Below are 114,188 nucleotides of genomic sequence, written 5' to 3'. Positions count from 1 at the left end.
GTTCGACCCGCGCGTGTGGCACGAGCTGAACTACCCGGCCCTGATGCGCGGCTATTTCACGCGCAACTGGCGCGTGCCGATGTTCATCGCGGCCGGCGACGACGACCTGACGATCCAGGCCGAATCGAGCGTGCTGTACACGCAACTGCGCCGCGCGCAGAACCCGGCCGAACTGCGCATCGTCGATGGCGGGCACACGTGGGACGTGTGGCGCGGGGTGCTCGGGTCGGCGTTGAAGTACGCGCTGGAATGCGTGAAGTAATGCGTGACGTAATGGAGCCGGCCGACGCGTCAGGCAACCGCACGACGATCACCTGACGCCGCTTCGTTCGCTGCGCGGGCGTCGCCGGCGCAAGGCGCGCGCCGCGCTGTCGCGCTGCCTCGCGCCCGATTCAATTCCACGCGTGACGCGCCGGCCGCACGCCGTTCAGGTAGTAGTTGCCGACGAGGTGATACTTCCACCGCACCGGATCGTGCAGCGTGTGCGTGCGCGCATTGCGCCAGTGCCGGTCGAGATTGTGTTCGGCGAGCGTCGACTGCGTTCCCGCCAGCTCGAACAGCTTCTCGCCCGCGAGCAGCGCGATCTCGGTCGTCAACACCTTCGCCTCGCCGACCGCGACCGATGCACGCGCGACGTCGTCGTCGGTCACCGTGCCGCGCGCGCCGATCTCGTCGAGCGTGCGCGCCGCGCGTTCGAGCAGCGCTTCCGCCGCATGCAACTGGATATGCAGACGGCCGATCTCGCGGACGATCAACGGATCGTCGGCCGCCCGTTCGACGCCGCTGTCGACCCACGGCCGCGTGCGCGTGCGCACGAACGCCTCCGTATCGGCGATCGCGGCCTTCGCGATGCCGGCATCGATCGCCGCCTGGACGATCTGCGACAGCGGGCCGTTGAGCGTCGGCTCGTCCGACACACGCTGCGCGTGCAACACATGCGAAGCCGGCACGCGCACGCCGTCCAGCACCACCGTGCCGCTCGCGGTCGTGCGCTGCCCGAAGCCCGACCAGTCGTCGATCACGGTCAGCCCCGGCGTCGGCTGCGGAATGTAGGCGAGCCATGCCTGCTGCGCATCGTCGAGGCCGAGCACCGGCACGTAATGCGCGAACAGTGCGCCGGTCGAATAGAACTTCGTGCCGTCGACGACATAGTCGTCGCCGTCGCGCCGCACGCGTGTCTTCAGGTCGAGCACGTGCTTCGTGCCCTTCTCCGAGAAGCCGTTGCCGAAGCGCTTGCCGCTCAGGATCTCCGCGAAGAAGTGGCGCTTCTGCGCGTCGGTGCCGGCCAGCGCGATCACGTCGACCAGCCCGAAGTGGTTCTGCGGCAACTGCCCGAGCGACGCATCGGCCGCCGCGACGATCTTGATCACCTCGGTGAGCGTCACGTTCGAGACGCCCGCACCGCCGTAGGCCTTCGGCACCGTGATCGCCCACAGCCCCGACTGCGAGAACCATTCGATCTCGTCGCGCGGCAGCCGGCGCTCGCGGTCCCGCTCGGCCGCCCCTTCGGCCAGCCGCTGCGCGAGTGCCTGCGCAACCGCGATCGCCTGTGCGTCGTCGGCGATCACGCGGGCCACCTGCGGTCTTGCGTCGGCCGGCCGGTCCTGAATCGTCGCGCTCGTATCTGACATCGGGCTCTCCTGTCGAATCACGAAAGCACTCAATCTAGCAGCGCGCCGCAGGCCGGCAAACCGAGCGATTCTCGTAACTATATTCCTTCGGATAACAAACGACATCGCACGGCACCGCATCCGCTTCCGCGCTTCGGCGTCGCAATCGATGCCCTGGCGTCGACGTTTCACGGCGCCGTTCGCGTAATGCGCAGCGACGATAACGATCTGCGAATCCGTTATTGGAACGTGCGCGTCGTGCTTCCTATACTGGGCTCCCGGTGCAAACGGCCCCGCCCTACGAGGAACCCCGCATGACTTCGTCGCACGCAGATACCGAACTGTCCACCGGCACCGACTACGACGCACTCGCGAGCCGGTTCCGGCCGATCTTCGACCGGATTGCCGCCGGCACCGCCGAGCGCGAACGCCGCCGCGAACTGCCGTACGAAGCGATCGGCTGGCTCAAGGCCGCCGGCTTCGGCGCGATACGGCTGCCGGTGCGTGACGGCGGCGCCGGCGCGTCGCTGCCGCAGCTGTTCCGGCTGCTGACCGAACTCGCCGCCGCCGACTCCAATCTGCCGCAAGCGTTGCGCGGCCATTTCGCGTTCGTCGAGGACTGGCTGAACGCGCCGCCCGGGCCGCAGCGCACGACGTGGTTCGATCGTTTCGCGAGCGGCCAGCTCGTCGGCAATGCGTGGTCGGAGGCCGGCGACGTTCCGCTCGGCCAGACGATCACCAAGGTATCGGAGCAGAACGGCCGGCTCGTGTTGAACGGCCGGAAGTTCTACAGCACCGGCAGCCTGTTCGCGGACTGGATCGACGTGTTCGCGCAGCGCGAAGAGGATGGCAGCGACGTGATCGTCGCGATCGCCACCGGGCAGCCCGGCGTGATACTCGAAGACGACTGGGACGGCTTCGGCCAGAAAACGACCGGCAGCGGCACGACGCGCTTCGAGAATGCGGCGGTCGACGCCGACCACGTGATCGATTTCGCACGCCGCTTCAAATACCAGACCGCGTTCTACCAGCTGTTCCACGTCGCCACGCTGGCCGGCATCGGCCATGCGATCGTGCGCGACGCGGGCGAGCTCGTGCGCGGCCGCACGCGCGTGTACAGCCACGGCAACGCCGCGCGCGCCGGCGACGATGCGCAGCTCCAGCAGGTGATCGGCGAAATCGCGTCGTGGGCCTATGCGGCCGATGCGCTCACGCTGCGCGCCGCGCAGCCGCTGCAGCAGGCATACGTCGCACGCTTCGGCGGCGACGACGAAGCCGAACATGCCGCCAACGTCGCCGCCGAAATCGAATCCGCGCAGAGCCAGCTCGTCGTGTCGGAACTCGTGCTGCGCGCGGCGACGCGCCTGTTCGACGCGCTCGGCGCATCCGCGACGCGCAGCACGACCGCGCTCGACCGTCACTGGCGCAACGCGCGCACGGTGTCGTCTCACAATCCGCTCGTCTACAAGGCGCGGATCGTCGGCGACTGGGTCATCAACGGACGCACGCCGCCGTTCGTCTGGCGCGTCGGCAACGGTGCAGGTGCGCAAGCAGGCACGGAAACGGGAGCCGCGCGATGAGCAAGACCATCCGCTTCAACGCGTTCGAAATGAATTGCGTCGGCCATCAGTCGCCCGGGCTGTGGGCGCATCCGCGCGATCGTTCGTGGCAGTACAAGGATCTCGACTACTGGACCGATCTCGCCCGCGTGCTCGAACGCGGGATCTTCGACGCGATCTTCATCGCGGACGTGATCGGCTATTACGACGTCTACCAGGGCAGCAACTACCACGCGCTGCACCAGGCCGCGCAGATCCCCGTCAACGATCCGCTGCAGCTCGCCGCGCCGATCGCGATGGCGACCGAGCATCTCGGTATCGGCATCACCGCGTCGACGACGTTCGAGCATCCGTACACGTTCGCGCGCCGGCTGTCGACTGCCGACCATCACACGAAGGGCCGGCTCGCGTGGAATATCGTCACGTCGTACCTGGAAAGCGGCGCGAAAAACGTCGGCGACAACGGACTGCGCACCCATGACGATCGCTATGCGGTCGCGGCCGAATACGTCGAGGTGCTGTACAAGCTGTTCGAAGGCAGCTGGGAAGACGGCGCGGTCGTGCGCGATCGCGACGGCCGCGTGTTCACGCATCCGGAGAAGGTGCACGAGATCGGCCACAAGGGGCGCTTCTTCGACGTGCCCGGCTATCACCTGTGCGAGCCGTCGCCGCAGCGCACGCCGGTGCTGTTCCAGGCCGGCGCGTCCGGCCCCGGCAAGGCGTTCGCCGCGCAGCACGCCGAATGCGTGTTCGTCGCCGCGCCGTCCCGCCCGCAACTCGCGCGCTATGTCGCCGACGTGCGCGCGCAGGCCGCCGCCGCGGGCCGCGACCCGCACGACGTGCTGATCTACAACCTCGTCACGGTGATCGTCGACGAGACCGACGAGAAGGCGCAGGCCAAGTTCGACGAGTACCGTCGTTATGTGTCGTACGACGGCTCGCTCGTGTTCATGTCCGGCTGGACCGGCATCGATTTCGGCCAGTACGCGCCGACCGATCCCGTCCGGCGCGTCGAGACGAACGCGATCGTGTCGGCCGTCGAGCATCTGGCCGGCGGCGATACCGCGTGGACGATCGAGGAACTGGCCGCGTGGGGCGGCATCGGCGGGATGGGGCCCGTGTTCGTCGGCTCAGCGCAGACCGTCGCGGACATCCTGCAGGAATGGGTCGCCGCGACCGACGTCGACGGCTTCAATCTCGCGTATGCCGTTGCGCACGAAACCTTCGAGGACATCGTGCGCTACCTCGTGCCGGAGTTGCAGCGGCGCGGCGTCTATCCGACCGAATATGCGCCGGGCACGCTGCGCGAGAAGCTGTTCGGTGCATCGGCGCGGCTGCCGGACGCCCATCCGGCCGCGCGGTTTCGCGACATCGAACAGGTCAAGCGCGACGCGCAACAGGTGGCCGACTACGCGTGACGGCCAGCCGGGCTGGCCAGCCTGCACGAGAAAGGCCGGCCTTCCCGACGAACGACCCCACGCAACTGCCGCACCGGTTGCCTGATGCACTGCCACTGATCGCGCCTGTCAGGTCAAAGCCACGTCCCGCCCTGCCGCTCGTTCGGTTCATCGGCGAGCGCGTCGAAATCGTGAATCCAGTCCAGGTGATGCAGCACGCTGTCGCGCTCGCCGAGACGCGCATTGCGCGCCTGCGCGGCCGGCCCGTCGGGCAGATGCAGCACGTCGGCCGCGGAGATCGACGCGTACTGCACCTTGCGTGTGCGGCCGCGCCGCAGCCGCTCGTACGCTTCCTGCGCCTCGTGCCAGTTGCCGCGCCCGGCCTTCGCCAGTTGCGCGGCCAGCACCATCGCGTCCTCGATCGACTGGTTCGCGCCCTGCCCGTGATGCGGCACCAGCGCATGCGCGGCGTCGCCGATCAGCGTCACGCGCCCGCGGCTCCAGCGGCCGAGCGGCGGCCGGTGGAACAGCCCCCAGCGCTGGCTGATCGGCACCGCGGTGATCATCTGCACCACCGCCGGATGCCAGTCCTTGAACAGGCGCAACTGCTCGCCCTCTTGCGCCGGCATGACCCAGTCGCGCGACGGCCACGGCGACGGATGACGCTCGACCAGCAGGAAGTTCTGGTCGTCGTTGTCGCCGATCGGATAGTGCAGCAGGTGGCCGTGCGGCCCGACCCAGAACTGAATGGTCTCGGGATCGGGCAACAGGTCCATCCGCTCGGCCGGCACCACGCCGCGAAAGCCCGAGCACCCCGAATACAGCACGTCGTCGTAGCCGAGCATCCAGCGCCGCGTGATCGAACGCGCGCCGTCCGCGCCGATCACGAGATCGGCGTCGACGCGTACGCCGTTGGCAAAGCTCAGCGTGACGCGATCCGGATGCTGCGCGAGATCGACGAGCCGATGGCCGAGATGAATCTGCCCGACACCGACCGCCTTCGACAGGATCGCCTGCAGGTCCGCGCGATGCACGCCCCAGTACGCGCCGCCGAACTGCCGGCGATAGTCGGGTTCACCGCGATGATGGCCGATCACCGTGCCGCTGCGCCCGTCGCGATAGACGAGGCCGGGAATCTCCGCGCACACCGCGTCGAAAGCCGGCCGTAATCCCATTCGTTCGTAGAAGCGCGTCGCGTTGGCCGACAGCGCGACGGCTGCCCCCACCTCGCGCAGCACGTCGGTCTGCTCGTACAGTTGCGCGTCGATGCCCTGCTCGCGCAACGCAAGCGCCAGCGTCAGGCCGCCGATGCCGGCCCCGACGATCGCGATCCTCAGATTCGTCTGCATGATGAACGTGTCTCCGATATTCAGATGGTGAGTGGTCGAGGCCGCGGTGCGCGTGCCCCGCCCGGCGCGCCTGTCGAATGCGAGCGCCGTATCGGTATTTTCAGCAGCGCTCCCTTATCCCACAATAAAATGCAGGGAATCTGCTTCATCACTGACCGGAATGATCGGAGACAACCCGGAACCATGGAACTGAGCGAGATCGACCTCAATCTGTTGCTGCTGTTTCAGCGACTGATGCAGGAGCGGCGCGTGTCGACCGTCGCCGAGCAGATGAACATGAGCCAGCCGGGCGTCAGCAACGCGCTCGCGAAGCTGCGCCGCCGGCTCGGCGATCCGCTGTTCGTGCGCGGGCCGGGCGGCGTGGTGCCGACACCGTTCGCGCTGCGCCTGGCCGAACCGGTTGCGCACGCGCTGTCGACGCTGCATGCCGCGCTCAACCCCGAGACCGGTTTCGATCCGCTGCGCGTATCGCGCACGATGACGATCGGGATGACCGATATCGGCGAAGTCGTGTTCCTGCCCGCGCTGCTCGAACACCTGTCGCGCACGGCACCGGGCATCGCACTCAATACGGTGCGCAACACGAGCGTCAACCTCGCCGACGAGATGGCCGACGGCCGCGTCGATCTCGCGATCGGCCTGCTGCCGCAGTTGCAGGGTGGGTTCTATCAGCGCCGGCTGTTCGATCAGCGATACGTGTGCCTGTTCCGGCGCGGGCATCCTCTCGAGGACGCGCCGCTGACCGTCGACGCATGGCGAGCGGCCGAGCATCTCGTCGTGGTGTCGGCCGGCACCGGTCACGGCCAGGTGGACGAATGGCTGAAGCGCCGCCGCGTGAAGCGCCGCGTGCGGCTGACGGTGCCGCATTTCATGAGCGTCGGCTATATCCTGCAGCGCACCGACCTGATCGCGACCGTGCCGGAACACCTGGCGCTGCAGCTCGCCGCGCCGTTTTCGCTCGGCTGGCGCGCGTTGCCGGTCACGCTGCCGGGCGCGCCGATCCACATGCTGTGGCATGCGCGCGTGAATCAGGATGAAGGCAACCGGTGGCTCCGCGATGTCGTGGTCAGCCTGTTCGCGCAAGCCGGAACGCGCGAACGCAAGGCCGCGCCGACGCGCAAGGCATAGCCGCTCGCGTCGCGAAATCCGGTGTGCGCGGTAGGATGTCGCTTCGACCGGCGCGGCGGGTCCATCGCGCGCCCGCCGCCGCTTTCCTCACCCAACCCGCAGGAAATCAAGCCATGTCTGTCTCGAAGAAGTTCGCCGCCGTCACGGGCGCCGGATCCGGCATCGGTCGTGCCGCGGCAATCGCGCTCGCGAACGCCGGATTTGCCGTCGCGCTGATCGGACGCAAGGAAGCCTCGCTGCGTGAAACGAAAGAGGCGATCGTCGCCGACGGTGGCGACGCACACGCGTTTCCGGCCGACGTCACCGACGAAGCGTCGGTCGACCACGCATTCGCGCAGATCGCGCAGCGGTTCGGGCGGCTGGACGTCCTCTTCAACAATGCCGGGCGCAATGCGCCGGCCGTGCCGCTCGACGAACACGAGTTCGACGTATGGAACGACGTCGTCGCGACGAACCTCACGGGCGTCTTTCTGTGCGCGCGGGCCGCGTGGCGCGTGATGAAGGCGCAAACGCCGCAGGGTGGCCGGATCATCAACAACGGCTCGATCTCCGCCTATACGCCGCGCCCGAACACGATCGCGTACACGGCCACCAAGCATGCGGTGGCCGGCATCACCAAGTCGCTCGCGCTCGACGGCCGTGCATACAACATCGCGTGCAGCCAGATCGACATCGGCAACGCGGCGACGTCGCTGACGGATCGCATGACGGAAGGCGTGCCGCAGGCCGACGGCCGCATGGCGCCCGAGGCGCGGATGGACGTCACGCATGTCGCGAATGCGGTCGTTCAGATGGCGAATCTTCCGCTGGATACGAACATCCTGAACATGACGATCATGGCGACCACGATGCCGTTCGTGGGACGGGGATAAAGCCCGGCGCCGCGCCGTTTCTGCTGCGCCGGGCCGCGATGCCGGGCACGTCGCCCGGCTGCCCGGCGACGCTCGTCCTTGACAAGTTGCGTGTCGCAACTAATATTACTTGCGACACGCAACTTTCCCGGGCTCGCCATGGACCTCATCGATATTCCGTCGAAGACGCGCGAAGCGACGATCCTCGAGCTTCGGGACTTCTCGCGCAAACTGGTTCGCGAACTGGGTTTCATGCGGGCGACATTGGCCGACAGCGATCTGGCGCCGTCTGCCGTTCACGCCGTTCTCGAGATAGGCATGGCGCCCGGCATCAGCGCGAAGGATCTGGGCAGCATTCTGCGTCTGGATAAATCGAACACGAGCAGGCAGCTTTCGCGGCTCGAAACGGCCGGCTTCGTGACGCGCCGCATCTCGCCCGACGATGCACGTGCGACGCAGCTGTACCTGACTGCCGACGGGCAAAAACTGCGCAAGAAGATCGACCAGTTTGCGACACGTCAGGTGTCGAATGCGTTACGTCGGATGGTTCCGGCGGACCAGCAAACCCTCGTCCGCTCCCTCGCGCTTTATAGCGATGCGCTCGCGCAAGACAATGCCACCGACGCGCGCACGCCTAAAGCGGACACCACGCAGATCGTCGACGGCTACCAGCCCGGCTGTATCGGCGACATAGCAAGCCTTCACGCGCGCTTCTATTCGGAACACTGGGGGTTCGGCGCTTTCTTCGAGAAAAAGGTGGCGACCGAACTCGCGGAATTTGCCGGCACCCTGCCGGCCGAGGGCAAGGCTCTGTGGCTCCATGCCGAACACGGCCGCGCGCTCGCCTCGGTCGCGATAGACGGGAATAAAGCCACGGGAATCGCACACTTGCGGTGGTTCATCGTCGACGATGGATTGCGTGGCTTCGGGATCGGACGGGAACTGATGACGCGCGCCATGCATTTCGTCGATGAGCAGCAGTTCGACGAGACCTACCTGTGGACGTTCAAGGGGCTGGATTCGGCACGCCACCTGTATGAATCGTTCGGTTTTACGCTGACCAGCGAATCGGAGGGCGCGCAATGGGGAACCAACGTCGTCGAGCAGCGCTTCAGCCGGCGGCGGCCAGGTCGATAAGTCGCGGCACGTTTCATCGATCGTGATAGATCGCGAGCCAGACCGACCGTTCTTCAGGATGCGTCCATGCGACGCGATGCCGGCAATGCGGTTCGATCAGCACGTAGTCGCCGGGGCGCATGTCGTGCAGCGTCGCGTCCGCTTCGAACTCGAGCACCGCGGCGCCTGACAGCAGCACGACCCATTCGGCGCGCGAATCGTCGTACCAGAACCCGTCGGGACTCGTGTGCCCCATCGACACGATCCGCTCGACGTTCAGGCGCGATCCCGCGACGAGCACGTCGACGCGCTCGTCGTCGCCGCGCGCACCTTCGAGGCTGAACAGGTTGCCGGTCTGGCGTTGCATGGTTCGACTCCGGGTCGGCCTTCGGCTGAAGGCGAATGACGCCAATGTAGCGCGAAGGCCGGTATTGCGGCGAACTTGTTTGCGGGTTCCGGCAAGCGCTGCATTCATGCGGCCGCCTCGGCGTCGATATCGCGCGCCGTCGGTTCATGACGCACGATCAGCAGGAACACGATCGGCGTGGCCGCGCTGACCGCGACGACCCAGAACATGTCCGTGCCGAGACGGGCCTGCAGGATCGGCAGCACGAACAGCGCGAGCGCCTGGCCGATCCCGCACAGCGAGCGCCCGAAGCCGACACCGGTGCCGCGGATCGCCGCCGGATACGACAGCGTCGGGTAGATCATCATCTGCGCACCCGGCCCGAAACCTTCGGCGAACAGCCAGGTGCCGAGCATCAGCAACACGAGGCCGATAGCGAATGCGCCGTGCGGATGCCCCGCCAGCGCGAGCGCGACGAGTGCGACGAACTGCAGCGCGAACCCCGCGATCGCGACGTGACGCGACGGATATCGATACGCGAGACGCATGCCCAGCAAACCGCCCGTCAACGCGAACAGCACGTTCAGCGCAAGCGACGCCGCGATCGTCTCGAACACGCCCGCGCCGAGAAACTGCGACAGGATCGACGGCAGGAAGAACGCGATCGCCGTGTATTCGAACGGAATGCACAGGTTCATCACGCTGGCGACGATCGTTCGGCCGAGATACGGACGCTGGAAAAGCACGCGAATCCGCACGGGCGGCGGGCTCGGCTCGCGCGGCGCGTCGTCCGCTTCATGGGCGTGAATGCCGTACGACTCGCGCAGGATGCGCGCGGCATTGGCCAGGTCGCCCTGATTCGCGGCCCACAACGGCGATTCGTTCATGAAGCGATTCCGGACCAGGATGATGACGAGCGCCGGCACCGCGCCGAAGATCAGCGACGCGCGCCACAGCCAGCCCGCATGCTCGGCCGGCAGCAGGAAATACATGCCGAAGATCAGCAGGAAGCACACCGACGACGCCACGTACCACATCGGGCACCATGCAGCGAGCCGCGACGCCTTGTTGCCGCGGCCGTTGAACTTCGAGAACTCCGCGAGAAACGCCATCGCGACGGGCAGGTCGATGCCGACCCCGAGCCCCATCACGAAGCGCGCGGCGATCAGCACCCAGACGTTCGGCGCGAGCCCGGCCGCGATCGCCGCGACGACGAAGAACAGCATGTCGGCCATGAACACCTGATAACGGCCGATCCTGTCGGTCAGCCATCCGCCGATCAGGCTTCCGAAGATCGTGCCGATCATGATCGCCGAGCCGACCAGCCCCGTCAGCGCGGGCGTCAGGCCGAATTCACGCGCGACGTCGTCGATGCCGTACGACAGTGTCGTCAGGTCGTACGCGTCGAGAAACACACCGCCGAGCGCAAGCAGCACGATCATCCGCGCGTGGCTGACGGAACTGTCCGTCGTATTGATCAGGCGCGCCACATCGCTCGCAGAGCGGATGGGCGCGGAAACCGGCGTGACTGCGTTCAGATCGATCGAACTCATCGCATTCCCTTGTTCGCCGCATGGCCGGCGATGTCCACATGGAGACAGGAACCCGACACGTGCATGCACGCTCGCCATCACCTGAAAAGTGGCTGCTGGAGCGTCGACACACAGGCATTCGGGTTCCGGAAGCGACGATTCTGTTCCCGCGATCCGGCATTCCCAACCGATATAAACCGATAAATTATTCGGTGCACGTCATAAAGTTTCGCGGCCGCGTACCCCTGGCAGGCACGCGCAGGTGCAATCGCGACCGCGGCGGGCTCGAGGCAATTCGAGCGCGGCCACGCGCCTGCATGTCGCGCCACGCGTCATGCCGGCGGCTGAAACGCGACGACCTTGTTCCGGCCGGTCGCCTTCGCGTAGTACAACGCTTCGTCGGCAGCCTTGATCACGGCCTCGGCCTCGGCATCGTGCTCGGGCGTCCAGCTCGCCAGGCCGATACTGGCCGTGACATGCCCGTGTTCGCTGCCGGCGTGTTCGAGCGGCAGTTCGTCGATCGCCGCGCGGATCCGCTCGGCAATCTGGGCGGCACCCGTCTCGGCGGTATCGGGGAGCAACACGACGAATTCCTCTCCGCCATAACGGGCCGCGGTGTCGGCCGGCCGGCGAATGTTGTCGCCGATGCAGCGCGCAACCGCAGCCAGCGCATCGTCTCCCGCCTGGTGGCCGTAGGTGTCGTTGTAGGCCTTGAAGCGGTCGACATCGACGAACAGCAACGAGAACACCGATCGCGCGCGCCGCGCGCGGCGCCATTCGCGGTCCAGCACTTCCGCGAAGCTGCGGCGATTGTTCAGGCCGGTGAGACCGTCGGTGCGGGCGAGCAGCACGAGTTCCGACTCGGCGCGCATCCGGCGCCGGAGTTGCGTGCCGAGCATGAAGGACACCCCGATGAACGCGGCGCCGAACGTCGCCACCAGCGCGCCGATCGTCACGGCGCGGTGCCGCCAGGCCGCGTAGATATCCTGCTCCGCCTCCGCGACCATGATGATCAGCGGGAGCTTGGGTAGATGTTTGAAGTAATAGAGACGGCGCACCCCGTCGATCGACGACGTTTCAGAGAACGAGCCCTCCGGCGCGGTCTGGAATCGCCGGAAGGTCGCGGCTTTGCTGATGTTGCGCCCGATGGTATGCACGTCGTACGGCTGGCGCATCACCATCACGCCGTCGTTGCCGATCAGCGAGATCGAGCCGTGCTGTCCGAGCGACAGGCCGGCGAACAGTTGGTGGAAATACTCGAGGTTGACCGCGATGAGCACAATGCCGGCAAACGAGCCGTCCGGGTTCGAGATCCGCCGCGAGAGCCCGATGCTGGGCGAGCCTCCTCGCAGGCGCGATATGAACGGATCGCTGACGTAGAGCCCTGCGTCCGGATTGTCGCGGTGGATGGTGAAATACTTGCGATCGGCGAAATTGCCGTGACGCGGCTCGTCGCCGGCGGAATCGAGGACGATGTTGCCGCCGGCGTCGAGCACCAGCATCGAGCCGAGAAACTCTGCCGTCATGGCGTGATCGAACAGCACGGCGCGCCGCAAGCTCGCGGGCGCGGTCATCACGTCGTGACGTTGAAGCCCCGCGATGACAGCCTGCAGCGACAGGTCGTAGAGTTCGAAATTGCGTTCGATGTCGCGCTCGGCGATCAGGCCAAGATTGCGGGAGGTTTCGCTCGCCCGCGCGAGCGCGTCGTTACGGCTCTGGAACAGCTGCAGCACGCACAGACCCATGAGCGCGCACGCAATCACGATACCGATCACGACGATGGTATAGGGCGCCGTCGACCTGAATTGCATGTGTCTCCTCGATGATCACGCTCGTGCGCGGCGCACGACGCGATTACCTCATACTAAATAACGCGCGGGGACATATCAAGCGGGGTTGCCCCGGTCACCGCGCGGCATGGCGCACGATGCCGGGATGCGGCACAACCGGCCCTCACACATCCGGATCCGGAATCCGCGCCGACTGAATCACGACCAGCGTATCCCCCGCCTCGATCCGGCACGGTGGATCCTCGTAGAACGAATGGATCTTCCCGCAGCGATCGAGCCCGACGACGATCGCACCCGGCACGACGTTCGTCATGCAGCCGATCTCGTGCGGCAATGCCTCGCGCTCCAGCAGCGTCGCGCGCCCGCGCGTCGACAGCATGTCGTTCACGAACGGCACGATGTAGCGGCTATGCACCGCATCCGCGAGCAGCAGCGCGCCGATCTTCGTCGACGACACGATCACGTCCGCGCCCGCCTGCCGCAGTTGCCGCTGATACAGGTTCTCCTGGATCCGCACGACGATCTTCGTCTCGGGCGCGATGCTGCGCACCGACAGCGTCAGCAGGATCGCGGTCGGGTCGTCGGTCACCGAGATGATCACGGCCTTCGCCGAGCGCACTTGCGCCTGCTGCAGCAGATCCTCGTGCGCGGGATCGCCGAGCAGCCCCGTCACGCCGAGCGACGTCGCGGCCTCGAGCGCCTGCTGCTGCGCATCGATCACGATGACCGTCGACGGATCGACACCGCTTTCGAGCAGCTCGCGCACGGCGATCGACCCCGACAGGCCGTAGCCGCACACGACGATGTGGTCGGACAGTTGCTTCTGCAGGCGTTTCATGCGGAATTCCTCGATGACGCGCTGGATCACGAACTGATACGCCGTGCCCAGGAAGATGAACCAGATGCCGATGCGGATCGGCACGATGAAGAACGCATCGATCAGACGCGCGCGCGCGGTGACCGGCACGATGTCGCCGTAGCCGACCGTCGCGACCGTGACCATCGTGAAGTACACGAGATCGGCGACATTCATCGGCGTGCTCTTGGTCGAATCGCGCAGGCCGTCGCGATCGAGATACAGCACGAGAAACGCGAGCATGCACAGCACCACGACCGCGCCGAGACGGAACAGCAGCGTGCGCCGCGGCGACGTCGCGGGACGCGTGAACAGCGTGCGCGCACGCGGCGCCTGCCACGGATCGCGGGCACGACGCAGGCGTGAGCGCAACGAGCGGCGCTTGTCGGAGGGCGTTGCCAACGGGGAATCTCCTGAAGATTGCGGGCTCGATTCTACGACGGGAACACGCGGGCCCCCGTCCGCTACAGCATGCTGCGCGGCCGCACCATCGTCCCGTCGGCGAAACGCCCGGCGCGGAACGCCGCCAGGTCGAGCGACGGCGCGCCCGTATCGACCCATTCGGCCAGCAGCCGCCCGACGATCGGCCCCATCGCGAAGCCGTGCCCGCAGAAACCGGTCGCGATCGCGAGCCCGGACGGCGTGCCGGGCGCGTCGATCACCGGAATCCCGTCGGGCAGCACGTCGATCAGGCCGGCCCAGGCCTCGACGATCTGCGCGTCCTTCAGCGCGGGGAAGATCGCCTTCAGCTTCGCGAGCGCGCGCGGCGCATGCGCGCGATTCGGCTGCGGCTGCGGATCGCGCGGCTCGATCGGCCCGCCTCCGCGGCCGACGCGCGCGCAGGCATCGCGCCACGCGGCGCCATTCAGATGCAGCCGGAACTTCTCGCGCTGCGACCAGAATTCCGGCCAGAACAGGCTCAGGCCGCGCAGATGGCCGAGCGTGAGGTCGACGTCGACCTGCATGTCGTCGGCGAGATTGATCGCGCCGTTGCTGCGTTGCCGGATACCGAGGCCGTGCCCCCAGATCGTCGACGCGGACACGTCGGGCAACACGTTGGTGCGCATGCAGGTGCCGCGCACGGCCTGCTGCGGCAGCCGGATGCCGACGCCGTCGAGCAGCCGGAAGCTGGTCGCGCCGGCCGCGCAGATCACGCGCCGCGTGCGGATCGTGCCGCGCTCGGTCACGACGCCGACGACCGCGCCGCCGGCCGTCTCGATCGCCGTCACGCCGCAGCCTTCGAAGAAACGCGCGCCGGCTTGCGTCGCGCGCGCCGCGAACGCGGCGGCCACGCGGCGCGGTTCGGCCTGCCCGTCGGTCGCCGTATACAGCCCGCCGAGCGTGCGCGCCTGCGTCGACAGCCCGGTCACGCGTTCGTCGATTTCCGCGCGCGTCAGCGTGCGCGTGTCGAGCCCGTGTTCGCGCGCAACGGCGAGCCACGCCTGGAACGACGCCCAGTCGTCGTCGTTGTCGGCGATATAGAGGCAACCGCCCTGCCGCCATTCGAGGTCGAAGCCGAGCGCCTGCTCAAGCCCTTCCCAGATCCGCATGCCGGCCATCATCAGCGGCACTTCGGCGGACTCGCGGCCCTGCTGCCGCACGAAGCCCCATGCGCGCGTCGATTGCTGGCCGGCGATGCGCGACTTGTCGAGCACGACGGCCTTCAGGCCGCGCAGGCCGAGGTAGTAGGCGGCCGCGCAGCCCATGATGCCGGCGCCGGCGATCACGATGTCGGCTTCGGCCGGAAACGCCGTGTCGGCGTGCGTCAATGCGTCGTGCAGCGGATAGGTGGTCGTCATTGTTCTCTGTTGGCGTCGATACGCCGGCACACGCATCGGCGTTCGCGATGGCATGCGCCGGACAGGCGCCCGGATTGAGGATCGGGATGGCGAACGTGGGGGAAAGTCGATGAACGATCCGGTGCGTGGCCGCGGCCCCGCCGCCGGTGACGGTTGCCCGTCGACCGTCCCTGTTTTTTCGCCTTGACGGCGCTATGTTACCGCGCGATAAACTGTATATCCATACAGTGCCTCTTCAGCAGTAACATGATCCTCCCCCCATTCGATCCCCCGAAGCTGAACGACCTCACCGAATGGTGGACGAAGTGCACCTACGCCGACGTCCAGCGACTGATCCTCGAGGTGCAGCACCTTCGTCTGACGCTGTGGGAACTGAAAGCGCACGTCGCGGATGCATCGCGCGGGATCCGCGTGCTCGATCCGGCCATGCTCGCGCACGGCTCCGCACTGCGACGGCTGACCTACCTGCTCGAAAAGGAAATCGAGCGCGCGAATCCGATCGGCCGCTCGCGCGACGTATATGCACCGTTTTCCGACGAATGGCGCGCCCGTGAAGCGCTGCGATGCGCATTGCGCGCGCCGCCGGAACCCGCGGAAGCCGGCACGCTCCCCTGCACGATTCCGGAATTCCGGCGCGTCACCTGGGCCGAGCTTCGCGATCGCTGGCGTCATCTGAGCGACAGGCAATCGAGCCGGCAGAACATCGAGCAACGCATGGTGCTCGAGATCGCGCGTCAGCGATCCGTGATCCTCGCGCGCGCGCGAAAACTCGTCGATGCCGCGATCGCCGAAGCGGCGGCGGAAGGCAAGCAGTTGTTCGCGCTCGATCAGCTCAAGCGGCTGCTGTCCGTCGAGCGGGAAGACGGAGAGCCGTTCACGTATATGCCGGCGTAAGGCAATTCGAATTCGGCGGTCGTTTTTCGAGGGTTCTTCGATGTCGTTCGTTTTCCTGATCATGACGACATGACGATACTTTCCCGTGCAATGCGTCGGGCAGGCCATGCTTCATTGATCAATGCCGAAGGCGCGATGACCGCGAGGTCATCGCACCTCATGGACGTTATCGAAGATCGAAAGGCGCGGTTCGCGCCGGGACGATCCCGGTGCAACCGGTATCGGGGTGATCAGTGTGGATAGCTCAACCGACGCGTTTGCGCGCGCGCCGTGCGGTTGTACGGCTGAAGCCGCGCGAGCTGTTCGATCGACATCGTGACGACTTCGAGCACATGCCGTGCGATCTCGTCGTCCGTCATGCCGGCGTCGACGTACTGTTCGATGCTCATCGTTCGAGGCGGATGGCTGCCCGCGTCGGCGTCGACGATGTAAATCCTGGCGGTACGGTGCTCCGACGACAACACGAGCTGGACAGTTTTACCGAGAACGACGATCTGCATGCACAAAGTGGCCATTCGCTGCCTCCAATTGCGTTGCCTTCAATCGAGCATCGAACGATACCTCACAACCCGGGCGATGAATCTACTCGCTTCCCCGGATATTCGAAACCATCAGGAATCAATCGCGGGCCGGCTGTCCATCGCCTTCCGCGAACCCTTCTGCCGGACGCGACGATCCGGGCGCGTCGCCATGCGGCAAAGGCGGGAAGGTGCGCCCGCGCCCGCCATGCATCCGGGCGTCCCTCGTGATTTTCGCTTTGAATGGGGGCGCCCGTTCGGCGCCCTGATGGCTCACAGTGCATGCACCGGCCGGTCGAGCCGGCGCCCGTCTTGAACGGACAAACGACGCGCTACGCGTAGCGGCTCAACCAGGCTTCGGAGAATGCTTTCGCGTAGGCGACGGCGTCTGCTTCGGTATCGAATTCGCCCAGCTTGCGGAAAGCGGCCTCGCGGCTGAAACCCAGCTTCGTGACCTCGACCTGGGCGGCGTACTTGCCGTCCTCCGTCACGCGCGGTTCGCAGTTCATCTCGTACCCGCGCATCACAAATTTCTTCTGCATCGCTTCAACACTATTTTGAGACGGGCGAATCGTAGCATGGGGTTCCGCCGCGTTCATGCGCGCTCGACAATGGCATCCCCATCGGTTTCATTAGAGTAAGCCGTCGAATCATTCGCGTACAAGATGTCGGGCCATCCGGCCCGACGCGCGACGCCATGTAAAAATTTGTCGCCGACGCAGCGGCACGAATGCCGCGGTTCGGCTCGCCGACACGCCCTGCTCTGGTGCATTTCGTCTGCAGTGCGGTGCGATTACGTGCCGCTCGGCGAGGAATCGTGTCCCGGCGCCTCGCGATCCGCGTCCGAAGGTTGCGAACGGGCCAGTGGTGCCTGACGCACGCCTGCGGATCTAGCGTAACGTCATGACACACCTTTCACAGAAAGGCACCGATTGCGACATGGAATGACACTCGTTTTGCGGTAAAGTTATCTTTTCCGCGCGTGGCCGGTCGGCTCGCCCCTGGACGTCATAAAGACTGTCCGCCGAGACTGCCGCAAGGCGTCGTTCTGAACGTCACGATCCGTTCCCGTAGCATGACCACTGAAGCAATCACCACGGATTCCCTCGCGGTTGCCGAGCGCGTGCGCGAGCTGATGACCCGCAACGGCATCGGCAAGCGCCAGCAAACCACCGAGCTGTGCCGCATCCTCGACCTGAGCTTTTCGCAGGGTCACCGCAAGCTGCGCGGCAGCAGCCCCTGGACGCTCGCGCAGATCAAGAAAGTCGCCGAAGCCTACGGCGAGCCCGCCGCTCAACTGTTCGGCGCGCAGACGCTCGACCCCGGCATGGTCGGCGCCTATTCGCAGGAGGCCGTCCTGTACGCCGGCGTCGCCGAAATTCCGTGCACCGCCTGGATCGGCGCGCCGCTCGAAGCCGGCGCGCGCCCCGAGTTCGTCGCGTACGAACAGAACGGCCGCTGGCGCGTGCTGCGCCATACGGGCGTGCTGTATCAGAACGCGTACGACGTGCACAAGATCGAGATCTATCCGCGCCGCGCGGAGAGCGACAAGCTCGTCGTCGCGGTGATCGATCCCGATCGCGTCAGCGCGACCGAGTTGTGCCGCTATCTCGAGCGGCAGGGATTCTCGACGGCCGCGTTCGACGGCCTCGCGCCGTTCGTCGACGCGCTGCAGGGCCAGGCGTTCGACGCGGTCGTCACCGAATGGCTGTTCGACGACAGCACGGCCGCCACCGCGATCAAGGCGGTGCGCACGTCCGACAATCCGGGCGCGCCGATCTTCGTGCTGACGGGCGACCTGCTCACCGGCCGCGCGAGCGAAGCGGACATCAGCGAAGTGATCCGCGCATTCGACGTCGTCTGCTACGAAAAACCCGCGCGCATGGCGATCCTCAGCGCCGACCTCGCGAAGCGGCTCGCACGCGGGTAATTCCCGCACGCCGTCTACCTCTTTCGCATGGCCGGCGCCCCTGCGGCGCGGCGGTCGTGAACGGGTTCCTCAGTACAATAGCCGGACCCCGTTCACGACCGGCATCCGCCGCCCGACTTCATGGCCCGCCTCATTCCCGACGACTGGAAAAGCCTCGCCGCCACCGGCGCGGCCGAACGCGAGCGCGAGACGCTTGCCGCCCTCGAACACGCGCTGCCGGACAGCTACACCGTCTATCACGGCGTGCACTGGACGCGTGCCGACCAGGGTTTCTCGGTGTTCGGCGAAGCGGCGTTCGTCGTCGTGAGCCCGGCCGGCCGCGTGCTGCTGATCGAGCAGAAGGCCGGCTTCCTGCGCGAAACGCCGAAGGGGCTCGTGAAGGTCTACCTGCAGAAGGAGCGCAACGTCCCGATCCAGCTCGCGCGCACGCAGGAGACGCTGCACCGGCGGCTGACCGCCGCGCTCGGCGCGGGCGTCTATGGCGTCGAGGCGCTGCTGTACTGCCCCGACTACGCGATCCGCGAGACGGCGATCGCCGGCGTCGCGGCCGACCGCATCGTCGACGCGTCGCGCAAGGCGCAGCTCGCGCAGGTGATCCTGCAGATCCTGCCCGAGCACGACGAGCCGTTGCCGAACGCAGCGAAGCTGCATCACTTCCTCGCGGACGAACTGGCGCTCACGCCCGACACGAGCGCGCTCGTCGGGCAGGCCGGCACGCTCGTCACGCGGCTGTCGGGCGGGCTTGCCGAGTGGGCGCGCCAGCTCGAATTCACGCCGTTCCGCTTGCGCGTGACGGGCACCGCGGGTTCGGGCAAGACGCAGCTCGCGGTGCAGGCGATGCGCGACGCGGTCGCGGCCGGCAAGCGCGTGCTCTACGTGTGTTTCAACCGGCCGCTCGCCGACTACATCGCGCGCATCGCGCCGCCCGGCGCGAAGATCGCGAACTACCATCAGCTGTGCGACTGGGTCGCCCGCGACGGCGGCTATACGCCCGACTTCGACACGCCCGGCGCGTTCGAGCGGCTCGAGGCGCGCTTCGCGCAAGCGCCGATTCCGGAACGCTGGCGCTTCGATGTGCTGATCGTCGACGAAGGACAGGACTTCCACGCGCCGTGGGCGGCGGCGCTCGAGCGCCTGCTGGCGCCGGACGCCGCGTGGTGGTGGCTGGAAGACCCGCTGCAGAACCTCTATCTGCGCGAGCCCGTCGCGCTGCCCGGCTGGGTCACGTTGAAGGCGCTGACGAATTACCGCAGCCCGCGCGACCTGCTCGAATTCGTGCGCGACGTCGTCGGCCGCGTCGAGCCGCTCGCGGCCGAACTGCGCTCGGGCAGCCCGTTCGACGGTTCCGATCCGTCGGTGTCGTCATACGGGGAAGACGGCGCGTCGGGCGACGCACTCGCCGAAGCATGCATCGACGCGACCAAGCGCGCGATCACGCACGCGCTGTCGCTCGGCTTCCGCAAGCAGGACATCGCGGTCCTGTCGTATCGCGGCCGCGAAAGCTCGGTGCTCGCGCGGCTCGACCAGCTCGGCCCGCACCGGGTCAAGCGCTTCACCGGCAAGTACGACCTGTTCGGCAACCCTGAATATCGCGAAGGCGACGTGCTGCTCGATTCGATCTACCGCTTCAAGGGACAGTCCGCGCCGTGCGTGATCCTCACCGAGGTCGACTTCGACACGCTCGACGCGCGTGCGGCCCGCAAGCTGTTCGTCGGCGCGACGCGCGCGACGATGAAGCTGCTGCTCGTCGCGTCGGCGCGCTCGGCGGCGCAGCTTGCGGGTGGATGACGCGGCGGAACGCGGGTGGCGGGCGCGCGCCGGATGACTACCCCGCCCACTGCTCCCGCTGCGCGCGCCGCACCGTGCGTCACGCCACCCGAAACGCCCCCACCGCCCGCCGCAGCCCATCGGCCTGCTCCTCGAGCGACGCCGCAGCCGCCGCCGCCTGCTCGACCAGCGCCGCGTTCTGCTGTGACACCTGATCCATCTGCGACACCGCGCGGTTCACCTGCTCGATACCGTCGCGCTGCTCGTTCGACGCGGCCGCGATCTCGGTCATGATGCCCGTCACGCGGCCGATCGCCTGCTGGATGTCCTGCATCGTCGCGCCGGCCACGCCGACCAGCCGCGACCCCGTCGCGACGCGCTCGACCGACTCGCCGATCAGCGTGCGGATCTCCTTCGCGGCCGACGCCGAGCGCTGCGCGAGCGTGCGCACCTCGCCCGCGACCACCGCGAAGCCGCGGCCCTGCTCGCCCGCGCGCGCGGCTTCGACCGCCGCATTCAGCGCGAGGATGTTGGTCTGGAACGCGATGCCCTCGATCGTGCCGATGATGTCGGCCACCTTCTGCGAACTCTGGTCGATCTCGTTCATCGTGCCGATCACCTCGCCGACGACCGTCGCGCCGCGCGTCGCGATCTCGCTCGCGTTGTCCGCGCACGCCTGCGCCTCGACCGCGTGATCGGCGTTCTGCTTCACGGTCGCCGTCAGCTGTTCCATGCTCGCGGCCGTCTCCTGCAGCGCGGACGCCTGCTCCTCGGTACGCTGCGACAGGTCGGTGTTGCCGGCCGCGATCTGGTGCGTCGCGGTCGAGATCGCTTCGGAACCCTGGCTGACCTGGCGCACCGTATCGGCAAGGCTGCGCTGCATGCCCGTCACGCCCTTGACCAGCTCGGCCATCTCGTCGCGCGACGACCAGCGCACTTCCGACGTCAAGTCGCCGTCCGACAGGCGGCGGAAATGCGACAGCAGCCGGTTCACCGGTTGCGTGATCGCGAAATGCAGGCCGACCGCGCAGCCGAGACACGCGGCGAGACCGAACGCGATGCCGGCGATCGCGCCCGCGCGCATCCAGCCGTAATAGGTCTGCGCGGTGTCGTAGACGTCCTTGCCGCGCGCGGCCTGGTACGCGTCGAGCGCGTCGGTCGCCTGCGTGAGCGCGACCGACAGCGGCGGCGCGACCGTCATCAGCAGGCGGTCGGCGTCGTCGCGGCGTCCCGCGCGGATCGCGTCGATCATCGGCTTCAACGCCTGTCCGATCAGCGCCTGACGCGCGGCGTCGAGCCGGGTCGCGAGCGGGCCTTCGTCGCCGTCGTGCGGCATCGTCGCGTAGGTGCGCCACGCGGCGTCGGCCTTCGCGAGATAGCCCTCGGCCTTGTTGACGAGCTCGGGCACTTCCGGCGCCTCCGGATGCAGCATCGCGCGGTCGAGCGTGGTGCGCACGATCGTCAGGTTCAGGCTCGCGGCGGACAGCGCGGTCTTCGCGGCCAGCTCGCGCGTATAGGCTTCGTCGAGCGCGCGGTTCGAGCGCTGCATGCCGGTCAGGCCGATCAGGCCCGACACGACGAGCAGCACGGCGACGAGCCCGAGCGTGGAAAAAATCCGCGTACGGATCGAGAAACGGGAAAACAGGGCGTTCAGGTTCATGACGGCACGGGAGCGATAAAGGGTGCCGCGGCAATCGGTCCGCGGCACTCTGGATTACGGTTTGCCTGCAAAAAACTTGAGTCCGGTCCGCCGTCGGGCTGATCGCGATCAATTTTCCCGGCCGGCAATCTCCTGTTACCGATGCAACAAATCGAGGCCCGGCAGAAATTGACCAGGCAACAAATTATCTCTATATTTCGCTCCATTCCCTGCCATGGCAGATATCTCGATGAGAACCGATACCCTCCTTGCCCCGCCGGCCGCCGACGCGGCCCGCCGCGATGCGCCGACCGGGCTGATCGTCGCCGCGCTGCTGCTCGTCATGCTGCTGTCCGCGCTCGACCAGACGATCGTGTCGACCGCGCTGCCGACCATCGTCGGCGAGCTCGGCGGCCTCGACCAGTTGTCATGGGTCGTCACCGCGTACCTGCTGTCGTCGACGGTCGTGCTGCCGCTGTACGGCAAGCTCGGCGACCTGTACGGCCGCAAGATCGTGTTGCAGGCCGCGATCGTGCTGTTTCTCGCCGGCTCCGCGCTGTGCGGCATCGCGCAGGACATGACGCAACTGATCGTGCTGCGCGCGCTGCAGGGGCTCGGCGGCGGCGGGCTGATGGTCGTCACGATGGCCGCGATCGGCGATCTCGTGCCGCCCGACCGCCGCGCGCGCTATCAGGGGATGTTCGGCGGCGTGTACGGCCTCGCGACGATCGTCGGGCCGCTGCTCGGCGGCTTCCTGGTCGAACACCTGTCGTGGCGCTGGATCTTCACGATCAACCTGCCGCTCGGCCTGCTCGCGCTCGCGGTGATCGGCATCGCGTTCCGGCCGCATACCGCGCACGTGAAGCACCGGATCGACTACATGGGCGCGGCGTTCCTCGCGACGGCCCTCACCTGCGTGATCCTGTTCACGAGCGAAGGCGGTTCGCTGCTGCCGTGGTCGTCGCCGCAGCTGTGGATGACGCTGGTGCTCGGCGTGGTCGCGGTCGGCGGCTTCATCTACGAGGAGCGGCTCGCGGCCGAGCCGATCATGCCGCTCGAACTGTTCCGCCAGCGCACCTTCGTGCTGATGAGCCTGATCGGCTTCGTCGTCGGCATCGCGCTGTTCGGGTCGGTCACGTTCATTCCGCTCTATCTGCAGGTCGTGAAAGGCTCGACGCCGTCGCAGGCCGGGATGCAGCTGCTGCCGATGATGGGCGGGATGCTCGCGATGTCGGTCGTCAGCGGCCGGCTGATCTCGCGGCTCGGCACGTATCGGCCGTTTCCGATCGCGGGCACGCTGATCGGCGGCGTCGCGATGGCGCTGCTGTCGACGCTGTCGCTCGACACGCCGCTCCACACGATGTACGCGTACATGGCGCTGCTCGGGATCGGGCTCGGCATGGTGATGCCGGTGCTGACGCTCGCGGTGCAGAACACGGTCGAATTCCGGCACATGGGGGTCGCGACGTCGGGCGCGACGCTGTTCCGCTCGATCGGCGGTTCGCTCGGCGTCGCCGCGTTCGGCGCACTGTTCTCGCACGGGCTGCAGTCGCGGATCGTGCAGGCGCTGCCGGCCGGCACCGAGCTGCCGCCCGCGCTCGGCCCGGCGGCCGTGCACCAGTTGCCGGATGCGGTGCGCGATGCGTACCTGCATGCGTTCGCCGGGTCGCTGCATGTGGTGTATCTCGCGGCGGCCGGCGTGATCGCGATCGCGTTCGTGCTCGCCTGGTTCGTCGAGAGCGCGCCGCTGCGCAAGCACCACTGATTCGCAGGCCGGCGGCAGCGATCGCCGGCCGATCGACGCCACGTGGCGACCGTTCTCCCGATTTGCGATTGCCGTGCCGCCCCGCCCGCCGTCACGGCACCAGCACCACCCCGCCCGTCGTCTGCCGCGACTCCAGCAAGCGATGCGCGTCGGCCGCCTGTTCGAGCGGCAGCCGCGCGCCGATCTCCACGTGCATCCCGTCCGCGAGCCGTTCCAGCGTCGCGCGCGCCGCTTCCCGATACCCCGCCACGTCACGCGCGATGAAACCCAGCACGCTCGGCCGCGCCAGCGCGATCGAGCGGGCCGGCCCGAGTTCGTCGAGATCGATCGTCTGCCGCGCGCCGATCGCGGCGACCTGCCCGATGCTCGCGACCATCCCGAACGGCCGGACCGCGCCGAGCGTACGCGTCAGCACGTCGCCGCCGATTCCGTCGATCGCGTAGTCGACGCCTGCGCCGCCGCCGAACGCGCGGGCCGCCGCGACGAAATCCGCCTCGCGATAATCGACCACCGCTTCCGCCCCGTGTGCGCGCACCAGCGCCGCCTTCGCGGCCGAGCCGACCGTGCCGATCACCCGTGCGCCGAGCGCGCGCGCCCACTGCGTCGCCAGCAAGCCGACGCCGCCGGCCGCCGCATGCACGAGCACGGTCTCGCCGGCGCCGACCCGCCGCACGCGGTGCAGCAGCATGTAGACGGTAATGCCTTTCAGCAGCCCGGCCGCGGCCGCGTCGTCGCTCACGCCGTCGGGCACGGACACCACGCGCTCGGCGGGCAGCGTGCGCAGGCTCGCGTAGCTGCCGGTCGGCAGTCCCGCATAGGCAACGCGCTGGCCCGGGACGAGCGCCGTCACGCCGGGCCCGACCGCCTCGACCACGCCGGCCGCCTCCACGCCGAGCGCGTCCGGCAGTGCCGGCAACGGGTGCGCGCCGGTCCTGAAATAAATGTCGACGAAATTCACGCCGACGGCGGTCTGGCGAATCCGCACCTCGCCGGCACCGGGCGGCACGACGGGCGCATCGACACGGCGCAGCACGCCGGCGTCGCCGTAGCGGTCGATCCCGATCCGGGTGGCGGTGGCAGTTTGGGTCATGACGTTCCCCGCAATCGAATGAAGTGACACGATCATCCCATCGTGCATAATCGAACGGAATTCCCGTTATGCACCCATCTACTGTGCAAAATTCGACCGAACCAACGGCAGTGTCCGCGCCGCCGATGAGCTGGGACGACCTCCGCTATTTCCTCGCGGTGATGCGCGGCGGCAGCCTGTCGGCCGCGGCACGGACGCTGCAGGTCCAGCATTCGACGGTTGCCCGGCGCATCGACGCGCTGGAGTCCGCGCTCGGCATCCGGCTGTTCGACCGGCTGCCGCGCGGCTGGCCGCCGACCGACGAAGGGCTGCATCTCGCCGAACATGCGGCGCGCGTCGAAACCGACGTGCATGCGTTCGCGCGCGCCGCGCAGGGGGCGGCGGCGCTCGACGGAGTGGTGCGCGTGTCCGCGTCGCCGGTATTCGCGAGCCACTTCCTCGCGCCGCGGCTCGCCCGCGCGCAGCGCGCGTGGCCCGCGCTGCGGATCGACCTGATGGGCGAAATGCACGCGGCCAACCTGTATGCGCGCGAAGCCGACCTCGCCGTGCGCTTGTCACGACCGAACGAGCCGGGGCTGGCCGCGCGCCGGCTCGGCACGATGCGCTTCGCGCTGTGCGCATCGCGCGACTGGGCCACCGCGCCGCCCGACACCTGGGCATTCCTCGGTTACGACGACGCGCTCGCGCAAATGCCGCAGCAGCAATGGCTCGAGCGCTTCGCGGCCGGGCGCCGCTTCGCGTTCGTCGCCAACGACCTGGCCGCGCTGCATCGTGCGTGCGTGGCCGGTGCGGGAATCGCGTTGCTGCCGCGCTTTCTCGTCGACGTGCCGGCCACGAGCTCGGGCCCGGCCGCGGCCGATCCGTCGTTGTCGGCCCCCGCAGCGCTCGTCGAACTGACGTCCGTGCCTCGTTGCGACGTCGAGCGCGAGATCTGGCTCGTCGTCCACCCGGACGTGCGCCGCTCGCCGCGCGTGCAGCGCGTCGCGGAGGCGATCGCCGACGCCGTTCGCGACGCGGACGGCCATCTGTAGGCCGGTCGGGCAGGCCCTGCACGCAGGCGACGCGGCCAACGCCTTTACCGCACCGCCCGACGGCCGGCATAGTAGCGGTTTCACCCGCCTGCTCCGCCACCATGCCCGCCGCTCCCGCCTGCGTCGTCCGCGACGCGACCGATGCCGATCTCGACGCCATTCACGCGATCTACGCGCACCACGTGCGCCACAGCGTCGCGTCGTTCGAGGAGACGCCGCCCGACGTCGACGAACTGCGCACGCGCCGCGACGCGGTGCTGCGCCACGGGCTGCCCTATCTCGTCGCGGAATGCGACGGCCGCATCGCCGGCTACGCGTACGCGACGCCCTATCGCACGCGCAGCGCGTACCGCCACACGATCGAGGATTCGATCTACATCGACGACGCGCAGCGCGGCCGCGGCATCGGCCGCGCGCTGCTCGCGGCACTGATCGCGCGTTGCGAAGCCGGCCCGTGGCGGCAGATGATCGCGGTGATCGCCGACGGCGGCACCGGCGGGTCGACGTCGCTGCACCGCGCGTTCGGTTTCGAGCCGGCCGGCGTGCTGAAGGCGGTCGGTTTCAAGCACGGCCGCTGGATCGACACCGCGCTGATGCAGCGCGCGCTCGGCGACGGCGCACGCACGCTCCCCGCCGCGCCCGAGCCTGTCGCGCCGCGCTAGAATGGCCGCATGTCAAAACAGACTCCAACCATGCCAGACGAGGCCGCGCCGGATTCCCGCAACGAGTACACGGTCGACGAACTCGCACGCGTGTCCGACACGACCGTGCGCAACGTGCGCGCGTACCAGGATCGCGGGCTGCTCGCGCCGCCCGAGAAGCGCGGGCGCGTCGGCATCTACGACGACACGCACGTCGCGCGCCTGAAGCTGATCAACCACCTGCTCGCGCGCGGCTACACGCTGTCGAACATCCAGGACCTGATCATGGCGATCGACGAGGGTCACGACCTGCGCTCGATCCTCGGCCTGGAAAACGCGATCGGCGGCCGCTGGTCGCACGAATTGCCGAAAACCTATTCGCTCGCGCAACTCGCGCAGATGTTCGGCCCGCAGACGGCGTCGCAACTGTCGCGCGTGACTGAACTCGGGCTGCTCGAACGGCGCGGCCTGTCGTTCGTCGCGAAAAGCCCCGCGCTGCTCGAGGCGGCAGCCGCGATGACGAAGGAAGGCATCCCGCCGCGCGAGCTGCTCGACGTGATCAGCCTCGCGCGGCCGCACTTCGATGCGATCGCGCGGCTGCTCGTCGATCTCGTCGTGAAGCGGCTCGACCGCTATGACGAAGGCACGCTGCCACCCGTCACCGACGTGCCCGCGCTCGTCGATGCGATCTGGCGCCTGCGCCCGCTCGCGGCCGTGTTCGTCGAGGGCGAGACGAACCGCGCGCTCGAGAACGCCGCCAGTGCGTATCTGGGCGGCCGTGTCGCGACGATCCTCGACCGGAAACTCAGCGACGAAGCAGCACGCCAGGCCGGCACGTCGGATACGTCCGATGCGTCCGGCCCGCAAGGCGACGGCGACAAAGCATAGGACCGCCGCCGTCATATTCATATCGGCATTGCTTGGTTTGCGGGCCCGATCGCCCGTGCGACGATTCTTCCAACCGAGCGGCGCGCGCCGCTCCCCGAAGACGTTTCGCATGGAGTCCGTTCGATGATTCGTTTCACCCGCTGGATCACCCGCACCGCCGCGACGGCGCTCGTCGCCGTCGCCGCCACATCGGCCTTCGCGCAAGGCAGCGCCGACAAGGTCGTGCGCATCGGCTACCAGAAGGCCGGCCTGCTGTCGGTCGTCAAGACGCAGGGCTCGCTCGAGACGCGGCTCAAGCCGCTCGGCTACACCGTCCAGTGGTTCGAATTCCCGGCCGGCCCGCAACTGCTCGAGGCGCTGAACGCGAACAGCATCGACTTCGGCTACACGGGCGCGCCGCCGCCGGTGTTCGCGCAGGCGGCCGGCGTGCGCTTCGTGTACGTCGCCGCGGAACCGCCGTCGCCGCACAACGAAGCCGTGTTCGTGAAGGCCGATTCGCCGGTCCGTTCACTCGCCGACCTGCGCGGCAAGAAGGTCGCACTGCAGAAGGGTTCGAGCGCGAACTATCTGTTGCTCGAAGCGCTGAAAAAGGCCGGCGTACGCTACGACGAAATTCGCCCGGTGTACCTGCCGCCCGCCGACGCGCGTGCCGCGTTCGAGAGCGGCAACGTCGATGCGTGGGCCGTGTGGGATCCGTACTACGCGGCCGCGCAGAATTCGCTGAAGATCCGTACGCTGTCCGACTACACGGGCCTCACGCCCGCGAATAACTTCTACGAGGCAACGCGTGGCTTCGCGGAGCAACATGCCGACGTGGTCGGGACGATCCTGAAGCAATTGCGCGAGACGGGCCTGTGGGTCAACGGGCATCCGGCCGAGACGGCCGCGCTGATCGCGCCGAAGGTCGGCCTGCCGCAGCCGCTCGTGGAAACGTGGATCAAGCGTGTGCCGTTCGGCGCGGTGCCGGTCGATGAGAAGATCGTCGCGGTTCAGCAGGGGGTGGCCGATGCGTTCTATGCGGCGAAGCTGATTCCGCAGAAGCTGAACGTGGCCGATAACGCGTGGACCGACAAGGGCGTGGCAAGCGCGCTCGCGGCGAAGTAACGCACGGTTCGCACTCGTTTCGAACAGGCCGACGGGTACCCTGCCCGTCGGCCTTTTTTGATTCTGCTCGAATTTTCGGGAGACGTCGGGCGCGCTGGCGGCGTTCGGCCCGTTTGAGTCGCTCAACGAAGATCTACGACTGCCCGCTCCCGGACCAGGAAGAGACGGTCATCGATGATGCTGTACCCTTCGGAGCATCTACCGTTGCGGCGGTCGCGAACAGAAGCCCTGTCTCGCGGAAGAGGCTTGGTCGTCACTGCCAGCCCGTTGGCAAACAGGTTCGGCACCGCGACGGCCGGGCAAGTGGCTCGGATCACACAGTCGGAACAGTTCCTCCGTCGATGACGTATTCAGTGCCGGTGATTGCGCTGGCCCGCGCGGAGACGAGGAAGCCAATGAGTTCCGCAACCTCCCGAGGCGAGCATGGTCGGCCGAGAGGAATGCCACCGAGCGAATCCATGATGATCTTGCGGGCGCCTTCCGTGTCGATACCGCTTTGTCGGGCAATCTCGGCAACGAGACCTGCGGCGGCATCGGTCTCGACCCAGCCCGGGGAGACACGCACGACGCGAATGCCCTTCGGACTGACCTCCTTGGACAAGGCCTTGCTGTAGGTTGACAGCGCGGCCTTGGCGGCGGCATAGGCAATCGTCGCCTCCGGCAACGGCAATTGCCGCTGGATCGACGTGACATGGATGATGACGCCCGAACGCTGCGCGATCATCGAGGGCAACAGCGCGCGATCGATGCGCACTGCCGGGAATAGATTCAGGCTCAATGCCTTGTTCCATTCAGCGTCATCCAGCACGCTGAAGCCACCGGCCGGTGCAGATGAACCGCCCACTACGTGCACGACTATATCAACGCCGCCCAATCGCTCGAGCACGGCGTCGACGATGGCTTTACAGCCCTCGGCCGTCGCGATGTCCGCCTCGATGAACCGTTCTTCGGCAAGCTCATCGGGACGGGAACGCGCGGTCGTCAGAACCTTCGCACCTGCCTCGCAAAGGCGTCCGACAACGGCCTTGCCGACGCCCTTGGTTCCGCCCGTAACGAGCGCCCGAAGCCCCAGCAGTTCGGATGCGGAGCTCATTAGCGGATTTCCAGCGACGCAATCCTGCCGCCGGCCAGGACGAACGTATAGGTCAGCTCAACCGGGCTACCCGGGAAGGTGCCCGTGAGCCGTGCGCGCATCGTCACGGTGGCGCCGTCCTGCGATACGTCCAGCGGCTCAACGCTGTACTGGTACCTGGTTTTGCTGTCTTTCTTCCAGGCCTGGATGGCCTCCAGCCCCTTGATCGTGCGGCCTTCGTCCCGCACCACGGCATCGGCGGTAAAGCAGTTCGATAGAGGGGCGGTGTCGGTGACGGTTTCCGCGAGCAGATAGGCATCCAGCGGCGGAGGCAGCATCATGTTCATCGGGGCTCACCTCAACGTGAAGGTTTGCATGCCCCGATCATGGCGCTACAGTTACCGCATCGCAAGAACGCACAAAAAAGTAAGTAACCCGTGGCTAACCGAAAAAACTACACCCCCGCGACTGCCGCAAGCGATGTCGAAGCCGCATTCAAGCTGCTGGAAGGCCGCTGGAAACTGGTGATCCTGTTCCACCTATTCGGCGGGCAAGTGAGGCGCTTTTCGGACCTCGAGAGGCTGATCCCCGGCATCACGCAGAAGATGCTTGCCCAGCAGCTACGCAGCCTCGAAGCGGACGGCATCGTAACGCGCACGGTCTATCACCAGGTGCCGCCGAAGGTGGACTACCGCCTGACTGATTGGGGCCAGGCGTTATGCCCCGCACTGGATGCGATCCTGACATGGGCGGAGCGCCGTGAAGACTTTCCGTAGGCCGCGCCGAGCTTGCGTGCTTGAGGCCAGCAGCCTTTCCAGAGCTCGAATTTCGCAAGTCGTCGACGTGGTCTCATCCGCGATCGTCTCATGTCGGGCGGGAACCTGACGGTCGTCGATCTCATTTGAGGGGCCGTACCGGGTCGGAAAGCACCATCCACCGAAACGCGCGACAAGCCCTTTTCCTCAGCCCACGGCAAACAATCCACCCACGGCCATCGATCCGTCGAAGTTGCGCGCAGCGCATCAAAGAAGACCGGTGGGCGCTCAGCCCGCCGGTCTTCTGCATGACAAGGCCATGCCCGCCGGCCTACCCCCACTTCAACGCCCCGCCACCTTCTTCTGCCGCCACAGGCACAGCAAATCGCACGCGACATGCGCAGCGGCGATCGCGGTAATGTCCGCGTGATCATAAGCAGGCGCAACCTCGACCACATCCGCGCCGACCAGATTCACCGCCCCGAGCGCACGCACGATCGCGAGCGCCTGCGCGGACGACAACCCGCCCGCGACCGGCGTCCCCGTGCCGGGCGCGAACGCCGGATCGAGACAGTCGATATCGAACGTCAGGTACGCGGGCCGCGCGCCGACGACGTCGACGATCCGCTCCACCGCCGCGCGCGGACCATGCTCATGCACCCACGCGGCATCGAGCCGCTCGATCCCGAGGAAATCGTCGTTCCACGTGCGGATGCCGACCTGCACCGACGTCGCGGGATCGATCAGCCCTTCCTTCACCGCCTTGTAGAACATCGTGCCGTGATTGAGGCTGTCGGGCTCGTCGTCGGCCCACGTATCGCAGTGCGCATCGAAGTGGATCAGCGACAACGGCTTGCCGTAGCGCTCCGCGTGCGCGACCAGCAGCGGATACGTGATGTAGTGATCGCCGCCGAGCGTCAGCATCTTCGCGCCCGAGCGCAGGATCGTGCGCGCATGCTCGCCGATCGCCGGCTTGATCGACAACGGGTTGTGCGCGTCGAACCAGCAATCGCCGTAATCGACGGTCGCGAGATCCTCGAACGGATCGAAGCCCCACGGATACGGCTTGAGCTCCGCGAGCTGCACGCTCGCCGCGCGGATCGCGGCCGGCCCGAGCCGCGCGCCCGAGCGATAGGTCGTCGCGAGGTCGAGCGGCACGCCGGAAATCGCGACGTCGACGCCGTCGAGCGCGCGCGAATAGTTGCGGCGCATGAACGACAGTACGCCCGCATAGGTGTTTTCGATCGAGGAGCCGTATGGCGTCGTGCGACGGATCGCGCCGTCGCCGTGGAGCAGTTCGGTCATGTCGAACCTGTTGGTCGGGAGGACCGGCCCCGGCCACTGCATCGGCTGCGCTGGCGGGACTCGGCACGGATTCATTGAAAGCGCGGCGGCATGCCCTCGTCGGGCGCGACCGTCGCGCCGGCCTGCGAACCCTGTAGCGCGGCCGGGCGGGACAACGTCGATACGCGGCGATGATAGCAAGCCGAAACCGCCGTGTTGCCCCGGTTCGACCGGGGCAAACGCATCGAAACGATCGGCGCGGCGGCAGGCGCACCGGCGCCGCATGGCCCGATCCCGTGCCGCCGTACCACCGCCCCCGTCGCCATGCCGCGCCTAGAAGGATTCGCCGGTTTTCGCCCGCGCTTTCTTCCGGATAATGGCCGCAGCCGCGCCCCCCGACGGCGCGCCGTCCACCGCAGACGACAACACCCCCGGAGACACCCGCCTTGATCGCCACGCTTCCCGCCACCTATCGCCGGCTCTGGCCGCTCGCCATCGCCGCCGCGCTGCTGTACGGGCTGTCGCTCGCCGCCGCGCCCTATCCCGGCCAGGCCGCCGCGAAAGCCGCGATGGGCATCCTGCTGCTCGCGGCCGGCAGCACCTGCGCGGCACCGCGCGAACGCGCGTGGCTGTGCGCGGCGCTCGTCACGGCCGTGTTCGGCGACGTGCTGCTCGCGCTGCCCGAGTGGCCGCTGTCGTTCGTCCTCGGCCTCGGCGCGTTCCTGCTCACGCACCTGTGCTACTGCGCGATCTTCGTGCGCTGGCGCGCGCGGCCGCACGGCTGGCGCGTCCTCGCACTGATCGGGCTGTGGATCGCCGCGCCGGCGTTCTATGCGGCGTTCCTTCCGCATCTGGGCGAACTGCTCGTACCCGTCGCCGTCTACATGCTCGTGCTGTGCGCGATGGCGAGCTTCGCGCTCGCGGCCCGCACGCGCGGCCCGCTGGTCGCCGTCGGCAGCCTGATCTTCGTCGGCTCCGACACGCTGATCGGCGTCGGACGCTTCCTCGGCGGCTTCCCCGGCATCGACTACCTGATCTGGGGCCTCTACGCGCTCGCGCAGATCACGATCGTCGCCGGGGTTTTCCATGAGACGGCCGCCCGCCCGATCCGTCCCTGATAGTGTTTCAAACAGGCCGCCGCGTGTCGGCGGCCTTCGTCTCCCGCCTCTCCTGCCCTGCCGACGGCCGTTTCCGTGCATTCCGCAATGCGGAAACCAGACCGTTCCAAACCCCGCTCAGCCTTTTCCCGCGCGGCTTCCGGCCCTTAGAGCGCCGCTTCTAGCCTCTTGCGGTTTCCGGGTTCACCCACTATCGTTACATCAATCAATGTAACATTAAAAAATGAGCCAAATCGGAGACACCCGGATGAATGCTCGCACGTTGCCTTTCGGCCCGCCCGGCCACGACGGCCCGGACGAAACCACCGACATCGCCATCATCGGCACCGGCTTCGCCGGTCTCGGGATGGCCATTCGCCTGCGGCAGACCGGCGTGACCGACTTCGTCGTGCTCGAGAAGGCCGCGTCGGTCGGCGGCACGTGGCGCGACAATCATTACCCCGGGTGTGCGTGCGACGTGCAATCGCACGTCTATTCGTTCTCGTTCGCGCCGAACCCGCGCTGGACGCGCATGTTCGCGCCGCAGCCGGAGATCCGAGCGTACCTGGAAGACTGCGTGCAGCGCTTCGGAGTCGGCCCGCACCTGCGCCTGAACCACGAGCTGCAGCGCGCCGAATACGACGAGGCCGCGCGACGCTGGCGCCTCACGTTCGCTAACGGCAAGCGGCTGTCGGCGCGCGTGTTGGTGTCGGGGATGGGCGGACTGTCGCGCGCCGCGCTGCCGGCGATTCCCGGCGTCGAGACCTTCAAGGGCCGTGCATTCCATTCGCAGCAGTGGGATCACGACTACGCACTCGAAGGCAAGCGCGTCGCGGTGATCGGCACCGGCGCGAGCGCGATCCAGTTCGTGCCGCAGATCGCGCCGCGCGTGAAGACACTCGCGCTGTTCCAGCGCACGCCGCCGTGGATCATGCCGAAGCCCGACCGCAACCTGAGCGGCTTCGAGAAGTGGCTGTTCCGCACGCTGCCGTTCACGCAGAAGGCGGTGCGCAGCGGCATCTACTGGATGCTCGAATCGCGCGTGCTCGGCTTCGCGATCCATCCGTCGCTGATGAAGAACGTGCAGAAGCTTGCGCTGCGCCATATCCGCAAGCAGGTTCCCGACCCGGAGCTGCGCCGTGCGGTCACGCCGGACTACACGCTCGGCTGCAAGCGCGTGCTGATCTCGAACGACTACTACCCGGCGCTGTCGCGCAAGAACGTCGACGTGATCACGACCGGCATCGAGCGCATCGAAGCCGACGCGGTCGTGACGACCGACGGCAAGCGTCATGAAGTCGACTGCCTGATCTACGGCACGGGCTTCCAGGTCGCCGATCCGTATCCGCGCGGCGCGATCATCGGCCGCGGCGGCCTCGACATCGTCGATGCGTGGCGCGACGGCGCGCACGCGTATCTCGGCACGACGCTGCCGGGTTACCCGAACTTCTTCATGATCGTCGGCCCGAACACCGGCCTCGGCCACAACTCGATGGTGTTCATGATCGAGTCGCAGATCGAATACATCCTCGGCGCGCTGAACGCGATGCAGCGCGAACGCGCGGATGCGATCGAGGTGCGCCCGCTCGTCGAGGCGCAGTTCAACAGCGACCTGCAGGGCCGCCTCAAAAAGGCGATCTGGTCGACGGGCGGCTGCAAGAGCTGGTACCTCGACCCGCGCACCGGCAAGAACACGACGCTGTGGCCGGGCTTCACCTGGCGCTTCCGCCAGGCGACCGCGCACTTCTCGATCGCCGATTACCACGCGTATCGCGCGCCGCACCACGACACGAGCGGGCGGCCCGTCGCCGCGCCCGCCGCGTCCGCCGCTTCCGCTTCCACGTCCGCCGAAGCGGCCTGAGCCAGACAAGGAGCCAACGACATGAGAGATTTCGCCAACAAGGTCGCCGCGATCACGGGCGCAGGCTCGGGCATGGGCCGCTCGCTCGCGATCCAGCTCGCGCAGGCCGGCTGCCATGTGTCGCTCGCCGACAAGAACGGCGTCGGCCTCGCCGAAACCGAGCGGATCGTCCGCGCGATCGCGCCGAACGTGCGCGTGTCGACGCGCGTGCTCGACGTCGGCGAGCGCGACGCGATGTTCGCGTGGGCCGACGACACCGCGCAGGAACACGGCAAGGTCAACCTGATCTTCAACAACGCGGGCGTCGCGCTGTCGAGCACGATCGAAGGGATGGAATACGGCGATCTCGAGTGGATCGTGAACATCAACTTCTGGGGCGTCGTGCATGGCACGAAGGCGTTCCTGCCGCACCTGAAGGCGAGCGGCGACGGTCACGTGATCAACACGTCGAGCATCTTCGGGATCTTCGCGCAGCCGGGCATGAGCGGCTACAACGCGACCAAGTTCGCGGTGCGCGGCTTCACCGAATCGCTGCGCCAGGAACTCGACATGATGAAGTGCGGCGTGTCGGCCACCTGCGTGCATCCGGGCGGCATCCGCACCAACATCGCGCAGTCGAGCCGCGTCGCGAAGAACATGGTCGGCTTCATCGTCGAGAGCGAGCAGCAAGGCAAGGACAGCTTCGAGAAGTTCTTCATCACGACCGCCGACGACGCCGCGCGCACGATCCTCGCCGGCGTGCGCCGCAACAAGCGGCGTGTGCTGATCGGCCGCGACGCGAAGGCCGCGGACTGGATGGCGCGCATCCTGCCGGCCGCGTACCAGGCGCTCGTCGTGCTCACGACGCGCCGCGAGGCCGCGAAGGCCCGCCGCGCGGCCGCCCGCTACGGCACGCCGGCCGCCGCGCCGCTTCGCGCCACCTACAACAACGCAGGCAATCAGGGAGGAGAACAATCATGACGACCCCGAACATGATGCCGGTGCGGCGCGACATTCGTTTCGCGCTGCCGCCCGAACGCGCGAAGGACTGGCACGTCCAGGGCGTGCCGGTCACGCACTTCATGAACGCGCTGTCGCTGCTGTTCCCGGCCGGCGAGCGCTTCTTCATGGATTCGGTGCGCCACTACCGCGACCGCATCGAGGATCCGGAGCTGAAGAAGCAGGTGCTCGGCTTCATCGGCCAGGAAGCGATGCACACGCGCGAGCACATCGAGTACAACGACCTGCTGCAGTCGTCCGGCCTGCCCGCGCACAAGCTCGACAAGCGGCTGTGGACGATCCTCGGCTTCTTCAAGAAGACGCTGCCGCATTCGATGCAGCTCGCGATCACGATCGCGCTCGAGCACTACACGGCGATCCTCGCGAACCAGCTGCTGGCGGGCCACGAGCACCGGATCGACGGGTCGGTCGAAGGCTATCAGCAGATGTGGATGTGGCACGCGATGGAGGAAACCGAGCACAAGGCGGTGTCGTACGACGTATGGAACGCCGTGATGAAGCCGGGCCTCGGCAGCTACCTGCTGCGCACGGGCACGATGCTGACGACGACGGTATTGTTCTGGACGATCGTGTTCGACTTCCACGTGCGCCTGATGCGCGCGCACCGTCGCGAACACGGCAGGTTCGGCGGTATGTGGCGGCTCGTGAAGTATCTGTACAGCCCGCGGACCGGCGTGTTCCCGAGCATCGCGCGCGAATGGCTCGACTACTTCCGTCCGGGCTTCCATCCGTGGGACCACGACAACCATCAGTACCTGCAGGGGCTCGACACGCTGCTCGCGAACATCGACGCGACCAATGCGCGCCACGCGGCGCAGGCCGCCCCGCGCCGCGTGCCGCTGCATCCGGTTCCGCAGGCATGACGTCATGGCGCGCACGCACGAGATGCTGACCGTCCGCTCCGGCGACGTGAAACTCGCCGTCCATGTCAGCGGCCCGCGCCGCGCGCCGCCGCTGATCCTCGTGCACGGCTATCCCGATTCGTCGGCCGTGTGGGCGCCGGTCCGCGCGCGGCTCGCGAAGCGCTACCGCGTGATCGCGTACGACGTGCGCGGCGCCGGCGCATCCGATGCGCCGCGCCGCCGCGCGGACTACACGCTGGCGCGGCTCGCCGACGACCTGAAGGCCGTCGCCGACGCGACCTGCGGCGCGCGGCCGTTCCATCTGGCCGGTCACGACTGGGGGTCGATCCAGTGCTGGGAGGCCGTGACCGACCCTGCGTTGCGCGGCCGGATCGCGTCGTACACGTCGATCTCCGGCCCGTGCCTCGACCACGTGTTCCGCGCGAAGATGCGGCTCAGGCAGAGCCTGAAATCGTGGTACATCGCGTTCTTCCACCTGCCGGTCGTGCCGTCGCTGGTGTGGCGCCTCGGCGGCGCCGCACTGTGGCCGCGCTGGCTGCAGTTGACCGAACGCGTGCGGCCCGAGTGCGATCCCGCGCAGTTGAAGAACGCGCTGAACGGGTTGCAGCTCTACCGCGCGAATTTCCTCGCGCGGGCGAGCAAGCCGCGCGAGCGGTATGCGCAGGCGCCGGTGCAGATCCTCGTGCCGGTACACGACCGCTACGTGACGCCGGAGATGTCGGTCGATCTCGAGCGCTGGCTCGGCGAGCACGTGCGCGAAGAAATCGACGGCGGGCACTGGGTCGTGGTACGCAATCCCGACCTGATCGCGGCGCGGATCGACCGGTTTGCCTCGACGCATGAACGACCGGCGGTCGCGGCAGCACCCGCGGCACCGCGGGCGGCGGTTCAGCGCAACGGCGGCAGGCGCTTGAACAGCGTTTCGTAGTCGATCACGAGCCCGTCGGCGTCGACGTCCATCTCGGCCGTGAAATTCCGGAAGATGCCTTCGTAGCGGTAGCGCCGGCCCGGCTCGATGCACGCGTATGCCTGCTTGACCGGCGTCACCTTCAGGTCCGGCGTCGAGATGTATGCGACGTCGATCGGTCGCCGCTCGCCGCGAGCGAGGCCGAGGCGGCCGATCGGCAGCGCGTTCGTGAACGGCGTCGCCGCGATGTCGATGTCGACGCAGCCATCCAGCTCCGGCAGCGCGCTGCCTGAACCGTCGCGCCAGTGCCCGGCGCCGTCGCCGTTCAGTTCCAGCGTGCCGCCGCCCATCACTTTGAGCACCGCATACCTGACCCGCCATTGCGGATCGCACTCGACCCGGTACGCAAGTCCGTATGCGCGGCCGTACCGCTGGCCGACCACGGCACTTTCGACGACGATGCCCGCGTCCCCCCGGTCGAACGTCAGGTGTTCGATTCCGTCGCCCTCGAGCGACGCCCAGCGCAGTTCACGCATCGTTCCTCCTCGAAAACGCCGACGCGTCAGCATACGCACGAAAAATCCGGCTGCGGCCAAAATCTCGTTTCCCGGCCCGGCAATCCCGCGACAGCGCCATTGCCCCGGGCAGACAAGACGCCGAAACTCGCGCCCCGCCCCAACTCAGGGCATACGCCACAAATCCTGACTATCCAGAATTCCCTATTCCGGTGCACGGCATTGTGTCCTATGCTCGCGGCTCGTCCTGTTCCACCGCCGCCATGCCTACCGCCCGCCCCGCCTCGCCGTCGATCGACCTGCGCATCCTGCTGCGCGGCATCGGGCAGATCGTGCTGCAGGCGCATGCCGTCACCGGCGCGCTGCTGCTCGCCGCGCTGGCGCTGACCGACCTGCGGCTCGCGTCCGCGGCGCTGGTCGGCTCGGCCGCCGCCAGCATGACGGCGGTGCTGACGGGTGCCGAGCACCGCGACGTCGAACAGGGGCTGCACGGCTTCAACGGCGCGCTCGCCGCGCTGATCGCCGTGCTGTTCGCGCCCGCTTCGCCCGCCGCCGTCGCGCTGGTACCGCTGGTCGCGATCGGCGCGGCGCTCGTGCAACGCGCGATGCGTGTGCCGCTCGCCCGCTGGCGCCAGTGCCCGTATTCGAGCCCGTGCCTCGCCGTCACCGCGCTGTGGCTGCCGTTTGTCGCGCCGCAGCATGCGGGCGACGCGACAGCCGGTGCGCCGCTGACGCTTCCTTCCATCGCCGACGCGCTGCTGTCGGGCGTCGCGCAAACCACCTTTGCGCAAGGCCCGTGGGCCGGCGCGCTGATCGTCGCCGGCCTCGCCGTCGCGTCGCGCCGCGCGGCCGCGTTCGCGCTCGGCGGCGCGATCGTGTCGACCGTGCTGCTGATCGCGGCCGGCGCGAACGGCGCGTCGTTCGCCGACGGCCTGCTCGGTTTCAACGGCGCGCTCGCCGCACTCGCGCTGATGCCGCGCGGGCCGCGCGCTGCGTTCGCGGCCGCCGCGCTCGCCGCGCTGATCCAGTGGCTCGCGACGCGCGCGGGCCTCCCTGCGTTCACGGCCCCGTTCGCGATCGCTGCGTGGATCACGGTGATCGTCGCGCGCCGCTTCACCCTCGGAGAACCCGATGTCGTCATTCGCACACCGTCCTGACACCGTGAAGCCCGGCGGCCCGATCTCGGACGCCGAGCGCCGGTTGCGCGTCGATCTCGCCGCCGCCTATCGCCTCGTCGCGCTGAACGGCTGGGACGACCTGATCTACACGCATCTTTCCGCGACCGTGCCCGGCGAACCCGGACACTTCCTGATCAACCCGTTCGGCCTCGCGTTCGACGAGGTTCGCGCATCGAATCTCGTGAAGATCGACCTGGCCGGCAACCGCATCGGCGAGAGCGAATACGCAGTCAACGTGACCGGTTTCGCACTGCACGCGGCCGTGCATGCCGCGCGGCCTGACGCCGTCTGCGTGATGCACCTGCACAACACGGCCGGCATCGCCGTGTCGATCCAGCGCGACGGGCTGCTGCCCGCGTCGCAGCACGCGCTGCGGTTTCACGGCGACCTCGCGTACCACGACTACGAGGCGCTCGCGTTCTCGCCGGCCGAAGGCACGCGGCTGACCGCCAGCCTCGGCGCGAAATCCGCGATGCTGCTGCGCAACCATGGCACGCTGACGGTCGGCCGGACCGTCGCCGAGGCATATGTGCTGATGGATACGCTGATCAAGGCCTGCGACATCCAGGTGCGCGCGCAGGCAGGCGGCGGGCCGCTCGTGCTGCCCGAGCCGGCCGTCGCCGAGCGCACCGCCGCGCAGTTGCGCGACGGCGGCGCGATCGAGGGCGAACTGGAATGGCCGGCGCTGCTGCGCCGCCTCGACCGGATCGATCCGTCGTATCGCGACTGACGCCGTTCGCGTCCCGACTTCCCTACCCCCAACCATCGGAGCATCCAGTCATGCCGACTTTCAATATCCAGTTGTTCGAAGGCCGCACGGTCGAGCAGAAGCGCGCATTCGTCGAAGCGATCACGCGCGTCACGTGCGAGACGCTCGGCTGCGACCCGGGCTCGGTCGACATCATCCTCGCCGACGTGAAGAAGGAGAACTGGGCGACGGGCGGCAAGCTGTGGAGCGACGAACGCTGACGCCGCTGCGTTCGGCGGCGGCGGAACCTGCCTGGCGACAGGCGTTCGAGTTGCGGTGACATCCGGACGAATGCACCGCACGATGCGGCTTGACGTGAAGCCGCCGGCCTCGCCTGACTCGCCCGCGCGACGCCAGCCACCGGCGTCGCACGCGCCCTTCGTTCCCTGAGCCGCGTTGTGCGCCCGCACATCGCGTTGTCACGCAATCGGCGCATATAATGCGGCACAGACGCAGCAGCCAATGGCCACCCGACCAGGAGACCGCCATGGAAGCGAAGAACGAAGAAGTCGTCGCACACCTGCTCTCCGATGTCGTCGAATTCGCGCGCGGACGCCTGCCCGAAGCCACGTTCCGGATCGTCGAACCGTTCCTGCGTCATTACTACGATTTCGTCGACGCCGATGATCTGCAGAATCGCGGCATCGCCGACCTCTACGGCGCCGCGATGGCGCACTGGCAGACCGCCCAGAAGTTCGTGCCCGGCAGCGAGCGGCTGCGCGTGTACAACCCCATCCTCGAACAGCACGGCTGGCACTCCGACCACACGGTGATCGAGATCGTCAACGACGACATGCCGTTCCTCGTCGACTCGGTGACGATGGCCGTCAACCGCCTCGGGCTCGCGCTGCACTCGGCGCTGCACCCGGTGTTCCGCATCTGGCGCGGCGGCGACGGCGCGATCGAGCGCGTCGACGCCGGCGGCGCGACGGCCGGCGACGGCCAGTCGCAGCTCGCGTCGTTCATCCACTTCGAAGTCGATCGCTGCGGCGACGCCGCGCTGCTCAACACGCTGCGCAACGACATCGCGCGCGTGCTCGGCGACGTGCGCGCCTCGGTGGAGGACTGGCCGAAGATCGTCGACATCGCGCGCGCGACGATCAAGGACATGAAGGCCCGCGAATCCACCGCGGAAGACATCGAGGCGCGCGCGTTCCTCGAATGGATGGTCGCCGACCACTTCACCTTCCTCGGCCAGCGCGACTACGCGCTCGTGTCGGACGGCACGGGTTTCGGCCTGCGCGGCGTCGAAGGCTCCGGCTGCGGCCTGCTGCGCGAATCGCTGCGCGCGCCCGGCGCGCCGGACGTGACGCCGCTGCCGCCGGCCGCCGCCGAGATCATCACCGGCCCCTGGCCGATCTTCCTGACGAAAGCGAACTCGCGCGCGACCGTGCACCGGCCCGGCTATCTCGACTACGTCGGCGTGAAACTCGTCGGCGCCGACGGCAAGGTGACCGGCGAACGGCGCTTCATCGGACTCTACACGTCGACGTCCTATTTCGGTTCGTACACCGAGATACCGATCGTGCGCCGCAAATGCGCGAACATCGTGCGGCGCGCGGGCTTCCTGCCGAAGGGGCATCTCGGCAAGTCGCTGGTGACGGTGCTCGAAACCTATCCGCGCGACGAACTGTTCCAGGCCGACGAAGACCAGCTCTACGACATCGCGCTCGGCATCCTGCGCCTGCAGGAACACCAGCGCACGCGCCTGTTCGTACGGCGCGACCGCTTCGACCGCTTCGTGTCGTGCCTCGCGTTCGTGCCGCGCGACAAGTACAACACCGACCTGCGCCGCCGCATCGCGAAGCTGCTCGTCGATGCGTACAACGGCGTGAACGTCGAGTTCACGCCGCTGCTGTCGGAATCGGCGATCGCGCGGATTCATTTCGTCGTCCATGCGGAACCGGGCACGATGCCCGACGTCGACACGCGCGAACTCGAAACGCGGCTCGTGCAGGTGGCGCGCCGCTGGCAGGACGATCTCGCCGACGCGCTGCTCGACGCGTTCGGCGAAGAACAAGGCAACCGCCTGCTGCAGCACTATGCGGACTCGTTCCCGGCCGGCTATCGCGACGACTATCCGGCGCGCACGGCCGTGCGCGACATCGAGCTGATCGAGCGCGTGAAGGCGTCGGGCCAGCTGGCGATGAACCTGTACCGCCCGATCGAGGCCGACGCGCGCGCGTTCCGCTTCAAGGTGTATCGCGCGGGCGACCCGATCGCGCTGTCGCGCAGCCTGCCGATGCTCGAGCATCTCGGCGTGCGCGTCGACGAGGAGCGGCCGTACCGGATCCAGACGCAGGATGCCGCGCCCGCCTGGGTGCACGACTTCGGCCTCGAACTCGCCGACGATACCGAGTTCGACATCGAGCGCGTGAAGGGCCTGTTCGAGGATGCGTTCGACCGGATCTGGAGCGGCCGGATCGAGAACGACGACTTCAACCGCCTCGTGCTGCGCGCGCACCTGAGCGCGCGCGAAGTCACGATCCTGCGCGCATATGCGAAATACCTGCGACAGGTCGGCTCGACGTTCAGCGACGCCTATATCGAGCGCGCGCTGACCGGCAACCCGGCGATCGCACGGCAGCTCGTCGAGCTGTTCCTGGTGCGCTTCGACCCGGCCACGGGCGGCACGCGCGACGTGCAGGCCGAACGCCTGCTGAAGGCGATCGAGACGGCGCTCGACCAGGTGCCGAACCTCGACGAGGACCGGATCCTGCGCCAGTTTCTCGGCGTGATCAACGCGACCGAGCGCACCAACTATTTCCTGCACGACGCGAACGGCGAATCGAAGCCGTACCTGTCGTTCAAGTTCAATCCGGCGAAGGTGCCCGGCCTGCCCGAGCCGAAGCCGATGTTCGAGATCTGGGTGTACTCGCCGCGCGTCGAGGGCGTGCACCTGCGCGGCGGGCGCGTCGCGCGCGGCGGGCTGCGCTGGTCCGACCGTCGCGAGGATTTCCGCACCGAGGTGCTCGGGCTGATGAAGGCGCAGATGGTGAAGAACGTCGTGATCGTGCCGGTCGGCTCCAAAGGCGGCTTCGTCGTGAAGAACCCGCCGCCGCCGAGCGATCGCGAAGCATGGATGCGCGAAGGCATCGCGTGCTACCAGACCTTCCTGCGCGGCCTGCTCGACCTGACCGACAATCTCGCCGGCAACGCGATCGTGCCGCCGCCCGACGTGGTGCGCCACGACCCCGACGATCCGTATCTCGTCGTCGCGGCCGACAAGGGAACGGCCACCTTCTCCGACTACGCGAACGCGATCTCGCACGAATACGGTTTCTGGCTCGACGACGCGTTCGCGTCCGGCGGCTCGGTCGGCTACGACCACAAGAAGATGGCGATCACCGCGCGCGGCGCGTGGGAATCGGTGAAGCGGCACTTCCGCGAGATGGGCATCGATACGCAGACGACCGACTTCACGGTGGTCGGCGTCGGCGACATGTCGGGCGACGTGTTCGGCAACGGGATGCTGCTGTCGCCGCATATCCGGCTCGTCGCGGCGTTCGATCATCGCCACGTGTTCCTCGACCCGAACCCCGACCCGGCGACGAGCTTCGCGGAGCGCCAGCGGATGTTCGCGCTCGAACGCTCGAGCTGGGCCGACTACGACACGTCGGTGATCTCGGCGGGCGGCGGCGTCTACCCGCGCACCGCGAAGACGATCCCGCTGTCGCCGGCCGTGCAGGCCGCGCTCGGCATCGACGCGCAGGCGCTGCCGCCGACCGAGCTGATCCGCGCGATCCTGCAGGCACCGGTCGACCTGCTGTACAACGGCGGCATCGGCACCTACGTGAAGGCCGCGCGCGAAACCCACCAGCAGGTCGGCGATCGCGCGAACGACGCGGTACGCGTGAACGGCGCGGACCTGCGCTGCAAGGTCGTCGGCGAAGGCGGCAACCTCGGCTGCACGCAGTTCGGCCGCATCGAGTTCGCGCAGCGCGGCGGGCGCATCAACACCGACGCGATCGACAACTCGGCCGGCGTCGATTGTTCGGATCACGAAGTCAACATCAAGATCCTGCTCGGGCTCGTCGTCGGCGACGGCGAGATGACCGAGAAGCAGCGCAATGCCCTGCTCGCGGAAATGACCGACGAAGTCGGGCTGCTCGTGCTGCGCGACAACTACTACCAGACGCAGGCGCTGTCGATCGCGGGCCGCTACGGCGTCGAGCTGCTCGACGCCGAGGCGCGCCTGATGCGCTGGCTCGAACGCGCGGGCCGCCTGAACCGCGTGATCGAATTCCTGCCGACCGACGACGAGATCGCCGAACGGCAGGCCGCGAAACAGGGCCTCACGTCGCCGGAGCGCGCGGTGCTGCTCGCGTACAGCAAGATGTGGCTGTACGACGCGCTGCTCGAATCCGACGTGCCCGAGGATCCGCTCGTCGCCGCGATGCTCGTCGACTATTTCCCGAAGCCGCTGCAACAGCGCTTCAGCGAACCGATGCAGCGCCACCCGCTGCGCCGCGAGATTCTCGCGACGCACCTGACCAACGCGCTCGTCAACCGGGTCGGCTGCGCGTTCGTGCACCGGCTGATGGAGGAAACCGACGCGAAGCCGGGCGACATCGTGCGCGCCTGCATCATGGCGCGCGACGTGTTCGATCTCGATGCGGTGTGGCGCGACATCGACGCGCTCGACAACCGCGTCGCCGACGACGTGCAGGCGCGCATGTTCGTCGACGTCGCGCGGCTGCTGGAGCGCGCGGCGCTGTGGTTCCTGCGGCAGCTGCAGTCGGGCACGGTGGCCGACGGCGGCGTCGCCGGCCTGATCGCGCGCTGCCGCGACGCGGTGCAGCGCATCGCGCCGCAATTGCCGTCGTTGCTGCCAACCGCCGATCTGGAGGCGCTGTCCGAGCGGCAGCGCGCGCTGGTCGAAGCCGGCGTCGAGAGCGCGCTCGCGGTACGCGTCGCGAGCGGCGACATCTCGGCCGCGCTGCTCGACATCGCCGAAGTGGCCGCGACCTGCGACCGCAGCCTCGAGCTGGTCGCGGGCGTCTACTTCTCGCTGGGCACGCTGTTGAACTACGGGTGGATCGGCGAACGCGCGGCCTCGCTGCCGACCCCGACGCACTGGGACATGCTGGCGCGCGCGGCCGCGCTCGCGGAAGTCGCGCGGCTCAAGCGCACGCTCGCCACCAGCGCGCTCGCGGAATCGGCCGACTCGACGGCGCCCGAGACGATCGTCCACGCGTGGCGCGAACGCCGCGAAGCCGCGCTGCAGCGCTACGAGCACCTGCTCGCCGACCTGCGCGCGTCGGGCGGCGCGAGCCTCGCGGTGCTGCTCGTGATCGTGCGCGAGATGGCCGTGCTCGAACGCGCGTGATGGAAGGTCGCGACGTCACACCGTCGCGACCAGCAGCTCTTCCGCGTTGTCCGGCGGGCGCAGGCCGTCGGTCCGATCGGCGAAGTAGCGGCGCGTGAGATCCGCGGCCGACACATGCTCGGCCCGCGCGAAGCCGGCCCCGGTCGCGAGCGCGCGGATCTCCGCCGGCATGAAGAAGCTGATGAATGGCGTGCCGCTCGCGCGCGCGCCCTTCGCGGCCATTTCGAGCGCCGGGCGCACGTCCGGATCGGCATGCTCGAGCGGCAGCAGGAACGTCATCGCGAACGTCGAGCCCGGCGCGAGCGACGCGACTTCGCGCAGCGCCGCCGCATTCGCGTCGCGCGTCAGGTACATGCTGACGCCGGTGGACACGACGACCGCCGGCTTGCCTGCATCGAAGCCCGCGCGCACGAGCGCGTCGCGCCACGACTGCTTCGCTTCGAAATCGACCGGCACGAACCGCAGCCAGTCCGGCACGCCGAAGCCGAGCTCGGTCAGCCGGCGGCGCTTCCACGCCTGCGGCGCGGGCGGATCGACCTCGAAGACGGTCAGGCGCGACGCCATCTCGGGCCGGCGCTGCGCGAAACTGTCGAGGCCCGCGCCGAGGATCACGTACTGGCTCACGCCCCGCGCGGCCTGCTCGACGACGAGATCCTCGATGAAGCGCGCCCGCGCGACGATCGACGCGCGAAACGGCCGCGTGAATTGCGGATCCATGTCGCCGCGCTGCTGCCAGCCGGGCGCCGGCGCGAGCAGGCGCAGTCCGATTTCGTCCACGAGCACGTGCGGCGGCGCATCGAGCTCGACGTGCAGCGCGCGCCACAGCGCGACGCGCGCGGCGGTGCTGTCAGGGGCGTCCGGATGAAGGTCGGTCATCGTCTCGTCCTCATGCGCGCGGCTGGTGCGGCGCCTGCAGGCGCCACGCACGGCCGGCGGGATTGCGTACGGTCATGTCGCGGCCCGCGACGCATTACATCGGGTTCGCCCGCGCCGCCACCCGCGCGAACAACGCGTCGAGGTCGAAGCCGGTCGTATCGATGCCGATCGTGTCGCGCAGGCACGCGCCCCACGCGGCCGCGTCGTCGAACGTGACGGTGCGCCCCGCGCCCGCCGCGTCGCGCAGCGTCAGCACGGTGTTGAACAGCGCCGCGCGGCCGTCCGGCAGCACGCGGCAGGCGATCAGGTCGTTGACGAAGATCGACTCGGGATAGGTCGACGTGAACCAGTTCGCGGCGTCGTAATCGATCCATTCGGCCGGCTTCAGCGAAAAGCGGTAGGTCGTCTGCCAGCCGTCGGGGATCTGGAACTGCATGTCGAATTCACCGTCGACCGGCGCGTCGACGACGCGAAACGCCCCATGCGGCGTCAGCTGCCGCTCGCCCGGCACGAAGCGCAGCGGCGCGGTGAGCGTCGCGCTGCCGAAGCCGATGTCGGCGAGCCACGCCGCGCCGTCGAGATCGATGCGCAGCAGCATGTGGGTCTGCGCGGTGACGAGCTCGGGCGGCCGCATCCAGCGCACGCGCGCGATCAGCGGCGTCACGCGAAAGCCGATCGTCGTGAGCGCCGTGTAGAAGAGCTTGTTGAGTTCGAAGCAGTAGCCGCCGCGGCGGCGCCCGACCACCTTGTCGACAATCGCGGGCAGGTCGAGCGCGACGCGCGCGCCGGTCAGCGGATTGAGATTTTCGAACGGAATGGCCTGCGGCTGCAGCAGGTGCAGCCGTCGCAGCACGTCGAGCGTCGGCTCGGCCGGGCCGTCGTAGCCGATGCGGGCGAAGTAGCGCGAGAGGTCGAACGAGTCAGTCATGAACCGGCACCGGTAACGGGGAACACGCCACGATAGCATCGAGCGATATCCCCATGTTGCGCGGGGCCATCCCGGATCGCCGCGCGCGCTGCCGGCTCCGCAGCGGGTGCGACCGCGTTACGGCAGCAGCTTCAGCGCGGACGACGCGACCGACGGCACCGCAATGCCCTGGCTCGTCGCGAACTGCACGGCCTGGCTGAGCGTCGACGCGAGCGACTGCAACTGGCCGGGCGCGCTTTGCGCGATATACGACGCGGCCTGCATGTTCTGCGGATTCAGGCCCGACTGCAGCAGCGATGCCGCGCTGGTCGAACCGAGATTACCGAGCCCCGACTGCAGCTGAGAGTACTGCGTCAGGCCCTGGCCGAGCGATGCCAGGCCGTTGCTGAACGCCTGCTTGTCGATCGGGCCGTGCGACGCCCCGCCGCTCGCGAACGCCTGGCCGAGCGCCTGCGACACCGACTGCTGCGCGCCGCCCATCTGCGACAGCGCGGCAGGCGTCAGCGCATTGCCGCCGCCGAGCAGGCCGGCGGCCTGCTGCGCCTGACCGGCCGCGCCGGTGAGCCCCATCGCCGACGCGAGCGACGACTGGCCGACCAGCACCTGCTGGTTCGCGCCGACGTACGCCTGCATCAACTGCGCGACGCCGCCCTGCGCGGGTGCGGCCTGCTGTTGCCCGCCGCCGAGCAGCGCCGAGCCGATCGACTGGAGGTCGAGCTGTGCATGGGCGGTGCCGTTGACGCCTAGCATGATGCCGAAGGCGATGCCCGCCGATGCCAGGTGCTTGCCCGTCGCGCGAATGTGCTTCATGTGTTTCCCTCGTGCCCGAATTTGTTTGAGGCCGATATTGTCGAAGCGCGCCGCGCGCCGCCGCAACGACTGAAACACATCGATACGAAATCGCCCGGCACGACCGTCGCCCGGCGCGCGGATTCATCCGGATTTGCCGCGCGATATCGGGCTGGCGCCGCGATTCGTTCCTGCACCGCGGCAATCCCGGCGACGCCCGGTATGCGCCGGTGTCGGCCGGCGCCGTTGTGCGACAGCGTGATGCCCGGCGCACGAATGGCAGGATTAGCCGGCGCGTTTCGAGGTGTGGAAACGAACCGGGCGGCACGCGGCCGCCCGTTTCGTCGCTTGCGTTCGGCGTGTGTCACCGGCCCGCCGGCCGTCGCATTACGCAGCCATCCAGCCCGGCAGCCGCCGGCCGACCCAGTCGGCCGCCTGCTCGTAGCCGCGCGCGAGCTGCAGCACGGCGAGATCCGCGCGCGGCCGGCCGATCAGCTGCATCCCCATCGGCAGCCCCGCGTCGTTGAAGCCCACCGGCACGCTGATTACCGGGCAGCCGGCCAGCGTCCACGGCACGACCGTTTCCATCCAGCGGTGGTAGGTATCCATCGCGCGGCCCGCGATTTCCTGCGGCCAGCGCTGCTCGACGTCGAACGGAAACACCTGCGCGGTCGGCGCGGCGATGAAGTCGTAGCGATCGAAGAAGCCCAGCACGGCCTGATGCCACGCGGTGCGCTCGACGCTCGCGTCGAACACCTCGGCCCCCTGCATCGCGAGCAGCCCTTCGACCTCGTAGATCGCCTCGGGCTTCAGCAGCGCACGCCGTGCCGGGTCGCGATAGTGCGCGAGCAGCCCGCCGCCGGACAGCAGGTGCCGATGCGCGAGCCACAGCCGCCAGATGCGCTCCGGTGCGAACGCCGGCAGCGCGGCATCGACGTCGCAGCCGATCTCGCGCAGCGTCGCGAGGCCCTGTTCGCACTGCGCGAGCACGCCCGGCTCGGTCGCGAGATAGCCGTTCCAGTCGCCGACCCACGCGATGCGCTTGCCGCGCAGGTCCGTATCGAGCGGCTTCGCGAACACGGCCGGATCTTCCGCGAGCGACAGCGGATCGTTCGGGTCGTAGCCGGCCTGGATCGCGAGCAGCTGCGCGACGTCGCCGACCGTGCGGCCCATCGGCCCTTCGATGCCGAGCTGCTGCATGAACACGTCGACGCCCGGCCAGCGCGGCACGCGGCCCTGCGACGGACGCAAGCCGTAGATGTTGCAGAACGCGGCCGGATTGCGCAGCGAGCCGCCGAAGTCGCTGCCGTCCGCGACCGGCAGCATGCGCGCGGCCAGCGCCGCCGCCGTGCCGCCGCTGCTGCCGCCCGCGCTCTTCGTCAGGTCGTACGGATTGCGCGTCGCGCCGTGGATTTCGTTGAACGTATGCGAGCCGAGGCCGAACTCCGGCGTGTTGGTCTTGCCGATGAAGATCGCGCCCGCCGCGCGCATCCGGCCGACGCCGACCGAATCGGCCTGCGGCACGTGATCGCGGAAGATCGGCGAGCCGTAGGTCGTGCGCAGCCCTTTCGTCATCGCGAGATCCTTCGGCGCCTGCGGCATCCCGTGCAGCCAGCCGTGGTACTCGCCGCGGGCGAGTGCCGCGTCCTTTTCCGCCGCTTCGGCGAGCAGCGTGGCGCGATCGCGCAGCGAAATCAACGCGTTCACCGCGCCGTTCACGCGCTCGATGTGATCGAGATACGCACGCATCGTCTCGACGCACGAGACCGCCTTGCCGCGGATCGCCGACGCGAGTTCGCCGGCCGACAGGCGCACGATCGGGTCGACGGTGATGGAAGCGGGTGCGAGAAGCTGCGGGGCGCCATGCGGCATGCGAGGTCTCCTGGAATCGGAATGGAATGGCGGGCCGCAGCGTGGCGGCGGTCCGTCCCGAACGGCCTGGACAGCCCGGGAGAAGGCCGCGCCGCGGCCGATGCACTACTCTACGCGACGCCGGATCGCCGACCTCCGATATTTTCCGCCGCGATTCATTGAGGATCCGACTAAATCGGCGTGGTGCGCCACTCGACGGCCCGCCCGGGCCACCGCCCGGCCGGTCGGTGAAAACGTTTATGCGCATAAACTTAAATTTCTTATATTTCTAATAGGCGCGGCGGACGTTGACGACATTTTTACGCGGCCGCCCGATCTCTTTAGGTCGGTCGATCCGGCGCCGCGCTACGCTGCAAACATCTCGATTCCGGAGCATCTTCCATGCTCAAGCTGCTGGTTCCGGTCGGCCATTCGCCGCGTTCGCTGCAGGCGGTCCGCCATGCGACCTTCCTGTATCGCGAACGCTGCGCGTCGGAAATCGTGCTGATCAACGTCCAGCCGCCGCTCGAAGCGACGCGGCTCGAGGCATTTCACTCGCTGTCGCGACTGCGCTCGATCGAGGACCAGTTCGCGTGCGACGATCTGGCGACGGCCGAGCGGGTGCTGCGGGAAGCCGGCGTCCGATACAGCGTCGTGAAGAAGGTCGGGCCGGTGGCCGACACGATCGCGGCCGTTGCGGCCGAGACGGGCTGCGACGAAATCGTCGTGGTCGCGCCGCGGCACGATCCGTTTCATCAGATGCTGTCGATGTTCGGTCGCAGCATGATGGGCCGCCTCGTGCGGATTTCGAACGTGCCGGTGACGGCGGTCAGATAAGCGGCACGCGGTGCGGCGCTCGCCGCTTACTTGATGACCTTGCGCCAGAACACGAGATAGGTCGCGGCGGACGATGCAACCAGCAGAATCGCCCACATCGGCGCGAGACTGATCAGGACGGACGATACGTTAAGCATTTGGATTCCTCACTAATTCGATAGCGATGTTCAATACGTACCCGCTGCATTCGGAGCCGCGGCGCCCATCGCCTGCCGCGCATCGCGTTCCGTTGAAACATGTATTCATGCTATCGCCCTGACCGTCGGCACGACCGTCTCGCCCTGCCCGCCGTCTGACATTCGTCAAACTCGCGTCAATCGCGCGGCGATGCGGGCGGCCAACGTGCCTTTTCGTCGTCCGCACGGTAAAAACGGGACGCGATCAGCCGGGCTCGTCGCCATTTCTGCAGACGTTTACCGGGGGAAGCCCCAAGTGCTTCGAGAAACGTCTCCGCGTTACGCTTGAGCGACGAGGAGACGAACCATGAGACGAGTCGTACACATCGCTTTTTTCGCGCTGCTGGTCTATCTGGTCGGCGATCGCGCGCTGCTGCATGCGCAAGGCCGCGACGCCAGCCCGACCGCCTGCTCGCAGGGCGCCGAGCAGGTGAAATACGCCGCGCTCGGCAAGGGCTTCGGCAGCGCGGCGGCCGACAGCCAGAGCGAAGCGTTCATGTCGAGCTGCCTCGTGTCCGGGCGCGGTAATCAGGACGTCGCGGTGGCGGCCCGTTGAGGCCGACCGGGCGCCGCGCCGGTCGCATGCGTGTCGCGGCGCCTGAGCGCCAACTGTGATCCGTGGCGCCTTCCGAGGTTCTTTCGCTTGCCACCGGCGGCATTGGCTCGCCGGCAGCGGCAGTACGAATACGCCAACCATCCGACGATCGCGGCGAAAGATGAGCGTTCGCCGCGACACGTCACGCACGTCGCAGCGATAGCGACTTGCGCGAATCGCTCGGCACCGTCCGTCGCTTCTCCAACTGGGTTCGGGTTCCCCCCGTCACGAGCACGCGAGCACGTCGTGCGCTCCCTGCCGTACCGCCGCTCCCCGCCCGTCGGCCGAGCCGGTCTTCCATCGCGTCAAATTGCGTTCGGTTGCACCGCGTCTGGCGGTCGCATCCCATAACCCGCCCGCGCCGCCGCGCGTTCCGTCGGGCATGCCAATTGCGACTCGATTGCCCCCTTCCCCACGAGTCGCGATCATGAACGACAACGAGTCCCTCGATTCCGCGGAGCAGCGTCCGCGTGCCGCAACGTGGCTCCGCCGCCTCGGGCCGGGCCTCGTCACCGGTGCCGCGGACGACGATCCGTCCGGCATCGGCACGTACTCGCAGGCGGGTGCGCAGTTCGGCTTCGAATTGCTGTGGACGCTCTTGCTGACGTATCCGCTGATGACGGCGATCCAGCTGGTCAGCGCGCGCATCGGCCGCGTGACGGGCAAGGGCCTCGCGTCGAACATACGCACGCACTATCCGCCGTGGCTGCTCTACGTCACCGTCGTGCTGCTGATCGTCGCGAACGTAATCAACATCGCGGCCGACCTGTCGGCGATGGGCGCGGCGGTCAAGCTGCTGCTGCACGGCTCGCAAGAACTCTACGTCGTGTGCCTCGGAGGCGCATCGGCCCTGCTGCAGATCCTCGTGCCGTACGACCGCTACGCGCGCCTGCTCAAATGGACCGCGCTGGTCCTGCTCGCCTACGTCGCCGTGGCGCTCATCGTGCCCGTCCCGTGGGGCGAGGTCGGCCGTGCGCTCGTGTTGCCGCGCGTCCAGTTCTCCGCCGCCTACCTGACCACGGTCATCGCCGTGCTCGGCACCACGATCAGCCCGTACCTGTTCTTCTGGCAGGCATCGCAGGAAGTCGAGGAGCTGCGCGCGGTGCCGAACCAGCAGTCGTTGCGGCACGCACCTCACCAGGCCCCCGCGCAGCTGCGCCGGATCAACTTCGATACGTGGGTCGGGATGGGCGTGTCGAACGTCATCGCGTTCTTCATCACGCTGACGGCCGCGGCCACGCTGAACCTGCACCACATCGACGTGAAGACGTCGGCGGATGCCGCGCGGGCGCTCGAGCCGATCGGCGGGCACTTCGCGTACGTGCTGTTCGCGCTCGGAATCATCGGCACCGGCCTGCTGGCGCTGCCGGTCCTCGCGGGGTCGGCCGCCTATGCGGCCGCGGGCACTTTCCGCTGGCGCAGCAGCCTCGCGCTGCAATTCGGCGTCGCGCGCGAGTTCTATGCGGTCATCGCACTGGCGATCATCGGCGGCGTCGCGATCACGTTCATGCATTTCGACCCGATCCGCGCGCTCTACTGGAGTGCGGTCATCAACGGCGTGACCGCCGTGCCGATCATGGTCGTGATGATGCTGATGGCCCACAGCACGCGCATCATGGGCAAATTCGCGATCACCGGCCTGCTGGCCTGGGGCGGCTGGCTCGCGACGTTCGCGATGGCGGTCGCGGCGTTGGGCGTGTTCGTGCCGGGTTGAGCAGGTGGAGCCGCGCCGGCCGGCGCGGCGCCGGATACACCGACGTCACGCGAGCCGGCACACGCACCGGCGACGGATGCCGCGGAACAGAAGGAGAACGCATCGTGGCGAAGAAAGCATCGGGATCGGCACGGCTGCCGTCCAGCGACCAGCGCGCACAGATTCTCGCGCGCCTGCGCAGCGGCAAGATGGCGCGCTCGATACACACGTATACGCGCGGCAGCGCCGAGCGCTTCTACGCATGGCTCGCGGACCATCGCTCCGGCACCCTGCCCGACGGCCCCGCGGTATGGATCGGCGGCGACTGCCATCTCGGCAATCTGGGGCCCGTCGCGGCGAAGACGGGCGAGGTTGCCGTGCAGATCCGCGATCTCGACCAGAGCGTGATCGGCAATCCCGTACACGACCTGCTGCGTCTCGGCTTCTCGCTCGCGACCGCGGCGCGCAGCTCCGATCTGCCCGGCATCATCACGTGGCGGATGGTAGAAGCGCTCATCGCCGGATACGAGCAGGCGTTCGACAGCCGGCACCGCGCCGAGACCAGTCACCTGCAACGCCCAACCGCGATCAAGATCGCGATGAAGGCGGCGCTGCACCGATCGTGGCGCAAGCTCGACCGGCAGACGATCCAGAACGTCACGCCGCGCATTCCGCTCGGCAAACGCTTCTGGCCGTTGTCCGAGCGCGAGCGGAGCGCCATCCACGCGCTGTTCGAATCCACCCCGGATTCGCCGATCGGCGCGGCGCTCAGCCGCGCGCCACACCGCGACGCGAGGATGAAGGTGCTCGACGCCGCCTTCTGGGTAAAGGGATGCAGCTCGCTCGGACGGCGCCGCTTCGCGGTCATGCTCGATATCGACGACGCGTGTTCCGACGGCCATCCGCCGTATCTGATCGACATCAAGGAGGCCGCGGCGGCGAAGGCCCCGAAGGATCCCGGCGTGCGCATGCCGCGCGATCCCGCGCAACGGGTGCTCGAAGGCGCGCGGCACGTATCGCCGATGCTGGGCAGCCGGATGTGCGCGGCACGCCTCGACGGATGCCCCGTCGTCATACGCGAATTGATGCCGCAGGATCTGAAACTGGACGCGGAACGGATGTCGGAGGCCGATGCGGTCAAAGTCGCGCGCTATCTGGCGCTGGTGATCGGCAACGCGCATGCCGCGCAGATGGACCACGCGACGCAACGCGCGTGGTGCAGCGAGTTGCGGCGCCAGCACCCGAAGACGGCCGACGCGCCGTCATGGCTGTGGCGAAGCATCATCGAACTGATGGCCGCGCACGAAGAGGCGTATCTCGAACATTGCCGGCGCCATGTGGTCGGCAAGACGGTCCGTTGACATCGCCGCCGGTCGTGCGTCGTTGCGATGGACGCGCGATCGTGAACGGCCCGGCCCGCGCGATCTCAGTCTTTCGCCGGACGGACCACCAGCTCGTTGAACCCGGTGAGCGCATCGTGCTCGCGGGAAAAACGATGCGCGGGCAACGATACGAGCAGGATCTCGGCGGTCGTGCGCACCACGCAGCCGGTCGCGACGTGGCCGCCCGAGACGCGGCCGTGCGCGTCGGACACCGCCATGTGCAGGTGCGCGCCGTCCGGCGAGACCGAACCGGCCAGCGTCAGGATCTCGAGATCGCCGCGCAGCTCGGTCGGCGCAGCGACGCCGGCATAGCGCAGCTGCGCGACGTTCAGGCTGCCGATGCCCTGGATCACGAATGCTGCATGCGCGTCGAGTCGACGCAGCGCCTGCTCGATCGACGCGCGCAGATCGTCGCCGGGGGAAAGACGCAGAGGATGGGCTTGCATGGGCGGTAACCTGCTGATGGAGTCGGCGGTAGGCAAAGCGTACGTTCGACACGGCAATCCGGCAAGCCGCCAGCCGGATCGGACGCCGCGCCTGCGTCGCGACTACGGGAACGATGCCGATGCGCAATTCGTTCGCACCGGACACGCCGCGTCACCCGCATCACCCGCATCACCCGCGACGATCGCGCGCGAGCAAACCGTACAGCGCGCTGTCCGACACCTCGTCGCCGACGATCCAGCGTTCGCGCAGCACGCCTTCCCTGACGAACCCGAGCCGTTCGAGCAACGCGGCCGAAGCGACGTTGCGCGGATCGATGTCGGCCTCGATGCGGTTCAGGCGCAGTGTGCCGAACGCGTGGTCGATGACCGCCGACGCGGCCTCGCGCATATAGCCGCCGCGCCAGTAGCGGCGCCGCAGGCTGAAGCCGATTTCCGCACGCCGGCATTGCTCGTGCGCATGAAACAGCACGCATTCGCCGAGCACGTCGCCGGTGTCCCGCGCTTCGAGCACGCAGACGAGATCCTGGCCGCTGGCGGTCGTCGCGAGGTTGCGCGCGACGCGCTCGGCGGCCTGCCGCCAATCCGTGAGCGGCGCGAACGACGCATAGCGCATCGCCTGTGCATCGGACCAGAGGTCGAAGAACGCGTGAGCGTCCGTGTCGCGAAGCGGACGCAGGACGAGGCGGGACGTATGCAGCGTGACGGGTTCGAGCAAGGGCATCGCGGCGGCCGGGGAAAAAACGCAAGCATGAATTAGAACACGCTATCCGGAGGCCGGCCATCGCGTGCGTTCGCGCTGTCCGGCACGCACGATCCGCTGCCCGAAACGAAAAAAGCCCGGACACATCGTCCGGGCCTTCCACATCGCCTTTGCCGCGCGCCGCGCTTATGCCTCGAGCGCTTCGAGCACCTTCCCCTTCGTCTCGATCCCGACGAAATGAACGGTCACGGCGGCGATCAGCGGCACGATGCCGATCAGGTAGAACGCCGGCGCGAGATTGCCGCCGATGATCGCGTGCGGCACGATCATCGGCGCCGCGAACGACGCGATCTTCAGCCACGCGCTGCCGAGCCCGCAGCCCGACGCGCGGATGCTCGTCGGATACTGTTCCGGCGTATAGACGTACGCGGTGATGAAGCCCGATGCCATCAGCCCCAGCGACAGCGAGCAAAAGGTCGCGACGACGTACACCGACGACGCGTGGTAGATGCCCGCGAACGCCAGCGACAGCGCGCACAGCACGAACGACCACACGATCACCGGCTTGCGGCCGAGCTTGTCGACCAGCAGCGCGGACGCGAGCGAACCGAGCACGCCCATCACCGAGCCGATCACCGCGAGATTCAGCGCGAGCTGCAGCGGCGCGTGATAGAAGTTCTTGTAGATCGTCGGCAGCCACGTGGACAGCCCGTACTGGATGAACCCGCAGGTCGCCCACAGCGTCGCCACCGCGAGCGTGCGCTTGCGATACGCGGCGCTGAACAGGTCGCTCATCCGGCGCTTCGGGTGCTGGCGCACCATCTCGTCGTACGCGGCCACCTGCGTGACCGGCGGCAGTTCGCCGCGCACCGACGCTTCGAACACGCCGACCGCGCGCCCGGCTTCCGGGAGCCGCCCGCGCGACGCGAGCCAGCGCGGCGATTCCGGCACCAGACGCGTGAGCACCAGCGCGAGGATCAGCGGCAGCCCGCCGACGAAGTACATGATCTCCCAGCCGAACCGCGGCACGAGCCACGCGCCGAGCGCCATCGATACCAGCAGGCCGATCGGGAACACGATTTCGTACAGCAGCACGAAGCGGCCGCGGCCGTGCGCGCGCGTGATTTCGTTGATGTACGTCGCCGCGACCGGCAGCTCGCCACCGAGGCCGAGCCCCTGCAGGATCCGCAGCAGCACGAACACCTCGAACGTCGGCGCGAAGCCGCACGCGATGCTGGTGATGCCGATCACCGCGGAACTCCACGCGATCGCCTTCACGCGGCCATGCTTCTCCGCGAGCGCGGGAAACAGGAATGCGCCGATCAGCTGGCCGATCGCGCCGGACGCGATCAGCATGCCGATCTGCGTCGGCGACAGCCCCCACTTGTGAATCAGCAGCGGCAGCGTCGCCGCGATCGTGATCACGTCGAAGCCGTCGAAGAACGTCGCGGTGCCGATCAGCACGCGCGCGCGGATCTGCATCGCGTTGGCCGGAAGCCGCTCGAGCCGCGCGATGATCGCGCCGGGCGTGGAGGCGGCAGCTTCCATCGTGGCCCTGCCGGCCACGACGTTGTCGAAAGTGCTCATGCGGGGTGTCTCCTGGGTCTTTGTACCGGTTTCGCCGGTCAGGCAAGCGCTTGGGTCGTGTCCGCCAGGGCTTCCGTGTTCACTGCCCGGCCCTGGTTCATCCACTTGCGTGCGAGCTTGAGCTCGCGCGCGTTGTTGATGGCGATGACACCTCTCACATGTCCGTCGCCCACGAAAAACAGCGTCGCGCGTCGCGCGGCGAGATCGCCGCGCACGACGAGCTGCGCATCGGCCGGCAGATCGCCGAGGATCTGCAGGTTCACGTCGTATTGATCGGACCAGAACCACGGAATCTCGGCGTACGGCGCGCGCACGCCGAGCACGGCCTTCGCGGCCGCGATCGCCTGGTTCTGCGCGTTCGCCCACGATTCGAGCCGCACGCGCCGCTTCAGCCAGCCGTTGTGATGGTTCGCGACGTCGCCGCACGCGAAGATCGCCGGATCGCTGGTCGCGCCGAATTCGTCGACCACGATGCCGTCGTCGACGGCGAGGCCCGCGTCGCTCGCGAGTGTCGCGTTCAGCGCGAGGCCGATGCCGGCCACCGCGAAATCGGCGTCGATCGTCGTGCCGTCCGCAAGCGTCGCGCGCACCTTCGATGCGTCGTCCGGCTGCGCGTCGAGCGATGCGAGCGCCGCGCCGAGGCGCACGTCGACACCGTTCGCGCGATGCAGGTCGAGCAGGAAGTCCGACACGACCTGCGGCACCGAGCGGCCGCACAGCCGCGGCGCGCCTTCGACGACCACCGCTTCGACGCCGAGCTTGCGCGCGGTCGCCGCGACCTCGAGGCCGATCCAGCCGCCGCCGATCACGAGCACACGCCGGCTCGCGCGCAGTTTCTCGCCGAGCGCGGCCGCTTCGTCGAGCGTACGCAGGTAATGCAGGTTCGGGGTCCTGACGATCGAGTCAGGCAAGCGGCGCGACGTGCCGCCGGTCGCGATCACGAGGCGGTCGTATTCGACTTCGAGGCCGCTTTCGATTTTCACCACGCGGCGCGCACGGTCGATCGACACCGCGCGTTCCGGCTGCCATGCCTCGACGTTCAGCGCGGCGAATTCGTCCGGGCGCACGACGCGCACGGTCTCGATGTCGGCGTCACCGGCCAGCACGGCCTTCGACAGCGGCGGACGCTCGTACGGCAGGTGCGGCTCGTCGGCGATCATCACGAGACGGCCCGCGAAGCCCTCCGCGCGCAGCGTCTTCAGCACCCAGCCGGCGGCCTGGCCGCCGCCGATCACGACGACCGTGCGAGGCGCGGCCGGTTCCTGCGAGTTCGTTGCGCTCATGATTTGCGCTCCGTCATGAACTTGCCTTCCGGCGCCTTCGCATTCTTCTGCCGGCGCGTGTTGCCGTCGAGGCCGCCGTCGACGGCCCATTCGGCGAACACGGTCGGGCCCGGTTCGAATTCGCGCGGCTGCCATTCGGGCGTCAGCACGTCTTCGTCCGCGTAGTACTCGATCAGCGCGCCGGCCGGGTTCTGGAAGTACCAGAAATACGCGGACGAGACCGGATGACGCCCCGGGCCGAGCTGCGTTTCCCAGCCGCAGCGGTCGATGTGCATGCCGCCGCCGAACACTTCGTGGATGTCGCGCACGGTGAACGCGACGTGGTTCAGGCCGCGCTTGCCATTGGGCAACGCGAGCAGGAACAGGTCGTGGTGGCCGCCGTGCGGCGCGCAGCGCATGAACGCGCCGCGGCCCGGATAGCGGTCCGACGTCTCGAAGCCGAGCAGCTCGTGATAGAACTTCTCCTGCGCGTCGAGGCAGTTCGTGAAGAACACGACGTGCCCGACCTCGACCGGCTCGGCGCGCGCATAGATCGGGCTCGGCTGGTCGACCCGCGCCGTCCGGCCCCACACGTTCGACGGCGAGCCGGTGATGTTGAGCGCGCGCTTGCGCGTCACCTCGATGCGGATCGCCATCCCGTTCGGATCGATGCAGCCGACCGCATCGTCCTGCGCGTAATAGCCGGGCTGGCCGGCCAGCTTCGTGCGCAGCGCGTCGACTTCCTGCTGCGTCGCGACGCCCCACGTGACTTCGCGCAGCGTCGGGCCCGCTTCGAACGCGGGCGGCAGCGACGGATCGTCGGCCTTCACGACCAGCACGGTGCAGCCGTTCAGCGTTTCGAAACGTGCGCGCGTGTCGTCGTGCGCGACTTCCTTCAGGCCCCAGTCGGCGAAAAAGCGCCGGCACGTCGCGAGGTCGTCGACACCGTACGTGATCTGCTCGATACCCAAGATGCTCATTGCGTCATTCCCCTTCGCTCAGTTCGCCCACGGCAGCGGCGCGTCGTTCAAGCCCCAGTACAGGCTTTTCTGCTGCATGTACTCGCGGATGCCGAGACGGCCCTTCTCGCGGCCCATCCCGCTCTCCTTCCAGCCCGAGAACGGCGTGGAGATCGAAAACAGCTTGTACGTGTTGATCCAGACGGTGCCCGTCTCCAGTGCCCGCGCGATGCGCCATGCGCGCTTGTAGTCGCGGGTCCAGATGCCGGCGGCGAGGCCGAACACGCTGTCGTTCGCCTGCGCGATCAGCGACGCTTCGTCGTCGAACGGCATCGCGACCAGCACCGGCCCGAAGATTTCCTCCTGGCAGATGCGCGCGCTGTTCGGCAAGCCTTCGAGAATCGTCGGCTGGTAGAAGAAGCCGTCCTCGCGCCCGTCGCCCGACGGCCGTTCGCCGCCGCACAGCAGGCGGCCGCCTTCCTCCAGCCCGAGCGCGACGTAGCGTTCCACCGACTCGCGATGCTTCGCGGTGATCAGCGGGCCCATCTGCGTGTCGGGCCGCGTCGGGTCGCCCACGCGCAGCTTGCGTGCGCCCGCGACCAGGCGCTTCATGAACGCGTCGTATACCGAGCGCTGCACGAACAGCCGCGAACCCGCGATGCACGCTTCGCCCGACGAGCTGAAGATGCCGTACAGCACGCCGTTCACCGCGTGATCGAGATCCGCGTCGTCGCATACGATCGTCGGCGACTTGCCGCCGAGTTCGAGCGATACGGGCATCAGCTTTTCCGCCGCGATGCGCGCGATGCCGCGACCCACTTCGGTGCCGCCGGTAAACGACACCTTCTTCACGAGCGGATGGCGCACCAGCACGTCGCCGATCACCGAGCCCTTGCCCGGCAGCACGCTCAGCACGCCCTTCGGCACGCCGGCTTCCTCGCAGATGCGGGCCAGCGCGAGCGACACGAGCGGCGTCACCTCGGCAGGCTTGAGCACGACCGCGTTGCCGCCGGCGAGCGCCGGCGCGAGCTTCTGCGCGTCGGACGCGATCGGCGAATTCCACGGCGTGATCGCGGCGATCACGCCGATCGGCTCGTGCACGCTCATCGTCAGGTAGTCGCCGCGCGACGGCGTCAGTTCTTCGTCGAGCGTTTCCAGGCACGCCGCGAAATAGCGGAACGTGTTGGCCGCACTCGCCACCAGCACGCGCGTCTCGCCGATCGGCTTGCCGTTGTCGCGGCGTTGCAGGTTCGCGAGCGCCTCGTGACGCTGCATGATCAGGTCGGCGATCCGGTACAGCACCAGCGCGCGCTGGTGCGGCTTGAGGCCGGCCCAGTCGGCGCGCCGCCACGCTGCGTCGGCGGCCACGACGGCGTCGGCCGCGTCTTCCGCGTTCGCCGTCGAGACTTCCATGTTCAGCGACTGGTCGGCCGGATAGATGCTCGCGTAAGGCGCGCCGCGGCCGCGCCGCCACTCGCCGCCGATCAGGATGTCGCCGTTGGGTACGAGGCTCGTATCGAATGGAGTCATGTCACAAGTCCCACAAATCTGTCTCTGCGCAGCCGCCCGCGCCGTGGCGCCGGCGGCCGTTCAATGGCCCGAATGGCCGCGTCGGCCTGGTTGTCCGGGTTGTCTGCCTGCTCAGATCACGCAGCGGGCCGCGCGGTTGCGCAGCGCGCGGATCGCGCTGTACGCGGTCAACGCGGACGTCTTCGGGTTGTCGGGCAACGGCTTGCCGCTCATTTCGAGCGACATCTCGCCGAACGCGCCGCGCGCGGTGATGCGGTGCACGTTGCGTTCGACCGCCGGATCGGCGATCAGGCGCACGTGCGTCGCGTCGAGGCCGAGGCCCGCGAGCGCGACCGTCGCCGCGACGTTCGCGTTCTTCGGATACAGGCGCGCGCGGCGTCGCGCGCACTGCCTTCGAAGATCACCTTTTCCCCGGTCATCGCACGCAAGTCGCACAGCTCCTCGGCGGCGTGCCGAGCCAGCCGAGCGGCGGCTTGCGGCCGACGTACAGCACTTCGTCGAGGCCGCCCTGCTTCGCGGACGCCAGCGCGTCGATCCCGCCGATCGCGCCGGACAGCAGCGTCACCGTCGTGCCGCCCTCGTCGGCCGCCTGCGACAGCACGTCGAGCAGCGCGAGGTCGGACAGCGCGCCGATCGATGCGACCGCGCAGTCGGTGCCGGCCTTCAGCAACGGCACGACGTGATCGACGAGCGCGCTGTGACCCGCGCATTCGAGCGCGAACTCGGGGCGGCGAGCCAGCGCGTCGACCGACGACACGACCTCCACCGCGCCGCCGAGCTCGCGCTGCACCGCGTCGCGCTGATGCTCGGGCACGATCACGTGCGCGACGCGCAACGACGCATCGTGCTCGACCGCGTGATACACGGCGGCACCGATCGCGCCGAAGCCGATCATCGCGACGTCGACGGGCGCATGCCCGTGTCGCTGGCCGTTATGCATACTGGCGCTCCGACGGCGTCTCTTCCTTCTTCACCGGCGGGCCCGCGAACTGCGATGCGAACGAGCCGACCGACAGCATGTCGACTTCGACCATCACCGGCCCTTCCTTCGCGATCCCTTCGCGCACGATCGCTTCCGCCTGGTCGAGCGACGTGATCCGGTAGTGCGTGAGGCCGAAGCTCGCGCAGAACTGCGCGAAATCCGGCTGGTGCAGCTGCACGAAGCAGCGCCGGCCGCCGTAGTGCGCGTCCTGGATGTTGCGGATCACGCCGTAGCACTGGTCGTTCATCAGCACGATCATCACGTTCGCGTTTTCCTGCACGGCCGTCACGAGCTCGCCGACGTTGACCATCAGGCCGCCGTCGCCGACCAGGCAGACCGTCTTCGCCGCCGAGCCGGCCAGCGCCGCGCCGATGCCCATCTGGATGCCCTGGCCGATGCCGCCGCCGAGCGCATGCACGCCCGCGCGCGGTTCGAAGATCTTCAGCAGGCGGTTGCCCCACGTGCTGTTCGAGATCGTCACGTCGCGCACCCAGTTGTAGTCGCGGCCCACTGCGCCCTGCAGCGTATCGACCAGCTTCTTGTACGGCCCGAGGCCTTCCGCCACGCTCGCGACGGCCGCTTCGCGCGCCGCCGCGAGATCGCCCGCGAACTGCGGATCGACCGACAGGCGGCCTTCGAGGCGATCGGCCAGCTCGGCCAGCACGCGTTTCGAATCGCCGTGCACGAACAGCTCGTTGCGATAGCCGCGGTTGTCGGCGAGCGCATCGGCGTCGACGCGGAACAGCGGCTGCGGCAGCGCGAGCTTGTACTTCAGCGTCTCGTTGCCGCGCAGGCGCGAGCCGACCACGACGAGCGCGTCGCAGGTCTTGTAGAACGCTTCGACCGCCGAATGCACGTTGAACGCGCCGAGCGTCGCCGGGTGATCCTCGGGCAGCACGCCGCGGCCCTGCACGCTCGTCACGACGCCGAAGCCGAGCTTCACCAGGCGTTCGACTTCCGCACGCGCATGACGCGCACCGCCGCCGAGCCACAGCAGCGGACGGCGCTTGGCCGCCAGCGCGTCGGCGAGCTTCGCGACGCGTGCGTCATCGTGCTCGCGCACCGCGACGTGCGCCGGCGCGAGATCTTCCGGCCATTCGATTTCGGCGGCCTGGATGTCGATCGGGATCTCGACCGACACGGGGCCCGTCGGCGCCGTCTGCGCGATGCGCACGGCTTCGCGGATCGTCGGCAGCACGGTCTCGACCGTGCGCACGCGGAACGCGGCCTTCGAGATCGCATCGAGCATCGTGAGCTGGTCCGGAGCTTCGTGGATGTACGCCAGATCCTGGTCGAGGTACGGCGTCTCGATCTGCCCCGTGATGTGCAGCAGTGCCGTGCCGGCCGTCAGCGCCTCGACCATCGCGCCGGCCGCGTTGCCCGCCGCCGTGCCGGTGCTCGTGAACGCGACGCCGAGGCCGCCCGACACGCGGGCCAGCCCGTCGGCCATGTTCACCGCGCCCGCTTCGCCGCGCGCGCCGACATACCGGATGTTGCCGCGCGAGTTGATCGCGTCGAGGATCGGCATGTTGTGGATCGAGATGACACCGAATGCGGTTTTGACGTCGCACTGCTCGAGAAAGGCGGCAATCAGCTCGCCAACCGTGGTTTTTTTAGACATGGCGTGCAAAGCCTCCAGAAACGTCGATATGGCTGCCCGTCGTGTAGGACGACAGATGCGTTGCGAGATAAAAAAGTGCCCAGGCTGCCTCGTCGGGCTTGCCGAAGCGGTTCAGCGGAATGTTCTTCTTGCGGGCGAGCGCGCCCGTCCAGTCCTCCCAGCTTTCGCCGGCCGGCGCCTGCGCTTCGTAGCGGCGGCGCCACTGCCCCGACTCCACGATGCCGATCAGGATCGAGTTCACGCGGATGCGCTGCGGCGCGAGTTCGGTCGCGAGCGACTTCACGAGGCTCAGCACGCCCGCGCGCGCCGACGACGTCGCGACCATGTGCGGCTCCGGCTGCAGCGCGAGCAGCGAATTCACGCAGGTGATCGTCGGCGCGGCCGCATCGCGCAACAGCGGCAGGAATGCGCGCGTCGGGCGGATGATGCTGAAGTACTTCAGTTCGAGCTCTTCGCGCCATGCGTCGTCGGTCGTGTCGACGAAAGTCGACACGCGGCCCTGGCCTGCGTTGTTGACGAGCATGTCGGCGCGGCCGAAGCGGTCGGACACGGCCTGCGCGAACGCGGCCACGTCGGCTTCGTCGAGCACGTTGCAGCGCACCGCGAGCAGCGGCGCGCCCGTATATTTCTCGCCGAGCATCGCCTCGGCGCGCGCGAGACGCTCGCCGTCGCGGCCGCAAATCGCGACCGATGCGCCGGCCTGCAGGAACCGTTCGGCAGTCGCGAGGCCGATGCCGGACGAACCGCCCGTCACCACCGCCACCTGCCCGGTCAGATCGATCTGAATCATCGCAGTCCTAAAGCCTTGAGAAACGTGTGCTCGTCATCCGAGCGGTAATTGAGCCGCCGCGACAATTCCGCCGCCGCGCGCTGCACCTTGTCGATCAGGCCGTCGGCGATCAGCGCCGCGTCGATCTCCGGCCGCGGCACCGTCACCGTGATGCACGCGACGATCCTCTGCGTGTCGTTGCGCACCGGCGCCGTGACCACCGAAATGCCGCGCTCGAACGACGAATTGCTGACGCCGTAGCCGCGCAGCGCATCTTCCCGGATCACTTCGTAGAGCGCGTCGACGGATTCCGGCGTCGCACTCGTCATCCGGTTCAGCGCGCCTTCCGGATACAGCGCCCGCAACTCCTTCAGCGACAGGTCGCCCATCAGAACGTGGCCGTGGGTCGTCGCATGCGCGGGCAGCCGCGTGCCGACGTTCACGCGAATCGAGCTGAACACCGGCGACTGGCTCTGCGCCTTCGCGACGAACACCACGTCGCGGCCGTCACGGATCACGATGTGCGTCGTGAAGCCGGTCGCATCGCGCAGGCTCTCGATCACCGGCAGGCCGAGATCGGTCAGCTCGAGCGAGCTCAGGTATTCGAAGCCGAGCCGCAGCACGGCGATGCCGAGCTTGTAGTTGCGATCCTTGTCCGCGCGCTCGAGAAAGCCGAGCGATTCGAGCGTCTGCAGAAGACGGAACACCGTCGTGCGCGGAATGCCGAGGCGCTTGGACAGTTCCGGCGCGCCGAGCACCGGCTCGCGCGGCGAGAATTCGGCGAGGATCCGCAAACCGCGTTCGAGGCCCGGCACCACGTAGTTGGCCTCGGACTTCGCGGTGTCCGCATCCTGTTGTTGCAACGGTTCGCTCATGATGCCTCCGGTCGGGCCGCCCCAGGGGCACGTTGAAATGCATGTCGGGATTGAGCGGGCTGCGCCCCCCCAAGCGAACGAATGTGAGCGTGGGGGTAGTTCATTCCAGCCCCCGTTGACGGTCGCATTGACGGCAGAACGCGTCGATCAGCGACGAGTAGACCGCCGGCGCTTCCACGTAGCCCGCATGACCGGCCTGCGGAATCACTTGCAGCCCGACGTGCGCGGCAGCGGCGATCCGCTCGCAGGCAGCCGGCGGCGTGATCGCGTCGTTCGCGCCGACCGCCACCGCCGTGCGGCCGCGAAAGCCGGCGAGATCGGACGCGAGATCGGCGTTCGCGAGCAGATGCGTGGCCTGCGCATAACCGGCCGGCACGATGCGCGCCATGTTCCAGCGTACCCATGCACGCGCATCCTCGCTCGCGAAACCCGACAGCATGTTGCCGCTGCGCTGTTCGGCGAGCCCGGCCGGGCCGAGTTCGTCGAGCATCGCGAGGCGTGCATCGCGGCGCGTGTCGCGCGTTTCCGCGGGCGCGCTGCCGTAACCGCCCGCGGGCGAGATCAGCAGCAGGCCGGCGATCCGCGCGGGCATCACGCGGGTCAACCCGCCCGCGACGATCGCGCCGAGCGAATGCCCGACCAGCACGCAGCGTTCGATGCCGAGTGCCTCGAGCCACGCGTTCAGCGACGCCGCGTAATCGGCGGCGACCGGCGACGCGCCGTGCACGGGCGTCGACACGCCGTAGCCGGGCGCATCCCACGCGAGCACGCGGCGCGACGCGCCGAGCGAGTCGAGCTGGCACACCCACGATGCGGCGCCCGAGCCGATCCCGTGCAGCAGCACGACGGGCAGCGCGCGGCCCGCATGCTGCGCGCCGGCCTCGCCTGCGCCAGCCTCACGGTAGCCGATCGTGCCCGCCGCGCCGGCCGCGCAGCGCTGTTCGGGAAACTGCCCGAGCAGCGCTGCGAACGCCGCGGTGCGGTCGCGTTCACGTTTGTCGATGACACGCATTGCTTGCTCCGCCCCGTCTCAGCGCTTGATCTTCGCGAGCGGCGAATCCGGCGGATACGTCGGCGTGATGGGCTTCGGCGAACCGAGCATCACGCACATCAGCGCGTCTTCCTCGCCGATGTTGATTTCCGTGCGGTACACGCCCGGCGGCACCGAGATCAGGTCGCGCTCGCCGAGGATCGCTTCCCAGGTCTCGCCGTCGCGCTCGCAGATCACCTTCATCTTGCCGCGCAGCACGAAGAAGATTTCTTCCACGTCGATATGGATGTGGCTCGGGCCGATGTTGCCGGCCGGAATGACCATCGTCGAGAACGTGAAGTTGCCGGCCGGCACCGTGTTGACGTCCTTCGCGACGCCCGTGCCGCCCGTGCCGACGTAGCGCATCTGCGCACGACGGTACTTCGGGTCGTAGTCGGCCTGGAACTTCAGTGCGTCCCAGTCGTAGCGCCGCGTCGCGTAGCGCGCGACGCGCCCTTCCATCCAGTCGTTGAAGCTTGCGCCTTCCGGCTGGTCCCACGACTTGCGTTCGAGATCGGCGTCCGCCATCGTCCTCTCCTTCATCAGAGTGAAAACTTCAATTCAATTCATTACGAAGCCGCCGTTCACCGGCAGCAGTTGACCCGTCACGAAGCGCGCGCCGTCCGACAGCAGGAACAGCACGGGGCCCGTCACGTCCTCGGGCACCTGCGCGCGCGTCAGCGCGCGGCCCTGCATGTAGAACGCGTGGCGTTCCGCCGGCACGTAGGCCGTCGCCTCGACTTCGGTGAGCCCCGGCGCGATCGCGTTGACCGTCACGCCGTGGGCGCCGAACTCGCGCGCCTGCGCATGCGTCATCGCGATCACCGCGCCCTTGCTGGCGACGTACGCGAGCAGCTTCGGCGCGCCCCACAGCGCGGTGTCCGATGCGAGGTTCACGATCGCGCCGCGGCCCGATTGCGCGAGGTACGGCAGCGCCGCATTGCTGACGAGCCAGACGCCGCGCACGTTCACGTTCATCACGGCATCCCAGGTCGACACGTCGAGCTCCGTCGACAGCTTGCCGCCCGAGTTCGTGATCGCCGCGTTGTTGATCAGTGCGTCGATGCCGCCGAGCGCCGCCGCGCCCTGCGCGACGAAAGCCGTGACGCTCGCCGGATCGGCCAGGTCGAGCGTGAAGAATTGCGCGGTGTGGCCGGCTTGCGTGAGCTGCGCGGCCAGCGCGCGGCCCTCTTCGGCGAGCACGTCGCCGAATGCGACCTGCGCGCCCGCTTCGACGAGCGCCTTCACGAACGCCGCGCCGAGACCGCGCGCGCCGCCCGTGACGAGCACGCGGCGCCCCGGCAGAGACACGACCGGAGCGAACTCAGCCATTCGACGGCTCCGCCGCGGCCTGCGCCGCGCGATGCGCGTCGAGCGCGGAAAGATGCTCCTGCGCACGCGTGCGCAGCATCCGGCGCACGCGCGTCATGCCGACGTCGTGCTGGTACAGGTATTCGTGATCGCGCGCGTTCGGCGCGAGGCTCTCGAGGACGTAGCGGTCCTGCTCGAGCACGTCCCAGTGCAGGCCTTCGAGGCGGTTGCGGTACATGAAGCGCCACACGTCGCGCTGCCAGCCGCTGACCTTGCGCGTACGCCAGAAGTAGACCTGGCAGTTGTCGCCGTCGACCGGCGTCGCGAAGCCGATGATCCCGAAGTTGCCGCCCGGGCCGAACTTCTGCTTGTACGGAATCGCGAGGCGCATCCACAGGCAGCCGGTTTCGCCGAGCTCGACCCAGTCGAAGTTCACGTCGCGCTGGCCGATCTTCTCGAACATCAGGCCCGTTTCCGTCTTCCGCACGCGCATGTCGGCCTGCTTGTCGCCTTCGGCCATCGAGTGCGACGTCGCGTGCAGGTACGCGCCGTGCATCGGGTCCATCACGTTGTCGATCGCGTACTGGTAATTGCACTTCCAGTTCGACACGCACAGGAAGTGCGCGTATTCGTCGGCGACCAGTTCTTCCGGCAGGTTCAGCGGCGCCGGCTCGCCGTGCGCTTCGTCGCCAAACCACAGGAAGATCGCGCCGGCCTTCTCTTCGACCGGATACGACTTCACGCACTTCGTGCCTTCGAGCGGACAGTTCGATACGGCCGGCACGCGGTTGACCGTGCCGCCGCCGTCGACTTCGATGCCGTGATACCAGCACGCGATGCTGCCGCCGAGGTTCCAGCCGAGCGACAGGCGCGCGCCGCGGTGCGGGCAACGGTCTTCGAGCGCATGGACTTTGCCTTCGTGATCGCGCCACAGCACGATCTGCTCGGACAGGCGCGTGAGGCCGACGGGCGCATTCGACACCTGCCAGCTGGGCGCAACGGGATACCAGTAGTTCTTGATGCCGCGGTCGAGATAGTCGCGGACCGGGTCGTGTTGTGTTTCGTGTTGTGCGGGGGACGTCATCAGTGTGCTCCGGATGCGGTTGTCGGGTCGGCGCTCAGGCGTGCGGCGCGGTCGGTGCGCTCATTCCGCCAGCGAGGCCATTTCGGCGCGGAAGCGCTCGGGCGTCCACGCCGTGCCGTCCGGCGCGCGGAAGCCGATGCGGTTCAGGCCCGCGACGACCTCGTCCAGCTCGGTCGCGCCGCTCTCGAACACGCGTTCGAGCGCATCGCCCAGATCGTTCTCGTACTGCGTCGGCTCGGCCTTGCGGTTTTGCCAGATGCGGTTCTCGACCTGGCCCGGGATCTCGATCTGCCCCTTGCCGGCGACGTTGTTCGGCTGCGGCGCCACCCACGGCTTCAGGAACGGATTGAAGTTGACGGTCGCTTCTTTCATCGGTTACTCCACCTTGATCTGGATTTCCTCGCCAGCCAGGCGCACCGCGTACTGCTTCAGCGCGCGCCCGCCCGGGCCCTTCAGGCATTCGCCCGTCTTGATGTCGAACACGGCCTCGTGCAGAGGACATTCGACCGTGCCTTCGTCGACGAACCCCTGCGTCAGCAGCGCGTAGGCATGCGGGCACACGTTCTCGAGCGCATACACCTCGTCGCCGACGCGGTAGATCCCGATTTCGACGCCGTCGGTCCGCTTGAACTCGATCGGCGTGTCTTCCGACAGCGCGCCGGCGTGCCCGGCACAAACCCATTGTTCAGACATCTCACACCCTTCCTTCTGATCGACTCTCGGTTCGCCCCGGGTTTGTTCCATACCCGGAACAGCAGTTTATGGATGGTGATTATAGGAGTGACTTCCCACGAGTAAAACAAAAAGCTGCACGTCCTAGGGAAAACACCGACCGCCGGGTCGACGATCGCCGCCACTCATCTTCAAAAAGGTGATTTTTTGTTTAGTGTCGGGGATTTAAGTCCTTTTTTCAGGACGCTCGGTCCCGTGTTGCGGATCGTCACCACCCGCATCCGGCCCGATAAATTTATTTTTGATCCGGCGCACGACACCTCTATACTTCATTCCATCAGAGGCACATTGTTCCTTATATGGAACATTAAAAATGCCCGCCCGGTGGTGAAGAACGCGCGACGGCCGGCCGTCCCCCGCGCCCGCCGCCACGGCACGTTTCTCATCAGGTTTGGAGAGTCAGGAGATCAAATGGTCAAGCAAGCGGTAGCAGCAGCAATCATCGGAATGGGCGCGATGTCGGGCGCCTGGGCACAAAGCAGCGTGGTGCTGTACGGCAGCCTGGATGCCGGCGTCGCCTATGTGAACAACGTCGGCGGCCACGCGAAGTGGGCGATGATCCAGGGCAACACGCAACCCGACCGGTGGGGGCTGAAAGGCAAGGAAGACCTCGGCAGCGGCCTGTCGGCGATCTTCCAGCTCGAAAACGGCTTCTATACGAACAACGGCCAGTTCGCGACCGCGAACACGATCTGGAACCGCGCGGCCTTCGTCGGCCTCAGCTCCGACCGCTACGGCACGCTGACGCTCGGCCGCCAGACGCCGCTGACGTTCGACTATCTCGATCCGCTCAGCACCGCGTATCTCGCGCTGAGCTGGTATGCGTTCCATCCGGGCAACATCGACGGGCTCGCCGCGACCGGCAACGTGCCGTACAACAACGCGGTCAAGTACCGTTCGCCGAGCTTCGCCGGCTTCTCGGCCGCGGCGGCGATGGCGCTCGGCAACACGACGAACTTCTCGACCGGCAAGTCGGTCGGGGTCGCGCTGAACTACGCGAACGGGCCGTTCAAGGCGTCGGCCGTCTACTCGAACGAGCACGACCGCGCGATCCTGATCAGCCAGACGGGTATCACGTCGTTCCAGGGGCAGAACACCGCGACTGGCTACATCGCGAACAAGGTCGAGAACATCGGCGCGGGCGCGTCCTACCAGATCGGCGACTTCCTCGTGCACGGCCTCTACACGCGCGTGAAGATGCAGTCGAACGGGTTTTCCGACACGTTCCAGAGCTACGACGCGGGCGTGAACTACCGCAGCAGCGCGTTCAACACGATCGCGGGCGGCGCGGCGACCACGACGCTGGCCGGCCGCCGCTGGACGCAGGTCGAGCTCGGCGACATCTATGCGCTGTCGAAGCGCACGCAGCTGTATGCGAACGTGCTGTACGAGCACGGTTCGGGCGGCGCGAAGGCCGCGTTCTTCACGGCCGGCGCGTCGAGCACCGCGAACCAGGTGATCGTGCTGACCGGCATCCATCACTCGTTCTGAGCGGCGGCGGGCGGATGCGCCCGACGGCGGAAACGAAAAGAGCAGCCCGCGGGCTGCTCTTTTTTTGACTACTTGCGACAGGCTACTGACGAAGCCGCGCGACGCGGCTCATGCCGCGAATCAGAACATCGCGACCCGATGGCGCGCGTGCGCGAACGTCGGGTCGCTTTCGAGCGGCCGGTAGTTCAGCCGCTGCGACAGGTCGACCGCCGCGCCGCATACCGCTTCGACGAGCCGCTCCTTCTCGCCGGCCTCGCCGATTTCCGAGCGCGGCACCGTCGCGGTGATCGCCGCGACGATCGCGCCCGAATGGTCGCGCACGGGTGCGGTCACGGCCGAGATGCCGCTCTCGAACGCGGCTTCGCTGACCGCGTAGCCGAGCCGCGCGTAATGACGCACGCGCTCGTACAACTCATCCACCGTGCCCGGCGTGCGCTCGGTGAACTGTTCGAGGCGCTTCTCCGGATACAGCTGGCGCAGCGCGTCGCGCGTGAGGTCGCCCATCAGCACATGGCCATGCACGGTCGCGTGCGCGGGCAGCCGCGTGCCGACGTGCACCTTCACCGAGCCGAACATCGATGTGTTGCTCTGCGCCTTCGCGACGAACACGACATCGCGCTGGTCGCGGATCAGCAGGTGCGTCGACAGGCCCGTCGCATCGCGCAATCGTTCGAGCACGGGCGTGCCGAGATCGGTCAGTTCCAGCGAATTCAGGTATTCGAAGCCGAGCCGCAGTACGCCGACGCCGAGCCGGAAATAACGGTCGCCGTTCACGCGCTCGAGAAAGCCGAGCGCTTCGAGCGTCTGCAGCAGGCGGAAGGTGGTCGTGCGCGGAATGCCGATGCGCTTCGACAGCTCGGGCGCGCCGAGCACCGGCTCGCGCGCGGAGAATTCGGCGAGGATCCGCAGCCCGCGCTCGAGGCCCGGCACCAGATACGACGACGCGCCGCCCGACGATTCGTCGTCGCCCGCGGCCTGCTTCGACGCGTCGTGGTCGACGTCGTCGCCGGCTGTCGCGCGCGGCGCGCTTGCCGGCTTCGCCGGCGGTTTCGATGCGCCGCTCATCGTTGGATTGATCCTGTGCACATGGACGGAATGGAAGCGTTCACGAATGACCCGCAATGCTTGATTATGGATTTTCGACCGGACCGGATCAACACGATCCGGCGCAGGCGGCCGATGGCCCGGCGCGCCCGAATCGGGTCGCCGGACTGTCATATAGCCTGATGCGATCGAAAGGATAACAGCGATAGACAGGACTGCCCACCGGAACGTCGCCGTAGGCAAGGCGGGCCGCCGGCCCTGCTCATCCGCGATCGGGATGCCTCACGTGCGGTACCGGCCGGCACGATCACGGCCGATGTGCGACTAGAAAACGAAAGGGGGAAGAAACGCGAGGGAGCAAACGACCACACCGATCCGCGAGCGGGATCGGCGCGACGCGACGTCAGGCCGTCACGGCAGCGTCGTACTCGGCACGGGCGAGCTGGCCAGCGGCGTATGCGTCGGCTTCACCGCGAAAGCCGTCCGTGCTGAATGCGACGACTTTCACACCGACACCCGACGCCCGCTTCACCGTCAGCGCCCATTGCCATCCGCCGTCTTGTTCGAAGACGTGCAGCGAGGGTTCGAGGGATGAGTCCAGTACGGTCACGGGTTATGCTCCTGCACTGCGCATCACGTCGGCGACGCGTCAGGCATGTCGAAAAAATGCGCCGGCGTCCGGCGCGTTTCAGCCATTCGACAGTCTAGTCAATGAATGTTGCGACGCACCATCAGGGCTTACACCTGCCTATCAGAACCGGGCGGTCAATCAAAACCACCTGAAACCCTTATGGGACGGGCCTCGCAGGCCGGTTCAAGCCGCCCCGGACACCTGAGTGCGGCAACGTGCCGCATCGACGGCGGCTAGCTTCGCCCGGATGAAAAACGGGGTGCGACCGGCACGCGTGCGCCGGACCATCACCTACGTCGGCCCCTGGCGTCCGCCGGTCGGCATCTCCGGCCGCTACCGGCCGCTTCCCGCCGACACCACCCGCCGGAACGTCAGGTTGACGCGCTCACCCTGCACGGCCGGCGCCTTCGGCACGCGGTGCTGCCATTCGGCCTGCGTGCGGCCGCGCATCACGAGCAGGCTGCCGTGTGTCAGCCGGTACGCGTGCACGACGCCGGTCGCACGATGACGCAGGTCGAACACGCGCATCGCGCCGAGGCTCACCGATGCGATAACCGGCGCGTCGCCGAGCTCCGGCTCGTTGTCGGCATGCCAGCCGAGACTGTCCTGCCCGTTGCGATACCGATTGAGCAGCACACTGTTGAATCGCGCGCCGCAGGTCGCCTCGACCGCGCGCTTCAGGTCAAGCACGGCCGGCGTCCACGGCGCGGGCACGTTGCGGATCCCCGAATACACGTAGACGGCGTCGGGCTCGCCCTGCCACGCGGTGAGCCGCGGCAGCGGAATGCGACCGCGCGGCGTGCGGATCGTGTCCTGCCGCCACGCGACCTCATCGATCAGCGCGGCCAGCACGCGATCGGCGTCGGCCGGCGCGAGCCAGTCCGGGTACCAGTCCACGTCGGGCACGGGCGAATCGGCGAAAAGATCGGGCGTCGACATGTCGCGATCAGGCAGCAAATGAACGGTGCGGGGAAACCACGTCTGCATGGTAGCCAACGGCGACGCGCGCCGCCATGCGCTGTCATTCCGGCGCGCTAGAGGCCGCGGGTCAACCGGATCAGCGTGATCTCGGACGGCACGCCGAAGCGGTTCGGCGGCCCCCAGTAGCCGGTGCCGCGGCTGGTATAGAGCCACATCGTGCCGAACCGGTTCAGCCCGCCGATCACCGGCTGCTGCAGGCGCACGAACGGCGGCCACGGCAGGAACTGCCCGCCGTGCGTATGGCCGGACAGTTGCACGGTGAAACCGGCGCGGCTCGCCGCTTCCGCGCTGCGCGGCTGGTGCGCGAGCAGGATCTTCGTGGCGACGTCGTGCGGCGCGCCCGCCAGCGCCTGCTCGGGATCGCTGCGATGCGCGGGATCGAACCCGCCCGCCGTGAAATCGGTGACGCCGGCGAGCACCGCGCGCGCACCGTCGTGTTCGATCAGCACGTGTTCGTTGAGCAGCACCGTCAACCCGATCCGCCGGAACTCGTCGATCCATGCGTGCGCGCCGGCGTAGTACTCGTGGTTGCCCGTCACGAGGAAGCTGCCGTGCCGCGACTGCATGCGGCCGAGCGGCGCCGTGTGCTCGCGCAGCCGCTTGACCGAGCCGTCGACCACGTCGCCCGTCACGACGACGAGATCGGCCTCGAGCGCATTGACCGCGCGCACGATCCGCTCGATATAGGGCCGCTTGATCGTCGGCCCGACGTGAATGTCCGACAGTTGCACGATCGTCAGCCCGTCGAGCGCGGCCGGCAGCCCGTCGACGGGAATCGACACGCGCTTGACCGCCGCCGTGCGGCGCGCGCCGACGAATCCGAGCGCGCTGACCAGCACCGCGCCCGCCAGCACGCCGAGCGCCGTGTCGGATGCCGCGCCGCTCCAGGCGCCGTCGTGCCCCAGATGCCGCCAGACGACGACGCCGAGCAGCACCAGCTCGCGCAGGAATGTCAGCACCAGCAGCGACGAGAAGAAACCCATCGCGATCGAACCCAGCCAGCCGGCCAGCGTCGCGGCCCAGCCTTCGTCGAAGCGGCGCGAGAACATGCCGACCGGGATCAGCACGACGAAGCTCGCCAGCACGAGCGCCGCGATCGTGCGCGCGAGCGGCGACGTGAAGGCGTCGGGAATGATCCGCAGCCCGACATACAAATGGAACACCACGCCGATTGCGATGAACCGGACAAAGAAACTTCGCATGGAATACTCGTCCTCGTTGCGATACCGCTTCCGCGCCGCGCGTCGGACGGGACCGTGACGCCAGGTCTCGTCATGCCCCGCGCCACGCGCCGCGCCCTTCGCACGATGGTACACAGATACCGGCCGGCACGACCGGTCACGGGTGCGGTGAGTGCGGCGGCCCGCCGGGCAGCCCGCCGCATGCCGCCGATGCACGCCGCATCGCTGGCGGTCTACATCGCGCTGATTTATTATCGGCTCCGTATCGCGGAATCGTCGTCGCGGCGACGAACCGCCTTGCGCCGCGCCCGGCATCCACCCCCAACGTCGAGCTCGTCACACCATGAGAAAAACAACGCCGCGCGCGCCCCTGCGCGTCGCCGCCGTCCTCGCGCCCGCCCTGCCGCTCGCGGGCTGCGCGTCGCGCGGCGCACCGTCGTACGTCCTGTTCGGCGCGTATTTCCCGCTCTGGCTCGTCAGCGCGATCGTCGGCATCATCGGCGCGATCGTCGCGCACCGCGTGTTCGTCGCGACCGGCTGGGCCGCCACGGTGCCCTACCAGCTCGCCGTCTGCACCGCGATCGGGCTCGTGGTCGCCGTGATCGTGTGGCTCACCGGCACGGGGCCGTTCGCATGAAGGCCGCCGGCACCGCCCGTCCGTCCACGAAAGGCCGCGTGATCGCGCTGGCGATCGTCGCGCTCGGCATCGCCGCGCTCGCATACGCGTACCACCGCACGACGGCCTACCCGTCCACCGACGACGCGTCGATCGACGCGGACGTCGTGCACGTCGCGTCGCCCGTCGGCGGCCGCATCGTGCAGCTTGCCGTGCACGAGAACCAGCGCGTTGCAAAAGGCGACCTGCTGTATCAGATCGATCCCGTGCCGTACCGGCTGACGGTCGCGCAGGCGCAGGCCGATCTCGAACTCGCGCGCGCGTCGCTCGACACGCGCCGCCGGTCGCTGATCGGCGAGCGCTCGAACGCAGCCGTCGCCGCCGAGCAGGTCAAGCGCGCGTCGCAGAATCACGATCTCGCGACGCGCGACGTGAACCGGCTCGCACCGCTCGCGGCGCAGGGCTACGTCAGCGCGCAGCAGTTCGACCAGGCGAAGGTCCGGCAGCGCGACGCGGCCGTGTCGCTCGCGCAGGCGCAGGAACAGCAGCGATCGTCCGCGCAGACGATCGGCGACGACGCCGACGCGATCGCCACGCTCCATGCACGCGAAGCCGCACTCGCCCGCGCGCAGCACGCGCTCGACGACACGGTGGTGCGCGCGCCGCACGACGGGCTCGTGACGGGCCTGACCGTGCTTGCCGGCGAAACCCTCGCGCCGAACCAGTCGATCTTCACGCTGATCGATGCGAGCGAATGGTTCGCCGTCGGCAATTTCCGCGAAACGTCGTTGAACCGCATCGCGGTCGGCGACTGCGCGACCGTCTATTCGATGATCGACCGCAGCCGGCCGCTGACGGGCAAGGTCGTCGGGATCGGCGCGGGCATCTCGGACAGCGACCGCATCAACCTGCCGCGCGCGCTGCCGATCGTGCAGCGCTCGGTGAACTGGGTACATGTCGCGCAGCGCTTCCCGGTGCGTGTGAAGCTCGACGAACCCGACGGCAAGCTCGTACGCGTCGGCGCGAGCGCGATCGTCGAGGTCCGGCATGGCTCAGCCTGCCGCTGAAGTCCGCTCGCCCGGCCCGCGCGAAGTCCTGCGACTGCTCGCGCCGTTTCCGGGGCGCGCCGCGATGGCCGCGCGGGTCGCACTGATCTGCGCGCTCGTCGTGCTCGTGACGAGCGGCTACGGTACGCCGGAAGCCGCGATCTCCGCATACGTCGTGTTCTTCCTGAACCGCGCCGACCGCGTGACGAGCGTCGTGCTCGCGGTCGCGATGCTGCTGCTCATCACGCTCGTGATCGCGCTCGTGATCGGCGTCGCGATCTTCAGCATCGACTATTCGGTGCTGCGCGTCGCGTGCATGGCCGTGCTGTCGGCCGGGTTGCTGTACCTCACGTCGGCGAGCAAGCTGCGCCCGGTCGGCGCGATCCTCGCGATGATCGTCGGCTTCGGGCTCGACCAGCTCGGCCTCGCGCCGGTCGGCGAAGCCGCGACGCGTGCGCTGCTCTACGCATGGCTGATGGTCGCGATTCCGGTCGGCGTCGCGATCGTCGTCAACCTGCTGATCGCGCCTTCGCCGCGCAAGCTCGCGCTCGCGCAGCTCGCGAAACGACTGCGGATCGCCGCGCAGCGGCTGCGCGGCGACGAGGACGCGCGTGCGGCCTTCGACACGAGCCTGCGCGAAGGCGACAAGCAGCTGCTCACGTGGCTCAAGCTGTCGACGCTCGAAGGGTCGACGCCCGCCGCCGACGCACCCGCGATACGGCAAGCCATCGCGTCGAGCACCGCGCTGCTCGTCGCGGTCTCGCTCGCCGACCGCGAGCCGGACGCGCGACTGCCCGCCGCGTTCGCGGAACCGGCTGCGGCGACACTCGACGAGATGGCCGGCATCCTCGAGCAAGGCGGCTATCCGGTCGACGTGACGCTGGCGCTGCCGCCGGCCGATACGCTGCCGCCGCTCGCGCGCGTCGTCGCAGCCGATCTGCACACGGCCATCACGCAGTTCGCCGAGCCGGCCATACCTGCTGAATCGACTGCAGCGACTGCACCGGCCGCATCTGCCGCACCGACGGCGACTCCGCCCGACGCATCGGCTGCAACCGCCAACGCACCCGCCGCGCCGCGCGGCGGCTTCTTCCTGCCGGACGCGCGCACCAACCCCGACCACATCCGCTACGCGCTGAAGACGACCGTCGCGGCGATGTTCTGCTACCTGCTGTACTCGCAGCTCGACTGGTCGGGCATCCATACCTGCTTCATCACCTGCTACATGGTGTCGCTCGGCTCGACGGCCGAAACGGTCGAGAAGCTCACGCTGCGGATCGCCGGCTGCATCGTCGGCGCGCTGATCGGCACCGCGGCGCTCGTGTTCGTCGTGCCGGCGCTGTCGTCGATCGGCGAGCTGATGGCGCTCGTGTTCGTCGGCGCGTGGCTGTCCGCGTGGGTCGCTTTCGGTTCGCCGCGCATTGCGTACGCGGGCTTCCAGGTCGCGTTCGCGTTCTTCCTGTGCGTGATCCAGGGCGCGAGCCCCGGCTTCGACCTGACGCTCGCGCGCGATCGCACGATCGGCATCCTGCTCGGCAACGTCGTCGTGTATCTCGTGTTCACGCGCATCTGGCCCGTCAGCATCGGCAAGCAGATCGACGTCGCGTTCGCGGCGCTGCTCGATCAATGGCGCCGTATCGCGCAGGTCGTGCAGCCGGCCGAACGCCGCACGCTCGCCGCCGAAGCGTTCGCGCGCCACGGCGCGATCGCGCAGGAGCTGAGCCTGATCCATTACGAACCATCGTGGGTGCGGCCGGCCGCCACGTGGCTCGCCACCCGGCGACGCGCGCTCGCGGAGCTCGGCGCACTCGAAGGCCCGCTGTTCCTGCTCGCCGAGCGCACGCCGGGCGATGCGGCGATCGGCGCGCACCTCGCGCGCGTGGTCGAACTGCGCGACGACGCCCCGACTGCCGACGCCGCTTCGGCGCCGCCGTCGTCGACGGCAGGCGCGGCAGCCGTGCCGGCCCCGCCGCTGGCCGCCACTTCCACCGACCCTGCACGCGACGCGCTGCTGAACCTGATCGACACGCGGCTCGCGCACATCGCCGACGCCGCGCGCCCAGACACCCCGAAGGAGCCTGCCCCTCATGCGCGTCCCTGAACCGCCGGCCGCATCGATCGCCGCCGCCGCGCTCGCGACCGCCATCGCGCTGACCGGTTGCGCCACGTCGTCGGTCGATCTCGCGCCGGAGGCCCCCGACCGCCCGTGGCAGCCGCAAACGTCGGCCGCCGGCGACATCGTGCCGGCGCCACCGCTTGCATCTGCGCAACGTGCGCCGCACGACTACACGCTGCCGGCCTCGCCCGCGCTCGCATCGGTGTCGCCGCCGGCCGCGCTCGATGCCGCGCATCCATACACGCTGCCCGAGCTGATCGATCTCGCCGAATCGACGAACCCGCTGACCCGCATCGCGTGGAACGACGCGCGCAACGCGGCGCTCGCGGTCGGCATCGCGAAGGCCGCGTACCTGCCGAACCTGTCCGCGACCGCGATGGGCGCGTACCAGGCGAGTCACGGCTCGACGTCGACGATCCTCGGTGACTCGTCGAGCAACACGACCGTGCACGGCACGATCTCGGCGCTGTCGCTGCAATGGCTGCTGTTCGATTTCGGCGGCCGCGCCGCACGCGTCGAGGCGGCCGAACAGGCGTCGGTCGCGTCGAACGTCGCGTTCACGGCCGTGCATCAGCAGGTGATCCACGACGTGACCGTCGCGTATTACCGTTACGAAGCCGCCCGCTCGCGCGCGGTCAGCGCGCAGCAGGGCCTGGCGAACGCGGACGCGATTCTCGCGGCGTCGCGCGCACGGCTCAGGCAAGGCGTCGGCACCGTCGTCGAACTCGCGCAGGCGACGCAGAATCGCGCACAGGCGAACCTCGCGCTGGTCCAGGCGAACGGCACGGAAAGCGACAGCTACCTCGCGCTGGTTTCCGCGCTCGGCATCTCGCCGCTGTCGAAACCGTCGATCGCCGCGCTGCCCAGGCGAGCGCTGCCGCCCGCGCTCGCGTCGTCGGTCGACGCGATCGTATCGGACGCGATCGCGCGCCGCCCCGACCTGCAGGGCGCCTATGCGCTCGAGCAGGCCAACCGCGCGAAGATCAAGGCCGCTCAAGCCGCTTTCATGCCGAAGATCTTCCTGTCGGCGTCGACGTCCTACGCCAGCGGCGGCACGGCGATCACCGCGCTGCCCGCCATCGGCGACCAGGCCCCGACCGTGAACCTGAACGGCAGCCACTACGGCGGCGGCGTGTTCCTCGGCGTGACGATTCCGCTGTACGACGGCGGCCTGCGCTCGGCGGTGCTGATGCAGGCGCGCAACGATGCGCAGAGCGCATCCGCGCGCCTCACGCGGACCAAGGAGGAGGCCGTCCGCCAGGTCGTCGCCGCGCAGAACGCGGTGCAGACGAGCCTCGCGTCGCACGACGCGGCGAAGGCGCTCGTCGATGCCGCGCAGACGAGCTACGACGCGGCGCTGACCGCGTACCGCAACGGCGTCGGCTCGGTCACCGATGCGACGATCGCGCAAAGCCAGCTGCTCGCGGCCCGCAACGCGGAGGTCGATAGCTACGCCGGCGCGCTGTCGGCCGCCGCCGCGCTCGCGCTCGCGACGGGGACGATCGGCGCGTCGCAGTCACCGTCGCAGTGACCACCGGCCGGCCGCCAGGCGGGTTGACGCCTGCGCGCGCGGCCCACTAGAATGCCGCCCATTCTTCCTTCAGGAACCATCGTGGACAGTTGCAGCACTCCGTTGCGTGCGCCGCTTGCCGCCTGAACGCCTGTCCGCCGCAGTTCTCCTGCCGCGGCTCGCGTTCCGCGAGCCCGCACGCCATCCGTTTCACATTGAATGACGCATCCGCGCGGTACAGTACCGCGCGATGACGGCCATCGTGCCGCGTTCGGCTTCGCGCCGCCGCGCCGCGGGCCGGCATGCGCACTTGGCACGGCAGGACCATCATGACTCTCGATTTCGCACTCCGTCTTTTCACTGCGTTCGCCTGCGGCGTCGCGATCGGCCTTGAACGCCAGATGCGGCAACGCACGGCGGGGCTGCGCACGATCACGCTCGTCGCGAGCGGCGCCTGCCTGTTCGTCACGCTCGGCGTGCTGACCGGCAACGGCGTGGCCGGCGTCACGCAGATCGCCGCTTACGTCGTGTCGGGCGTCGGCTTTCTCGGCGGCGGCGTGATCATGCGCGACAAGGGCTCGATCCAGGGCATCAACACGGCCGCGACGCTGTGGTGCTCGGCCGCCGTCGGCGTGCTGGCCGGCTCCGGCCACTACGTGCCGGCCCTGGCCGGCACGGGCGTCGTGCTGCTCACCAACACGGTGCTGCGCGGCGTCAGCCAGGCGATCAACGCGACACCCGTGTCGAATGCCGACCTCGTGCGCGAATACCAGATCACCGTGATCTGCCTCGCCGCCGACGAAGTACACATCCGCACGCTGCTGTCGAACGCGATGTATGCGAAACCGCTGTCGTTCCAGAGCCTGACGAGCGAGGACGTGCCCGAGCAGCCGGACCGATTGAAGGTGACCGCGACGCTGAAGCTGCATCCGAAGGATCAGCAGAAGCTCGAGCAGATCGCGAGCCGGATGAGCATGGAGAAGAGCATTTCCAGCGTGAGCTGGACCGCGAAGGAAGCGGAGCCGATGATGGAGTGAGCGCAAAGGCGGCCGGCTCGGCACGACCGCCCCGCCGCCGGTGCCGCGTCAGGGCGTATCGATGAGCCCGGCCGAGATCGCCTTGACCACCGCCTGGACCTTGTTGGTCGCGGCGAGCTTCTCGAGGATGTTGTTCACGTGGAAGTTGACCGTGCGCTCCGAGATGCTGAGGATCTGGCCGATCTCGCACGCGGTCTTCCCTTCGGCCGTCCAGCACAGCACCTCGCGCTCGCGCGCGGTCAGCGTGACGCTCGCCTCGGGCGACAGCTTCGGCACCATGAAGCGGCTCATCAGCGAATGCGACAGGTTCGCGAGCCAGTTGGTCTGCAGCGTCAGCATGTTGATCTCGGCCGGCGTGAGCCGGTCCGCATGACGCGCGATGCTCAGCAGCCCGAACGCGCCGCGCGCCGCCCAGCTCGACTGCGCGACGCCCACCGACAGCCCGTGGTCGCGCGCGTCCCGCCAAAGCGGACACGGATCGATCCGGTCGACGTCCGGCCAGACGATCATGTTGGTGCTGAGCACGCCGTCACGCACCGTCGAGTCGATCTCGATGTAGTTCTGCGCCTGGTAGTGGGCCATCCAGCCGTCCGGATAGGTATCGAAGATCGCGACGGCCGGCTTCGACACGGGCAACGGCACGCGAATGCCGTAACAGCAATATTCGAAGCCGAGGCGTTTAGAATAAGCGGCGATCCGCTGGAAGAGCTGCTGCTCGTCTTCCGCGGCGCTGAATTGTTGGTAGGCATCCTGCCAGCGCAGTTCCATTCATTCTCCGACAACGTTACGCTGTCATACCTGTCAGGTGCCAGCGCCGGTTCGGGGCTGATACATTCCGCGCATGACTTCACCTTTGTTGCACCCGGTCCGCGGCCCGTCTCCGGACGGCTACGTGCGCCTGTCCGAAAGCGCGCTGGCCGCGCTCGCGCTCGACCATGTCGCGAGCGGCCTCGATGCATCGCTGCTCGCGGAGCTGCGCGACAGCGCCGTCGACGCGCGCCTGGCCGGCTACACCGAATGGCACCGCCCGGCCAGTGCCGGCCTCGCGTACCTGACGGTCGGCTGGGACTGGTATCTCGAGCGCGCGACGGGCACGTTCGCGATCGCGGGCGGCGACGTCCGCAGCAACATCATGGCCGTCGACGCCACCGGCGCCGACCTCGGCATGTTCCGCACCGCCGCCGTGCTCGCCGCGCGGCTCGCACACATCGACTGGCCGGCCGCGGTTGCGTCGGCATTGCTCGGTCGCAACGACGTCTATCATGCCGGTCCCGTGCTCCAGTGACAACCGGCCGCGCTTTCATCTGACATTTCCGCAAGACTGGCGCTCTTTATAAGCAAAAGCCGCCGGTATTTCAATCCCGCCGATCAAGAAACCGTTACCACCGGTCGAATGGTGTCGGCGCACCCTCACCCTGTAAGAGTTACCAGTTACCGCCTCCTCGGAACGCGCGATGTAATGCGGGCATACCAAAGTACCGATCCGAGGACACCATGCGGACCTTCGTTCACGATGAAGGGCGGTTACCACACGAACTTGCAGCGGATCTCGGGCGCTATCGGCGCCATGTGTTCGTCGAACAGCTCGGTTGGGCGCTCCCGTCGGCGAACGAATGTTTCGAGCGCGACCAGTTCGATCGCGACGATACCGTCTACGTGTTCGCGAGAAACGCCGGCGGCGAAGTGTGCGGATGTGCGCGCCTGTTGCCGACCACCCGCCCGTATCTGCTGAAGTCGTTGTTCGCCGACCTGATCGCCGAGGACGTCGCACTGCCGCAATCGGCTGCCGTCTGGGAGCTGTCGCGGTTCGCGGCGACCGGCGACGACGAAGGCGGTCCCGGCAATGCCGAGTGGGCCGTCCGCCCGATGCTCGCCGCGGTCGTCGAATGCGCGGCGCAACGGGGCGCGCGGCAGCTGATCGGCGTGACGTTCGCGAGCATGGAGCGGCTGTTCCGCCGGATCGGCGTGCACGCGCACCGGGCAGGTCCCCCGAAACAGGTGGACGGTCGTCTGGTTGTCGCGTGCTGGATCGACATCGATCCGCAAACGTTTGCCGCACTGGGAATCGAGCCGGGACGGGCTGCCCGGCAAGCCATCGCCGCCTGAGCCGGAACGCGCGTAGTCCGGCCGGGCGGAATCGTAACAAAGGAGAACCACCGTGGACCAGTCTCAGGTCTTTCGCGCGATGATGCCCGGGTTGACGGGTGCCGGCGGCGCCCGCATCGCAGTCGCCTACCCGTCGTTTGCGCGGCCGCTGCCGCTCGTGCGGCTCGATCGCCGCGGGCTCGTGTTCCGGGCCGCCGGCGCCGCGCCGCTCGTGTGCGGGCTGCCGCGCACGGCGACGCTGCTGGTAGCGGACGAGCCGCTCTGCTCGCTGCGCCTCGTGATCCGCGACGTCGCCGCTGTCGGCGACGGCCGGCGCGACCTGACGATGCAGCCGTCCGGTGCCGCCGGCGACGAACTGCTGTGGCACGCACTGCGCGACCGCAAACCGTACCGGCAGACCGGGCAGCCGCTTGCGCCCGTCGATGCGGCCATCGCGCCAAACGGCGAGCCGCAGGCCGCGGGCGGCGGCGCGCAGCGTCCGTCGCGTAGTGCGGCGTTCCGTCTGCGCTGCCATAGCGACGCGCTGTTCTTTGCCGACTGGCTCGAATATCACTTCGACGAGCTGCGCGCGCTGTCGCAGCGACACGGGCCGCAACTGCAGCTCAATCAGCTGCAACGGCAAGTCGCCGACGACGAGGTGGGCGTGCGCTTCGTCTACGACATCGACGGACACGCGACACGGCATGCGCTGACCGACTGCGCGCGCGAGGCCTGCGCGTGGATCGAGACGGAAATGCGCAACAAGTACGCGGTGCCGGTTGCGCAGGAGCGGTTCGGCGCGTTTGCCGCGCACGCGCGGGCAGGCGCAATGTAGGACCGGCGGCGGCTCCGCGGATACGCGACGGTGCGGCGGCTGTTCGGCACGACACGGTGGAACGCCCGCGACAGCTGGATGGCGTGCAGCACCAGCCTGGTCAGACAGCTCAAGGCGCGCTGCGTTGCACAATTACAACTAGGGCTTGCCATCCCTCGGGTTTTCCCTTAAAGTTACATCCGTCTCCTCCATGTCTCCAAACATGGATTCAGCCCGCTCCAGTAGCGGGCTTTTTCTTGCCTGCGATAATTTATCGGGGACACATCCCCCCCCCCCCCCGCGAGCAGCGCCCCCGCGCCTGCCCGTCGGCTTATCATCGACGAATCGCTCACCCAGAGCCGACGTCGTCATGCGCGCCCACCTGCGCATCGCCCGCCCCGTCGCCGACCTCGCCAGAACCGAGCACATGTACCGCGACGCATTCGAGCTAGCAGTGCTCGCGCGCTTCGACGATCACGACGGTTTCTCCGGCGTGATGCCCGGACGCGAAGAACTCGACTACCACTTTGAATTCACGCACGGTCCGGCGCATCCGGTTGCCCCGTCGCCGACACCCGAAGACCTGATCGTCTTCTATCTTCCCGACCGCCCGGCATGGGAAGCCGCGTGCGCACGCGCAGTCGCGCACGGCTTCATGCGGGCGACATCGTTCAATCCATATTGGGATGCGTGCGGACAGACGTTCGAGGACGCCGACGGCTACCGGATCGTGCTGCAGAACGCGAGGTGGCGTGAGCGGGCAAGCGTGCCCGGGGCACGTTACGCGCTGACGTAATCATCCGGACGAACGGGAGTTGCGTGCGCGACAAACACCACATGCGGCCGCAGCGCATGCCCCGGCGGCAACGCAGGATGCTCGAAATCGCGCATCGGTTGCCGCACCATCCCGAGTTGCCGTGCAACACGCTGCGATCGCTGGTTGGCAGCAGCCGTCCATGCAAAGATCTCGCCGAGCCCCACCCGGCCGAACCCGTCGACCAATACCGCAGCGGCCGCTTCCGCGACATGGCCATGCCCCCACGATGTGCGGGCCTGGCGCCACATGATCTCGACGCACGGCGCCATCGGATGCTCGTCACGAACTTCACGCGACAACCCGCAGAGCCCGATCAGCGCGCCATCCGCACGGCGCTCGATCGCCCACACACCGAAACCGTGCGCGTCGAAATGCGCTTCGAAGCGTGCGATGACGGCCTCCGCCTCATCGAAGGACATCGGGCCACGCGCCAGCCACGCGGTCACATCGGGATCCGCGTGCATCGCAACGAGCGCACCGGCATCGCCCGGTCGCCAGCGACGCAACGTCAAACGTTCGGTTTCTATCTTCAATGGCGGATCAACCGTGATCGGGATGTGCAGAAGGTATGGGGTGCATCGGGCCGCGCACACCGTTCTCGTAACGCGGGAGCGAGCTCGAAGGCGAAGCGGAGGGATGAAGCAATCGCGCTCGTCAGCTGCGCCGGCAACCAGCGGCGACAGTCGCGAGAACCGGCGACGGGAATCGAATGCGGCGGGACGCATCGTCCCGCCCGGCGTTCACGGAATGAGCGCGACGCCCGATCGGGCGCCCACGCGTCGAACGCGATTACTCGTTTTCTTCGAAGTAATGCCCGAACTTGACCTGCTTGGTCCGGATGTAACGCTCGTTTTCCTCGCGCACGGGCACGGCGAGCGCCACGCGTTCACACACGGGAATGCCGTGCTTCACGAGCGTGTCGAACTTCTTCGGGTTGTTGCTCATCAGGCGCACCGACGTCACGCCGAGGATCCGCAGGATCGCGGCGGCCGAATCGTATTCGCGAGCGTCGTCGGGCAGGCCGAGGTCGAGATTCGCCTCGACGGTGTCGCGCCCCTGCTCCTGCAGCGCATATGCGCGGATCTTGTTGCTCAGGCCGATGCCGCGCCCCTCGTGGCCGCGCAGATACAGCAGCACACCGCGATCTTCCGCCGCGATGTAGCGCAGCGCGAGATCGAGCTGCTCGCCGCAATCGCAGCGGAAGGAGCCGAACACGTCGCCGGTCAGGCATTCGGAATGCAGCCGCGTGAGCACGGACTGCTCGCCGGTGACGTCGCCCATCACGAGCGCGAGATGTTCGGCATCGCTGCCCGATACGCGGAAAGCGTACGACGTGAACGTACCGTAGCGCGTGGGCAGCGACGCGGTGGCGACGAGCGTCACGCACTCGTCTGCCTGGCCATTGCCCTGCGTGGGCGATTGAGGACGCGAAGACATCATGAATTCAATCGAAACGATCTGGAATGTAGGAGTTGTGTGGATAGTGCGTGACCGGAGTTTACCGCTAATCTGGAAACGTCACGCGACTGCCGCAGCAGGCCCGGCTATACTGGGCCCGTCGGGTGCCGCGCATCACGCCCTGCCTTCCCTGCATCGTCCCGCACACGGAGAAAGCAAATGAGCACGACTGTCGCGCAAATTCTCAAAGCCAAGCCGGATTCCGGCCGCACGATCTACACCGTCAAGAAAGCCGATTTCGTCTATGACGCCATCAAGCTGATGGCGGAAAAGGGAATCGGCGCATTGCTGGTCATGGACGGCGACGACATCGCGGGCATCGTCACCGAGCGCGACTACGCGCGCAAGGTCGTGCTGCAGGACCGTTCGTCGAAAGCCACCCGCGTCGAGGAAATCATGACGGCCAAGGTGCGCTACGTCGAACCGTCGCAATCCACCGACGAGTGCATGGCACTGATGACCGAGCACCGGATGCGCCACCTGCCCGTCATCCAGGACGGCAAGCTGATCGGCCTGATCTCGATCGGCGACCTCGTGAAGAGCGTGATTGCCGACCAGCAATTCACGATCAGCCAACTGGAACACTATATCCACGGCACCCCGACGGTCACGTCCGCCTGATCCGTCCCAGCGAAAAAGGCCCAAACGCGCGAGCGTCTGGGCGGAAAAGCCGCCGGAATGCGGCGACGGAGGTTCTGCTCTGCTGACGCAGACGCGCGCAAGCGGCGCGCGTCCCGTCGGTCACATGCTGTGCTCGGGCAGACCCGGGAATGTTCAGTTGCCAAAGTAGACGGAGTTCACGGGATTCGCGGCTTCATGCGTCATGCGGCGGCCCGACTGGCCTGCGCCCGTCGCCACCGCACCATAACCGCTCGTATCGGCTTGGGCGAGCATCGGCTGGTTCGGCTGGATCCGTTGTTCCGCGGCCTGGATGTTGTCCGGATATTGCGAATCGCTCGCGAGCGGCTTGTAGCCGTTCTGTTCGAGTTGCACGAGTTCGGCCCGAACCTGGTCGCGAGTCAAGCCCTGCTCGGACTGTGCGAACGATGCGATCGGGGCGGCAAGAACGGATGCAGCGATCGCTGCGTAGATGATCGACTTCATGATGGACCTCCGAAATATGTTCTCTTTTGACGTCGCTCCCGGCGGGACTGTCTGAAGCGATGGATCAAGTGTAGTGCTGGCGATACCAAGGGGAAACCCTTGGTTTGAACATACAGCGTTGCATTTTCGGAAAAAATCGACCGCTGTCACCGTGTGCGATCGCTATTACTTAAATCATTTTCACAACAATGCCTGACGAAAGGCCGACAGCCAAATCACCGATCGGGAAGGTTGTGTTGTAGAATCGTAAGGTTTTATTCACCTCTCGATACCCCATTCACCATGCACGCGCCCACGCTCGCTTCGGTTTCGCCGCCCGGCCTGGTCGGCGTGCGCGTGCGCGCCGGCCAGCCGGCGCATCCCCTCGCTCGACGCACGGCCCAGGCGCCGCTCGCGCCTGCCCGGCGCCTGATCTGACGGCTCGGTCTCCTTCCCGGAGCCAGGTCAGACAGGCTCCGGGCGATCCCCATAGGCACGCCCCGCCTGCCCCATGCCGATCATTTGGAGAACTGCCATGAAACAACGCCTTTACCAGTTGACCGAACTCGACGTTGCTCGCCTCGAGAAGCACGCCGAACACAACCCGCGCTTCCAGACGATGCTCGACACGCTGCTCGAGCGCGCAGACATCGTGCAACCGGACGCCATCAAGGCAAACGTCGTCACGATGAATTCGCAGATCACGCTGCTCGACGAAGCGACCCAGGAGCAGGCCACCTGGACGATTGTTTATCCGGACGCCGCCAATCTCGAGCTCGGCCGCCTGAACGTGTTCTCGCCGGTCGGCATGGCGCTGCTCGGCACGCAACGCGGTCAGCTGGTGAAAGTGCTGCAGCCGAGCGGCGCCGAAAGGCTGATGAAGGTCGCCGCGATCGTGTTCCAGCCGGAAGCCAACGGCGAATACACGCGCTGATGCTGCCGGCCGGCAGCGCACACGTCGGCACACCAAGCAAAAAGCGAGGCTCAGCGCTTCGCTTTTTTTGCGGCCGGACGATACGCAGCGTCATCGCAGCCCGCATCGCCGATGCGGCGGGCGAAAAAAAAGGCGCCCGAAGGCGCCTTTTTCGATACTGCGAAGCTGGTTACCCAGCCGTCACGCTTAGAAGCGGTGACGCAGACCAACCGTTGCTGCGGTTTGGTTGATCGACGAGCTCGGCAGCGTGTTGACGTCGCCGTTGTAGATCGATGCGCCAACGCCGTTCTTCGCAGCGCGCTGGTACACAGCTTGTGCGTAGACGTCGGTGCGCTTCGACAGCGAGTAGTCAGCTTGCAGGCCGAACTGGTTCCAGTGCGTGCTTTCGCCAGCAACCTTCGCGTTCGTGTACGTGTACGCTGCGCCCAGGCCCAGAGCCGGCGTCAGGTTGTACTTCGCGTTGACTTCGTAGTTGTCAGCGTGGAACGTAGCCGCGCCGTTAGCTTGGTTGTCGACACGCGATTGCGTCCATGCTGCGCCAACTTGCGCCGGGCCGAATGCGTATGCAGCAGCCGCGCCGTACGTGCGCAGGCGGCCTTGGCCGTTGAACAGAGCCGACGACGAGTCAACTGCGCCCGTGCCGTTGTTGTTCGGGTTGTTCGCTTGCGAGTAAGCTGCACCCAGCTTCAGGCCTTGGTACTGGTACGACACGCCGCCGCTGTAAGCACGGTTGTTGCCGAAGTTCGTGCTGTTCGAGAACGAGTACGTGCCGCCGAATTGCAGGCCAGCGTAGTTCGCGCTTGCGAACTTGATCGTGTTGTTAGCCGAGTAGCCGCCGTTCGTGCTCAGGTTGTCGTTGTTGAACGGGTGAGCGAAGTACGTACCGCCCCACGAGCCCGTTGCGGTCAGCGGTGCCAGGTAGTCCTGGACGGAGTCGTACTGCTTACCCAGCGTAACCGTGCCGTACTGGCTCGACAGGCCGACGAAAGCCTGGCGGTTGAACATGCCGTTGTTGTTCGCGAACTTGCCGTTGCCGATGTTGAAGCCGCTTTCCAACGTGAAGATTGCCTTCAGGCCGCCACCGAGGTCTTCCGAACCACGCAGGCCGAAGCGGCTCTGGTCAATGCCCGAACCCATCGACCACAGCGACTTGCCTTGGCCGGCTGCGTTCTGGACGTTGCTTTGGTAGGTGATGCCTGCGTCCAGCACGCCGTACAGCGTGACGCTGCTTTGCGCGTGAGCGACGGTAGCGAACGATGCTGCAGCTGCTGCAACGATCAGAGTCTTGTTCATTCGTGGAGCTCCCTTCTAAAAAGAGGCAGGTCTCGCGACCTTGTTCATAAACGGTCTGCAACCGCCCGGGAGCGCCATCGGTCCTTCTGGCCGCGCCCGGATAGTTGCCCGTTTGGGAACCGTGAGTTTAGGGGTGTACCCTAGGGGCGCGATCTGCAAATAAAGAAATAAGCTTTTCCAGAACTAGAAATAATGAAAGTGGGGACGCGTTATAAGTATTTGTTTTAACGTCTTTTTTTGACCTATTGACGGATGTTTTTTGGAGGCTTTCATCCCACCATTCTTTCGTGTCATCGTCTTGACGGTTGCATAGAAACAACAAACGGAATCGATGGAACCACACGAAAACGGTAATTTTTACCCAAAACAATCTCAAATGTTGGGTCTGGCCGCCTAAAACGCAGCGACTGAACGGTAAACATTCGGCCGCGCGGCCGTAGCCGCCCCCATTGGCCGTCGGCGCCAACTGCAACGGGGAGATCGACGGCGGCGCCCCGGCAGCCGCCGGGTCGTCGTGACATGCGGTAACAGCCTTAACGACCCGCGTAACCCGGCTCCGGGACCGGCGGGCTAATGTAAGGCGGCTTCGACTACATATATAGAGGACCCGCATGGATCGACGCTCGTTGCTGCGCGCCGTCGGACTGACCGCCGCCTTTGCCGCCACCGGCGGCTGGCTGCGTACCGTCTCCGCCCAGCCCGCCCCGCCCGGGTACCGGCCGCCCGGACCGCCTCCGGGCCCCGGCAGGCCGCCTTATTCAGATCGCCCGGGCTTCGCACCGCCTGCACCGCGGCATGATCGCCGGCCGCCGCCTCCACGGCCGCACGGCTATGTCTGGACCGACGGCTACTGGCGCTGGCAGCGCGGCCACTATATATGGGTGCACGGACGCTGGGTCGCCCGCCGCCCCGGGCGCAGATGGGTACCTGGATACTGGCGGCGCCAGGGTCAAGTGTGGGTCTACGTCGACGGCGCCTGGCGTTAAGTCTTCCGCGGCGGCCGTGGCTCGGCGCGAAGCCGCCGCTTCCGCGCCCTTGCCGATCGACACGCCGCCCTGTCCTGCCTACGAGCTGACCGAACGGGCGGATGCCGATCGCGCTCGCCCGGGTCACGACGGTCGTCGGCACCCCTCAAACGCCGATCGCCACGCGTGCGTTGCGCCCTTCGCGACAGCGCATGCGAAAGCAACGCCCCCGAAACGTTCGGATAACGAAATCACTTGCCGCTGCCGCAACGCACGCATCCCGTCGCCGGCCGTCACGCGACCGCACGACGCACTCCGCTCAACGCCCGCTGCTTTCCTACTCGCGCGCGCGGCGACGGGCCGCGCAAATCGCACGATGATGTTCGTCTGCCCAGCGGATCAGCGCGTGCATCGGCGTCAGGAACGAACGCCCGAGGTCCGTCAGCGCATATTCGACGCGCGGCGGCACCTCGGCATACAGCGTGCGGCTGACGAAGCCGTCCTGCTCGAGCCGCTTGAGCGTGCGCGACAGCATCTGCTTCGACACGTCGCCGATCGCACGGGCGAGTTCGTTGAAACGCATCGTGCCGCCGGACAGCGCCTCGAGCACGAGCAGGCTCCACTGGTCGCCGATGCGGTCGAGCACATCGCGGATCGGGCACGGCTGATCGAATTCGACGGATTCGTCGGCGGACGGAAACGACATGACGGGATTCTCTTTCACGGGCAATGCACGGTCACCGCGGTGTGACCTGTTCACACCGCGGTGACTTCTTGTGACGGGTTCGCGGCAACTGTACCATTCGATCGACTCGATGGCCCAGCGGACTTGCCAGTTCTACGAAGCATGCGCACGCGCACCACCGGCACCCCGTCGCCGCCGATGACGACGATCGGCGTCATCCGCAGTCGCACACCACGCACCGCGCGTCCGTCCACGCATCTCCAGACAAGGAACCTGCCGCATGTCATCGCTCCGCTCGCCCGTTCGTACCGTTGCCGCGTTCGTCCTGCTCGCCGCATCGACCGCCGCGCCGGCCGCCGACCCGGCCGCGCGCGACCTGGCCGCCGAGGAAGCCAACCGCCAGCTCGTGCTGACGTTCTACGACCGCTTCTTCAACAAGCACGAAGCGCTCGAGGCTGCCGCCGTCGTCGCCGACGACTACAAGCAGCACAACCCGCACGTGCCCGACGGCAAGAAGCCGTTCGTGTCGTACTTCGTCGGCGCGTTCCAGAAGAACCCCGAATCACGCGCACAAATCGTCCGCAGCGCGACCGACGGCGACCTCGTCTATCTGCACGTGCATGCGACCGAGCGCCCGGGCGATCGCGGCGAAGCGGTGGTCGACATCTTCCGCGTGAAGGATGGCAAGATCGTCGAGCACTGGGACGTGATCCAGCCGGTGCCCGAAAAAGCCGCGAACGGGAACACGATGTTCTGACCGGGTGGGCCGCGCGCCGATGCGCGGCCGACCGCTTCGCACCTTGAACGCGGCCAGCGCACCGGCCGCGCATGCGTCGTGCGACATCGAGCGCGAGCACCTGCCCGGTCGTCAACACGTCGCCGCACGCGGCCCCGCGCCAGATTGCCGCCGCGGGCTGACCCGCCGTGACCGCGAGGCACTGGTGTCGGGCCGCGCGCTCACGCGCGACAGCGACCCGCGGGGCAACGTCCGACAGGATCGGGCCAACCTGCGCGCAACCGTCTACGACAGCGCGGTCGCGCGCCCGCCGGCCTGCTTGCGCCCATAGCTCACCATCATCACGAAGCTGAGCAGGAAGCCCGCGCCGCCGATCTGCAGCAGCCCGATCTCGCCGAATACCGGCAACAGGTTCGTCAGCGCGCCCGTCACGACCCATGCGACGGCCATCACCGAGCCCGCGACGCCGAGCGCCCAGCCCTGCCGGTCCTCGCTAACCGCATCGGAAAACGCCGTATACATGGTCGTGTAGGCGACCATGTCGAAACAGCCGACCACCATCGCGAGCACCCACAGCACCGGCTCGTGCGGGAACAGTGCCGACGCGATCTGGCCGAGGCCCGCGACGAGCAGGCCCGTCTTCGCGATGTCGACCACACGCCACACGCGCAGCATCAGCCGCACGACGAACAGCAGGCCGAACACGAAGCAGATGCCGATCACGCCGCTGAACAGCCCGAGCCGCGCGCTCGTATAGCCGAACTTCGCCTGCAGCAGCAGCATGATGGTCTGCAGGTAGAGTCCGTAGCCGACCTGCATCAGGAAGAACACCACCGACAGGAACGCGACGTTGCGCTGACGTGCGGCTTCCCCGATGATCCGCAGCGGCAGCAGCGGATCGATGCGCGTGTCGCCGCGCGGCGCGGCCGTGTCGCGATACGACGCCCAGGTCCAGAACGCGCACACGAGCGACAGCGCGGCGACGAGCACGAACGGCGTGCCGTAGTCGAACAGCGGCGAGATCGTCCGGTCGGACGTGACGCCGCCGAGCACGGGGCCGACGATCACGCCGGCGCTGAACGCGAGCGACATGATGCTCATGTTGTACGCCTTGTTCCCGGGCGTGCTCAGGTCGGTGATGGCCGCCTGCGCGATGCCCTGGCAGCCGGCCATCAAACCGGTGAGCCCGCGCCCGGCCAGCAGCAGCGCGACGCTCCCGTGCCACGCGCCGGCGGCCATCAGCGCGTAGCCGGCCGCAAGGCCGAGCACGCACAGCAGCAGGATCCGGCGGCGGCCGTAACGGTCCGACAACTCGCCCATCAGCGACGAGCCGAAGAACATGCAGAGCGGATAGATCCCGTAGCCGACACCGAGGTAGAAGTTGCGCGCGTGTTCGCCGGCGTCGGCCGGCAGGATGCCCGCGTGCGGATCGCTGAAGATCGCGGACATCATCGGGTAGACGAGCCCGAACCCCATCGCGTCGATCGCGATGGCGAGCAGGCAGGGGCCGAGCAGCGTGTAGTCGAGCCGGGACATGGCGACCTTCCGGACAGAGTGGATGATCGCGCAAGCGTAACGAGCGGGCGGCGGCCCCGGTAGGCCGCTGTCCGCGATGCTAACCATCGGCGGCGCCGATACGTCGCATGCCGCCCGGGCCGATGGCTGCTCGACCCGAACGGCGAACGACTATTTGGCGCTCAGCGGCTCGCCCGAGAACTGCCGGCGCGCGAGCACGCACGGCGCGCCGTCGTGCATGAACACGCTTGCGGCCAGCCCGAACGACGCGGCGAACAGCACGTACCACGCGGGCGCGACGGGCGACCCGCTCGCACGCGTCAGCCATGTGACGATGAACGGTGCGAAACCGCCGAACACCATCACGGCAACGTTGTACGCGAGCGCGACGCCGGTCGATCTCGATCGCGTCGCGAACTGCTCGGCGAGCGTGGTCGGCGCGGGACCGTAGCAGATGCCGATGATCGTGCAGATCACGAGTTGCATCACGAGCAGGCGCCCGACGCCCGGCGCGGCGGCCAGCCACGAGAACAGCGGATACGTGAGCGTCAGCAGCGACAGCGTGCCGGCGATCAGCACGGGCCGCCGGCCGATGCGGTCGGACACGATCGCCGCGACCGGAATCGTCACCGTCAGCAGCGCGACCGCCACCATCTGCACCTTGAAGACCTGGTCGAGGGGCAGCCCGAAGGTCTTGTGCACGAACGTCGGCATGTTGACGAGCATCACGTAGAACACCGCCGTGCCGGTGATCGTCTGCCCCATCGACACCAGCACGCCGCGCAGGTTGTCGCGCAGCACGCGCGACACGCTCGCCGGCGGCTCGACCGTCGACTTGCTCGCATCAAGGAACGCTTCGGTCTCCTCCATGTGACGGCGGATCCACAAGCCAACCGGCCCGATCAGCAGCCCGAGCGCGAACGGCACGCGCCAGCCCCAGCTGTGCAGCGCCGCATCCGACAGCGACTGCGTGGCCCACGCGCCCATCGCCGCGCCCGAGAACACGGCGAGGCACTGGCCGATCAGTTGCCACGAGCCGTACAGGCCGCGCCGGTGCGCGGGCGCGCTCTCGACCAGGAACGCGGTGGCGCTCGCGTACTCGCCGCCGGTCGCGAAGCCCTGCAGCAGCCGCGCGACGACGATCAGGATCGGCGCCGCCGGGCCGATCGTCGCGTACGACGGCGCGAACGTGATCAGCGCGATCGACAGCGTCATCAGGAAGATGATGAGCTGCATCGCGGCCTTGCGACCCTTGCGGTCCGCATAGAGCCCGAGCAGGATGCCGCCCACCGGACGCATGAAGAAGCCGACGCCGAACGTCGCGAGCGACATCAGCAGCGACGCATACTGGCTTTCGGCGGGAAAGAACAGCCGCGCGATGATGCCGGAAAAGAATCCGTAGACGATGAAGTCGTACCACTCGAGGGTATTGCCGACGACGGCGGCAACGAATTGCCGATGCCGCGTGTTCCGACGTAGGTCGCGCATGCTTGTCTCCTGCAGTCTCGTGGGGCCGTGCCGGCCGCCGCCCGGGCGGGCGATCGCGAACCGCTGCGCGCGACGGGACACGCAAGATCGTCCCGCGCCCGAGCGCAACCGGCATGAACCGATCATAGGGACGCCGAAAACCCGCATCAATTAACGGGAGCGGTCGATACTTAGCCGCAGATTAAACGTCGTCATCGCGTACCGCCGCGATGCGGATATTCCGGACATTCGCGCATTGTTGCTGCTGGTGTTCTGCGGCAGAATCGTCGATCGCCCTTCCCGCCGCCCCGACCATGCGCAATCGCATCAACGAAGAGATCACCTTCCGCAAGCTCGAGGTGCTTCTCGCCTTCATGGAAGCCGGCAGCCTCGCGAAAGCCGCCGAGGCGCTCAACGTCAGCACGGTCAGCGTGCATCGTGCGCTGCACACGCTCGAGGAAGGGATGCATTGCGCGCTGTTTCGCCACGAAGGACGGAACCTGATTCCGACCGACGCCGCGCAGGTGCTCGCTGAGGTCGCGGGCGACGTGCTGAAGACGATGACGGACGGCATACGCTCGACGCGCGAAGCGGCCGGCTACGGCGCCGGGCAGTTGAAAATCGGCTCGCTCTATTCGCTGACGATCCGTACGGTGCCCGAGGTCGTGATCGCGCTGAAGGAGCGTCGGCCCGAGCTGCAGGCCGAGCTCGTGCTCGGCTCGAACGCCGACCTGCTTGACAAGCTTCGGCAAGGCGCGATCGATGCGACGCTGATGGCGCTGCCCGAACCGGACGCCGAAATCGAATCGATCGCGCTGTTCGAGGACGAAATGTTCTTCGCCGCACCAATCGATTCGCCGTACGCGCAATGCAATGCGGTCGATCTCGCCGCCTGCCGCGACGTGCCGTTCGTGTCGCTCGGCGAAGGTTTCGCGACGCAAGACGGTTTCACGAAAGCGTTCCGGGCCGCGGGCGTCACGGCGAACGTCGTGATGCGCGTGGGCGACATCTTTTCGCTGATCAACCTCGTGTCGGGCGGTGTCGGCCATTCGCTGCTGCCGGGCCGCGTGCGCGACCTCTTCTCGCACAAGATCGCGCTAGTGCCGCTCGCCGGACCGACGATCCGCCAGACGATCGGCCTGAGCTTCCTGCATCGGCGCGAACGTGATCCGAACCTGCTTGCGCTCGCAACGGTGTGCCGACTGACGGTCAAGAGGCCGAACGCGGGGTAATGCGCGAATCCGGCTTACGCGCTTCGTCAGCTTCGGCTCCTCCCTGCTTTCCTGCTTTCCTGCTTCCTCGCCTTCCTCGCTCGTCCCGTCCTATACGCAAATCCGTCGTCAGCGATGCAGCGCCCAGCGCCGTCCGGATAGCCTGCAGCTAGTCCGTTTGGACGGCACGCCGCGCCGCCTTTGTTGCCATCATGACCGTCATTCATCGCGCGCCGATTGCCGCACGAAACGGCGCCGCGCCCGCTCGCGCGCCCGCCACGGAGACACCATGAACGACCCTATCCTCGGCCCCATCGACCAGATCGGCTATGTGGTCGCCGATCTCGACCGCAGCATCGCGCGCTGGCGCGCCCGCCACGATGTCGGCCCCTGGACCGTGTTTCGCAACGTGCGGCTCGACGGCCGCTGCCTCGGCGAAGCGACGACGGTCACGATGGACGTCGGGCTCGCGTATCGCGCCGATCTGCAGATCGAACTGATCCACGTGACGAACGACGCGCCGTCGCCGTACCGCGATGCGCACGGACAACTGCTCACGGGCCTGCATCATGTCGCATGGGTGGTCGACGATCTCGATGCCGCCGTCGCGCAACTTACGGCGCGCGGGCTGCGCGTGGTGTTCGACGCGCACAACCCGGCCACGCGCGTCGCCTATCTCGACGACGCCGACGATCCCGGCGTGCGCGTCGAAGTAATCGAAGGTGCAGGCATGCGCGCGATGATCGCGCACGGCATCGCCGAAGCGCGTACCTGGGACGGCGCCGATCCGGTCCGCATCATCGACGCGTCAGCTGCCGCCTGAGCGGGCCCGCGCGCGTCCCCCTACACTCACAGGAGCACACACGATGAAACGACTCGAAGGCAAGGTAGCGCTGATCACGGGCGGCGCCCGCGGCCAGGGCGAGGCGGAGGCACGCCGGTTCGTCGCCGAAGGCGCACGCGTGGTGATCGCCGACGTGCTGGACGACGCGGGCCGGCGCGTCGCGGCCGAACTCGGCGACGCCGCGCGCTATCAGCATCTCGACGTGACGAACGAAGACGACTGGCACACCGCCGTCAATGCGACGCTCGCGCATTTCGGGCGGCTCGACATCCTCGTGAACAACGCGGCGATCCTGAAGCTCGTGCCGATCGAGTCGTGTTCGCTCGACGACTATCGCAAGGTGATCGACGTGAACCAGGTCGGCTGCTGGCTCGGCATGAAATCGGCATTGGCCGCGCTGAAGGATGCGGGCGGCGGCTCGATCGTCAACGTGTCGTCGACGGCCGGGATGGAAGGCGTGGCCGGCGGCAGCGCGTATGTATCGAGCAAGTTCGCGGTGCGCGGGATGACGAAGGCCGCCGCGCTCGAGTTCGGCCGCTACGGGATCCGCGTGAACTCGGTCCACCCGGGTGGCATCGACACCGTGATGGCACGCCCGCCGGAATACGCGGATTTCGACCCGTCGTCGATCTACAGCGGTCTGCCGATCGCACGCATCGGCAAACCCGACGAAGTGGCGAGCCTCGTGCTGTTCCTCGCGTCCGACGAATCCGCGTATTGCACGGGTTCGGAATTCATCGTCGACGGCGGGATGCTCGCGGGCAGCACGTTCCACTGATCCGCAGCGGAGTCGACACGCGCCCGCCTGCCCGGCGGGCGCTTTCGTTTTCGGCCGCGCGCGGGAGAAGTCAGGGGCGGCCTTCCATACGCGCATACAACCCGGCATCCTGAAACAACCATGCCGCCGGCGGATCTCCCGCGCGGCGGCACCGGTATTTCCAGCGCGCAGCGACGCGCGATGCTGCGCTCAATACCCCTTCGGCCGAATTGCCGGGGCGCCGACACCGCGCGCCGCCTGCCTGCCGCCGCGCACGAGGAAACGTCCGCGCGCGCCGTACACGCCTTCCGCTTCCGGATACACCGTCAGCAGCACGAAATACAGCAGCCCGCCGACCACCAGCGACACCGGCACGCTGAGATCGAGTCCACCCGCGAGGTTGCCGAGCGGCCCGACGAACTGGCCCGGCAGGTTCACGAACGACAGTCCGATGAAGGCCGCCGGCAGCCACGCGCCCATCGCGCGCAGGTTCCAGCCGTGCGTGAACCAGTAGTGGCCGCCGCGCAGCCCGCGGTTGAACACCTGCAGGTCGTCCGCGAGATAGAAACCGCGGCGCGTCACGTAGCCGATCACCATGATCGCCATCCACGGGCAACTGAACGTGTCGATCAGCGTCGAGAACGTCGCGACGCTTTCGACGAGGTTGAACCAGAAGCGGCCGACGAAGATGAACGCGATCGCGATCGTGCCGATCAGCAGCGTCGCGCGCACACGATTCAGGAAGCGCGGGAACATGCTCGACACGTCGAGGCCCGTGCCGTACAGCGCGGTCGTGCCGGTCGACATCCCGCCGATGATCGCGATCAGGCACATCGGCAGCAGGAACCAGCGCGGCGACACGGCGAGCAGCCCGCCGACGTAGTCGTTCGACGCGATGAACGCGGGCGCCTTCGACGCGATGATGGTCGCGGTCGCGAGCCCGAAGAAGAACGGCACGAAGGTCGCGATCTGCGCGGCGAACACGGCGGCCATCACGCGCCGCTTCGGCGTCTGCTGCGGAATGTAGCGCGCCCAGTCGCCGAGCGTCGACGCGAACGACACCGGGTTGCTCAATGCAACCAGCACGGCGCCGACGAACGCGGCCCGGAAGCCTGCGCTGCCCTGGTTCAGCGTGCCCGCGTAGTTCAGGTCGAACAACCCCGCGAACGCGAACAGGCCGGCGACGAACAGCAGGCTCGCGGCCCACACGGCGATCTTGTTGACCCACAGCATGAAGCGAAAGCCGTAGATGCAGACGATCAGCACGAGCACCGCGAACACCATGTACGCGGCGCCGAGCGTGAAGCCGTTGACCGGCACGCCGACCATGTCGTGCGCGCCGCCGACGAGCGCATCGCCCGAGCTCCACACCGCGAGCGAGAAGAACGCGATCGACGTGAGCAGCGCGAGGAACGACCCGACGATCCGGCCGTGAATGCCGAAATGCGCGCCGGACGACACGGGGTCGCTCGTGCCGTTGCGCGGTCCGAACAGGCTCATCGGCGCGAGGATGCAGGTGCCGGCGAGCACGCCCAGCACGATCGCGCACATGCCGGCCTTGAACGACAGCCCGACCAGCACGGGAAAGCTGCCGAGCACCGACGTGGAAAACGTGTTGCAGCCGCCGAACAGCAACCGGAACAGATCGATCGGACGCGCATAGCGCGATACGTCGGGAATGCGCTCGAAACCGAACGATTCGACTTGGGTAATCCTGCCTTCAGTCATTTGTCTCCAGCTCCTCTGGTGCATCGGTACGGCCCGCGACTGCGGCCATACGACACATCGTCATCGATTTGCGGCCACTCTAAACCGGATCGGGCAGCGCAAATATCACGCATTCGAGACGTTTACGACGAGGCAGAACAATGTTTCGCGACGGGGAATCGGCCGGTTGCCGCGCCGCGCGGGCGGCGCGGGCGATGCAAGGTGCGCCGACCGATGCGCCGGGCCGCCGCCGGCGCGCGAGCCGGCCGGCGATCCGGCCCCGCCGAACGGCCGGCATCGCTGCAAGGCAGGCGCACGGAGTGCCATGCCGATCAACGAGACCGGCGCCGCATCGACCGTCGTCAGTCCGTGCGACGCCCTCGCGGGTCGCCAACGGGGACGCAAGCGCCAACCCGGCGATGCGAAGTCGATCGCCCGGCGGGCGGACGCAACGTCCCTGCCCGCCGCGCGACCCGCGCCCTCGCCCTACGGCCCCGATCGCGCGAGCGGACCGGGTGCCTGCTGCGCCGTTCCCGACGGCCAGCCGCCCGCGAGCGCCTTGTACAGAGCGACCGTCGATGCCGCGCTGCGCATCCGCCCGTCGGCCGCCGCGTCCTGCGCCTGCAGCAGCGTCCGTTGCGCGTCGAGCACTTCGTAGTAGTCGATCGCACCGGCCGAGAAGCGCGTCTGCGCAAGCTGTGCCGCGCGAGCGCTGTCGTCCGCCGCGCGCACGAGGTGCGCGGTCTCCTCCCGCGTGCGGGCGACACGCAGCAGCGCATTCTCCGTTTCCTCCAGCACGCCGAGCACGGTCTGCCGGTACTGCGCGAGCTGGCCGGCCGCGTCCGCGTCGCTCGCCGCGATCCGCGCGCGCACGCGGCCGACATCGAGGAACGACCAGTCGATGCCGAGCGCGATCAGGTTCGTATCGCTGCCCGCACGGACGAATCCGTAGCTGCTCGTCGCGCTGCCGAGCAGCCCCGACAGCGTGAAGCGCGGAAACAGGTCGGCTGTCGCGACGCCGACGCGCGCGGTCGCCGCGTGCAGTCGTGCTTCGGCGGCAGCGACATCGGGGCGGCGGCGCAGCAGGTCGCCCGGCGTGCCGGGATCGATGTCGGCGGCAAGCGCCGGCAGCGGTACCGGCACGCCTTTCGATGCGGCAGCGTTCGGGATGTCGAACCGGCCGATCAGCGCATCCGGCGTCTGCCCGGTCAACACCGCGAGCCGATGCTCGTCGACGCCGATCGCCGCTTCGTACACGGCGATCCGCGACGTCGTCGATTCGTACTGCGCGCGCGCCCGCGCCGCATCGAGTTCGGAGCCACGTCCCGCGCCGACGCGCGCATTGATCAGCGCGAGCGTCTGCTTCTGGTTGTCGGCGTTCTCGCGTGCGATCCGCAGCCGCTCCTGCGAGCCGCGCAGATCCACGTACGTGCTCGCGACCTCGCCCGCGATCGCGACACGCACCGCGCGCACGTCGGCCGCACTCGCAGCCGTTTCCGCCCGCTGCGACTCGATCGAGCGGCGCACGCGGCCGAACAGGTCGAGTTCCCACGCCGCATTGATCCCGACACTGGAGATCGGCGTATCGCGCTGGCTGCGCGGCGCGCCGAACGCCTGGTCCCTGCTCGTCAGCTGATGGCCGATCCGGCCGCTCGCGGTAATCGTCGGATAGCGGTCGAACGCGGCCTGCGACAGCAGCGCGTTCGATGCGTCGTAGCGCGATACGGCGACCTGCAGGTCCTGGTTCGCGGCGAGCGCCGCATCGATCAGCTGCGTGAGCGCCGGATCGCCGAAGCCGCGCCAGAACGCGGCATCGGCAGCGGCCGACGCATCGGGCGGCGACGCGTCGTGCGTGGCCGGATGCGCGTCGCGCGCGAAGCGCGCGGCGCTCGCCGTAGCGGGCCGCTTGAAATCGGGGCCGACCGCGCACGCGGCGAGCGTCATCGACAGCGCGAGCGCGGAAAGACGGAATGCGGCGCTCATCGGTTTTCTCCTTCGAGGGTGCCGTGCTGTTCGCTCCACACGGCCGGCGTGCCGCGCGCGAGCTTGCGGATCGCCACGTAGAACACGGGCGTGAGGAACAGCCCGAACAACGTGACGCCGAGCATCCCCGCGAACACCGTGACGCCGGTAGCCGCCCGCACTTCGCTGCCCGCGCCGCCGCCGATCAGGAGCGGCACCGAGCCCGCGATGAACGCGACCGACGTCATCACGATCGGGCGCAGCCGCAGCCTGCATGCCTCGAGCGCCGCTGCGATCGCACCCTTGCCCTGGATTTCGAGTTCGCGCGCGAACTCGACGATCAGGATCGCGTTCTTGCACGCGAGCCCCATCAGCACGACGAGACCGACCTGCACGAACACGTTGTTGTCGCCGCCGGACAGCCACACGCCGAACAGCGCCGCGCACATGCACACCGGCACGATCAGGATCACCGCAAGCGGCAGCGTCCAGCTCTCGTACAGCGACGCGAGCACCAGGAACACGAGCATCACCGCGAGCGGGAACACGACGATCGCCGCGTTGCTCTGCGTGACCTCCTGGTAGCTGAGATCGGTCCATTCGAGCGTGATGCCCGGCGGCAGAACGTCCTTCGCGATCTGCTGCAGCTTCGCGATCGCCTGCGACGACGACATCGCCTTCGGATCGGCGTCGCCGATCAGGTCCGCCGCCGGATAGCCGTTGTAGCGGACGACCGGGTCCGGCCCATACGCGGGCGCGACCGTCACCATCGAGCCGATCGGCACCATCTCGCCTTTCGCGTTGCGCGTGCGCAGGTTCGCGATGTCCGCGGCCGTCTGCCGGTGACCGGCATCGGCCTGCGCCATCACGCGGTACACGCGGCCGAACGCGTTGAAGTCGTTCACGTACATCGAGCCGAGATAGACCTGCAGCGTGTTGAACAGGTCGGTGAGCGCGACGCCTTGCGCCTTCGCCTTCAGCCGGTCGACCTTCACTTCCAGCTGCGGGATGTTCGCCTGGTACGAGCTGACGGGATAACTCATCCCCGGCGTTTTTGCGACCGCGGCCTGGAACGCCGTCAGCGCCTTCTGCAATTCACCGTAGCCGAGCCCGCCGCGATCCTCGAGGTAAAGCGAGTAGCCCGAACCGTTGCCGAGGCCCTGGATCGGCGGCGGCATCAGCGCATAGGTGATGCCGCCGCCGATCGCCGCGAAGCGTGCGTTCAGGTCCGCGTTGATCTGCGCGGCGCTGCGGTGACGCTGGTCGAACGGCTTCAGGATCACGTACGAGTTCGTGATGTTCGGCGTGTTCACGCCTTGCAGCGCGTTCAGCCCGGCGAACGCCGGCACCATCTCGACGCCGTCGGTTCCGAGCGCGATCTTCGTCATCTGCTCGGTGACCGCGCTGGTGCGGGCGAGCGACGCGCCCTCCGGCAGCTTCGCGCCGGCGAACAGGTACAACTTGTCCTGCACGGGGATGAAGCCGCCCGGCACCGCGTTGAACAGCAGCGCGGTCGCGGCGAGCAAGGCCGCGTAGACCGCGAACACGGCGCCGCGCCGCTTCAGCGTGCGCGCGACCACGCCGTGATAGCGATCGGAGCTGCGCTCGAAGAAGCGGTTGAACGGATGAAACAGCCAGCCGAATGCGCGGTCGAGCACGCGGGTCAACGCATCCTTCGGCGCGCCGTGCGGACGCAGCAGTTTCGCGGCGAGCGCGGGCGACAGCGTCAGCGAGTTGACCGCGGAGATCACCGTCGAGATCGCGATCGTCACCGCGAACTGCCTGTAGAACTGGCCCGTCACACCCGACATGAACGCCATCGGCACGAACACCGCGCACAGCACGAGCGCGATCGCGACGATCGGCCCCGACACCTCGCGCATCGCCTGGTGCGCGGCGTCGCGCGGGCTCAAACCCTGTGCGATGTTGCGCTCGACGTTCTCGACCACCACGATCGCATCGTCGACGACGATCCCGATCGCGAGCACGAGCCCGAACAGCGTCAGCGTGTTGATCGAATAGCCGAGCAGGTAGAGCCACGCGAACGTGCCGACCACCGACACGGGCACCGCGACGAGCGGAATGATCGACGCGCGCCAGGTCTGCAGGAACAGGATCACGACGAGCACGACCAGCACGACGGCCTCGATCAGCGTGTGCTGCACCGCGCGGATCGATTCGCGCACGAACACGGTCGGATCCCACACCGGACGATAGGCGACGCCCGGCGGGAAACGTTTCGACAGTTCGTCGAGCTTCGCATACACCGCCTTCGCGACGTCAAGCGCGTTCGCGCCAGGCGACAGGAAAATGCCGACCACGGCCGAGTGCTTGTCGTTGAAGTACGAGCGCAGCGTATAGTCGCCCGCGCCGAGCTCGATGCGCGCGACGTCGGACAGCTTCACGACCTGGCCGTCGTCGCCGTTGCGCAGCACGATGTCGCCGAATTCCTGCACGGTGCGCAGCCGGCCGCGCACGTTGATCGACACGAGGAAGTCGTTTTTCTTCGGCGTCGGCTCCGCGCCGAGCTGGCCGGCCGACACCTGCACGTTCTGCTCGCGCACCGCGGCGATCACGTCGCTCGCGGTCAGCCCGCGCGACGCCAGCCGGTTCGGGTCGAGCCAGAGCCGCATCGCGTAGTCGCCTGAGCCGTACACGCCGACGTCGCCGATGCCGGTCAGGCGCGACAGCTCGTCCTTCACGTGCAGCGTCAGGTAGTTGCGCAGGTACAGCGAATCGCGGCTGTTGTCCGGCGAATAGAGACTCACGTACATCAGCGGCGTCGGCGACTGCTTCTGCGTGGTCACGCCGTACTGGCGCACCTCGTCCGGCAGGCGCGACAACGCCTGGCTCACGCGGTTCTGCACGCGCACGGCGGCCGTATCGGGATCGACGCCCTGCAGGAACGTGACGACGACCTGCAGGCTGCCGTCCGAACCGGCGACCGACTTCATGTACATGATGCCTTCGACGCCGTTGATCGCCTCTTCCAGCGGTTCGGCGACCGATTCGGCGATTTCCTTCGGGTTCGCGCCCGGGTACGTCGCGCGCACGACGACGCTCGGCGGCACGACTTCCGGATATTCGCCGGCCGGCAGCATCGGGATCGAGATCAGGCCGATCGCGAAGATGACGATCGACAGCACGACCGCGAAAATCGGCCGGTCGATGAAGAAGCGGGAGAAATCCATTGCGGGCCTCCCGTTACCGCGCGGCCGGCGCGCCGGCGTCGGCCACGGCCACCGCCACGGCCTGCGTGCCGCTGCCCGGGCCGGTGCCGGTGTCCGCATCCGCGCGGGCAGGCAGCACCTTCGGCTTCACCTGCGCACCCGGATAGTAGATCCGCTGCACGCCGTCGACGACCACGCGATCGCCCGGCTCCAGCCCCTTCTCGACGATCCGCTCGCCGTCCAGCGCACGGCCGATCGTGACGTCGCGACGCAGCGCCTTGTCGCCGGCGCCGATCACGTACACGTACTTGCGGTCCTGGTCGGTGAGCACCGCCTTGTCGTCGACGAGCAGCGCATCCTGGTCGCGACCGCTGACGAGCTGGACGCGCGCATAGAGGCCGGGCGTGAACGTGTGGTCCGCGTTCGGCAGCCGCACGCGCGCACGGATCGTGCCGGTTTGCGGATCGAGCCGGTTGTCGAGAAAATCGACGGTGCCCGCGTGCGGGAAACCCGTCTCGTTCGCGAGACCCACGCGTACCGGATCGGCACCGATCGCGCGATGCTTCGGGTCGGCGCGCCGCGCGTTGTAGCGCAGGTAGCTCTGCTCGTCGCAGTCGAAATACACGTAGACGGGGTCTTGCGACACGACGGTCGTGAGCAGCGTGTCGTCCGCACGCGCGAGGTTGCCGGCGGTCGCGATCGCGCGGCCGACGCGCCCCGCGATCGGCGCACGCACCTCGGTGAAACCGAGATTGAGCTTCGCGTCGGCGACGGCCGCGTCGGCCGCCCGCAGGTCGGCGCGCGCCTGCTCGGCGGTCGCGCGCGCGTTGTCGAGTTCCTCCTGGGAAGTTGCATGCGCATCGATCAGTGTCCGCACGCGCTTGAGCTGCACATCGGCGAGGCTCGCGGCCGCGCGCGCCCGCTGCTGCTGTGCGTTCGCGCGGTCGAGCGCGATCCGGTACGGACGCGGATCGATCTCGAACAGCACCGCGCCCTGCGCGACGAGGTCGCCCTCCTTGTACGCGATGCGCTGCAGATAGCCGCTCACGCGCGGCCGCAGCTCGACCGCGTCGACTGCTTCGACGCGTCCGTTGAATTCGTCCGCGAGGCGGATCGTGCGCGGCGCGACGGTCGTCACGCCGACTTCGGGAAGCGGCTGGGCCGCCGTTTCGCCTTTGCCGTCGTGACAGCCCGACAACGCCAGCAGCAGTGCGCAGGCCGCGCCCAAAGGCGAGGTCCTGCGTAGGGATAAGGAGAGCATGATGCCTCGCGACGGGTTAAACTGCCGCGTAGCATAAAAGTTGAAGTTAACTTCAAGTCAAGCTTTCCCGGAGGGCGTCATGGGTATCGACGAAATCCCGCAATGGCCGCTGATGTCGATCCGCGAAGTGGCCGCGCGCAGCGGCGTGCCGGCATCGACGCTGCGTTTCTACGAGACACGCGGGCTCATCAAGTCGCACCGCAACGGCTCGAGCCATCGCCACTATTCGCGCGCGGTGCTGCGGCTGATCGCGTTCATCGTGTTCGCGCAGAAGATCGGCTATTCGCTCGACGAGATCGCCGAACAGCTCGTGAGCCTGCCGGAAGACACCGCGCCGACCAACAAGGACTGGCAGCGGCTGTCGCGCGGCTGGAAACAGCGCGTCGCGAACCGGATCGAGGAACTGCAGCGGCTCTACATCAATCTCGACGAGTGCATTGGTTGCGGCTGCCTGTCGCTGAAGCGCTGCAAGCTGACCAACCCCGAGGACCGCGCGGGACGCAACGGGCCGGGCGCACGGCGCTGGCTCGGTGACACGCCGCCCGATCTCGACTGACGCATGCGCGGCGGCCGGCACGATGCACGATGCCGCGCCGGCGTCCCGCGTCACCCGACTCGCCCGCCCCGCCGCTCACCGCGATCGCCGTGCCCGCGAGGGCGCCAGTCTGCCCAAACGTTGACGGTTGGTAGCAATGGCAGTCCGGGCCCTGCCCGGCGTAAGGTCAATCGCGCCGGCGCGCCGGACGGCTTCGCGTCGCGCGCGGCGCTCAGACGCTCAGGATGCCGAGCGCGACGTCGAGCACGGCCTGCCGGAACGCCTCCTGCCGCGTGGGCAGCGACGTGAACTCCAGCATCATGTGGCTGTACGACACCGTCGTGCCGACCGCGCTCGCGATCATGAAGAACAGCACGTTCGGATCGACCGGGCGGATCTCGCCGGCCTCGACCGCGTCGGCCAGCAGCGGAAACATCGCGTCGTGATACGGGCGCACGATCCGCTGCTGCAGGCAGTCGAGCCGCCCGCCCTCCTCGGTCGCTGCCGTCGAGAAGAACATGCCGATGTCCGGCTCCGCGAACTCGTGATCGACGCACAGCTCGATCGCGCGCCGCACGCGCTCGCGATGCGGCAGTGACGACGTGCGCAGCGCGCGCAACGCGTCGAACAGCGGCTCGGCCAGGTCGACGATCTGCTCGACGACAGCCAGCCACAACGTCTCCTTCGTGCCGAAATGATGGGCGATCAGCGCCGCGTCGATGCCCAGCTCGCGCGCGACCTCGCGCACGCTCGTCGCGTCGTAGCCGCGCTTCGCGAACGTGCGGCGCGCGGCCCGCAATATCACGTCCGGTCCGACGGACGCCTCCGCCAGCGGCCGCCCGCGCGTACGCCGCTTCGACGGCGCGCGCTCAGTGACTTCAGCCACGTTTTCCTGCTCCCGTTGAATGAATCGAATGCCCGTGTCCGGGCCCCGGTTCGCGTCCGCGGAACCGGGTTGCCTGCCCGCTCCGTTGACACGCGAAGCCGGGAAGCGCTAGGATCATACCTTATTCATCACGTGATGATTTATTCATGACAACCCCTACTCGCATCGTGATCGTCGGTGGCGGCATCGCCGGATTGCAGCTCGCAACCCGCCTCGGCGAACGTCTCGGCCGCACCGGCCGCACCGGGCGCGCCCAGGTCACCGTGGTCGACCGCAGCCCGACCCATGTCTGGAAGCCGATGCTGCACACGATCGCGGCCGGTACGCGCGACGTGCAGCAACAGCAGGTGATCTTTCTCGCCCATGCGCGCGATCACGGCTACACGTACCAGCCCGGCGAATTGACGGGGCTCGATCGCGCGCGCCGTCGCGTGCAGCTCGGCGAGATTCGCTCGCAGGACGGCGAACGCGTGATCGACGCGCGCGAACTCGAATACGACGTGCTGATCCTCGCGCTCGGCAGCCAGGCCAACGATTTCGGCGTGCCGGGCGTGCGCGAGCACTGCTTCTTCATCGACAGCCAGCGGCAGGCCGAAACCTTCAACGAAGCGCTGCGGATGCGCGTGTTCCGCAGCATCGCGCGCGACGAACCGTTTCGCGTCGCGATCGTCGGCGCGGGCGCGACGGGCGTGGAGCTGGCGGCGGAACTAAGCCGGCTGCTGGAAGTGGCGCAGGCGTATGGCGACGCGACGGTGCGCGAGCGGCTGCGGCTCACGCTGCTCGAAAGCGGCCCGCGCATCCTCGCCGCATTTCCGCCGCGGATTTCCGCGTCGGCGCAGCGACGGCTCGAGCAGATCGGCTTTCACGTGCTGACGTCCACGCGCGTGACGGCGGCCGATGCGAACGGCTTCCACTACGGCGACGGTTCGTTCGCCGAAGCGGATCTGATGGTGTGGGCGGCGGGTGTGAAGGCGCCCGATTTCATGCAGGCACTCGGCGGGCTCGACACGAACCGCGCGAACCAGATCCTGGTCGGGCCCACGCTGCAGGCCACGGCCGACGAGCACGTGTTCGCGATCGGCGATTGCGCGAGCCTGCAGCCCGACGGCCACGAACGGCCGCTGCCGCCCACCGCGCAGGTGGCGACCCAGCAGGCCGAACATCTCGCGAAGCACCTGCCCGCCTGGCTCGACGGCAAGCCGCTGCCGCCGTTCGCGTTCCACGATTTCGGCGCGCTCGTGTCGATCAGCGACTACGACGCGTTCGGCACGCTCGGCCAATTCGGGTTCTTCCGCGGCGGCTTCATCCAGGGGCGTTTCGCGCAATTCAGCCACCTGATGCTGTACCGGCGCCACCAGCAGGCGCTGCACGGATTCTCCAAGGCGACGCTGCTGTGGCTCGCCGAACGGATCAACGGCTGCGTGCAGCCGCGCATCCGCCTGTCGTGACGCCGCGTTTCGCGGCGTCGCCCAACGTTTCGAGGAAAGCAAAGATGAGCAACAGTGCAGTTGCCTGGCTCAGGACCGTCGCCGCGATCGGCAGCTTCGACATGCCGTCCGTTTCATGGGCGGCCCCGCGACGGCGCAGCATCACGCGCGATCGCCTGCCGTCGTGGGATGCGACGAGCCAGCCGTCGATCAGCGTGCTCGAGCGGCCCACGGCCGACACCGTGATGATTTCGTGGTGCGACGCGTGCACCGGCCATTACGGCTACCAGAAGTGGCGGTTGTTCACGACGCGCAAGCGCGGCGTCTGCGCGCTGTCGGGGCGGCCGATCGCGCGCGGCGACAGCGTCTACGCGCCGCAACTGCTCGGCTCGGCGCCGGGCAACGCCGCCGCGATGGTGCTGGCGGCGTGCATCGACGAGGCGTGTGCCGCTTAAACTGACGTCGCCTGACCGGCACCATAGGCCGGATCGCGGTTCTGCCGTTCCAGTTCCGCGTCGAGATGCGCGGCATGCGCTTGTGCTTCGGACTCCGACATCAGCTCGCCCTCCCACTTCGCGACCACCGCGCTCGCGATCGAATTGCCGACCGCATTGGTGGCCGAGCGCCCCATGTCGAGGAACGTGTCGACGCCGAGAATCAGCAGCAGCCCCGCTTCCGGGATGTCGAACTGGTGCAGTGTCGCCGCGATCACGACGAGCGATGCGCGCGGCACGCCGGCCATCCCCTTCGACGTCAGCATCAGGACCAGCAGCATCGTGACCTGCGTGCCGAGCGACAGGTGAATGTTGTACGCCTGCGCGATGAACAGCGACGCGAACGTGCAGTACATCATCGAGCCGTCGAGGTTGAACGAATAACCCATCGGCATCACGAAGCTCGAGATCTTGCGCTTCACGCCGAAGCGGTCGAGCGCGTCGAGGATCTTCGGATACGCGGCTTCGGAGCTCGCCGTCGCGAACGACAGCATGAACGCTTCCTTGATCAGCACCAGCAGCTTGAACACGCGCGGCCCGAGGAACAGCAGGCCGGCGATCACGAGCGTGCTCCACAGCAGGAACAGGCTCACGTAGAAGTCGCCCATGAACACCGCGAACTTCAACAACACCGACAGCCCGTTGACCGCAACGGTCGCGGCCATCGCCGCCAGCACCGCGAGCGGCGCGAGCTTCATCACGTAGCCGGTGATCTTCAGCATCACGTGCGCCAGCTGGTCGATCGCGGCGACGAGGATCTTGCCGCGCTCGCCGAGCGCCGACAGCGCGACGCCGAAGAACATCGAGAACACGACGATCTGCAGGATCTCGTTGTTCGCCATCGCCTCGGCGATCGACTTCGGCACCATGTGGCTGACGAAATCCTTCAGCGTGAACTTGGAGGTCGCGAGATGCGCGGATGCGCCGATATCCGGCAGCGGCAGGCCGAGGTTCTCGCCCGGGCGCAGCAGGTTCGCCATCAGCAGCCCGAGCAGCAGCGAGATCAGCGACGCGGTGACGAACCAGCCGAACGCCTTCACGAACACGCGTCCCACCGACGAAGCGTCGCCCATGTGCGCGATGCCGACGACGAGCGTCGAGAACACCAGCGGGCCGATCACCATCTTGATCAACCGCAGGAACACGTCGGACACGAGGGAGATGTAGCCGGCGATCTCGGTCGCGGACTGCTTGTCCGGAAACTGCGTATAGATCATGTAGCCGATGAAGATGCCGGCCGCCATCGCGAGCAGGATCCAGACTGCCGCAGACATTCGTTTGTTCATAACGGAACTCGACGCACGGAGCAGGAATGAAAAAAATGCGCGCGTCAGTGCCGTGCCACGGCGCGCATTGCGGGTCGGTCGGGCCCGGCATTCCGGGCACCCGCCCCGCCCGATACTGCGGACGTCCGCGAACGGACGCGCTGTCGCTGCCCCGGCACTCGCGCGATGGCGAACGCCGGGGCAACCGTTCAGCCTGGTGCAATCAGATCAAATCAAATCAGCTCAGGTCAGTAGCCGATTGCCGAACCGGCCGGGCGGCGCGGATCGTTGACGCCGTAGATGTAGCCGACGCGCACGTTGCCCGACACCGACGAATCGTTGCCGGAACTCTGATGGCTCACCGCCTCGGTGCCGGGCAGGCCGACCATGATCAGCTCGGCGGCGCCCCACGGCGTCTGCTCGACCATCTTGTAGCCCATGTTGCGCAGGATCGCGAGCGTGTCGGGCGACAGGCCGCGGGTCTCGTAATAGACCTGATCCGGCAGCCATTGATGATGGATGCGCGGCGCACCGACCGCATCCTGCGGCGTCATCCCGTAGTCGATCACGTTCAGCACGGTCTGCAGCGTGATCGTGATGATGCGCGAGCCGCCCGGCGAGCCGACCACCATGAACACCTTGCCGTCCTTCTTCACGATCGTCGGCGCCATCGACGACAGCGGGCGCTTGCCCGGTGCGATCGAGTTGCGCGTGCCCTGCACGAGGCCGAACAGGTTCTGCGCGCCGACCTTGACCGTGAAGTCGTCCATCTCGTCGTTCAGGAAGAAGCCCGTGCCCGGCGCGATCACCACGGCGCCGAAGCGGCCGTTGACGGTGTACGTGGTCGACACCGCGTTACCGTCGCGGTCGATGATCGAGTAGTGGGTCGTCTCCGGCTTCTCGTGCACGCCGACACCCGGCTGCACGTCGATCGATGCCGTCGCCATGTCGCCGCCGATCTGCTTGCGGATCTCGGCCGCATACTGCTTGCTCGTCAGCTTCGCGACCGGATTGTCGATGAAGTTCGGGTCGCCCAGCAGCGTGTTGCGATCCTCGTACGCGTGGCGCATCGCCTCGGTCATGTAGTGGACCACCGATGCCGACTGGTAGCCGAATTTGCGCAGGTCATACCCTTCGAGCACGTTCAGCGTCTCGCACATCGTCACGCCGCCCGAGCTCGGCGGCGGCGCCGACACGAACTCGTAGCCGCGATACGTGCAGGTCAGCGGCGCCATGTCCTGCGCGCGATACGACGCGAAATCGGCCGCCGTGATCACCCCGCCGCCGCGCTTCGCCGCGGCTTCGACGATCTTCGGAATCTCGCCGTGATAGAACGCGTCGGGGCCCTGCTCCGCGATGCGCTCGAGCGTGCGTGCCAGGTCCTTCTGCACCAGGCGGTCGCCCGGCTGCAGCGGCGTGCCGCCCGGGCGCAGGAAGATGCGCGCGGCTTCCGGGTCCTTCCTGAAGCGCTCGATCGTCGTGTCGAGAATGTCCGTATCGCCGCGTGTCAGCACGAAGCCGTCGCGCGCAAGCCGGATCGCCGGCGCCATCACCTGCCTGCGCGTCAGCTTGCCGTACTTGCGCTGCGCGAGGTCGAGGCCCGCGACCGTGCCCGGCACGCCGACCGCGCGATAGCCGTACAGGCTGTCGTCCGGAATGACGTTGCCGTTCGCATCGAGATACATGTTCGCCGACGCCGCGGCCGGCGCGGTCTCGCGGAAGTTGATGAAGCGGTCGCGGCCGTCGGCCAGGTGCAGGGTCATGAAGCCGCCGCCGCCGATGTTGCCGCAGCACGGATTGGTCACCGCTTGCGCGTAGCCGACCGCCACGGCGGCGTCCACCGCGTTGCCGCCTTCCTTGAGGATGTCGACGCCGATCTGCGACGCGAAGTGCTGCGACGACACGACCATGCCGTTCTTCGCTTCCACCGCGGGTTCCGAAGCGGCGAGCGCGCCTGCGCTGATGGCCGACAACAGGGTGAGTACGACGAGCCGCCTCATGACGGAATCCTCCAGACGAATGACCGGGCCATACCGGGATGCGCAACCGACTCGGAAGGCCGGACGACGCTGCTGATCCGGCATGTAATAAACCATACATTCCGGCGAGGCCGCGATCATAGCATCGGCATTTTCATGTCAAAACCTAGGGTAATTACTGAATTCCCGATGAATTTATGGAAAGGTTCCGATCGATAATGTTTAATACATTACATAATCAGCCGATTGACGACCCGAATGATGCGCCCCTCTAATCTGTGGCCTCACACGGTCCGCGGCGCGGCGATCGGCTAACATGCACGGCGTCGCCGGCAGACGCATGCCTGCCATTTGTCATTCATTCAGATAAAAACAAGCCGGAGTGCCCGATGGGGACAAGCATCAGGGCGTTGCTGCTATCCCAGATGGATAGCTTCACGCCGTCGGAACAGAAGGTCGCGCACGCGCTGCTGGAGCGCTATCCGAGCCTCGGGCTCGGGCCGATCGCGAGCTTCGCGAAGCAAGCCGAAGTCAGCGACCCGACCGTGTTCCGCTTCGTCGTGCGCATCGGCTTCCCGAACTACTCGTCGTTCCAGCAGGCGCTGCACGACGAGATCGATACCGCGATGAATTCGCCGCTCGCGCGGATGGACGCGTTCCACTCGGAATCAGGGATGCGCGACAGCCATGCGGCGATCTTCCAGCGGCTCTCGCAATCGCTTGCCACCACGATCGAGGGACTCGACGCGGCGGCGTTCGACGAAGCGGTGACGCTGCTGGCCGATCCGGAAATCCGCGTGTTCTGCGGCGGCGGGCGTTATACCGCGCCGCTCGCGTCGCTGTTTTCGTTCACGCTCGCGTATGCGCGCCCGCATGTGCAGTACGTCGAGCCGAACCTGAATCTCTCGTCGGTGTCGCTGACCGACATGGGGCCCGGCGACGTGCTGGTCATTTTCGATTTTCGCCGCTATCAGAAAGACAGCATCCGGTTCGCGCAGGCCGCGCACCAGCTCGGCGCGCGGGTGCTGCTGATCACCGACGAATGGCGCTCGCCGATCAGCGCGTTCGCCGAGATCGTGCTGCGGATCCAGGGGCGCCCGTTCGCGATGCTGCAGACCAACGTGCCGGCGCTGGCGCTCGCCGAAGCACTGGTGATCGGCGTGACGAACCGGCTTCCCGAGCTGGCGCGGCAGCGGATGGAAAAGATCGAGCGGCTCAGTACGGGCGGCAGCGAGCAGGACGCGAATCAGCGGGATTTGCCCGAATGACGGTCGCGCGTCATTCGGGCGCGGACGTCAGCTCTCCACGTCCTCGAGACTGAACACTTCCGTCTTGTCGTTGTACGAAAAGACTTCGCCGTAACGCCCCCAGTCGATCACCGCATCGAGCGTTTCCTCGGCCGCCTCGTCCGACAGGAAATCCTCCAGCTCCTGCTCGAAACGCACGCGCGGCGCACGATGCCCCGGGCGTTCGTTCAGCACCTTCCGGATCCGCGCGGCGAGCGGCACGTGCTTCAGCAGGTGATCCGCGAACATCAGCTTGCGCTCCTGCGTGCCGAACTCCGCGAACACGCGCGCGGGCGGCGTCAGGAACACGTCGCCTTCGCGCACGTCGGCGAAGCCGAGGTACTGCAGCACTTCGGCGATCGGAAACAGTTCGTCCACTTCCAGATGCAGCGTGCGCGCGATTTCCGGCATGTCCGCGCGGCCGTGGTACGGTGCCATCGCGAGCGTCTCGATCAGGCCGGCCATCAGGTTGGTCGACACGCGCGGCATCCAGCTGCCGAGCTCGAGCCCCTTCTTCGTCGCCTCGCCGGTCTGACGGGCCGTCATCTTCGCGTAGATGTCGTCGACCAGCTTGCGGAAATCCGGATCCAGCCGGTTGCGCGGATGCTTGAACGGCACCTTGATCTCGGCGATCACGCGGCCCGGGTTCGACGACAGCACGAGAATCCGGTCGCAC

103 protein-coding genes and 1 pseudogene (1 of these 104 running past the window's edge) are annotated in these 114,188 nt (G+C 67.8%); 49 read left to right on the top strand and 55 right to left on the bottom strand.

The window, feature by feature from the left end:
* Positions 1 to 262 carry the final stretch of an alpha/beta hydrolase gene (locus PL79_RS30860; protein WP_044843229.1) on the top strand. Its footprint begins 677 nt before the window's first position, so only the last 262 of its 939 coding nucleotides appear in the window; its start codon lies off the left edge, out of view; it ends in the stop codon at positions 260 to 262.
* A 130-nt stretch (positions 263 to 392) separates the two neighbouring features.
* Here PL79_RS30860 and PL79_RS30855 read toward each other — a convergent pair whose 3' ends face one another.
* Positions 393 to 1,631 carry an SfnB family sulfur acquisition oxidoreductase gene (locus tag PL79_RS30855; protein ID WP_044843228.1) on the bottom strand — a complete coding sequence of 413 codons (1,239 nt, stop codon included), beginning with the start codon at positions 1,629 to 1,631 and terminating at the stop codon, positions 393 to 395.
* A gap of 293 nt (positions 1,632 to 1,924) precedes the next feature.
* Here PL79_RS30855 and PL79_RS30850 point away from each other — a divergent pair, with 293 nt between their 5' ends.
* Together PL79_RS30850 and PL79_RS30845 are read left to right on the top strand one after the other, a co-directional pair.
* Positions 1,925 to 3,190, top strand: a complete 1,266-nt coding sequence (locus PL79_RS30850) for an acyl-CoA dehydrogenase family protein (protein WP_044843227.1) — start codon at positions 1,925 to 1,927, stop codon at positions 3,188 to 3,190.
* Positions 3,187 to 4,587: an LLM class flavin-dependent oxidoreductase gene (locus PL79_RS30845; protein ID WP_044843226.1), complete on the top strand. Its 1,401-nt coding sequence runs from the start codon at positions 3,187 to 3,189 to the stop codon at positions 4,585 to 4,587. The genes PL79_RS30850 and PL79_RS30845 overlap by 4 nt, the downstream gene beginning before the upstream one ends.
* A gap of 113 nt (positions 4,588 to 4,700) precedes the next feature.
* Here the strand turns inward: PL79_RS30845 and PL79_RS30840 are convergent, their stop codons facing one another.
* Positions 4,701 to 5,915, bottom strand: a complete 1,215-nt coding sequence (locus PL79_RS30840; protein WP_044843225.1) for an FAD-dependent oxidoreductase — start codon at positions 5,913 to 5,915, stop codon at positions 4,701 to 4,703.
* 183 nt (positions 5,916 to 6,098) lie between these two features.
* Between PL79_RS30840 and PL79_RS30835 the strand changes: the two genes are divergently transcribed.
* From PL79_RS30835 to PL79_RS30825, 3 genes are all read left to right on the top strand, one after another.
* Entirely contained in the window at positions 6,099 to 7,043 is a 945-nt protein-coding gene (locus PL79_RS30835; RefSeq protein ID WP_044843224.1) for a LysR family transcriptional regulator, read from the top strand.
* 113 nt (positions 7,044 to 7,156) lie between these two features.
* Positions 7,157 to 7,915, top strand: a complete 759-nt coding sequence (locus tag PL79_RS30830) for an SDR family oxidoreductase (RefSeq protein ID WP_044843223.1) — start codon at positions 7,157 to 7,159, stop codon at positions 7,913 to 7,915.
* A gap of 138 nt (positions 7,916 to 8,053) precedes the next feature.
* On the top strand, positions 8,054 to 9,031 hold the full coding sequence (locus PL79_RS30825; RefSeq protein ID WP_044843222.1) for a bifunctional helix-turn-helix transcriptional regulator/GNAT family N-acetyltransferase: 978 nt from the start codon (positions 8,054 to 8,056) through the stop codon (positions 9,029 to 9,031).
* 13 nt (positions 9,032 to 9,044) lie between these two features.
* On the opposite strand, the gene PL79_RS30820 is transcribed toward PL79_RS30825, so the two are convergent.
* The 5 genes from PL79_RS30820 to PL79_RS30800 all read right to left on the bottom strand — a co-directional run bounded on the left by PL79_RS30820 (position 9,045) and on the right by PL79_RS30800 (position 15,333).
* Positions 9,045 to 9,377: a cupin domain-containing protein gene (locus PL79_RS30820; RefSeq protein WP_044843221.1), complete on the bottom strand. Its 333-nt coding sequence runs from the start codon at positions 9,375 to 9,377 to the stop codon at positions 9,045 to 9,047.
* A gap of 104 nt (positions 9,378 to 9,481) precedes the next feature.
* Positions 9,482 to 10,909, bottom strand: coding sequence for an MFS transporter (locus PL79_RS30815; RefSeq protein WP_044843220.1), 1,428 nt, complete (start codon positions 10,907 to 10,909; stop codon positions 9,482 to 9,484).
* 311 nt (positions 10,910 to 11,220) lie between these two features.
* Positions 11,221 to 12,699: a sensor domain-containing diguanylate cyclase gene (locus tag PL79_RS30810; RefSeq protein ID WP_044843219.1), complete on the bottom strand. Its 1,479-nt coding sequence runs from the start codon at positions 12,697 to 12,699 to the stop codon at positions 11,221 to 11,223.
* Positions 12,700 to 12,841: 142 nt separating this feature from the next.
* Positions 12,842 to 13,936, bottom strand: a complete 1,095-nt coding sequence (locus PL79_RS30805; RefSeq protein WP_044843218.1) for a potassium channel family protein — start codon at positions 13,934 to 13,936, stop codon at positions 12,842 to 12,844.
* A gap of 62 nt (positions 13,937 to 13,998) precedes the next feature.
* Positions 13,999 to 15,333 (bottom strand): NAD(P)/FAD-dependent oxidoreductase, encoded by a 1,335-nt coding sequence (locus PL79_RS30800; RefSeq protein WP_044843217.1) that lies wholly within the window; start codon positions 15,331 to 15,333, stop codon positions 13,999 to 14,001.
* Positions 15,334 to 15,579: 246 nt separating this feature from the next.
* On the opposite strand from PL79_RS30800, the gene PL79_RS30795 reads away from it, so the two are divergent.
* On the top strand, positions 15,580 to 16,227 hold the full coding sequence (locus tag PL79_RS30795) for a hypothetical protein (protein WP_044843216.1): 648 nt from the start codon (positions 15,580 to 15,582) through the stop codon (positions 16,225 to 16,227).
* Positions 16,228 to 16,457: 230 nt separating this feature from the next.
* On the opposite strand, the gene PL79_RS30790 is transcribed toward PL79_RS30795, so the two are convergent.
* Positions 16,458 to 16,742 (bottom strand): hypothetical protein, encoded by a 285-nt coding sequence (locus tag PL79_RS30790; protein WP_044843215.1) that lies wholly within the window; start codon positions 16,740 to 16,742, stop codon positions 16,458 to 16,460.
* Positions 16,743 to 17,077: 335 nt separating this feature from the next.
* Positions 17,078 to 17,287, bottom strand: a complete 210-nt coding sequence (locus tag PL79_RS30785; RefSeq protein WP_044843214.1) for a hypothetical protein — start codon at positions 17,285 to 17,287, stop codon at positions 17,078 to 17,080.
* 533 nt (positions 17,288 to 17,820) lie between these two features.
* Between PL79_RS30785 and PL79_RS30780 the strand changes: the two genes are divergently transcribed.
* Both PL79_RS30780 and PL79_RS30775 read left to right on the top strand, forming a co-directional pair.
* Entirely contained in the window at positions 17,821 to 18,675 is an 855-nt protein-coding gene (locus tag PL79_RS30780) for a helix-turn-helix domain-containing protein (protein WP_044843213.1), read from the top strand.
* Between the two features lie 120 nt (positions 18,676 to 18,795).
* Positions 18,796 to 20,463, top strand: coding sequence for an ATP-binding domain-containing protein (locus PL79_RS30775; RefSeq protein WP_044843212.1), 1,668 nt, complete (start codon positions 18,796 to 18,798; stop codon positions 20,461 to 20,463).
* Positions 20,464 to 20,542: 79 nt separating this feature from the next.
* Here the strand turns inward: PL79_RS30775 and PL79_RS30770 are convergent, their stop codons facing one another.
* The gene (locus PL79_RS30770) at positions 20,543 to 22,102 is read right to left on the bottom strand and encodes a methyl-accepting chemotaxis protein (protein ID WP_044843211.1); all 1,560 of its coding nucleotides are present in this window, start codon (positions 22,100 to 22,102) and stop codon (positions 20,543 to 20,545) included.
* A gap of 229 nt (positions 22,103 to 22,331) precedes the next feature.
* Between PL79_RS30770 and PL79_RS30765 the strand changes: the two genes are divergently transcribed.
* Positions 22,332 to 23,846, top strand: a complete 1,515-nt coding sequence (locus tag PL79_RS30765; protein ID WP_044843210.1) for an MDR family MFS transporter — start codon at positions 22,332 to 22,334, stop codon at positions 23,844 to 23,846.
* 91 nt (positions 23,847 to 23,937) lie between these two features.
* On the opposite strand, the gene PL79_RS30760 is transcribed toward PL79_RS30765, so the two are convergent.
* Positions 23,938 to 24,936, bottom strand: a complete 999-nt coding sequence (locus tag PL79_RS30760; protein WP_044843340.1) for a quinone oxidoreductase family protein — start codon at positions 24,934 to 24,936, stop codon at positions 23,938 to 23,940.
* 125 nt (positions 24,937 to 25,061) lie between these two features.
* Between PL79_RS30760 and PL79_RS30755 the strand changes: the two genes are divergently transcribed.
* The 4 genes from PL79_RS30755 (at position 25,062) to PL79_RS30740 (ending at position 28,600) form a co-directional block, all read left to right on the top strand.
* The gene (locus tag PL79_RS30755) at positions 25,062 to 25,967 is read left to right on the top strand and encodes a LysR family transcriptional regulator (RefSeq protein ID WP_044843209.1); all 906 of its coding nucleotides are present in this window, start codon (positions 25,062 to 25,064) and stop codon (positions 25,965 to 25,967) included.
* Between the two features lie 101 nt (positions 25,968 to 26,068).
* Entirely contained in the window at positions 26,069 to 26,629 is a 561-nt protein-coding gene (locus PL79_RS30750; protein ID WP_044843208.1) for a GNAT family N-acetyltransferase, read from the top strand.
* Between the two features lie 9 nt (positions 26,630 to 26,638).
* Positions 26,639 to 27,496 (top strand): MerR family transcriptional regulator, encoded by an 858-nt coding sequence (locus PL79_RS30745; protein ID WP_044843207.1) that lies wholly within the window; start codon positions 26,639 to 26,641, stop codon positions 27,494 to 27,496.
* A gap of 123 nt (positions 27,497 to 27,619) precedes the next feature.
* Positions 27,620 to 28,600, top strand: coding sequence for a sulfonate ABC transporter substrate-binding protein (locus tag PL79_RS30740; RefSeq protein WP_044843206.1), 981 nt, complete (start codon positions 27,620 to 27,622; stop codon positions 28,598 to 28,600).
* 313 nt (positions 28,601 to 28,913) lie between these two features.
* On the opposite strand, the gene PL79_RS30735 is transcribed toward PL79_RS30740, so the two are convergent.
* Positions 28,914 to 29,693, bottom strand: a complete 780-nt coding sequence (locus PL79_RS30735) for an SDR family oxidoreductase (RefSeq protein ID WP_044843205.1) — start codon at positions 29,691 to 29,693, stop codon at positions 28,914 to 28,916.
* Complete coding sequence (locus tag PL79_RS30730) at positions 29,693 to 30,019, bottom strand: nuclear transport factor 2 family protein (protein WP_044843204.1); 327 nt, start codon at positions 30,017 to 30,019, stop codon at positions 29,693 to 29,695. The genes PL79_RS30735 and PL79_RS30730 overlap by 1 nt, the downstream gene beginning before the upstream one ends.
* A gap of 90 nt (positions 30,020 to 30,109) precedes the next feature.
* On the opposite strand from PL79_RS30730, the gene PL79_RS30725 reads away from it, so the two are divergent.
* Complete coding sequence (locus PL79_RS30725) at positions 30,110 to 30,448, top strand: winged helix-turn-helix transcriptional regulator (RefSeq protein ID WP_044843203.1); 339 nt, start codon at positions 30,110 to 30,112, stop codon at positions 30,446 to 30,448.
* A 321-nt stretch (positions 30,449 to 30,769) separates the two neighbouring features.
* Here the strand turns inward: PL79_RS30725 and speB are convergent, their stop codons facing one another.
* On the bottom strand, positions 30,770 to 31,732 hold the full coding sequence (gene speB / locus PL79_RS30720) for an agmatinase (protein WP_044843202.1): 963 nt from the start codon (positions 31,730 to 31,732) through the stop codon (positions 30,770 to 30,772).
* A gap of 425 nt (positions 31,733 to 32,157) precedes the next feature.
* Between speB and PL79_RS30715 the strand changes: the two genes are divergently transcribed.
* The 5 genes from PL79_RS30715 (at position 32,158) to PL79_RS30695 (ending at position 37,459) form a co-directional block, all read left to right on the top strand.
* Complete coding sequence (locus PL79_RS30715) at positions 32,158 to 32,829, top strand: lysoplasmalogenase (RefSeq protein ID WP_044843201.1); 672 nt, start codon at positions 32,158 to 32,160, stop codon at positions 32,827 to 32,829.
* A gap of 247 nt (positions 32,830 to 33,076) precedes the next feature.
* On the top strand, positions 33,077 to 34,669 hold the full coding sequence (locus PL79_RS30710; RefSeq protein WP_044843200.1) for a flavin-containing monooxygenase: 1,593 nt from the start codon (positions 33,077 to 33,079) through the stop codon (positions 34,667 to 34,669).
* A 21-nt stretch (positions 34,670 to 34,690) separates the two neighbouring features.
* Positions 34,691 to 35,629, top strand: coding sequence for an SDR family NAD(P)-dependent oxidoreductase (locus PL79_RS30705; RefSeq protein ID WP_044843199.1), 939 nt, complete (start codon positions 34,691 to 34,693; stop codon positions 35,627 to 35,629).
* Positions 35,626 to 36,531: a metal-dependent hydrolase gene (locus PL79_RS30700; protein ID WP_044843198.1), complete on the top strand. Its 906-nt coding sequence runs from the start codon at positions 35,626 to 35,628 to the stop codon at positions 36,529 to 36,531. Before PL79_RS30705 ends, PL79_RS30700 begins: the two co-directional genes overlap by 4 nt.
* 4 nt (positions 36,532 to 36,535) lie before the next feature.
* On the top strand, positions 36,536 to 37,459 hold the full coding sequence (locus PL79_RS30695; RefSeq protein WP_044843197.1) for an alpha/beta fold hydrolase: 924 nt from the start codon (positions 36,536 to 36,538) through the stop codon (positions 37,457 to 37,459).
* Here the strand turns inward: PL79_RS30695 and PL79_RS30690 are convergent.
* A complete protein-coding gene (locus PL79_RS30690; protein WP_044843196.1) occupies positions 37,420 to 37,974 on the bottom strand; it encodes a putative glycolipid-binding domain-containing protein in 555 nt (184 codons plus the stop codon). The genes PL79_RS30695 and PL79_RS30690 overlap by 40 nt on opposite strands.
* Before the next feature lie 242 nt (positions 37,975 to 38,216).
* Here PL79_RS30690 and PL79_RS30685 point away from each other — a divergent pair, with 242 nt between their 5' ends.
* The 4 genes from PL79_RS30685 to PL79_RS30670 all read left to right on the top strand — a co-directional run bounded on the left by PL79_RS30685 (position 38,217) and on the right by PL79_RS30670 (position 45,208).
* Positions 38,217 to 39,110 carry an urea transporter gene (locus tag PL79_RS30685; RefSeq protein WP_044843195.1) on the top strand — a complete coding sequence of 298 codons (894 nt, stop codon included), beginning with the start codon at positions 38,217 to 38,219 and terminating at the stop codon, positions 39,108 to 39,110.
* On the top strand, positions 39,085 to 39,861 hold the full coding sequence (locus PL79_RS30680; protein ID WP_044843194.1) for a class II aldolase/adducin family protein: 777 nt from the start codon (positions 39,085 to 39,087) through the stop codon (positions 39,859 to 39,861). The genes PL79_RS30685 and PL79_RS30680 overlap by 26 nt, the downstream gene beginning before the upstream one ends.
* A gap of 50 nt (positions 39,862 to 39,911) precedes the next feature.
* Positions 39,912 to 40,100 carry a 4-oxalocrotonate tautomerase gene (locus tag PL79_RS30675; RefSeq protein ID WP_044843193.1) on the top strand — a complete coding sequence of 63 codons (189 nt, stop codon included), beginning with the start codon at positions 39,912 to 39,914 and terminating at the stop codon, positions 40,098 to 40,100.
* Between the two features lie 266 nt (positions 40,101 to 40,366).
* Complete coding sequence (locus PL79_RS30670; protein WP_044843192.1) at positions 40,367 to 45,208, top strand: NAD-glutamate dehydrogenase; 4,842 nt, start codon at positions 40,367 to 40,369, stop codon at positions 45,206 to 45,208.
* Positions 45,209 to 45,223: 15 nt separating this feature from the next.
* Here the strand turns inward: PL79_RS30670 and PL79_RS30665 are convergent, their stop codons facing one another.
* The 4 genes from PL79_RS30665 to PL79_RS30650 all read right to left on the bottom strand — a co-directional run bounded on the left by PL79_RS30665 (position 45,224) and on the right by PL79_RS30650 (position 49,673).
* Entirely contained in the window at positions 45,224 to 46,084 is an 861-nt protein-coding gene (locus tag PL79_RS30665; RefSeq protein WP_044843339.1) for a class I SAM-dependent methyltransferase, read from the bottom strand.
* A 94-nt stretch (positions 46,085 to 46,178) separates the two neighbouring features.
* Positions 46,179 to 47,012 carry an arylamine N-acetyltransferase family protein gene (locus PL79_RS30660; RefSeq protein WP_044843191.1) on the bottom strand — a complete coding sequence of 278 codons (834 nt, stop codon included), beginning with the start codon at positions 47,010 to 47,012 and terminating at the stop codon, positions 46,179 to 46,181.
* Positions 47,013 to 47,129: 117 nt separating this feature from the next.
* Entirely contained in the window at positions 47,130 to 47,822 is a 693-nt protein-coding gene (locus tag PL79_RS30655) for a hypothetical protein (RefSeq protein WP_044843190.1), read from the bottom strand.
* Between the two features lie 366 nt (positions 47,823 to 48,188).
* Positions 48,189 to 49,673, bottom strand: a complete 1,485-nt coding sequence (locus PL79_RS30650) for an amidase (RefSeq protein ID WP_044843189.1) — start codon at positions 49,671 to 49,673, stop codon at positions 48,189 to 48,191.
* 381 nt (positions 49,674 to 50,054) lie between these two features.
* Between PL79_RS30650 and PL79_RS30645 the strand changes: the two genes are divergently transcribed.
* The 4 genes from PL79_RS30645 to PL79_RS30630 all read left to right on the top strand — a co-directional run bounded on the left by PL79_RS30645 (position 50,055) and on the right by PL79_RS30630 (position 54,314).
* Positions 50,055 to 50,489 carry a universal stress protein gene (locus tag PL79_RS30645; protein ID WP_044843188.1) on the top strand — a complete coding sequence of 145 codons (435 nt, stop codon included), beginning with the start codon at positions 50,055 to 50,057 and terminating at the stop codon, positions 50,487 to 50,489.
* Positions 50,490 to 50,972: 483 nt separating this feature from the next.
* Entirely contained in the window at positions 50,973 to 51,221 is a 249-nt protein-coding gene (locus PL79_RS30640; protein ID WP_044843187.1) for a hypothetical protein, read from the top strand.
* 466 nt (positions 51,222 to 51,687) lie between these two features.
* Positions 51,688 to 52,974 (top strand): Nramp family divalent metal transporter, encoded by a 1,287-nt coding sequence (locus tag PL79_RS30635; RefSeq protein WP_044843186.1) that lies wholly within the window; start codon positions 51,688 to 51,690, stop codon positions 52,972 to 52,974.
* Positions 52,975 to 53,078: 104 nt separating this feature from the next.
* Positions 53,079 to 54,314, top strand: coding sequence for a DUF2252 family protein (locus PL79_RS30630; protein ID WP_044843185.1), 1,236 nt, complete (start codon positions 53,079 to 53,081; stop codon positions 54,312 to 54,314).
* A 65-nt stretch (positions 54,315 to 54,379) separates the two neighbouring features.
* Here the strand turns inward: PL79_RS30630 and PL79_RS30625 are convergent, their stop codons facing one another.
* The 16 genes and pseudogenes from PL79_RS30625 to PL79_RS30550 all read right to left on the bottom strand — a co-directional run bounded on the left by PL79_RS30625 (position 54,380) and on the right by PL79_RS30550 (position 69,184).
* Entirely contained in the window at positions 54,380 to 54,781 is a 402-nt protein-coding gene (locus PL79_RS30625) for a PPC domain-containing DNA-binding protein (RefSeq protein ID WP_044843184.1), read from the bottom strand.
* 169 nt (positions 54,782 to 54,950) lie between these two features.
* The gene (locus PL79_RS30620) at positions 54,951 to 55,502 is read right to left on the bottom strand and encodes a GNAT family N-acetyltransferase (protein ID WP_044843183.1); all 552 of its coding nucleotides are present in this window, start codon (positions 55,500 to 55,502) and stop codon (positions 54,951 to 54,953) included.
* A 165-nt stretch (positions 55,503 to 55,667) separates the two neighbouring features.
* Positions 55,668 to 57,068, bottom strand: a complete 1,401-nt coding sequence (locus PL79_RS30615; protein WP_044843182.1) for an MFS transporter — start codon at positions 57,066 to 57,068, stop codon at positions 55,668 to 55,670.
* A 38-nt stretch (positions 57,069 to 57,106) separates the two neighbouring features.
* Positions 57,107 to 58,351, bottom strand: coding sequence for an NAD(P)/FAD-dependent oxidoreductase (locus PL79_RS30610; RefSeq protein WP_044843181.1), 1,245 nt, complete (start codon positions 58,349 to 58,351; stop codon positions 57,107 to 57,109).
* Positions 58,348 to 59,310 (bottom strand): VOC family protein, encoded by a 963-nt coding sequence (locus tag PL79_RS30605; RefSeq protein ID WP_044843180.1) that lies wholly within the window; start codon positions 59,308 to 59,310, stop codon positions 58,348 to 58,350. Before PL79_RS30605 ends, PL79_RS30610 begins: the two co-directional genes overlap by 4 nt.
* An 18-nt stretch (positions 59,311 to 59,328) precedes the next feature.
* Positions 59,329 to 60,819: an aldehyde dehydrogenase gene (locus PL79_RS30600; protein WP_044843179.1), complete on the bottom strand. Its 1,491-nt coding sequence runs from the start codon at positions 60,817 to 60,819 to the stop codon at positions 59,329 to 59,331.
* A gap of 111 nt (positions 60,820 to 60,930) precedes the next feature.
* A pseudogene (locus tag PL79_RS30595) lies at positions 60,931 to 61,759 on the bottom strand (aspartate dehydrogenase).
* Positions 61,752 to 63,422, bottom strand: a complete 1,671-nt coding sequence (locus tag PL79_RS30590) for a thiamine pyrophosphate-binding protein (RefSeq protein ID WP_044843177.1) — start codon at positions 63,420 to 63,422, stop codon at positions 61,752 to 61,754. Before PL79_RS30590 ends, PL79_RS30595 begins: the two are co-directional and overlap by 8 nt.
* On the bottom strand, positions 63,415 to 64,212 hold the full coding sequence (locus PL79_RS30585) for an SDR family oxidoreductase (RefSeq protein WP_044843176.1): 798 nt from the start codon (positions 64,210 to 64,212) through the stop codon (positions 63,415 to 63,417). Before PL79_RS30585 ends, PL79_RS30590 begins: the two co-directional genes overlap by 8 nt.
* Complete coding sequence (locus PL79_RS30580) at positions 64,209 to 65,066, bottom strand: IclR family transcriptional regulator (protein WP_044843175.1); 858 nt, start codon at positions 65,064 to 65,066, stop codon at positions 64,209 to 64,211. The genes PL79_RS30585 and PL79_RS30580 overlap by 4 nt, the downstream gene beginning before the upstream one ends.
* 100 nt (positions 65,067 to 65,166) lie before the next feature.
* Complete coding sequence (locus PL79_RS30575; protein WP_044843174.1) at positions 65,167 to 66,078, bottom strand: alpha/beta fold hydrolase; 912 nt, start codon at positions 66,076 to 66,078, stop codon at positions 65,167 to 65,169.
* A gap of 18 nt (positions 66,079 to 66,096) precedes the next feature.
* Positions 66,097 to 66,624 (bottom strand): cupin domain-containing protein, encoded by a 528-nt coding sequence (locus PL79_RS30570; protein ID WP_034180369.1) that lies wholly within the window; start codon positions 66,622 to 66,624, stop codon positions 66,097 to 66,099.
* Positions 66,625 to 66,657: 33 nt separating this feature from the next.
* Positions 66,658 to 67,428, bottom strand: a complete 771-nt coding sequence (locus PL79_RS30565; RefSeq protein ID WP_044843173.1) for an SDR family oxidoreductase — start codon at positions 67,426 to 67,428, stop codon at positions 66,658 to 66,660.
* Positions 67,421 to 68,491: an aromatic ring-hydroxylating oxygenase subunit alpha gene (locus PL79_RS30560; protein WP_044843172.1), complete on the bottom strand. Its 1,071-nt coding sequence runs from the start codon at positions 68,489 to 68,491 to the stop codon at positions 67,421 to 67,423. The genes PL79_RS30565 and PL79_RS30560 overlap by 8 nt, the downstream gene beginning before the upstream one ends.
* A 60-nt stretch (positions 68,492 to 68,551) precedes the next feature.
* Positions 68,552 to 68,863, bottom strand: coding sequence for a recombinase-like helix-turn-helix domain-containing protein (locus tag PL79_RS30555; RefSeq protein ID WP_044843171.1), 312 nt, complete (start codon positions 68,861 to 68,863; stop codon positions 68,552 to 68,554).
* A gap of 3 nt (positions 68,864 to 68,866) precedes the next feature.
* Positions 68,867 to 69,184 carry a non-heme iron oxygenase ferredoxin subunit gene (locus PL79_RS30550; RefSeq protein WP_006758060.1) on the bottom strand — a complete coding sequence of 106 codons (318 nt, stop codon included), beginning with the start codon at positions 69,182 to 69,184 and terminating at the stop codon, positions 68,867 to 68,869.
* A 450-nt stretch (positions 69,185 to 69,634) separates the two neighbouring features.
* On the opposite strand from PL79_RS30550, the gene PL79_RS30545 reads away from it, so the two are divergent.
* Positions 69,635 to 70,714: a porin gene (locus tag PL79_RS30545; protein WP_044843170.1), complete on the top strand. Its 1,080-nt coding sequence runs from the start codon at positions 69,635 to 69,637 to the stop codon at positions 70,712 to 70,714.
* 120 nt (positions 70,715 to 70,834) lie between these two features.
* On the opposite strand, the gene PL79_RS30540 is transcribed toward PL79_RS30545, so the two are convergent.
* The 4 genes from PL79_RS30540 to PL79_RS30525 form a co-directional block, all read right to left on the bottom strand.
* On the bottom strand, positions 70,835 to 71,779 hold the full coding sequence (locus PL79_RS30540) for an IclR family transcriptional regulator (RefSeq protein WP_044843169.1): 945 nt from the start codon (positions 71,777 to 71,779) through the stop codon (positions 70,835 to 70,837).
* Between the two features lie 382 nt (positions 71,780 to 72,161).
* On the bottom strand, positions 72,162 to 72,368 hold the full coding sequence (locus PL79_RS30535; RefSeq protein WP_044843168.1) for a hypothetical protein: 207 nt from the start codon (positions 72,366 to 72,368) through the stop codon (positions 72,162 to 72,164).
* A gap of 354 nt (positions 72,369 to 72,722) precedes the next feature.
* Positions 72,723 to 73,328, bottom strand: a complete 606-nt coding sequence (locus PL79_RS30530; protein WP_044843167.1) for an alpha-ketoglutarate-dependent dioxygenase AlkB family protein — start codon at positions 73,326 to 73,328, stop codon at positions 72,723 to 72,725.
* 95 nt (positions 73,329 to 73,423) lie between these two features.
* Positions 73,424 to 74,572 (bottom strand): metallophosphoesterase, encoded by a 1,149-nt coding sequence (locus PL79_RS30525; RefSeq protein WP_044843166.1) that lies wholly within the window; start codon positions 74,570 to 74,572, stop codon positions 73,424 to 73,426.
* 322 nt (positions 74,573 to 74,894) lie between these two features.
* Between PL79_RS30525 and PL79_RS30520 the strand changes: the two genes are divergently transcribed.
* From PL79_RS30520 to PL79_RS30495, 5 genes are all read left to right on the top strand, one after another.
* On the top strand, positions 74,895 to 75,188 hold the full coding sequence (locus tag PL79_RS30520; RefSeq protein WP_044843165.1) for a hypothetical protein: 294 nt from the start codon (positions 74,895 to 74,897) through the stop codon (positions 75,186 to 75,188).
* Complete coding sequence (gene mdtN, locus PL79_RS30515; protein WP_044843164.1) at positions 75,185 to 76,234, top strand: multidrug transporter subunit MdtN; 1,050 nt, start codon at positions 75,185 to 75,187, stop codon at positions 76,232 to 76,234. Before PL79_RS30520 ends, mdtN begins: the two co-directional genes overlap by 4 nt.
* The gene (locus tag PL79_RS30510) at positions 76,215 to 78,314 is read left to right on the top strand and encodes an FUSC family protein (RefSeq protein ID WP_044843163.1); all 2,100 of its coding nucleotides are present in this window, start codon (positions 76,215 to 76,217) and stop codon (positions 78,312 to 78,314) included. The genes mdtN and PL79_RS30510 overlap by 20 nt, the downstream gene beginning before the upstream one ends.
* On the top strand, positions 78,301 to 79,860 hold the full coding sequence (locus PL79_RS30505) for a TolC family protein (protein ID WP_044843162.1): 1,560 nt from the start codon (positions 78,301 to 78,303) through the stop codon (positions 79,858 to 79,860). Before PL79_RS30510 ends, PL79_RS30505 begins: the two co-directional genes overlap by 14 nt.
* A gap of 308 nt (positions 79,861 to 80,168) precedes the next feature.
* A complete protein-coding gene (locus tag PL79_RS30495) occupies positions 80,169 to 80,876 on the top strand; it encodes an MgtC/SapB family protein (protein WP_044843160.1) in 708 nt (235 codons plus the stop codon).
* A gap of 48 nt (positions 80,877 to 80,924) precedes the next feature.
* On the opposite strand, the gene PL79_RS30490 is transcribed toward PL79_RS30495, so the two are convergent.
* The gene (locus tag PL79_RS30490; protein ID WP_044843159.1) at positions 80,925 to 81,644 is read right to left on the bottom strand and encodes an autoinducer binding domain-containing protein; all 720 of its coding nucleotides are present in this window, start codon (positions 81,642 to 81,644) and stop codon (positions 80,925 to 80,927) included.
* A gap of 73 nt (positions 81,645 to 81,717) precedes the next feature.
* Between PL79_RS30490 and PL79_RS30485 the strand changes: the two genes are divergently transcribed.
* The 4 genes from PL79_RS30485 to PL79_RS30470 all read left to right on the top strand — a co-directional run bounded on the left by PL79_RS30485 (position 81,718) and on the right by PL79_RS30470 (position 84,571).
* Entirely contained in the window at positions 81,718 to 82,161 is a 444-nt protein-coding gene (locus PL79_RS30485; RefSeq protein ID WP_044843158.1) for a DUF4902 domain-containing protein, read from the top strand.
* 209 nt (positions 82,162 to 82,370) lie between these two features.
* Positions 82,371 to 82,982, top strand: a complete 612-nt coding sequence (locus PL79_RS30480) for an acyl-homoserine-lactone synthase (RefSeq protein WP_044843157.1) — start codon at positions 82,371 to 82,373, stop codon at positions 82,980 to 82,982.
* Positions 82,983 to 83,034: 52 nt separating this feature from the next.
* Entirely contained in the window at positions 83,035 to 83,796 is a 762-nt protein-coding gene (locus PL79_RS30475) for a hypothetical protein (protein ID WP_044843156.1), read from the top strand.
* A 349-nt stretch (positions 83,797 to 84,145) separates the two neighbouring features.
* Positions 84,146 to 84,571, top strand: a complete 426-nt coding sequence (locus tag PL79_RS30470; protein WP_044846714.1) for a VOC family protein — start codon at positions 84,146 to 84,148, stop codon at positions 84,569 to 84,571.
* On the opposite strand, the gene PL79_RS30465 is transcribed toward PL79_RS30470, so the two are convergent.
* Together PL79_RS30465 and ribA are read right to left on the bottom strand one after the other, a co-directional pair.
* Positions 84,556 to 85,125: a GNAT family N-acetyltransferase gene (locus tag PL79_RS30465; RefSeq protein ID WP_044846713.1), complete on the bottom strand. Its 570-nt coding sequence runs from the start codon at positions 85,123 to 85,125 to the stop codon at positions 84,556 to 84,558. The two genes, PL79_RS30470 and PL79_RS30465, sit on opposite strands and share 16 nt — an antisense overlap.
* A 256-nt stretch (positions 85,126 to 85,381) precedes the next feature.
* Complete coding sequence (ribA, locus tag PL79_RS30460) at positions 85,382 to 86,032, bottom strand: GTP cyclohydrolase II (protein WP_044846712.1); 651 nt, start codon at positions 86,030 to 86,032, stop codon at positions 85,382 to 85,384.
* Between the two features lie 177 nt (positions 86,033 to 86,209).
* Between ribA and PL79_RS30455 the strand changes: the two genes are divergently transcribed.
* A complete protein-coding gene (locus PL79_RS30455) occupies positions 86,210 to 86,671 on the top strand; it encodes a CBS domain-containing protein (protein WP_044846711.1) in 462 nt (153 codons plus the stop codon).
* Positions 86,672 to 86,824: 153 nt separating this feature from the next.
* On the opposite strand, the gene PL79_RS30450 is transcribed toward PL79_RS30455, so the two are convergent.
* Positions 86,825 to 87,154, bottom strand: coding sequence for a DUF4148 domain-containing protein (locus tag PL79_RS30450; protein WP_044846710.1), 330 nt, complete (start codon positions 87,152 to 87,154; stop codon positions 86,825 to 86,827).
* Positions 87,155 to 87,668: 514 nt separating this feature from the next.
* Between PL79_RS30450 and PL79_RS30445 the strand changes: the two genes are divergently transcribed.
* Positions 87,669 to 88,067 (top strand): GreA/GreB family elongation factor, encoded by a 399-nt coding sequence (locus PL79_RS30445; RefSeq protein WP_044846709.1) that lies wholly within the window; start codon positions 87,669 to 87,671, stop codon positions 88,065 to 88,067.
* Between the two features lie 186 nt (positions 88,068 to 88,253).
* On the opposite strand, the gene PL79_RS30440 is transcribed toward PL79_RS30445, so the two are convergent.
* The gene (locus PL79_RS30440; RefSeq protein WP_044846708.1) at positions 88,254 to 89,360 is read right to left on the bottom strand and encodes a porin; all 1,107 of its coding nucleotides are present in this window, start codon (positions 89,358 to 89,360) and stop codon (positions 88,254 to 88,256) included.
* Between the two features lie 611 nt (positions 89,361 to 89,971).
* Here PL79_RS30440 and PL79_RS30430 point away from each other — a divergent pair.
* Positions 89,972 to 90,346 carry a YXWGXW repeat-containing protein gene (locus PL79_RS30430; RefSeq protein ID WP_082088623.1) on the top strand — a complete coding sequence of 125 codons (375 nt, stop codon included), beginning with the start codon at positions 89,972 to 89,974 and terminating at the stop codon, positions 90,344 to 90,346.
* Between the two features lie 316 nt (positions 90,347 to 90,662).
* Here the strand turns inward: PL79_RS30430 and PL79_RS30425 are convergent, their stop codons facing one another.
* Entirely contained in the window at positions 90,663 to 91,031 is a 369-nt protein-coding gene (locus tag PL79_RS30425) for a winged helix-turn-helix transcriptional regulator (RefSeq protein WP_044846707.1), read from the bottom strand.
* Between the two features lie 259 nt (positions 91,032 to 91,290).
* Here PL79_RS30425 and PL79_RS30420 point away from each other — a divergent pair, with 259 nt between their 5' ends.
* Positions 91,291 to 91,767, top strand: a complete 477-nt coding sequence (locus PL79_RS30420; RefSeq protein WP_044846706.1) for a nuclear transport factor 2 family protein — start codon at positions 91,291 to 91,293, stop codon at positions 91,765 to 91,767.
* A gap of 264 nt (positions 91,768 to 92,031) precedes the next feature.
* Here the strand turns inward: PL79_RS30420 and PL79_RS30415 are convergent, their stop codons facing one another.
* Positions 92,032 to 93,282 (bottom strand): MFS transporter, encoded by a 1,251-nt coding sequence (locus PL79_RS30415; RefSeq protein ID WP_044846705.1) that lies wholly within the window; start codon positions 93,280 to 93,282, stop codon positions 92,032 to 92,034.
* 150 nt (positions 93,283 to 93,432) lie between these two features.
* Positions 93,433 to 94,749 (bottom strand): MFS transporter, encoded by a 1,317-nt coding sequence (locus tag PL79_RS30410; protein ID WP_044846704.1) that lies wholly within the window; start codon positions 94,747 to 94,749, stop codon positions 93,433 to 93,435.
* A gap of 293 nt (positions 94,750 to 95,042) precedes the next feature.
* Between PL79_RS30410 and PL79_RS30405 the strand changes: the two genes are divergently transcribed.
* The 3 genes from PL79_RS30405 to PL79_RS30395 all read left to right on the top strand — a co-directional run bounded on the left by PL79_RS30405 (position 95,043) and on the right by PL79_RS30395 (position 97,561).
* Complete coding sequence (locus PL79_RS30405) at positions 95,043 to 95,960, top strand: LysR family transcriptional regulator (RefSeq protein ID WP_044846703.1); 918 nt, start codon at positions 95,043 to 95,045, stop codon at positions 95,958 to 95,960.
* A 268-nt stretch (positions 95,961 to 96,228) separates the two neighbouring features.
* The gene (locus PL79_RS30400; protein WP_044846702.1) at positions 96,229 to 96,762 is read left to right on the top strand and encodes a VOC family protein; all 534 of its coding nucleotides are present in this window, start codon (positions 96,229 to 96,231) and stop codon (positions 96,760 to 96,762) included.
* Positions 96,763 to 96,805: 43 nt separating this feature from the next.
* Positions 96,806 to 97,561, top strand: a complete 756-nt coding sequence (locus PL79_RS30395; protein WP_044846701.1) for a glucose 1-dehydrogenase — start codon at positions 96,806 to 96,808, stop codon at positions 97,559 to 97,561.
* Between the two features lie 189 nt (positions 97,562 to 97,750).
* On the opposite strand, the gene PL79_RS30390 is transcribed toward PL79_RS30395, so the two are convergent.
* The 4 genes from PL79_RS30390 to PL79_RS30375 form a co-directional block, all read right to left on the bottom strand.
* Positions 97,751 to 99,268: a purine-cytosine permease family protein gene (locus PL79_RS30390; protein ID WP_235879359.1), complete on the bottom strand. Its 1,518-nt coding sequence runs from the start codon at positions 99,266 to 99,268 to the stop codon at positions 97,751 to 97,753.
* A gap of 465 nt (positions 99,269 to 99,733) precedes the next feature.
* A complete protein-coding gene (locus tag PL79_RS30385; RefSeq protein ID WP_044846699.1) occupies positions 99,734 to 101,230 on the bottom strand; it encodes an efflux transporter outer membrane subunit in 1,497 nt (498 codons plus the stop codon).
* Positions 101,227 to 104,400 (bottom strand): efflux RND transporter permease subunit, encoded by a 3,174-nt coding sequence (locus tag PL79_RS30380; protein WP_044846698.1) that lies wholly within the window; start codon positions 104,398 to 104,400, stop codon positions 101,227 to 101,229. Before PL79_RS30380 ends, PL79_RS30385 begins: the two co-directional genes overlap by 4 nt.
* A gap of 13 nt (positions 104,401 to 104,413) precedes the next feature.
* Positions 104,414 to 105,640, bottom strand: a complete 1,227-nt coding sequence (locus tag PL79_RS30375) for an efflux RND transporter periplasmic adaptor subunit (RefSeq protein WP_044846697.1) — start codon at positions 105,638 to 105,640, stop codon at positions 104,414 to 104,416.
* Between the two features lie 79 nt (positions 105,641 to 105,719).
* Between PL79_RS30375 and soxR the strand changes: the two genes are divergently transcribed.
* Positions 105,720 to 106,196 carry a redox-sensitive transcriptional activator SoxR gene (soxR, locus tag PL79_RS30370; RefSeq protein ID WP_044846696.1) on the top strand — a complete coding sequence of 159 codons (477 nt, stop codon included), beginning with the start codon at positions 105,720 to 105,722 and terminating at the stop codon, positions 106,194 to 106,196.
* A 211-nt stretch (positions 106,197 to 106,407) separates the two neighbouring features.
* Here soxR and PL79_RS30365 read toward each other — a convergent pair whose 3' ends face one another.
* Complete coding sequence (locus tag PL79_RS30365; RefSeq protein ID WP_044846695.1) at positions 106,408 to 107,061, bottom strand: TetR/AcrR family transcriptional regulator; 654 nt, start codon at positions 107,059 to 107,061, stop codon at positions 106,408 to 106,410.
* 146 nt (positions 107,062 to 107,207) lie between these two features.
* On the opposite strand from PL79_RS30365, the gene PL79_RS30360 reads away from it, so the two are divergent.
* Together PL79_RS30360 and PL79_RS30355 are read left to right on the top strand one after the other, a co-directional pair.
* Complete coding sequence (locus PL79_RS30360; protein ID WP_044846694.1) at positions 107,208 to 108,509, top strand: NAD(P)/FAD-dependent oxidoreductase; 1,302 nt, start codon at positions 107,208 to 107,210, stop codon at positions 108,507 to 108,509.
* Positions 108,510 to 108,553: 44 nt separating this feature from the next.
* Positions 108,554 to 108,943, top strand: coding sequence for a DUF3331 domain-containing protein (locus PL79_RS30355; protein WP_044846693.1), 390 nt, complete (start codon positions 108,554 to 108,556; stop codon positions 108,941 to 108,943).
* Here the strand turns inward: PL79_RS30355 and PL79_RS30350 are convergent.
* Both PL79_RS30350 and ggt read right to left on the bottom strand, forming a co-directional pair.
* On the bottom strand, positions 108,940 to 110,268 hold the full coding sequence (locus tag PL79_RS30350; RefSeq protein WP_044846692.1) for a dicarboxylate/amino acid:cation symporter: 1,329 nt from the start codon (positions 110,266 to 110,268) through the stop codon (positions 108,940 to 108,942). The genes PL79_RS30355 and PL79_RS30350 overlap by 4 nt on opposite strands.
* 227 nt (positions 110,269 to 110,495) lie before the next feature.
* The gene (ggt, locus tag PL79_RS30345) at positions 110,496 to 112,247 is read right to left on the bottom strand and encodes a gamma-glutamyltransferase (RefSeq protein ID WP_044846691.1); all 1,752 of its coding nucleotides are present in this window, start codon (positions 112,245 to 112,247) and stop codon (positions 110,496 to 110,498) included.
* 368 nt (positions 112,248 to 112,615) lie between these two features.
* Between ggt and PL79_RS30340 the strand changes: the two genes are divergently transcribed.
* On the top strand, positions 112,616 to 113,494 hold the full coding sequence (locus PL79_RS30340) for a MurR/RpiR family transcriptional regulator (protein WP_044846690.1): 879 nt from the start codon (positions 112,616 to 112,618) through the stop codon (positions 113,492 to 113,494).
* Between the two features lie 27 nt (positions 113,495 to 113,521).
* Here PL79_RS30340 and PL79_RS30335 read toward each other — a convergent pair.
* Positions 113,522 to 114,188: AAA-associated domain-containing protein (locus PL79_RS30335; protein WP_193759894.1), on the bottom strand; the 667-nt coding region annotated here is incomplete at its 5' end.

The sequence above is a fragment of the Burkholderia sp. USMB20 genome, from assembly GCF_000949135.2.
Lineage (GTDB): Bacteria > Pseudomonadota > Gammaproteobacteria > Burkholderiales > Burkholderiaceae > Burkholderia.
Note: the sequence above shows the minus strand (reverse complement) of the source record. Positions and strands in the feature narration are given on the sequence as shown.

Coding starts and splice junctions, on each gene's coding strand:
- PL79_RS30855 (WP_044843228.1), bottom strand. CDS start 1,631: ATGTCAGATACGAGCGCGACGATTCAGGACCGGCCGGCCGACGCAAGA.
- PL79_RS30850 (WP_044843227.1), top strand. CDS start 1,925: ATGACTTCGTCGCACGCAGATACCGAACTGTCCACCGGCACCGACTAC.
- PL79_RS30845 (WP_044843226.1), top strand. CDS start 3,187: ATGAGCAAGACCATCCGCTTCAACGCGTTCGAAATGAATTGCGTCGGC.
- PL79_RS30840 (WP_044843225.1), bottom strand. CDS start 5,915: ATGCAGACGAATCTGAGGATCGCGATCGTCGGGGCCGGCATCGGCGGC.
- PL79_RS30835 (WP_044843224.1), top strand. CDS start 6,099: ATGGAACTGAGCGAGATCGACCTCAATCTGTTGCTGCTGTTTCAGCGA.
- PL79_RS30830 (WP_044843223.1), top strand. CDS start 7,157: ATGTCTGTCTCGAAGAAGTTCGCCGCCGTCACGGGCGCCGGATCCGGC.
- PL79_RS30825 (WP_044843222.1), top strand. CDS start 8,054: ATGGACCTCATCGATATTCCGTCGAAGACGCGCGAAGCGACGATCCTC.
- PL79_RS30820 (WP_044843221.1), bottom strand. CDS start 9,377: ATGCAACGCCAGACCGGCAACCTGTTCAGCCTCGAAGGTGCGCGCGGC.
- PL79_RS30815 (WP_044843220.1), bottom strand. CDS start 10,909: ATGAGTTCGATCGATCTGAACGCAGTCACGCCGGTTTCCGCGCCCATC.
- PL79_RS30810 (WP_044843219.1), bottom strand. CDS start 12,699: ATGCAATTCAGGTCGACGGCGCCCTATACCATCGTCGTGATCGGTATC.
- PL79_RS30800 (WP_044843217.1), bottom strand. CDS start 15,333: ATGACGACCACCTATCCGCTGCACGACGCATTGACGCACGCCGACACG.
- PL79_RS30795 (WP_044843216.1), top strand. CDS start 15,580: ATGATCCTCCCCCCATTCGATCCCCCGAAGCTGAACGACCTCACCGAA.
- PL79_RS30790 (WP_044843215.1), bottom strand. CDS start 16,742: ATGGCCACTTTGTGCATGCAGATCGTCGTTCTCGGTAAAACTGTCCAG.
- PL79_RS30785 (WP_044843214.1), bottom strand. CDS start 17,287: ATGCAGAAGAAATTTGTGATGCGCGGGTACGAGATGAACTGCGAACCG.
- PL79_RS30780 (WP_044843213.1), top strand. CDS start 17,821: ATGACCACTGAAGCAATCACCACGGATTCCCTCGCGGTTGCCGAGCGC.
- PL79_RS30775 (WP_044843212.1), top strand. CDS start 18,796: ATGGCCCGCCTCATTCCCGACGACTGGAAAAGCCTCGCCGCCACCGGC.
- PL79_RS30770 (WP_044843211.1), bottom strand. CDS start 22,102: ATGAACCTGAACGCCCTGTTTTCCCGTTTCTCGATCCGTACGCGGATT.
- PL79_RS30765 (WP_044843210.1), top strand. CDS start 22,332: ATGAGAACCGATACCCTCCTTGCCCCGCCGGCCGCCGACGCGGCCCGC.
- PL79_RS30760 (WP_044843340.1), bottom strand. CDS start 24,936: ATGACCCAAACTGCCACCGCCACCCGGATCGGGATCGACCGCTACGGC.
- PL79_RS30755 (WP_044843209.1), top strand. CDS start 25,062: ATGAGCTGGGACGACCTCCGCTATTTCCTCGCGGTGATGCGCGGCGGC.
- PL79_RS30750 (WP_044843208.1), top strand. CDS start 26,069: ATGCCCGCCGCTCCCGCCTGCGTCGTCCGCGACGCGACCGATGCCGAT.
- PL79_RS30745 (WP_044843207.1), top strand. CDS start 26,639: ATGTCAAAACAGACTCCAACCATGCCAGACGAGGCCGCGCCGGATTCC.
- PL79_RS30740 (WP_044843206.1), top strand. CDS start 27,620: ATGATTCGTTTCACCCGCTGGATCACCCGCACCGCCGCGACGGCGCTC.
- PL79_RS30735 (WP_044843205.1), bottom strand. CDS start 29,693: ATGAGCTCCGCATCCGAACTGCTGGGGCTTCGGGCGCTCGTTACGGGC.
- PL79_RS30730 (WP_044843204.1), bottom strand. CDS start 30,019: ATGAACATGATGCTGCCTCCGCCGCTGGATGCCTATCTGCTCGCGGAA.
- speB (WP_044843202.1), bottom strand. CDS start 31,732: ATGACCGAACTGCTCCACGGCGACGGCGCGATCCGTCGCACGACGCCA.
- PL79_RS30710 (WP_044843200.1), top strand. CDS start 33,077: ATGAATGCTCGCACGTTGCCTTTCGGCCCGCCCGGCCACGACGGCCCG.
- PL79_RS30705 (WP_044843199.1), top strand. CDS start 34,691: ATGAGAGATTTCGCCAACAAGGTCGCCGCGATCACGGGCGCAGGCTCG.
- PL79_RS30700 (WP_044843198.1), top strand. CDS start 35,626: ATGACGACCCCGAACATGATGCCGGTGCGGCGCGACATTCGTTTCGCG.
- PL79_RS30695 (WP_044843197.1), top strand. CDS start 36,536: ATGGCGCGCACGCACGAGATGCTGACCGTCCGCTCCGGCGACGTGAAA.
- PL79_RS30690 (WP_044843196.1), bottom strand. CDS start 37,974: ATGCGTGAACTGCGCTGGGCGTCGCTCGAGGGCGACGGAATCGAACAC.
- PL79_RS30685 (WP_044843195.1), top strand. CDS start 38,217: ATGCCTACCGCCCGCCCCGCCTCGCCGTCGATCGACCTGCGCATCCTG.
- PL79_RS30680 (WP_044843194.1), top strand. CDS start 39,085: ATGTCGTCATTCGCACACCGTCCTGACACCGTGAAGCCCGGCGGCCCG.
- PL79_RS30675 (WP_044843193.1), top strand. CDS start 39,912: ATGCCGACTTTCAATATCCAGTTGTTCGAAGGCCGCACGGTCGAGCAG.
- PL79_RS30670 (WP_044843192.1), top strand. CDS start 40,367: ATGGAAGCGAAGAACGAAGAAGTCGTCGCACACCTGCTCTCCGATGTC.
- PL79_RS30665 (WP_044843339.1), bottom strand. CDS start 46,084: ATGACCGACCTTCATCCGGACGCCCCTGACAGCACCGCCGCGCGCGTC.
- PL79_RS30660 (WP_044843191.1), bottom strand. CDS start 47,012: ATGACTGACTCGTTCGACCTCTCGCGCTACTTCGCCCGCATCGGCTAC.
- PL79_RS30655 (WP_044843190.1), bottom strand. CDS start 47,822: ATGAAGCACATTCGCGCGACGGGCAAGCACCTGGCATCGGCGGGCATC.
- PL79_RS30650 (WP_044843189.1), bottom strand. CDS start 49,673: ATGCCGCATGGCGCCCCGCAGCTTCTCGCACCCGCTTCCATCACCGTC.
- PL79_RS30645 (WP_044843188.1), top strand. CDS start 50,055: ATGCTCAAGCTGCTGGTTCCGGTCGGCCATTCGCCGCGTTCGCTGCAG.
- PL79_RS30640 (WP_044843187.1), top strand. CDS start 50,973: ATGAGACGAGTCGTACACATCGCTTTTTTCGCGCTGCTGGTCTATCTG.
- PL79_RS30635 (WP_044843186.1), top strand. CDS start 51,688: ATGAACGACAACGAGTCCCTCGATTCCGCGGAGCAGCGTCCGCGTGCC.
- PL79_RS30625 (WP_044843184.1), bottom strand. CDS start 54,781: ATGCAAGCCCATCCTCTGCGTCTTTCCCCCGGCGACGATCTGCGCGCG.
- PL79_RS30620 (WP_044843183.1), bottom strand. CDS start 55,502: ATGCCCTTGCTCGAACCCGTCACGCTGCATACGTCCCGCCTCGTCCTG.
- PL79_RS30615 (WP_044843182.1), bottom strand. CDS start 57,068: ATGAGCACTTTCGACAACGTCGTGGCCGGCAGGGCCACGATGGAAGCT.
- PL79_RS30610 (WP_044843181.1), bottom strand. CDS start 58,351: ATGAGCGCAACGAACTCGCAGGAACCGGCCGCGCCTCGCACGGTCGTC.
- PL79_RS30605 (WP_044843180.1), bottom strand. CDS start 59,310: ATGAGCATCTTGGGTATCGAGCAGATCACGTACGGTGTCGACGACCTC.
- PL79_RS30600 (WP_044843179.1), bottom strand. CDS start 60,819: ATGACTCCATTCGATACGAGCCTCGTACCCAACGGCGACATCCTGATC.
- PL79_RS30590 (WP_044843177.1), bottom strand. CDS start 63,422: ATGTCTAAAAAAACCACGGTTGGCGAGCTGATTGCCGCCTTTCTCGAG.
- PL79_RS30585 (WP_044843176.1), bottom strand. CDS start 64,212: ATGATTCAGATCGATCTGACCGGGCAGGTGGCGGTGGTGACGGGCGGT.
- PL79_RS30580 (WP_044843175.1), bottom strand. CDS start 65,066: ATGAGCGAACCGTTGCAACAACAGGATGCGGACACCGCGAAGTCCGAG.
- PL79_RS30575 (WP_044843174.1), bottom strand. CDS start 66,078: ATGCGTGTCATCGACAAACGTGAACGCGACCGCACCGCGGCGTTCGCA.
- PL79_RS30570 (WP_034180369.1), bottom strand. CDS start 66,624: ATGGCGGACGCCGATCTCGAACGCAAGTCGTGGGACCAGCCGGAAGGC.
- PL79_RS30565 (WP_044843173.1), bottom strand. CDS start 67,428: ATGGCTGAGTTCGCTCCGGTCGTGTCTCTGCCGGGGCGCCGCGTGCTC.
- PL79_RS30560 (WP_044843172.1), bottom strand. CDS start 68,491: ATGACGTCCCCCGCACAACACGAAACACAACACGACCCGGTCCGCGAC.
- PL79_RS30555 (WP_044843171.1), bottom strand. CDS start 68,863: ATGAAAGAAGCGACCGTCAACTTCAATCCGTTCCTGAAGCCGTGGGTG.
- PL79_RS30550 (WP_006758060.1), bottom strand. CDS start 69,184: ATGTCTGAACAATGGGTTTGTGCCGGGCACGCCGGCGCGCTGTCGGAA.
- PL79_RS30545 (WP_044843170.1), top strand. CDS start 69,635: ATGGTCAAGCAAGCGGTAGCAGCAGCAATCATCGGAATGGGCGCGATG.
- PL79_RS30540 (WP_044843169.1), bottom strand. CDS start 71,779: ATGAGCGGCGCATCGAAACCGCCGGCGAAGCCGGCAAGCGCGCCGCGC.
- PL79_RS30530 (WP_044843167.1), bottom strand. CDS start 73,328: ATGTCGACGCCCGATCTTTTCGCCGATTCGCCCGTGCCCGACGTGGAC.
- PL79_RS30525 (WP_044843166.1), bottom strand. CDS start 74,572: ATGCGAAGTTTCTTTGTCCGGTTCATCGCAATCGGCGTGGTGTTCCAT.
- PL79_RS30520 (WP_044843165.1), top strand. CDS start 74,895: ATGAGAAAAACAACGCCGCGCGCGCCCCTGCGCGTCGCCGCCGTCCTC.
- mdtN (WP_044843164.1), top strand. CDS start 75,185: ATGAAGGCCGCCGGCACCGCCCGTCCGTCCACGAAAGGCCGCGTGATC.
- PL79_RS30510 (WP_044843163.1), top strand. CDS start 76,215: ATGGCTCAGCCTGCCGCTGAAGTCCGCTCGCCCGGCCCGCGCGAAGTC.
- PL79_RS30505 (WP_044843162.1), top strand. CDS start 78,301: ATGCGCGTCCCTGAACCGCCGGCCGCATCGATCGCCGCCGCCGCGCTC.
- PL79_RS30495 (WP_044843160.1), top strand. CDS start 80,169: ATGACTCTCGATTTCGCACTCCGTCTTTTCACTGCGTTCGCCTGCGGC.
- PL79_RS30490 (WP_044843159.1), bottom strand. CDS start 81,644: ATGGAACTGCGCTGGCAGGATGCCTACCAACAATTCAGCGCCGCGGAA.
- PL79_RS30485 (WP_044843158.1), top strand. CDS start 81,718: ATGACTTCACCTTTGTTGCACCCGGTCCGCGGCCCGTCTCCGGACGGC.
- PL79_RS30480 (WP_044843157.1), top strand. CDS start 82,371: ATGCGGACCTTCGTTCACGATGAAGGGCGGTTACCACACGAACTTGCA.
- PL79_RS30470 (WP_044846714.1), top strand. CDS start 84,146: ATGCGCGCCCACCTGCGCATCGCCCGCCCCGTCGCCGACCTCGCCAGA.
- ribA (WP_044846712.1), bottom strand. CDS start 86,032: ATGATGTCTTCGCGTCCTCAATCGCCCACGCAGGGCAATGGCCAGGCA.
- PL79_RS30455 (WP_044846711.1), top strand. CDS start 86,210: ATGAGCACGACTGTCGCGCAAATTCTCAAAGCCAAGCCGGATTCCGGC.
- PL79_RS30450 (WP_044846710.1), bottom strand. CDS start 87,154: ATGAAGTCGATCATCTACGCAGCGATCGCTGCATCCGTTCTTGCCGCC.
- PL79_RS30445 (WP_044846709.1), top strand. CDS start 87,669: ATGAAACAACGCCTTTACCAGTTGACCGAACTCGACGTTGCTCGCCTC.
- PL79_RS30440 (WP_044846708.1), bottom strand. CDS start 89,360: ATGAACAAGACTCTGATCGTTGCAGCAGCTGCAGCATCGTTCGCTACC.
- PL79_RS30430 (WP_082088623.1), top strand. CDS start 89,972: ATGGATCGACGCTCGTTGCTGCGCGCCGTCGGACTGACCGCCGCCTTT.
- PL79_RS30425 (WP_044846707.1), bottom strand. CDS start 91,031: ATGTCGTTTCCGTCCGCCGACGAATCCGTCGAATTCGATCAGCCGTGC.
- PL79_RS30420 (WP_044846706.1), top strand. CDS start 91,291: ATGTCATCGCTCCGCTCGCCCGTTCGTACCGTTGCCGCGTTCGTCCTG.
- PL79_RS30415 (WP_044846705.1), bottom strand. CDS start 93,282: ATGTCCCGGCTCGACTACACGCTGCTCGGCCCCTGCCTGCTCGCCATC.
- PL79_RS30410 (WP_044846704.1), bottom strand. CDS start 94,749: ATGCGCGACCTACGTCGGAACACGCGGCATCGGCAATTCGTTGCCGCC.
- PL79_RS30405 (WP_044846703.1), top strand. CDS start 95,043: ATGCGCAATCGCATCAACGAAGAGATCACCTTCCGCAAGCTCGAGGTG.
- PL79_RS30400 (WP_044846702.1), top strand. CDS start 96,229: ATGAACGACCCTATCCTCGGCCCCATCGACCAGATCGGCTATGTGGTC.
- PL79_RS30395 (WP_044846701.1), top strand. CDS start 96,806: ATGAAACGACTCGAAGGCAAGGTAGCGCTGATCACGGGCGGCGCCCGC.
- PL79_RS30390 (WP_235879359.1), bottom strand. CDS start 99,268: ATGACTGAAGGCAGGATTACCCAAGTCGAATCGTTCGGTTTCGAGCGC.
- PL79_RS30385 (WP_044846699.1), bottom strand. CDS start 101,230: ATGAGCGCCGCATTCCGTCTTTCCGCGCTCGCGCTGTCGATGACGCTC.
- PL79_RS30380 (WP_044846698.1), bottom strand. CDS start 104,400: ATGGATTTCTCCCGCTTCTTCATCGACCGGCCGATTTTCGCGGTCGTG.
- PL79_RS30375 (WP_044846697.1), bottom strand. CDS start 105,640: ATGCTCTCCTTATCCCTACGCAGGACCTCGCCTTTGGGCGCGGCCTGC.
- soxR (WP_044846696.1), top strand. CDS start 105,720: ATGGGTATCGACGAAATCCCGCAATGGCCGCTGATGTCGATCCGCGAA.
- PL79_RS30360 (WP_044846694.1), top strand. CDS start 107,208: ATGACAACCCCTACTCGCATCGTGATCGTCGGTGGCGGCATCGCCGGA.
- PL79_RS30355 (WP_044846693.1), top strand. CDS start 108,554: ATGAGCAACAGTGCAGTTGCCTGGCTCAGGACCGTCGCCGCGATCGGC.
- PL79_RS30350 (WP_044846692.1), bottom strand. CDS start 110,268: ATGAACAAACGAATGTCTGCGGCAGTCTGGATCCTGCTCGCGATGGCG.
- ggt (WP_044846691.1), bottom strand. CDS start 112,247: ATGAGGCGGCTCGTCGTACTCACCCTGTTGTCGGCCATCAGCGCAGGC.
- PL79_RS30340 (WP_044846690.1), top strand. CDS start 112,616: ATGGGGACAAGCATCAGGGCGTTGCTGCTATCCCAGATGGATAGCTTC.